At 64.5% G+C, this 115,343-nt stretch carries 101 protein-coding genes and 7 pseudogenes (1 of these 108 only partly in view); 59 read left to right on the plus strand and 49 right to left on the minus strand.

Features of this window, described 5'->3' with window-relative positions:
• Positions 1-33 precede the first annotated feature (33 nt).
• The 3 genes and pseudogenes from HAP41_RS23100 to HAP41_RS23110 form a co-directional block, all read left to right on the plus strand.
• Positions 34-585: pseudogene (locus tag HAP41_RS23100) on the plus strand (winged helix-turn-helix domain-containing protein); the annotation flags it as partial.
• Positions 586-795: 210 nt separating this feature from the next.
• A complete protein-coding gene (locus HAP41_RS23105; protein WP_029085027.1) occupies positions 796-1,656 on the plus strand; it encodes a tyrosine-type recombinase/integrase in 861 nt (286 codons plus the stop codon).
• Between the two features lie 20 nt (positions 1,657-1,676).
• A pseudogene (locus HAP41_RS23110) lies at positions 1,677-2,111 on the plus strand (IS91 family transposase); the annotation flags it as partial.
• Positions 2,112-2,213: 102 nt separating this feature from the next.
• Here HAP41_RS23110 and istB read toward each other — a convergent pair.
• Positions 2,214-2,966, minus strand: a complete 753-nt coding sequence (istB, locus tag HAP41_RS23115) for an IS21-like element helper ATPase IstB (RefSeq protein ID WP_166057122.1) — start codon at positions 2,964-2,966, stop codon at positions 2,214-2,216.
• 14 nt (positions 2,967-2,980) lie between these two features.
• Positions 2,981-4,492: an IS21 family transposase gene (gene istA / locus HAP41_RS23120; protein ID WP_166105319.1), complete on the minus strand. Its 1,512-nt coding sequence runs from the start codon at positions 4,490-4,492 to the stop codon at positions 2,981-2,983.
• A gap of 222 nt (positions 4,493-4,714) precedes the next feature.
• On the opposite strand from istA, the pseudogene HAP41_RS23125 reads away from it, so the two are divergent.
• The 3 genes and pseudogenes from HAP41_RS23125 to HAP41_RS23135 all read left to right on the plus strand — a co-directional run.
• Positions 4,715-5,536 (plus strand): annotated as a pseudogene (locus HAP41_RS23125) (IS91 family transposase); the annotation flags it as partial.
• A 407-nt stretch (positions 5,537-5,943) separates the two neighbouring features.
• Complete coding sequence (locus HAP41_RS23130; RefSeq protein ID WP_166053956.1) at positions 5,944-7,290, plus strand: IS5 family transposase; 1,347 nt, start codon at positions 5,944-5,946, stop codon at positions 7,288-7,290.
• 18 nt (positions 7,291-7,308) lie between these two features.
• On the plus strand, positions 7,309-8,382 hold the full coding sequence (locus HAP41_RS23135) for a tetratricopeptide repeat protein (RefSeq protein WP_166096959.1): 1,074 nt from the start codon (positions 7,309-7,311) through the stop codon (positions 8,380-8,382).
• A gap of 51 nt (positions 8,383-8,433) precedes the next feature.
• On the opposite strand, the gene HAP41_RS23140 is transcribed toward HAP41_RS23135, so the two are convergent.
• The 3 genes from HAP41_RS23140 to pdxR form a co-directional block, all read right to left on the minus strand.
• A complete protein-coding gene (locus tag HAP41_RS23140) occupies positions 8,434-9,435 on the minus strand; it encodes a hypothetical protein (protein WP_224580768.1) in 1,002 nt (333 codons plus the stop codon).
• Positions 9,436-9,456: 21 nt separating this feature from the next.
• Positions 9,457-9,702, minus strand: a complete 246-nt coding sequence (locus tag HAP41_RS23145; protein WP_224580767.1) for a hypothetical protein — start codon at positions 9,700-9,702, stop codon at positions 9,457-9,459.
• Positions 9,703-9,840: 138 nt separating this feature from the next.
• Positions 9,841-11,250: a MocR-like pyridoxine biosynthesis transcription factor PdxR gene (gene pdxR, locus HAP41_RS23150; protein ID WP_166096958.1), complete on the minus strand. Its 1,410-nt coding sequence runs from the start codon at positions 11,248-11,250 to the stop codon at positions 9,841-9,843.
• A 109-nt stretch (positions 11,251-11,359) separates the two neighbouring features.
• Here pdxR and HAP41_RS23155 point away from each other — a divergent pair, with 109 nt between their 5' ends.
• Both HAP41_RS23155 and HAP41_RS23160 read left to right on the plus strand, forming a co-directional pair.
• On the plus strand, positions 11,360-11,821 hold the full coding sequence (locus HAP41_RS23155; protein WP_166096957.1) for a carboxymuconolactone decarboxylase family protein: 462 nt from the start codon (positions 11,360-11,362) through the stop codon (positions 11,819-11,821).
• 50 nt (positions 11,822-11,871) lie between these two features.
• Positions 11,872-12,510, plus strand: a complete 639-nt coding sequence (locus tag HAP41_RS23160; protein ID WP_166096956.1) for an HD domain-containing protein — start codon at positions 11,872-11,874, stop codon at positions 12,508-12,510.
• A 7-nt stretch (positions 12,511-12,517) separates the two neighbouring features.
• Here HAP41_RS23160 and HAP41_RS23165 read toward each other — a convergent pair whose 3' ends face one another.
• Together HAP41_RS23165 and HAP41_RS23170 are read right to left on the minus strand one after the other, a co-directional pair.
• The gene (locus HAP41_RS23165; RefSeq protein ID WP_166096955.1) at positions 12,518-13,825 is read right to left on the minus strand and encodes an MFS transporter; all 1,308 of its coding nucleotides are present in this window, start codon (positions 13,823-13,825) and stop codon (positions 12,518-12,520) included.
• 291 nt (positions 13,826-14,116) lie between these two features.
• On the minus strand, positions 14,117-14,272 hold the full coding sequence (locus HAP41_RS23170) for a hypothetical protein (RefSeq protein WP_166096954.1): 156 nt from the start codon (positions 14,270-14,272) through the stop codon (positions 14,117-14,119).
• Positions 14,273-14,491: 219 nt separating this feature from the next.
• Between HAP41_RS23170 and HAP41_RS23175 the strand changes: the two genes are divergently transcribed.
• The 4 genes from HAP41_RS23175 to HAP41_RS23190 all read left to right on the plus strand — a co-directional run bounded on the left by HAP41_RS23175 (position 14,492) and on the right by HAP41_RS23190 (position 18,622).
• Positions 14,492-16,369, plus strand: a complete 1,878-nt coding sequence (locus HAP41_RS23175) for an adenylate/guanylate cyclase domain-containing protein (RefSeq protein ID WP_135213824.1) — start codon at positions 14,492-14,494, stop codon at positions 16,367-16,369.
• A 49-nt stretch (positions 16,370-16,418) separates the two neighbouring features.
• Positions 16,419-17,279, plus strand: coding sequence for a phosphatase PAP2 family protein (locus HAP41_RS23180; RefSeq protein WP_166096953.1), 861 nt, complete (start codon positions 16,419-16,421; stop codon positions 17,277-17,279).
• A gap of 102 nt (positions 17,280-17,381) precedes the next feature.
• Positions 17,382-17,942: a papain-like cysteine protease family protein gene (locus HAP41_RS23185; protein WP_166096952.1), complete on the plus strand. Its 561-nt coding sequence runs from the start codon at positions 17,382-17,384 to the stop codon at positions 17,940-17,942.
• A gap of 29 nt (positions 17,943-17,971) precedes the next feature.
• Entirely contained in the window at positions 17,972-18,622 is a 651-nt protein-coding gene (locus tag HAP41_RS23190) for a hypothetical protein (RefSeq protein ID WP_166096951.1), read from the plus strand.
• Positions 18,623-18,711: 89 nt separating this feature from the next.
• Here HAP41_RS23190 and HAP41_RS23195 read toward each other — a convergent pair whose 3' ends face one another.
• Positions 18,712-18,966, minus strand: coding sequence for a DUF3551 domain-containing protein (locus tag HAP41_RS23195; protein WP_166096950.1), 255 nt, complete (start codon positions 18,964-18,966; stop codon positions 18,712-18,714).
• Between the two features lies 1 nt (position 18,967).
• Positions 18,968-19,288: a DUF3551 domain-containing protein gene (locus HAP41_RS23200; protein WP_063986338.1), complete on the minus strand. Its 321-nt coding sequence runs from the start codon at positions 19,286-19,288 to the stop codon at positions 18,968-18,970.
• 254 nt (positions 19,289-19,542) lie between these two features.
• Here HAP41_RS23200 and HAP41_RS23205 point away from each other — a divergent pair, with 254 nt between their 5' ends.
• The 15 genes and pseudogenes from HAP41_RS23205 (at position 19,543) to fabZ (ending at position 40,176) form a co-directional block, all read left to right on the plus strand.
• Positions 19,543-20,262, plus strand: coding sequence for an outer membrane protein (locus HAP41_RS23205; RefSeq protein WP_063983028.1), 720 nt, complete (start codon positions 19,543-19,545; stop codon positions 20,260-20,262).
• Positions 20,263-20,735: 473 nt separating this feature from the next.
• Complete coding sequence (gene dnaE, locus HAP41_RS23210; RefSeq protein WP_166105839.1) at positions 20,736-24,239, plus strand: DNA polymerase III subunit alpha; 3,504 nt, start codon at positions 20,736-20,738, stop codon at positions 24,237-24,239.
• Between the two features lie 325 nt (positions 24,240-24,564).
• Positions 24,565-25,335 (plus strand): carbonic anhydrase, encoded by a 771-nt coding sequence (locus HAP41_RS23215; protein WP_166105837.1) that lies wholly within the window; start codon positions 24,565-24,567, stop codon positions 25,333-25,335.
• A 175-nt stretch (positions 25,336-25,510) separates the two neighbouring features.
• Positions 25,511-28,015: a caspase family protein gene (locus HAP41_RS23220; protein WP_166096949.1), complete on the plus strand. Its 2,505-nt coding sequence runs from the start codon at positions 25,511-25,513 to the stop codon at positions 28,013-28,015.
• A gap of 219 nt (positions 28,016-28,234) precedes the next feature.
• Positions 28,235-29,230, plus strand: a complete 996-nt coding sequence (locus HAP41_RS23225; protein ID WP_028151700.1) for a 30S ribosomal protein S2 — start codon at positions 28,235-28,237, stop codon at positions 29,228-29,230.
• A gap of 134 nt (positions 29,231-29,364) precedes the next feature.
• A complete protein-coding gene (tsf, locus tag HAP41_RS23230; protein WP_028169462.1) occupies positions 29,365-30,288 on the plus strand; it encodes a translation elongation factor Ts in 924 nt (307 codons plus the stop codon).
• A 60-nt stretch (positions 30,289-30,348) separates the two neighbouring features.
• Positions 30,349-31,065 (plus strand): UMP kinase, encoded by a 717-nt coding sequence (gene pyrH / locus HAP41_RS23235; protein WP_028151698.1) that lies wholly within the window; start codon positions 30,349-30,351, stop codon positions 31,063-31,065.
• Positions 31,066-31,128: 63 nt separating this feature from the next.
• A complete protein-coding gene (gene frr / locus HAP41_RS23240) occupies positions 31,129-31,692 on the plus strand; it encodes a ribosome recycling factor (RefSeq protein WP_014494937.1) in 564 nt (187 codons plus the stop codon).
• A gap of 94 nt (positions 31,693-31,786) precedes the next feature.
• Positions 31,787-32,545, plus strand: a complete 759-nt coding sequence (locus tag HAP41_RS23245; protein WP_014494938.1) for an isoprenyl transferase — start codon at positions 31,787-31,789, stop codon at positions 32,543-32,545.
• Positions 32,542-33,383, plus strand: a pseudogene (locus HAP41_RS23250) (phosphatidate cytidylyltransferase). Before HAP41_RS23245 ends, HAP41_RS23250 begins: the two are co-directional and overlap by 4 nt.
• Before the next feature lie 4 nt (positions 33,384-33,387).
• Entirely contained in the window at positions 33,388-34,611 is a 1,224-nt protein-coding gene (gene dxr, locus HAP41_RS23255) for a 1-deoxy-D-xylulose-5-phosphate reductoisomerase (RefSeq protein ID WP_063983032.1), read from the plus strand.
• Positions 34,612-34,655: 44 nt separating this feature from the next.
• Complete coding sequence (gene rseP / locus HAP41_RS23260) at positions 34,656-35,807, plus strand: RIP metalloprotease RseP (protein ID WP_028151694.1); 1,152 nt, start codon at positions 34,656-34,658, stop codon at positions 35,805-35,807.
• Between the two features lie 174 nt (positions 35,808-35,981).
• Positions 35,982-38,522: an outer membrane protein assembly factor BamA gene (gene bamA / locus HAP41_RS23265; protein ID WP_135213814.1), complete on the plus strand. Its 2,541-nt coding sequence runs from the start codon at positions 35,982-35,984 to the stop codon at positions 38,520-38,522.
• A 128-nt stretch (positions 38,523-38,650) separates the two neighbouring features.
• Positions 38,651-39,718, plus strand: a complete 1,068-nt coding sequence (gene lpxD / locus HAP41_RS23270; protein WP_166096948.1) for a UDP-3-O-(3-hydroxymyristoyl)glucosamine N-acyltransferase — start codon at positions 38,651-38,653, stop codon at positions 39,716-39,718.
• Entirely contained in the window at positions 39,715-40,176 is a 462-nt protein-coding gene (gene fabZ, locus HAP41_RS23275; RefSeq protein ID WP_028151691.1) for a 3-hydroxyacyl-ACP dehydratase FabZ, read from the plus strand. Before lpxD ends, fabZ begins: the two co-directional genes overlap by 4 nt.
• Positions 40,177-40,200: 24 nt before the next feature.
• On the opposite strand, the gene HAP41_RS23280 is transcribed toward fabZ, so the two are convergent.
• Positions 40,201-40,524, minus strand: a complete 324-nt coding sequence (locus HAP41_RS23280) for a KTSC domain-containing protein (RefSeq protein WP_166096947.1) — start codon at positions 40,522-40,524, stop codon at positions 40,201-40,203.
• A 277-nt stretch (positions 40,525-40,801) separates the two neighbouring features.
• Between HAP41_RS23280 and lpxA the strand changes: the two genes are divergently transcribed.
• The 3 genes from lpxA to lpxB are packed head-to-tail and all read left to right on the plus strand — an operon-like array spanning position 40,802 to position 43,651.
• Positions 40,802-41,596, plus strand: a complete 795-nt coding sequence (lpxA, locus tag HAP41_RS23285; protein ID WP_166096946.1) for an acyl-ACP--UDP-N-acetylglucosamine O-acyltransferase — start codon at positions 40,802-40,804, stop codon at positions 41,594-41,596.
• A gap of 19 nt (positions 41,597-41,615) precedes the next feature.
• Complete coding sequence (locus HAP41_RS23290; protein WP_049807903.1) at positions 41,616-42,473, plus strand: LpxI family protein; 858 nt, start codon at positions 41,616-41,618, stop codon at positions 42,471-42,473.
• Positions 42,470-43,651 (plus strand): lipid-A-disaccharide synthase, encoded by a 1,182-nt coding sequence (lpxB, locus tag HAP41_RS23295; protein ID WP_166096945.1) that lies wholly within the window; start codon positions 42,470-42,472, stop codon positions 43,649-43,651. Before HAP41_RS23290 ends, lpxB begins: the two co-directional genes overlap by 4 nt.
• Before the next feature lie 98 nt (positions 43,652-43,749).
• Here lpxB and HAP41_RS23300 read toward each other — a convergent pair whose 3' ends face one another.
• The 9 genes from HAP41_RS23300 to gltX form a co-directional block, all read right to left on the minus strand.
• Positions 43,750-44,517, minus strand: a complete 768-nt coding sequence (locus HAP41_RS23300) for an SDR family NAD(P)-dependent oxidoreductase (protein WP_166096944.1) — start codon at positions 44,515-44,517, stop codon at positions 43,750-43,752.
• Complete coding sequence (locus HAP41_RS23305) at positions 44,514-45,623, minus strand: ABC transporter ATP-binding protein (protein WP_166096943.1); 1,110 nt, start codon at positions 45,621-45,623, stop codon at positions 44,514-44,516. The genes HAP41_RS23300 and HAP41_RS23305 overlap by 4 nt, the downstream gene beginning before the upstream one ends.
• A gap of 10 nt (positions 45,624-45,633) precedes the next feature.
• A complete protein-coding gene (locus HAP41_RS23310) occupies positions 45,634-46,491 on the minus strand; it encodes a carbohydrate ABC transporter permease (protein WP_014494951.1) in 858 nt (285 codons plus the stop codon).
• The gene (locus HAP41_RS23315; protein WP_166096942.1) at positions 46,484-47,404 is read right to left on the minus strand and encodes a carbohydrate ABC transporter permease; all 921 of its coding nucleotides are present in this window, start codon (positions 47,402-47,404) and stop codon (positions 46,484-46,486) included. The genes HAP41_RS23310 and HAP41_RS23315 overlap by 8 nt, the downstream gene beginning before the upstream one ends.
• The gene (locus HAP41_RS23320; protein ID WP_166096941.1) at positions 47,401-48,687 is read right to left on the minus strand and encodes an ABC transporter substrate-binding protein; all 1,287 of its coding nucleotides are present in this window, start codon (positions 48,685-48,687) and stop codon (positions 47,401-47,403) included. The genes HAP41_RS23315 and HAP41_RS23320 overlap by 4 nt, the downstream gene beginning before the upstream one ends.
• A gap of 58 nt (positions 48,688-48,745) precedes the next feature.
• A complete protein-coding gene (locus HAP41_RS23325) occupies positions 48,746-49,924 on the minus strand; it encodes an ROK family transcriptional regulator (protein ID WP_175618087.1) in 1,179 nt (392 codons plus the stop codon).
• Between the two features lie 123 nt (positions 49,925-50,047).
• Positions 50,048-50,452, minus strand: a complete 405-nt coding sequence (locus HAP41_RS23330) for a GFA family protein (protein ID WP_166096939.1) — start codon at positions 50,450-50,452, stop codon at positions 50,048-50,050.
• Between the two features lie 170 nt (positions 50,453-50,622).
• Positions 50,623-51,927 (minus strand): citrate synthase, encoded by a 1,305-nt coding sequence (gene gltA / locus HAP41_RS23335; protein ID WP_071913479.1) that lies wholly within the window; start codon positions 51,925-51,927, stop codon positions 50,623-50,625.
• Positions 51,928-52,120: 193 nt separating this feature from the next.
• Positions 52,121-53,536: a glutamate--tRNA ligase gene (gene gltX / locus HAP41_RS23340; protein ID WP_166096938.1), complete on the minus strand. Its 1,416-nt coding sequence runs from the start codon at positions 53,534-53,536 to the stop codon at positions 52,121-52,123.
• Positions 53,537-53,679: 143 nt separating this feature from the next.
• On the opposite strand from gltX, the gene HAP41_RS23345 reads away from it, so the two are divergent.
• From HAP41_RS23345 to HAP41_RS23360, 4 genes are all read left to right on the plus strand, one after another.
• Positions 53,680-55,356: a glutamine--tRNA ligase/YqeY domain fusion protein gene (locus tag HAP41_RS23345; protein WP_166096937.1), complete on the plus strand. Its 1,677-nt coding sequence runs from the start codon at positions 53,680-53,682 to the stop codon at positions 55,354-55,356.
• A gap of 13 nt (positions 55,357-55,369) precedes the next feature.
• Positions 55,370-55,756 carry a YybH family protein gene (locus tag HAP41_RS23350; protein WP_166096936.1) on the plus strand — a complete coding sequence of 129 codons (387 nt, stop codon included), beginning with the start codon at positions 55,370-55,372 and terminating at the stop codon, positions 55,754-55,756.
• Between the two features lie 126 nt (positions 55,757-55,882).
• Complete coding sequence (locus HAP41_RS23355; RefSeq protein WP_028149639.1) at positions 55,883-56,116, plus strand: DUF2171 domain-containing protein; 234 nt, start codon at positions 55,883-55,885, stop codon at positions 56,114-56,116.
• A 95-nt stretch (positions 56,117-56,211) separates the two neighbouring features.
• A complete protein-coding gene (locus tag HAP41_RS23360) occupies positions 56,212-58,506 on the plus strand; it encodes a ComEC/Rec2 family competence protein (protein ID WP_166096933.1) in 2,295 nt (764 codons plus the stop codon).
• A gap of 9 nt (positions 58,507-58,515) precedes the next feature.
• On the opposite strand, the gene HAP41_RS23365 is transcribed toward HAP41_RS23360, so the two are convergent.
• The 10 genes from HAP41_RS23365 to HAP41_RS23410 all read right to left on the minus strand — a co-directional run bounded on the left by HAP41_RS23365 (position 58,516) and on the right by HAP41_RS23410 (position 66,261).
• A complete protein-coding gene (locus HAP41_RS23365; RefSeq protein ID WP_224580766.1) occupies positions 58,516-58,791 on the minus strand; it encodes a hypothetical protein in 276 nt (91 codons plus the stop codon).
• A gap of 3 nt (positions 58,792-58,794) precedes the next feature.
• Positions 58,795-59,727, minus strand: a complete 933-nt coding sequence (locus HAP41_RS23370) for an IS110 family RNA-guided transposase (RefSeq protein ID WP_166065194.1) — start codon at positions 59,725-59,727, stop codon at positions 58,795-58,797.
• Positions 59,728-59,825: 98 nt separating this feature from the next.
• Complete coding sequence (locus tag HAP41_RS23375) at positions 59,826-60,557, minus strand: GAF domain-containing protein (RefSeq protein WP_224580765.1); 732 nt, start codon at positions 60,555-60,557, stop codon at positions 59,826-59,828.
• A 224-nt stretch (positions 60,558-60,781) separates the two neighbouring features.
• On the minus strand, positions 60,782-61,216 hold the full coding sequence (locus tag HAP41_RS23380; protein ID WP_166096930.1) for a hypothetical protein: 435 nt from the start codon (positions 61,214-61,216) through the stop codon (positions 60,782-60,784).
• A gap of 192 nt (positions 61,217-61,408) precedes the next feature.
• Complete coding sequence (locus tag HAP41_RS23385; protein ID WP_166096927.1) at positions 61,409-61,609, minus strand: hypothetical protein; 201 nt, start codon at positions 61,607-61,609, stop codon at positions 61,409-61,411.
• A gap of 207 nt (positions 61,610-61,816) precedes the next feature.
• Positions 61,817-62,518, minus strand: coding sequence for a transcriptional repressor LexA (gene lexA, locus HAP41_RS23390; protein ID WP_166096924.1), 702 nt, complete (start codon positions 62,516-62,518; stop codon positions 61,817-61,819).
• A gap of 176 nt (positions 62,519-62,694) precedes the next feature.
• Entirely contained in the window at positions 62,695-63,906 is a 1,212-nt protein-coding gene (locus HAP41_RS23395) for a molybdopterin molybdotransferase MoeA (protein ID WP_166096921.1), read from the minus strand.
• Positions 63,907-64,137: 231 nt separating this feature from the next.
• Positions 64,138-64,332 carry a hypothetical protein gene (locus HAP41_RS23400; RefSeq protein ID WP_166096919.1) on the minus strand — a complete coding sequence of 65 codons (195 nt, stop codon included), beginning with the start codon at positions 64,330-64,332 and terminating at the stop codon, positions 64,138-64,140.
• Between the two features lie 155 nt (positions 64,333-64,487).
• A complete protein-coding gene (locus tag HAP41_RS23405) occupies positions 64,488-65,114 on the minus strand; it encodes an HAD family hydrolase (RefSeq protein WP_166096915.1) in 627 nt (208 codons plus the stop codon).
• Positions 65,115-65,127: 13 nt separating this feature from the next.
• Positions 65,128-66,261 (minus strand): alpha-hydroxy acid oxidase, encoded by a 1,134-nt coding sequence (locus HAP41_RS23410; RefSeq protein ID WP_166096911.1) that lies wholly within the window; start codon positions 66,259-66,261, stop codon positions 65,128-65,130.
• Between the two features lie 307 nt (positions 66,262-66,568).
• Here HAP41_RS23410 and HAP41_RS23415 point away from each other — a divergent pair, with 307 nt between their 5' ends.
• Positions 66,569-67,906 carry a S41 family peptidase gene (locus HAP41_RS23415; protein ID WP_028149630.1) on the plus strand — a complete coding sequence of 446 codons (1,338 nt, stop codon included), beginning with the start codon at positions 66,569-66,571 and terminating at the stop codon, positions 67,904-67,906.
• A gap of 90 nt (positions 67,907-67,996) precedes the next feature.
• Here the strand turns inward: HAP41_RS23415 and HAP41_RS23420 are convergent, their stop codons facing one another.
• Positions 67,997-70,729, minus strand: coding sequence for a bifunctional diguanylate cyclase/phosphodiesterase (locus HAP41_RS23420; RefSeq protein WP_166105831.1), 2,733 nt, complete (start codon positions 70,727-70,729; stop codon positions 67,997-67,999).
• 312 nt (positions 70,730-71,041) lie between these two features.
• On the opposite strand from HAP41_RS23420, the gene HAP41_RS23425 reads away from it, so the two are divergent.
• Positions 71,042-71,206, plus strand: coding sequence for a Flp family type IVb pilin (locus HAP41_RS23425; protein ID WP_028149628.1), 165 nt, complete (start codon positions 71,042-71,044; stop codon positions 71,204-71,206).
• On the opposite strand, the gene HAP41_RS23430 is transcribed toward HAP41_RS23425, so the two are convergent.
• Complete coding sequence (locus HAP41_RS23430) at positions 71,187-72,443, minus strand: MFS transporter (protein WP_166096908.1); 1,257 nt, start codon at positions 72,441-72,443, stop codon at positions 71,187-71,189. The two genes, HAP41_RS23425 and HAP41_RS23430, sit on opposite strands and share 20 nt — an antisense overlap.
• Positions 72,440-73,855, minus strand: a complete 1,416-nt coding sequence (locus HAP41_RS23435; protein WP_166096906.1) for an amidase — start codon at positions 73,853-73,855, stop codon at positions 72,440-72,442. The genes HAP41_RS23430 and HAP41_RS23435 overlap by 4 nt, the downstream gene beginning before the upstream one ends.
• A 139-nt stretch (positions 73,856-73,994) precedes the next feature.
• Between HAP41_RS23435 and HAP41_RS23440 the strand changes: the two genes are divergently transcribed.
• Positions 73,995-74,588, plus strand: a complete 594-nt coding sequence (locus HAP41_RS23440) for a CGNR zinc finger domain-containing protein (RefSeq protein ID WP_166096904.1) — start codon at positions 73,995-73,997, stop codon at positions 74,586-74,588.
• 12 nt (positions 74,589-74,600) lie between these two features.
• On the opposite strand, the gene moaC is transcribed toward HAP41_RS23440, so the two are convergent.
• The 4 genes from moaC to HAP41_RS23460 are packed head-to-tail and all read right to left on the minus strand — an operon-like array spanning position 74,601 to position 78,876.
• A complete protein-coding gene (gene moaC / locus HAP41_RS23445) occupies positions 74,601-75,119 on the minus strand; it encodes a cyclic pyranopterin monophosphate synthase MoaC (protein WP_166096900.1) in 519 nt (172 codons plus the stop codon).
• A 1-nt stretch (position 75,120) separates the two neighbouring features.
• Positions 75,121-75,942: an indole-3-glycerol phosphate synthase TrpC gene (trpC, locus tag HAP41_RS23450; RefSeq protein ID WP_166096896.1), complete on the minus strand. Its 822-nt coding sequence runs from the start codon at positions 75,940-75,942 to the stop codon at positions 75,121-75,123.
• Between the two features lie 7 nt (positions 75,943-75,949).
• Positions 75,950-76,963 carry an anthranilate phosphoribosyltransferase gene (gene trpD, locus HAP41_RS23455; protein ID WP_063983057.1) on the minus strand — a complete coding sequence of 338 codons (1,014 nt, stop codon included), beginning with the start codon at positions 76,961-76,963 and terminating at the stop codon, positions 75,950-75,952.
• Between the two features lie 14 nt (positions 76,964-76,977).
• Complete coding sequence (locus tag HAP41_RS23460; RefSeq protein WP_166096893.1) at positions 76,978-78,876, minus strand: SurA N-terminal domain-containing protein; 1,899 nt, start codon at positions 78,874-78,876, stop codon at positions 76,978-76,980.
• Positions 78,877-79,098: 222 nt separating this feature from the next.
• On the opposite strand from HAP41_RS23460, the gene tpiA reads away from it, so the two are divergent.
• The 3 genes from tpiA (at position 79,099) to HAP41_RS23475 (ending at position 82,179) form a co-directional block, all read left to right on the plus strand.
• The gene (gene tpiA, locus HAP41_RS23465) at positions 79,099-79,854 is read left to right on the plus strand and encodes a triose-phosphate isomerase (protein WP_166096890.1); all 756 of its coding nucleotides are present in this window, start codon (positions 79,099-79,101) and stop codon (positions 79,852-79,854) included.
• A gap of 140 nt (positions 79,855-79,994) precedes the next feature.
• A complete protein-coding gene (gene secG / locus HAP41_RS23470; protein ID WP_063983061.1) occupies positions 79,995-80,381 on the plus strand; it encodes a preprotein translocase subunit SecG in 387 nt (128 codons plus the stop codon).
• A gap of 166 nt (positions 80,382-80,547) precedes the next feature.
• On the plus strand, positions 80,548-82,179 hold the full coding sequence (locus HAP41_RS23475) for a CTP synthase (RefSeq protein ID WP_014494987.1): 1,632 nt from the start codon (positions 80,548-80,550) through the stop codon (positions 82,177-82,179).
• A gap of 4 nt (positions 82,180-82,183) precedes the next feature.
• Here the strand turns inward: HAP41_RS23475 and HAP41_RS23480 are convergent.
• A pseudogene (locus HAP41_RS23480) lies at positions 82,184-82,765 on the minus strand (class I SAM-dependent methyltransferase); the annotation flags it as partial.
• 88 nt (positions 82,766-82,853) lie between these two features.
• Here HAP41_RS23480 and HAP41_RS23485 point away from each other — a divergent pair.
• Positions 82,854-83,800 (plus strand): IS630 family transposase gene (locus tag HAP41_RS23485; protein WP_166055883.1). Its coding sequence is split into 2 segments (ribosomal slippage): positions 82,854-83,193 and positions 83,193-83,800, totalling 948 coding nucleotides; the frame shifts between segments, so codons are not numbered across the junction.
• A gap of 13 nt (positions 83,801-83,813) precedes the next feature.
• Here the strand turns inward: HAP41_RS23485 and HAP41_RS23490 are convergent.
• From HAP41_RS23490 to HAP41_RS23500, 3 genes and pseudogenes are all read right to left on the minus strand, one after another.
• Positions 83,814-83,900: pseudogene (locus HAP41_RS23490) on the minus strand (SAM-dependent methyltransferase); the annotation flags it as partial.
• Positions 83,901-84,009: 109 nt separating this feature from the next.
• Entirely contained in the window at positions 84,010-85,386 is a 1,377-nt protein-coding gene (locus HAP41_RS23495) for a sensor histidine kinase (protein ID WP_166096888.1), read from the minus strand.
• Positions 85,383-86,057, minus strand: a complete 675-nt coding sequence (locus HAP41_RS23500; protein WP_028156062.1) for a response regulator transcription factor — start codon at positions 86,055-86,057, stop codon at positions 85,383-85,385. The genes HAP41_RS23495 and HAP41_RS23500 overlap by 4 nt, the downstream gene beginning before the upstream one ends.
• 184 nt (positions 86,058-86,241) lie before the next feature.
• Between HAP41_RS23500 and HAP41_RS23505 the strand changes: the two genes are divergently transcribed.
• The 4 genes from HAP41_RS23505 (at position 86,242) to HAP41_RS23520 (ending at position 90,991) form a co-directional block, all read left to right on the plus strand.
• Positions 86,242-86,568, plus strand: a complete 327-nt coding sequence (locus HAP41_RS23505) for an NIPSNAP family protein (protein WP_063983065.1) — start codon at positions 86,242-86,244, stop codon at positions 86,566-86,568.
• Positions 86,569-86,696: 128 nt separating this feature from the next.
• Positions 86,697-87,548, plus strand: coding sequence for a 3-deoxy-8-phosphooctulonate synthase (gene kdsA / locus HAP41_RS23510; RefSeq protein WP_166096886.1), 852 nt, complete (start codon positions 86,697-86,699; stop codon positions 87,546-87,548).
• On the plus strand, positions 87,548-88,759 hold the full coding sequence (locus tag HAP41_RS23515) for an MFS transporter (RefSeq protein ID WP_166096883.1): 1,212 nt from the start codon (positions 87,548-87,550) through the stop codon (positions 88,757-88,759). Before kdsA ends, HAP41_RS23515 begins: the two co-directional genes overlap by 1 nt.
• A 138-nt stretch (positions 88,760-88,897) precedes the next feature.
• Complete coding sequence (locus tag HAP41_RS23520; RefSeq protein ID WP_166096878.1) at positions 88,898-90,991, plus strand: methyl-accepting chemotaxis protein; 2,094 nt, start codon at positions 88,898-88,900, stop codon at positions 90,989-90,991.
• A gap of 73 nt (positions 90,992-91,064) precedes the next feature.
• Here HAP41_RS23520 and HAP41_RS23525 read toward each other — a convergent pair whose 3' ends face one another.
• The 5 genes from HAP41_RS23525 to HAP41_RS23545 are packed head-to-tail and all read right to left on the minus strand — an operon-like array spanning position 91,065 to position 97,156.
• Positions 91,065-91,970, minus strand: a complete 906-nt coding sequence (locus tag HAP41_RS23525) for an HpcH/HpaI aldolase/citrate lyase family protein (RefSeq protein ID WP_135213780.1) — start codon at positions 91,968-91,970, stop codon at positions 91,065-91,067.
• Positions 91,967-93,229, minus strand: coding sequence for a CaiB/BaiF CoA transferase family protein (locus HAP41_RS23530; protein ID WP_028156065.1), 1,263 nt, complete (start codon positions 93,227-93,229; stop codon positions 91,967-91,969). Before HAP41_RS23530 ends, HAP41_RS23525 begins: the two co-directional genes overlap by 4 nt.
• Positions 93,213-94,316 (minus strand): ABC transporter ATP-binding protein, encoded by a 1,104-nt coding sequence (locus tag HAP41_RS23535; protein ID WP_166096876.1) that lies wholly within the window; start codon positions 94,314-94,316, stop codon positions 93,213-93,215. Before HAP41_RS23535 ends, HAP41_RS23530 begins: the two co-directional genes overlap by 17 nt.
• Complete coding sequence (locus HAP41_RS23540; RefSeq protein ID WP_166096875.1) at positions 94,309-96,048, minus strand: ABC transporter permease; 1,740 nt, start codon at positions 96,046-96,048, stop codon at positions 94,309-94,311. Before HAP41_RS23540 ends, HAP41_RS23535 begins: the two co-directional genes overlap by 8 nt.
• Entirely contained in the window at positions 96,038-97,156 is a 1,119-nt protein-coding gene (locus HAP41_RS23545) for an ABC transporter substrate-binding protein (RefSeq protein ID WP_224580764.1), read from the minus strand. The genes HAP41_RS23540 and HAP41_RS23545 overlap by 11 nt, the downstream gene beginning before the upstream one ends.
• Positions 97,157-97,288: 132 nt before the next feature.
• Here HAP41_RS23545 and HAP41_RS23550 point away from each other — a divergent pair, with 132 nt between their 5' ends.
• Positions 97,289-97,933: a GntR family transcriptional regulator gene (locus tag HAP41_RS23550; protein WP_161495921.1), complete on the plus strand. Its 645-nt coding sequence runs from the start codon at positions 97,289-97,291 to the stop codon at positions 97,931-97,933.
• Positions 97,934-97,996: 63 nt separating this feature from the next.
• On the opposite strand, the gene HAP41_RS23555 is transcribed toward HAP41_RS23550, so the two are convergent.
• The 3 genes from HAP41_RS23555 to HAP41_RS23565 form a co-directional block, all read right to left on the minus strand.
• Positions 97,997-98,794: a substrate-binding domain-containing protein gene (locus HAP41_RS23555; protein WP_166096873.1), complete on the minus strand. Its 798-nt coding sequence runs from the start codon at positions 98,792-98,794 to the stop codon at positions 97,997-97,999.
• Positions 98,795-98,810: 16 nt separating this feature from the next.
• The gene (gene queF, locus HAP41_RS23560; RefSeq protein WP_175618086.1) at positions 98,811-99,287 is read right to left on the minus strand and encodes a preQ(1) synthase; all 477 of its coding nucleotides are present in this window, start codon (positions 99,285-99,287) and stop codon (positions 98,811-98,813) included.
• Between the two features lie 112 nt (positions 99,288-99,399).
• A complete protein-coding gene (locus HAP41_RS23565) occupies positions 99,400-100,377 on the minus strand; it encodes a Vgb family protein (RefSeq protein WP_166096866.1) in 978 nt (325 codons plus the stop codon).
• 174 nt (positions 100,378-100,551) lie between these two features.
• Between HAP41_RS23565 and eno the strand changes: the two genes are divergently transcribed.
• The 5 genes from eno (at position 100,552) to HAP41_RS23590 (ending at position 105,347) form a co-directional block, all read left to right on the plus strand.
• On the plus strand, positions 100,552-101,835 hold the full coding sequence (eno, locus tag HAP41_RS23570; RefSeq protein WP_028149603.1) for a phosphopyruvate hydratase: 1,284 nt from the start codon (positions 100,552-100,554) through the stop codon (positions 101,833-101,835).
• A gap of 34 nt (positions 101,836-101,869) precedes the next feature.
• Positions 101,870-103,009 (plus strand): zinc-binding dehydrogenase, encoded by a 1,140-nt coding sequence (locus HAP41_RS23575; protein WP_166096861.1) that lies wholly within the window; start codon positions 101,870-101,872, stop codon positions 103,007-103,009.
• 110 nt (positions 103,010-103,119) lie between these two features.
• Positions 103,120-104,115, plus strand: coding sequence for an MBL fold metallo-hydrolase (locus HAP41_RS23580; protein WP_166096858.1), 996 nt, complete (start codon positions 103,120-103,122; stop codon positions 104,113-104,115).
• A 190-nt stretch (positions 104,116-104,305) separates the two neighbouring features.
• Positions 104,306-104,857: an NADPH-dependent FMN reductase gene (locus HAP41_RS23585; protein WP_135213772.1), complete on the plus strand. Its 552-nt coding sequence runs from the start codon at positions 104,306-104,308 to the stop codon at positions 104,855-104,857.
• Between the two features lie 172 nt (positions 104,858-105,029).
• A complete protein-coding gene (locus HAP41_RS23590) occupies positions 105,030-105,347 on the plus strand; it encodes an FtsB family cell division protein (protein WP_028149600.1) in 318 nt (105 codons plus the stop codon).
• Between the two features lie 99 nt (positions 105,348-105,446).
• On the opposite strand, the pseudogene HAP41_RS23595 reads toward HAP41_RS23590, so the two are convergent.
• Positions 105,447-106,282 (minus strand): annotated as a pseudogene (locus HAP41_RS23595) (IS5 family transposase).
• 220 nt (positions 106,283-106,502) lie between these two features.
• On the opposite strand from HAP41_RS23595, the gene HAP41_RS23600 reads away from it, so the two are divergent.
• The 8 genes from HAP41_RS23600 to HAP41_RS23635 all read left to right on the plus strand — a co-directional run.
• Positions 106,503-107,462, plus strand: coding sequence for a helix-turn-helix domain-containing protein (locus HAP41_RS23600; RefSeq protein ID WP_166096855.1), 960 nt, complete (start codon positions 106,503-106,505; stop codon positions 107,460-107,462).
• Positions 107,463-107,618: 156 nt separating this feature from the next.
• Positions 107,619-109,136, plus strand: a complete 1,518-nt coding sequence (adh, locus tag HAP41_RS23605; RefSeq protein WP_166096853.1) for an aldehyde dehydrogenase — start codon at positions 107,619-107,621, stop codon at positions 109,134-109,136.
• A 221-nt stretch (positions 109,137-109,357) separates the two neighbouring features.
• Entirely contained in the window at positions 109,358-110,710 is a 1,353-nt protein-coding gene (locus tag HAP41_RS23610) for a glycerophosphodiester phosphodiesterase family protein (protein WP_135213769.1), read from the plus strand.
• 254 nt (positions 110,711-110,964) lie between these two features.
• Positions 110,965-111,987, plus strand: coding sequence for a pyruvate dehydrogenase (acetyl-transferring) E1 component subunit alpha (gene pdhA / locus HAP41_RS23615; RefSeq protein WP_063983080.1), 1,023 nt, complete (start codon positions 110,965-110,967; stop codon positions 111,985-111,987).
• 29 nt (positions 111,988-112,016) lie between these two features.
• Complete coding sequence (locus tag HAP41_RS23620; protein ID WP_166096849.1) at positions 112,017-113,417, plus strand: pyruvate dehydrogenase complex E1 component subunit beta; 1,401 nt, start codon at positions 112,017-112,019, stop codon at positions 113,415-113,417.
• Positions 113,418-113,420: 3 nt separating this feature from the next.
• Complete coding sequence (locus HAP41_RS23625; protein ID WP_028149595.1) at positions 113,421-113,723, plus strand: DUF5076 domain-containing protein; 303 nt, start codon at positions 113,421-113,423, stop codon at positions 113,721-113,723.
• 2 nt (positions 113,724-113,725) lie between these two features.
• Complete coding sequence (locus tag HAP41_RS23630; RefSeq protein ID WP_014495015.1) at positions 113,726-114,178, plus strand: nucleoside deaminase; 453 nt, start codon at positions 113,726-113,728, stop codon at positions 114,176-114,178.
• A gap of 57 nt (positions 114,179-114,235) precedes the next feature.
• Positions 114,236-115,343, plus strand: partial view of a pyruvate dehydrogenase complex dihydrolipoamide acetyltransferase gene (locus tag HAP41_RS23635; RefSeq protein WP_135213767.1) — the 5' portion only. It continues 236 nt past the right edge of the window; only the first 1,108 of its 1,344 coding nucleotides appear in the window; its start codon is at positions 114,236-114,238; its stop codon lies beyond the right edge, outside the window.

Consider the following 115,343-nt stretch of genomic DNA (forward strand, 5'->3'; position numbering starts at 1 on the left):
CGACGGGGGAAAGCCACCCAGGGAATTGCCAGCTTGCGGTATCTCTTCGACGAGTACGCATTCGACACCGACCTTCGCGAGCTTTACCGCGGGGCGCACGTGGTCTCGGTTGCGCCGCAGGTGTTCGACCTGCTCGACTACCTGATCCGCAACAGGGAACGGGTCGTAAGCAAGGACGACCTCATCAAGACCATCTGGAACGGCCGTGTCGTGTCCGATGCGGCACTGACGACGCGGCTGAACGTCGCTCGGAGTGTGATTGGCGATTCCGGCGAAAAACAGCGTCTCATCAAAACCCTGCAGCGCAAGGGCTTCCGTTTCGTTGGAACGGTGCAGGAAGTGCAGAGGCCCGCAGACGCGGCGCCCACAGCCGATTCTGGTGAACAGTTTCAGGGTACCGCTGATCCAGATCGGTCCGATGCCGCAACAGTTGCGATGTCGATTCCTGCGCCACGCCTTTCCATCGTCGTACTGCCGTTCGCGAACTTCGGAGGCGATCCCGAGCAGGACTATTTCGTTGATGGCGTGACCGACAGCCTGACCACGGACCTTTCGCGCATCAGTGGCTCGTCGTCCGTGAACAAGGCTCTAAGCGATTGAGCGAGAGTCTGTTTTTCGGATTTGAGACGGTTTGAGATTGCAGGGATTGGGAGGTAAAGACCGCCAAAGCCTGCAAATTCGATTGTGGATTGAACGAAGCCGCTGCCGCGGCGTAGGGGGCAAGGTGGCATAGATCGCCTCCTGGCTGAGAGGATGTGGGTGTTGGAGCCCACCCCCTCAGACAGGAGTATCGAGATGGCCGATTTGAGCCCTCTTCGCCGCCGCATGATCGAAGACATGACCGTCCGCAATCTGTCGCCGGCGACGCAAAGATCCTACATCAGCGCGGTTTCGAAGTTCAGCCGCTATTTTGGCCGATCGCCTGACCGGTTAGAGCTGGAAGACGTCCGCGCCTTCCAGGTGCATTTGGTCTCGACCGGCATCTCATGGCCGGCGCTGAACCAGATCGTCTGTGCGCTACGGTTTTTCTACGGCGTCACGCTCGGCGAGGCGCTCATCCCAGAGCGCATTCCCTATGCGCGAGAACCGCGCAAGCTGCCGGTCGTTCTCAGCGCCGACGAAGTGGTTCAGTTTCTTGAAGCGGTATCGAGCCTGAAGAGCCGCGCCGCGCTCACCACCGCCTATGCGGCCGGGCTCAGGGCCTCGGAGGTTGCGGGACTGCGGATCGAAGACATCGACAGCGCCCGCGGCGTCATCCAGGTGCGCCACGGCAAGGGCGCGAAGGATCGCAACGTGATGCTGTCGCCCCAGCTGCTGGGCATCCTGCGCACCTACTGGCGGCTCGCCCGGCCGCGGCTTTATCTGTTCCCTGGTCGTGACGAAGATCATCCGATCGATCAGACCGTGCTGCATGCCGCCTGCCGGTCGGCGGTGAAGGCTGCGGGCCTGACCAAGCGCGTCACGCTGCACACGCTGCGCCACAGCTTCGCGACACATCTTCTCGAGAACGGAACCGATATCCGGATCATCCAGGTCTTGCTCGGGCACAATAATTTGTCGTCGACAGCGCGCTACACGCAGGTCGCCACCGATACGATCCGAGCGACGCAGAGCCCGCTCGATCGCCTGTCGCTGGAGGTGACGCCACCTGGATGACCCGCAGCGGGATGCGGGTCATGACCCGCTCCGACATCCGCTCCAACAGGCCCGCCATCGAGATTGCCGATATTCTGCGCCGGCATGGCGACGCCTATCGCCGTGTACATGCCGGTCATCTGGGGCGGGTCGAGCGGCGCGTGATGAGCGCGATCGTTGCGTGCCGGACCGAGGCGCTCGGCGGCCACATGCAGGCTTGCGACGACTGCGGCACGACACGCGTTGCCTATAATTCCTGCCGCAATCGGCACTGTCCGAAGTGTCAGGGGAGAGCCCGAGCCGCGTGGCTCGCCGCGCGTCAAGCCGACCTGCTTCCGGTTCCCTATTTCCACGTCGTCTTTACACTTCCCGCACCGATCGCCGCGATCGCTTTCCAGAACAAGGCCGTCGTCTATGCCATCCTGTTCAAGGCTGCCGCCGAGGCGATGACTGCGGATTCCGACGAAGCCGGCCATGCATTCCAATTCGAAGCCGGCCGGGTATTCCGATCTGAAGCCGGCCACCCGTGGCGTCGTTCGCATGGGTCAATTTCATGATGTCGTCGAGGGCTGGGAAGGTCAAGAGACCGGTTGATCTTGAGCGGGTTGCTTCTGCTTCCTGAGGCTCTCTCCTTTGAGTTCGATGCGGTAGGCATTGTGGACGAGGCGATCGAGAATCGCGTCGGCGATGGTGGGGTTGCCGATGATTTCGTACCAGCGATCGACGGGCAGCTGGCTGGTGACGATAATCGAGCGGGCTTCGTATCGATCCTCGACGATTTCGAGCAAATCACGGCGCTGGTCGGCGTCGAGAGGTTCTGGTCCCCAGTCGTCCAGGATCAGCAGATCAAGTCGTGCGATCGCCCGCAGCATCTTGGTATAGCGGCCATCGGCGCGGCCGAGTGCGAGAGCGGCGAAGAGACGCGGCACACGATGGTAGGCAACTGAGAAGTCGTCTCGGCAAGCCTTGTTGCCGAGGGCACAAGCGAGCCAGCTCTTGCCGACGCCGCACGGCCCGGTAACAAGGAGATTATGTCGTGCCCGGATCCAGTCGCCAGCGGCGAGTTTTAGAAAGAGCGTGCGGTCGAGGCCGCGGATAGCGCGGTAATCGACATCCTCGACGCAGGCGGCATGACGCAGCTTGGCGGCTCGAGCTCTGCTTTCGAACCGCTTTTGCTGGCGCAGCGTTTTCTCGTGTTCCAGGAGCAACGCCAGCCATTCGGCGTGTTCGAGGCTGCGCGCTTCGGACTGGGCATCGAGGTCCTTGAAGCCTTTGGCCATACCGTGGAGACCAAGGCTATGCAGCAGGTCGAGGGTGGGATGGGTGAGCATGCTGGATAATCCTTTCAATGGAAGTAACCGGGGCCGCGCAGATTGGGATGTTCGATGATCGCGTCCTCGGTATCGCGAGAACTGCGTTCGAGCTTGTTGGCGATGATGGAGGCGATGCTCTTGTAGGTCAGTGCGCTGACCGCGACCGCGCGGGCCGCGATCAGCTCGGCGCGTTCGGGATCAATATCCTTGAACAGCCGAAGCACGCCGAGACAGGTCCGGAATCCCTGTTCGGGATGAGGCCGATTGGCCAGGATGGCGAGAACGAGCCCCTCGGTGTTGGGCCCGATCGACCGCCCCCAGCGCCGGAATCGATCGGGAGTCCACTCGGCGTAACGCCGATGCGCACTGGGCATGTGATCGGGATCAGTGCCGTGCCGGCGGCCGCCATAACGGCGCTGGTGAGCAGCAACACGCAAACCCCGATGGAACAACTCGATGGTCCGGGTGGTGGCGCGAACGTCGACCTGCTCCCGGATCAGGCCGTGTGGAACTGAGTAGAAGAAGCCGTCGACCTCGACGTGATAATCGAGCGAGACGCGGGCCAGGAGCCATTCCGCGAACTGATAGTCGGCATCCGGCAACGGCGCCAGGACAGGCATCTCGACGGTCTCGAACAATTGTCGGCGGCTGACGCCGATCCGGCGCATGACGTGGGCGTTGATGCGCTCCAGCGCGGCGGCGATTGCCGCATTCGCCTCAGCCAGCGAGAAGAAGGTCTGCCGGCGAAGCCGCCCGAGGATATAGGTCTGGGCAAAACGCACTCCGGCTTCCACTTTTGCCTTATCCCGGGGCTTTCTTGGCCGTGCCGGAAGGATGCCAACGCCGTAATGGGACGCCATCATCCCGTAGCTGCGATTGATTTCGGGGTCGTAGAACGACGCCCGGTGCACGCCGGACTTCAGATTGTCAGGGACGACGAGGCGTGGCACCCCGCCAAAGAACCGGAACATTCGGACATGAGCCTCGATCCAGTCCGGAAGTGTCTGCGTCCAGGTCGCCTCGGCGTAGGTGTAATTCGAGGCGCCAAGCACGGCGACGAAGATCTCCGCGTCGCGCACAACCCCGGTTGCGCGATCAACGATCATGATCTTCTTGCCGGAGTAATCGACAAAGACCTTGTCGCCGGCCGGATGGTCCTGCCGCATCGTCGGAGACAGCCGCCGCTCGAATTCCCGGAATAAATCGCAGAACCGGCTGTAGCCATAACCTTCCGGATGGACCGCCCGGTACTCCTCCCACAGCACCATCAGATTGACGCCAGGCCGCTTCAGCTCACAGGCCAGCGAGGCCCAATCCGGCTCCCGGCGCCGGCGGAAGCCGCGCCTGACGCCGGCATGGGCAAACAGACGTTGTTCAAGAACGGCGTCGGTCAGATCGCCCGCCAAAGGCCACGCCAGCCCGGCAGTCGAGGCACGCTTGAGATTGTCCTGGATCGTGCTGCGCGCCACCCCGAGCGTGCGCCCGATCTCCCGGGCGCTCACCCCATCACGGGCAAGCCGCAGCATCTGTCGTATCTGTCGCATGGTCAGTTCTCTCTTGGCCGGCATCCGCTTCCCCTCGTGGATCAACGAGGGACTTGATGCCTGAAGGACTGACCCAAACGAAAACGCCGACTTCCAAAACCCGGCCGGCTTCAAATCGGAATGCCGGCCGGTTTCATTTCGGAATCGTGGCCGGCTTCAAATCGGAACGATGGCCGGCTTCAAGTCGGAATACCCGGCCGGAATAAATCGGAATCCGCAGCGATGACGACGCTCGCCGCCAATCCACGCCGGCTCGGCGGTGCGATCGGCGGCGTCGCCGTCCTCCACACCTGGGGACAGACGCTGATGCATCATCCCCACGTCCATTGCGTCGTTCCGGGTGGCGGCCTCTCGCCCGATGGCGCGCGCTGGACCGCTTGCCGACCGAACTTCTTCCTGGCCGTCAAACCGTTGTCCAGACTATTTCGCACACTTTTTCTCAAACGTCTGTCGGCAGCCTTCAACTCCGGTGCCTTGCGTTTCTTCGGCGATCTCGGAGCTCTGGCCGAGCCGGCTGCCTTTGCGGCCCACCTCGACGCCATGCGACGCATCAACTGGGTTGCTTACGCCAAGCGGCCCTTCGGCGGACCCGCACAGGTCCTGGCCTATCTCGGCCGCTACACCCATCGCGTCGCGATCGCCAACAGCCGGCTCGTCGCACTCGACGACGATCATGTCGCCTTCTCATGGAAGGACTATCGCCAAAACAGCGCGACAAAGATCATGAATCTCAAGCCCGATGAGTTCATTCGCCGTTTCCTGCTTCATACGCCGCCTGACGGCTTCCACCGCATCCGCCACTTCGGCTTCATGGCCAACCGCCATCGCGCTGCCAAGCTCGCCCTTTGCCGCGAACTTCTCGATCATGAGCGAACAGCCCCAAACGATGGCCAGCCGTCGCCTGTGGATTCGGAGGCTCAAACCTGGGCCGAGGTTCCTGCCTGTCCCGATTGTGGTGGCGTCATGCGCATCATTGAGCGCTTTCGACATAGCTTCAGACGCCCCAGCCCTCGAACATCACCGTTCCGATGCGACACATCGTGAGCCAAGTCATGTCGTGCACGACGATCATCATTCGTCATTTCGCTCCCAGCGTCTCGATCATCGCGGACGATGTCGAATCCGTGCTGTCACACTGCGCGACAACAACCGTCCGATGCAGCAAAAGGCCTATCGCGATCTCAGGCGAAGCGCGTCTGATCTCAACTCTTCCAGGATGCGCACTCCTGTGTCTCTGCCTCACGCGCCGAGCCAGCAGATCGGGCATGGCGATCTCGAACAATCCCCATAGCTGCAAAACCGCGAATAGCCTCCCGCGCCTTCGTTCAATCCGGCTTCAATGAGGTCGCGTCATAAGCGCCTGCCGCGCCCTCGCGTGAGCGCGACCTCACAGAACCCTCCAGATTCCCTTTCGCAGCGGACCATGATTCTGTGTTGCATCGGAGGGGACGATGCGACCGAAGAAGCACAAGACGACGGGATCGAACGACCTGTTCCGGGCGCGGCTGGACCAGATCATCAATCTGAAGCACGAGCTGGTTCTGTTGGCCGGCAAGATCGATTGGGACTGGATCGACGGCGAGATCGCGCCGCTCTACAGCGAGAACGGCCGGCCGGGGATCGAGACCCGCTTCATGATCGGGCTGCTGTTGCTCAAGCAGATTTACGGGCTGTCCGATGAGGGGATTTGCGAGCGCTGGGTCCACGACCCGTATTTCCAGTACTTCACCGGCGAAGAGTTCTTCCAGCACGCCTTCCCGCACGAGCGATCGGACCTGAGCCATTGGCGCAAGCGGCTCGGCGACAAGCTGGAACTGCTGCTGGCCGAGAGCCTGCGGGTGGCGCACGAGGCCGGCGCGTTACGCGGCCAGGACCTCAAGCGGGTCACGGTCGATACCACGGTGCAGCCAAAGGCCATCACCTTTCCGACCGACGCCAAGCTGCTGCATGCGGCCATCAAGGGGCTCAATCGCCTGGCGAGAAGGCACGGCGTCAGGCTGCGGCAGTCCTATTCTCGGATCGCCAAGGCCGCCGCGATGATGGCGGGCCGCTACGCCCATGCCAAACAATTCAGGCGGCATCAGCGGCAGTTGCGTATCCTGCGCTCAAGGCTCGGCCGGATCATCCGCGATATCCGCCGCAAGATCGACGGCCAGCCAGCCCTGGAGGAGGCGTTCGCCCTTCCGCTTGGCCGGGCCAGCCAGATCCGCTCGCAGCAGCAGCGCCAACGCGGCTGGAAGCTTTATTCTTTCCATGCCCCGGAGGTGGAGTGCATCGGCAAGGGCAAGGCCTCCGCGCCGTACGAGTTCGGCGTCAAGGCTTCCATCGTCACCAACAACCGCCGAGCTCCCGGCGGTCTGTTCGTGCTACACGTCAGGGCGCTGCCCGATAATCCGTATGACGGTCACACCCTGCGCGACGTCATCGACCGCACCGAGGCACTCACCGGCTGTCCGATCGAGCGGGCCTATGTCGACAAGGGGTATCGCGGCCACGACGCTCAAAATCCACGTCGCGTCTTCATCTCCGGCCAGAAGCGCGGCGTCTTCGGGATCATCAAGCGCGAGTTGCGCCGCCGATCCGCCATCGAGCCCATCATCGGACACCTGAAGGCCGAAGGTCACCTCGGGCGCTGCTACCTCAAAGGCCGCGCAGGAGACGCCGCCAACGTCGTCCTCTCCGCCGTAGGCCACAACTTCCGCCGCATCCTCGCCTGGCTGAGAGATTTCTTGGACCTGTTCCTGATCCGGATATGGCGCACGTTCACATGTCCCATCCCGCTCAATTCGGATTCTTAACGGACGACTGGCTCATTCGTGATCGCGCGTAACACCGCTTTCACCTTCAAAGGCAAAGCCGTCGATGTAAAGCAAGTCGGACGCGAGTTGAACGTCCGCTATGTGCTCGAAGGTTCCGTGCAACGAGGCGGCAATCGGCTTCGGGTGAATGTTCAGCTGATCGATGCCGAAACCGGCAATCACCTATGGGCCGAGAGGTTCGAGAAACCCGTCGCCGACCTGTTCGACATGCAGGACGAGATCGTATCGCGGCTCGCAAACACGCTAAATGCCCAGCTCATTCAGGTTGAAGCGCGGCGAGCGGAACGTTCAACCCATCCCGATGCAATGGACCTGTATTTCCAGGGCTGGGCTTACGAGAACAATGGGACGACCCCGCAATACATGACGCAAGCGCAGGCCTTTTTCGACCGCGCCTTGGCACTCGATCCCGACAATATCGAGGCGCTGGTCGGCTCGGCGCGGGTTGAAGCGGCGCTTGGGGCCAATCTTGTCACCGACGACTGGAAAGCGCACTTGGCGGCGGCCGAGGCAGCCTCAACCAGGGCTCTGTCCCTTGCGCCAAACCATGCTCGGGCCCGTAGCGTCCTGGGTCTGGTCCAATCATTTAGCAACCCGGCCCGAGCCATCGCTGAATGCGAGCGGGCGTTGGCACTGGATCACAATTTGGCCGACGCTCATCCCTTCATCGGTCTCGCCAAGTTTTTTCTCGGTCGCAGTAGCGAGACCGAGGCCCATATCCGCGAGGCGCTTCGCCTCTCTCCTCGCGATTCCTACGCCTACCGGTGGTTCATGTTTGTCGGTCTCGCCAAATTGTTTCTCGGCGCCGATGTGGAAGCGGTTGCCTGGCTGCGCCGGAGCATCGAGGCCAACCGAAATCATCCCCTCCCGCATTACTATCTCGCCGCGGCACTGTCGCTGCTCGGCTCACCGGACGAGGCGCGGGCCGCCGCGCAGGCGGGTCTTGTGCTCAATCCGACCTTCACTCTCCGCCGCTACCGGGCCCGCGTGACGAACGACCATCCGGCTTATCTCGCCGGACGCGAGCGTGTGTATGAGGGCATGCGCATGGCCGGGGTGCCGGAGGGATGAACGGCAGGAGGTCGCCGGTGCGCGCCCAACAAGGATCGGGCGCTCCTGCGCTTACGGCGACGGCACGGTCGAAGGCGGCGCGGTGACGTTCGGCAGCGGAGTTGCTGGCCAAGGGCTTGCCGGCCATGGACCTTTCGGCTTGGCCGCGACCGACGCGCACGCCGCCGCAAGCTGAGTCCGCATCGACGCCAGGCCCGTCAGGTCGATGTCGAATTTCGCGACGTCCACCTTTTCGTCCGGCATGGGCGTGGTCCGCCGGATATGGAGGGAGCGGGACGCCATGATCGCCTTGACCATGTCAGGGTCGATGCTGCCGCTCCACATCTCGTACTTCGCGGCTCGGACCGGAAACCCTCCGGCTTCCTGGTCCTTGTCGGCATCCGCCGTCATCATGATCGTGCTTTTGCCGGCGCTCGTCTCGTCGATCTCGCCCGCGAACATCAGCTGCACGCGATTCCTGGTTTCGCAAAACATACGCCACTCCATCATCCGGAACGAAGAGACGCTTTCCTTCTTCATCACCGCGATCTTGCTGATGAACGGCCGCGTTGCCTTCTCCAACCTCCACATCCCTTCGGCAAACGGTCGCGTGTCGATTCCGAAACGATAGAGCTCGGCTCGCGTCAGCATATGCAGGTTTTCGAACTTCACGATACGGATGAGACCGTCGAGCTCGCGGCTGATCCCCATCGCCGCGATGAACGCAGCGCGGTCGCGGTCGGCGTTCGCGATCCGGCGCTGCCTGTATTCCGCGACCGCCTGCGGCGCCGGATGCCCGTGAAAGACGAGGACCAGCCTGGAGTTATGGACCGCCAGGGCGGCGTCGGGAGCGACCTCGCGTGATGTCGCGCCGAGAAACAGGTAACCGCAGGCCGAGTTGCACATCGCATGGTAGGTCGTGAGCTCCGCCTCGACCTCGCCGCCGGCGGCCTTGGTCTTCAGGCATGCGGCGTCCACCTGTGTGCCGGCGGCGCACGCCGTCGCGATCGTCCGGCCGACCCGCGCGACCGCCTTGCGACTGCGCAGCAGCCGGCCGATGACGTAGGACTCCACGTTCCCGCCGGGCGAATGCAGTTAGATCGGACGCTGGGTGTCCTTGACGCCGGCCAGGAAGCGGCGAATGCGCTGGCTCGCGTCTCCATCGATCTCGCCCTCGATGGCGATCCAGCGGTCGCAGCCGGGCCCGCACGCGTCCGGTGCCCCCTTGGCAAGATAGATCGTCAGCCTGCGCGCAAATCCGGGATTCTCGGCAGGCGTTTCCTCAGCATGCAGTGCGCATGGAAGCAGCACGGCCGCGAGAAACAAAATACGGGCAAGCATGTAACGACTGGGCCACGCACGGTGATGATAGGCGCCGACGTTACAAGATGATCGGCGCGCCTACAACTTTCGGTGGCATGCCGGCCCGCGCTTATTGCGCCGGGCGGCACATCGTGCTGTCTCGAAATACAGCGTTCGTCACGTCAGACGATCGATGATTTCGAAGAGCCTGTCGCAGGAAGCCTCGATCCGCTTTTGCGGAGATGTGGCGATACCCAGCAACAGACCGGGGCGCGCCGAAGCCGTTGACGCATACCACAGCGACAGCGGGGTCGGCGCCAGTCCGAACGATGCCGCTTCCCTGGCGATGGCGAGATCGGTCGCTCCATCCGGCGGCCGCAGGACCGCTGCCAATCCGGCAAGCGCAACGTTGGCGGTGCGTGTCCGAAGCTGTTTCAGCAATGCATCGCCTTGCGCGGCGTAGACCCGCTTCGTGCGTCGGAGATGCCGCAGATAATGGCCATCGCGCATGAAATCGGCGGTCGCGAGCTGCACTGCGGGCCCGGGCGCCGGCGCGAGGCAAGCCGCGGCCTCGGCAAATCGCGACGCCAGAGCGGCCGGTGCAACGACAAAGCCGAGCCGCAAGGCAGGGGTCACGGTCTTGCTGAAAGAGCCGATGTGGATGACGCGGCCCGCGCGATCGAGCGAGGCGAGCGCCGGCGTGGCCCGGCCCTTGAGCTGAAGCTCGCTGAGATAGTCATCCTCGATCACCCACGCCTTGCGTCGGGTGGCCCAGTCGAGCAGGCGCGAACGCCTCGCCAGCGACAATGTGGATCCGAGTGGCGCCTGCTGTCCGGGCGTCACGACAACCAGCGCCGCGTCGGGAGCATGTTTCAGGCCATATTCAACATCGATGCCGTCAGCGTCGACCGGGATCGGCGCGATCGACAGTCTTGCAAGCGCGAGACCGTGCCGCGTGAAGGGAAAGCCCGGATTCTCCATCCAGACCTTCGTCTTTGACTCGAGGCCGAGGACACGGAGCGCCAATCCGAGGCCGCCGCTGAAACCGCTGGTGATGATGATCTGCGACGGCGCGCACGCGATCCCGCGCGCCAGCGCAAGGTAGGCTGCGATCTCGCGTCGCAAGTCGAGCTCGCCGCGCGGATCCGGATAGATCGCCGGCGCGCTCATTTCGGCGCGAACCGCCTGCGCGCGCATCCTTGCGAGCAGCGTCGCAGGAAAGGTCTCTTGCGCAGGCACGCCCATCTGGAAGATTGCCGGGCCCGCCGTGAGCTCCTGGTACATCTCCATGAACGAACCGGGGGCCGGGGCCTTGTCCTTGCGAACGGGAAAGGACGGCCGATCCGCGACATGCGTGCCAGTCGCGCGTGACGCGACGATCAGCTGGGCAGAGGACAGCTTTTCATAGGCCGCGCGCACGGTGCCCCGCGCGACGCCAAGCTGGGCTGCCAGGTCCTGCCAGGAGGGCAGACGCGCTCCGGGTGCGAGCACGCCGTTCGCGATGGCGGCCCTGATGCCCCCATGGATCTGCTCGGCCAGCGGCGTCTTCGCAGATCGATCCAGTTCCAGCCGGAGCGGTTTGGTCATGCCCCTTGGTACACGATTTTCGTGCATTCTTGGTGCTTTTTTGTGGACCAGGGCAGGGCCATTTAGGGCGGAGACAAGGGCCGGGCATCGATCATCAAGGAGCAGAAAAATGACCAGGCGTCTCGACTACGACCGTATCGCGCCGGCGGGTGTGAAAGCGCTGGGCGGCGTGTACGGCTACATCATGCAGAGCAATCTTCCTGCGGGGTTGATCAACCTCGTCTATCTGCGCGTATCCCAGATCAACAACTGCGCCTACTGCCTCGACATGCATATGCGCGATCTGCTCAAGAGCGGGGTGAAGATCGAAAAGCTCGCTCTGCTGCAGGCGTGGGAGGAAGCCGGCAATCTGTTCGACGCGCGCGAGCGCGCCGCCCTCGCATGGGCCGAAACGGTGACCCGCGTCGCGGATACCGGCGTGCCGGATCAGGCCTATGAAGCCGCGCGCGGGGTCTTCGAGGAGCGCGAGCTCGTCGATCTCACCATCGCGATCGGCCTGATGAACACGTATAATCGTATGGCGATCAGCTTCCGTAAGACGCCGCAGGCCGCCGTCGAGAAGACAGCCTGACGGGCCACGAACGGCATCGGCCGACGTCAATGCAAGGCAGGAGTTAGAAAATGACGAGCGTGATTTCCGGCGTGAAAATTCCCGACAGCAAGCTGGCGCGCGAGGCCGCCGAGCTGGTGCGCAGCTACGAAGACGAGATGCTGTTCAACCATTCGGTCCGCGTCTACGTGTTCGGCGCGCTGAAGGGGCTGCGTCAGAAGCTGAAATTCGATTCCGAGTTGCTTTATGTCGCGGCGCTGTTTCACGACCTCGGCCTGGTCGATCACTACCACACCGAAACAAAGCGATTTGAGGTCGACGGTGCCGACGCCGCGCGGGACTTTCTCCGGGCACGCGGCATCGCCGAGCCGCAGGCCGATCTGGTCTGGGAGGCGATTGCGCTGCACACCACACCCGGTATTCCGGAATATATGAGACCGGAAATCGCCCTCACGAGGGCAGGAGTTGTGGTGGACGTCGGGGCCGTTGGATATGACGAGTACACGCCGGAGCAGCGCGATCAGGTGATCGCTGCGTTCCCGCGCGGCGATTTCAAGAACGAGTTTTTGAAGGTGCAGACCTGCTCAGCGCTGAAGAAGCCGCAGACGACATTCGGGACCGTCAATTTCGACTATATCCAGGATCACGATCCCAGCTTCCACAAGCCGAACGTGTGTACGCGCATCCGCAACACGCCCTGGCAAAGCTGAGCTGCCGCTAAGCCACCGGATCCCTGACGGCATCCGAACGGCTTCGGTCATCCGGCGCCAGCGGTGGCGCCGGCCGCGCGGGAGCGTCCTTCAGCAAGGCAGCGTCGCTCGAGGCGTCCTCGACCGGCGCGGCTCGGGCCTCGCGCGCGGCGACGATCCAGATCAGGAAGCCAAGAAGCGCGAGCGCGGCTCCGACGGGACCGGTGGAGGTCCAGCCCAGCCCCTCGCGAATGGCAAGGCCGCCCAGGAACGGGCCGAGCGCATTGGCGGTGTTGAACGCCGAATGATTGAGCGCAGCAGCGAGCGCTTGTGCGTCTCCCGCGACGTCCATCAGCCGCGTCTGCAGGACGGCGCCGAGCGAGACGCTGGCGCCGATCGCGAAGACGTCGGCCGCGAGCAGCCAGGGATTGCCCGCGGCGAGCGGAAACACCAGGAGCGCGACTGCAGCAAACAGCAGGATGACGCCCGCCGTCGGCATCAAGGCGTGGTCGGCAAAGCGCGGCACGAACAGATTGCCGAGCGTTGCGCCGATGCCGAACACGGCGAGGAAGAACGGGATGACCGCGGTGCTGACCTTGGTGACCTCGATCAGCGTCGTCGCGAGATATGTATAGACGGCGAACATGCCGCCAAAGCCGATGGCGCCGATCGCCAGCGTGATCCAGATGCGGCCGTTTCGGAGCGCACCGAGCTCGCGCAGCGGATCGGACCGGCCGGCCGCATCGCGCGGCGCGAACAGCGCGCACAGCAGGACCGTGATCAACGCCAGCACCGACACGAGGCCGAAGCTCGCGCGCCAGCCCATCGCCTGGCCGATCAGATTGGCCAAGGGCACGCCGATGATCGTGGCAGAGGTCAGGCCGAGCATCACCTGGCCGATCGCCTGCGAACGGCGGTGTTGCGGAACGAGCGAGGCCGCGACCAGCGCGGCGATGCCGAAATAGGCGCCATGCGGCAATCCCGACAGAAATCGAGCCGCGATCATCCAGCCGAAGCCTGGCGCGAGCACGGTGAGCGCGTTGCCGAGCGCGAACACCGCCATCAGGGCCAGCAACTGGGTGCGCCGGGCGAACCGCGCGCCAAGCACGGCGATCAGCGGCGCGCCCGGCACCACGCCGAGCGCGTAGGCACTGATCGCGTGCCCCGCGGTCGGCTCGTCGATCCCGAGGTCGGCAGCGAAGAACGGCAGCAAGCTCATCGATGCGAATTCGGTGGTTCCGATCGCAAAGCCACCCATCGCGAGCGAGAACAGGACGATGGCGAGGTGAGGGGGCGCTGAGGCGCGGGGCGAGGTCGCGTGAGGCGAGGTCGTCATGTGTCCTGCATTGGTGGCCGCAACGGGAACGAGCCCAGCGAACGTCGCCACCCCTGCAAGATTTGTCGTCGTACTTAAACCCGCGCCAGCCCGCGTCAACATCGGAGGCGCGATGCAAGGCATGCCGCATATCAGCGTCCCGATTTAAGTGTGGCGCCATCCGGACGCGTCGCGCATGAGCCTGTGGCCTCATCGGTGCGCTTCGGCCTTCCCGCGACCTTCGCTATCCTCTCTACAGACGGGGGCGACGCGCCTGAGGGCAAAACAGTTGCATGGCTGTAGCAAAGTGTATTAGCGGTTGAGGCGGTCGGCGCGACCTTTTGCCATCGCGCCCGGCGCGAGGGCTTCCACTTCGGGGCCCGGCGCAAGTGAGAATTCGCGAATGCTGTCGAAATTCAAAAAGGAATTCATAAGGAATTCAAAAGGAATTCGAAAGGTAGAGTGCATTGATCGGGTGCCTTATTCCAGTGCGAGCCGCTCATCGCCAAGAGGAGGTAATCCGAAGAACCCCTTTTACTCTCCGCCGCGACTTGTTGTGGCGTTGCCGCTCCGAGCCATTCGGGTGATTTTGGTAGCGCCTCAACCGAATTGCGTTTAGCGTGTTGCAGATTGGTTCAACGACGAGACTCTGCTCGGCAAGAGGCTTTATTCGCCGCTGAGGGATCAATGAAGTCGGAGCCTACGAGCGTCCCCCCGTCGTCGCCGAACACCGCCAACGACAGTGGTGCGAGGTTGGTTGGTGCTGCCGAACAGGACTTTAATTCCCAAGTAGGAACGATCCTCGAATTCGAAAGACCTTTCCGCGCCGTCCTCGTGGCGGACGTCGTCAGCTATACCAGACTTATGGAAGCTGCTGAGGTCGAGACGCATAGTCGCTATCGGGCTCTTCGCGTGAGCGTCATCGATCCTGCCTTGATCGGTCGACGAGGCGAGATCGTGAAGAACACCGGCGACGGCTTCGTCGCGGTGTTCGAGAGCCCGCTCGATGCCCTTCGCTGTGCCTCCGAGTTGCAGCGTGAAGTCACCGGGCTTGAAACCTTGCAACCTCCCGAGCGCCGCATAGCCTTTCGCATCGGCGTCCATTGGGAGCCTGTCATCTTTGATCTGAACGATGTCTACGGCCATGGCGTCAATATCGCAGCACGCTTGCAGTCTGTCGCTCCCGCGGGCGGCGTTGTGGTGTCGTCGGCCCTTTTGCGAGTAGTCGCCGATCTGAGCGAATTCAAGTTTGACGACCTGGGTGAGCTTCATCTCAAGAACCTGTCGCGGCCGGTTCATGCCTTTCTCCTGCTCTCGCCGGGAGTGGACCGCCGCACGGTGATCGGCGCTTCCACCAAATCCTCGAGACGAACCAAACTGCCCTCGATCGCCGTTCTTCCGTTTGCGAACAGCTCTTCGGAGGTCGACGACAGCTATTTTGCCGAAGGCTTCGTCGAAGACATCATTGTCAGCCTGAGTAATATTCAGGAGCTCCTGGTGGTGTCTCGCGGGTCGACGATGCCGTTTCGTCAGCGCGAGATCGATCCCGTCGAAATCGGCGAGAAGCTTGGCGTTCGCTATTACGTCAGCGGTCACGTTCGTCGATCGGGCAAGCGATTCCGGTTTTCGGTCGAGTTGGTCGATGTTGCGACTGGCTCCGTGGTGTGGGCCGAGAAATACGACACGGACCTTGCGGACGTTTTCGAAGTCCAGGACGAGATCGCCATTGGTGTCGTTGAGAAGATCGCCGCCTATGTGCGTCGCGCAGAGATCAAGCGGGCGCTGCGAAAGCCGCCGAAGAGCCTCAATGCGTATGACTATCTCCTGCGGGCGCTTGAGCTGCTCTACAAATTCGATTTCGCGAGCTTCTCGCGCGCCAAAGGGCTGCTCGAGAAAGCCAGCGAGGAAGACCCCGAATACGCGGCGCCGTACGCGTTCGCTGCGAAGTGGCACAATTTCAAGATCGCGGAGGGGTGGTCGTCGGATTTCGATGCGGATTCGGCCGACGTGATCCGACTGTCCAATTGTGCCATCGAAAGAGACCCGCAAAATGCTCTCGCGCTCGCGATACAGGGGCACGGCAAGAGCATGTTCTTTCGTGACTACGACAGCGGATTGGACCTGTGTGAGCGGGCTCTTGCCATATCCCCCAGTAATTCGTGGGCATGGGTGTTCGGGAGCGGGACCCCCGGGTTCATCGGCGATGCTTCAACCGGAATCGCCCGTGCGGAGCGCGCCATCCGGCTTTCACCACTTGGCCAACAGGCCTTTTTCAATTTCTGCCTGCTCGGCCAAAATCATTATCTGAACGGAACGTTTGACGATGCCATTCGCTGGTCGAAGAAGTCTTTGACCCTCAGCCCGCGTTTTGGAAACGCCGCGCGCGTCCTCGCCGCAAGCCTCGTCGCGGTTGGTCGCCTGGAGGAAGCGCGGCAGGTTTCGCAGCACCATAAGAACATCCTGCCCGGCTTCAGGGTATCGGACTATGCGCGCCGTTGTCCGTTCAAGGAGCCCCAGGGGTCTTTGTATGTTGAGCGATTAGGAGCAGCTGGGTTGCCGGATTGATGGGGCCAGGAGCCCGGTTCAAATTATTTGCCCCTCGATGGAGAGCACAATGCCTGGTGTTGCAGGAGGCGGTGGTGGCGGCGGCGGCGGCGGCGGTGGCGGCGGAGGCGGCGGAGGCGGTGGTGGCGGTGGTGGCGGCGGCGGTGGCGGAAACGGCGCAGTCAGCGGCGGTTACGTTGGTGGCGGAATTCCCCCGCGTCCTTTCCCGATCTTCGAGAGTTTCGTCGGAGTCCTGCCCGGTAGCTTGAATTACGGGGCGACATTCCCGCTGTCTGCCTGGCGCCCTGACTTTTTTGCCCAGATCGCATTGCTCGAATTTGCCAGGACCGATTGGCAAACCATCACTGTCGCCGGCCCGCCAACGGATCACGATGTCATTTTCGGGGAGATCGATGAACTCCTTGGGGCGTCGATGGATCGTCGCAAGAGGTTGGCAGATGAGATCGTCGATCAGGACGTGAGGCTTGTCGGCTATTTTGCGCAGGTCCTCATGCTTTCGCCGTCGGCGCATCCAAATACGATCAAGATTCTGGAGATGGCCGATCATGTTGGGCTGATGGTCGCCGTCTACTACAAGCTCAGGTTCAATCGCGGGCGGCCGCAACAGGTGTGTCCGGCGCTTTTCCCAATGGTCGCGTCGCCCTGGCACGCCTCCTATCCGAGCGGACATTCGCTGGAGAGTCACCTGATGGCACTGGCGCTGGGAGAGATTATCCCCGGTGCCAAGAGTGCACTGAGGGCGCTGGCCGCGCGGATCGGGAAGAATCGCGAGATCGCTGGCGTCCACTACCCGAGTGACACGGCTGCCGGGAAGGCCATTGCTGAAGCCGTGTTTCCGTACCTCCAGCTATGCGGCACCTTCCATGCGGTGTCCGAGGCGGCAAAACAAGAGCATTTGAATAGTGCCTAATGCCGCAACCGAGATCGCATCCTTGGATTTTGCAAGGATGCGCTCCGCACGGCCACAAGGAATTGAAGTTGGACCAATCGATCTCAACCACGAGGTATTGCAATGGGTATGGAAGAAATTTCCGTCATCGAAAGGACACGGATTCAGTTAGCGCCAGATTTCACGATGCAACATCAGTGTCACATCAATTGGTGCTGGGCAGCCGTCGCTTCCAGCATCTCGGGCTATTACGACGAGACCAGTACTTTCACGCAGTGCCGCATCGCCAACCTCGAATTGAACCGGCATGATTGCTGTGATTTCCCTTGCGGCACGCCGGGTCTGGAATTCGATGTGACGCATTCTCTCGGATCACCGCTCAACCGAGTCCGCTGCCTCGCCGTGTTGGCCCTCGACCAACGAGCGACACGAATGGAGGTGCAGCAGGAGATCAGTGCAGGGCGACCCATTTGTGTTCGCACGGTCTGGTCGGGAGACGAAGATGAGGAGGGACCGGCGCACTTCGTCGCGATCGTCGGATATCTGGAGGATACCGACAGCCTGGTCATTGAGGATCCCCTTTTCGGCCTAACACCAGAGATCCAGTTTAATCGATTTTGCTCAAACTATCAGGACGCCAAAGGTGTCTGGACGGACACTTACTTCACCAAGCCCCCGGTCTAGAACCTTGCCACCGCGAAAGGAGAGAAAAGATGGCAATTCATCCCAGCGATCCTCCGGCGGCTGCGGTCGTAGCTGTGAAGCGAGCGGTGGCCAGCCGGGTGGGCAACCCGAAATTCCCGCGATCAAGGCTTTCCACTGCCAACCGTGACGCGGTCTTCATTTCCCTGCCGCATCGCATTGCCTATCTGGCTTTTGGCAAGATCCGTCGCGCAGACAAACTCAGAGCGGCTGCGAAGCTAGGCAATTGGAGATTTCTTGTGATTGAAGCGAAGCGGCGCACCGCCGCTGATGATGGGGGAGGGGAGGAACAGGAGCCGATCGCTGCTGCGACAATCGTGAAGTCGGCAGCGACGATGTATGAGACGACGTATGAACTGGGTGACCTGAACGAAGGGCCGTTTGTGGCGGCGACGTCGGAGGCGATCCGTCGTGCCGAGAAGCTTCCTGAAGTTCGGGAAGGACGCTTCGAGGCTTTCCTGCTCACCGTGCCGGCGGTCCATGTGACAGCGCTCTGGCTGCAAGATTATCAAGATTGTCATGGCGATGCGGACCTGCTGCTGACGTTACCGCCCTCGGACCAGGCCTTGGAGCCGTATCGGCCGATGGCGTCGGCCGCGTTCTTGGCTGTCGTGCAAGACCTCGCTCGGAAAGTAACTTCCGAATACGCGACGAGGGGGTAAGCGGGCAATGTCGGCGCGATGGAAAAGCTCGCAAGTGCGTTAAGCTCGCAAGGGCGCCAAAGTTGGCGAGTCCCGGCATAGGAGCACGCCTAGTCCGCCTGCTTCAGCCGTCGGGGAGCCTTTGACCTCTTCTGCGGAAAGTACGGATTCACGGTACAGCTCGCGGAGCGACCGACGGCGAGAAATTTACACTGTTCGAGCGAAGTGTAGCGGCAGTCGAAATAGCCGACGGGGCCGTAGATCTGCATGCAGACGGGATAGCTGGGATCGTAGGTCTGCGCGTGCGCCGGCACGCCCGAGACGAGCAGGCCGGTGGCGACGAGCGCGAAGCGGGCGCGGCGCATCTCAGCGCGGTGGGTAGTAGCCGGGTGAATAGCCCGGTGTCTGGGCGCGCGGACGATTCTGATAGGCGTAGGGATCGTCGCTCTGGCCAGTGAAATACGGATTCGCGATGCAGGTCAGCGCGCGGCCCGACGAGCTTGCCTGACACTGTGCGTAACTGTCGAACGTGCAATTGCTCAGCCCCGGCCATTCCTGGCCGGTCAGGCAGAACGCGTGATGCGTGCCGAATGCGCGTGCGGGGGTGCTTGCACTCAGCGTGAGCGCGAATGTGGCGATTGCGAGCGAAAATGTGGCGACAATGGGGAGGGCAATCTGTCTGCGCATCTCAATCTCCAATCACACAATCGTGCGTGCATCAGGTGTCCAGGCACAGATGCAACATACGTCGTGTAGTCGACATTGGAACTCATGAAAACCCTTGTTTCAAAGGGTTTCCCGCGCGCGCTGCTAAACATTCATTAACGCAGCACAGCCCTTTGGCCCCGACTGTTGCGTCGGGGTTACAGCAATTCCGTCGAGCGCTGATATGACGGCCCTACGGCCCGGGGGCCTAACGACGAAACTGGAACGGGAATCAAATGAACAAGAATCTGTTGCTTGCTGCTGTGAGCCTTGTCGCGCTGAGCGCGACTGCGCCGGCGCTGGCTGCTGACCTCGCTGCGCGGCCTTACACCAAGGCGCCCGCGATGATCGCGACCGTCTATGACTGGAGCGGCTTCTACATCGGCATCAACGGCGGCGGCGGTTCGTCGCACGCGACCTGGGATTTCGTTGGCGTGGGCCGCGAAGGTTCGCACGATGCGACGGGCGGCACGGTCGGTGGCCAGATCGGCTATCGCTGGCAGTCCGGCCAGTGGGTGTTCGGCGTGGAAGGCCAGGGCAACTGGGCCGACTTCTCGGGCGACAACACCAGCGCGCTGTTCGCCACCCGCAACCGCACCAAGATCGATGCGTTCGGTCTGATCACCGGTCAGGTTGGCTACGCCTGGAACAACGTCCTGGTCTACGTCAAGGGCGGTGCGGCTGTGGTCAGCAACAAGTACGAGATCTCCAGCACGGCGGGCGCGCTGCTCTCCTCGTCCAGCGACAGCCGCTGGGGTGGCACGGTCGGTGCCGGCCTCGAGTACGGCTTCGCGCCGAACTGGTCGGTTGGCGTCGAGTACAACCACATCTTCCTGTCCGACAAGGACGTGACCTTCGCTGGCTTCGCCGGCTCGGAGCGCATCCGTCAGGACGTCGACATGGGTCTCGTCCGCCTGAACTACAAGTTCGGCGGCCCGATGATCGGTCGCTACTGAGACTGGTCGCTCATTTCGAGCGATCGTCGAAAAGCCCCGGCCTTGCGCCGGGGCTTTTTTGTTGTGTGAATTCAGCGAGTTAACCATCACTTTTCGAGAGAGCTTAGACGGCTTGACTCTCAAGAACGAAATGAGAACAATGTTCTTCATACGTTCTGGTGATGGAGCAAGCCATGTTCAGGATTTTCGTGGAAGAAGCCGCCGCACTCGCCTCGATCTCGCTGTTCGTCGGGATGATCGCAATCTGGGCGCAGGTGATTCCGCAGCTCTAGGCCGCAGCTGGCCAGACCCCCTTGGTCATGCCCTTGGGGAAAAGCGGGACGACGCGGCCGTTTCGTGGCTCCGGCGTGGACTCTGAAGCGGTGACGCCCCACCATTGTGAGGCGAGTCGGCGGGTGGGCGGAAGATGTCTCATGATCCCCCCTGGAGCCGGCGACCGCTCCATCTCATCTGCAAGAGGCCGTCACGCGACCATGCCGAGCGCCGGATTTGTCCACCTTCACGTTCACTCGGCCTATTCGCTGCTCAAGGGCTCGATCAAGATCGCCAAGCTCGCCGAGCTTGCGAAGAAAGACCACCAGCCCGCACTGGCGCTGACCGACACCGACAACATGTTCGGCGCGCTGGAGTTCTCCGACAAGATGGCGGGCTCCGGCATCCAGCCGATCGTCGGCTGCGAGCTCGCGATCGATTTCGGCGACCAGGATCCCAACGCGCGCAATGCGCTGCTGCCGTCGCGTGTGGTGCTGCTGGCGGCCCAGGAGCGCGGCTATCGCAGCCTGATGCGGCTGAACTCGCGCGCGTTCCTCGAATCGCCTGACAGCCACGCGCCGTTCATCAAGTTCGATTGGCTCGACGGTGAGACCGAAGGCTTGATCGCACTCACGGGCGGCCCTGACGGGCCGATCTCGCTCGCGCTTGCCAGCGGGCAGGCCGAAATTGCGGCGACGCGCTGCGAGCGTCTCGCCGGCCTGTTCGGCGACCGCCTCTATGTTGAATTGCAGCGCCACAACATCGACAAGGAGCGCCGCGTCGAAAGCGGGCTGATCGACATTGCCTACGCAAAAGGCCTGCCGCTGGTTGCGACCAACGAGCCGTATTTCGCTTCGAACGACGATTACGAGGCGCACGATGCGCTGCTCTGCATCGCCGGCGGGCGGCTGATCGCCGAGACCGATCGCCTTCAGCTCACGCCCGATCACCGCTTCAAGACCCGCGCCGAGATGGCGGTGCTGTTCGCCGACATTCCGGAGGCGCTGGCCTCGACGGTGGAGATCGCCGAGCGCTGCTCGTTCCGCCCGATGACGCGCAAGCCGATCCTGCCGTTCTTCACGGTCGGCGCCGCCGCAAGCTCCGACGCCGCGTCGGTCGAGGCGGCCGAGCTCAAGCGCCAGGCGGAGGAGGGGCTCGCCAACCGCCTGCGCGTGCACGGCCTGTCGCAGGGCACTACGGAAGAGGACTACGACAAGCGCCTGGCGTTCGAGCTCGACGTCATCATGCGGATGAAATACGCGGGCTACTTCCTGATCGTCTCGGACTTCATCAAATGGGCGAAGGGCCAGGGGATTCCGGTCGGACCGGGGCGCGGTTCGGGCGCCGGCTCTCTGGTCGCCTGGGCGCTGACCATCACCGACCTCGACCCGATCAAGTTCGGCCTGCTGTTCGAACGCTTCCTCAATCCGGAACGCGTCTCGATGCCGGACTTCGACATCGATTTCTGCCAGGACCGCCGCGGCGAGGTGATCAGGTACGTCCAGGAGCGCTACGGTCGCGACCAGGTCGCGCAGATCATCACCTTCGGTACGCTGCAGGCGCGCGGCGTGCTGCGCGACGTCGGCCGCGTGCTGCAGATGCCCTATGGCCAGGTCGACAAGCTGACCAAGCTGGTGCCGCAGAACCCGGCCGCGTCGGTGACGTTGGCCGCCGCGATCGAGAGCGAGCCGAAGCTTCAGGCGTTCCGCGATGAAGACCCGGTGGTGGCGCGCGCCTTCGACATCGCGCAGCGTCTCGAAGGCCTGACCCGCCACGCCTCGACGCACGCGGCCGGCATCGTGATCGGCGATCGCCCCCTGAGCGAACTCGTGCCGATGTACCGCGATCCCAAATCGGACATGCCGGTAACCCAGTTCAACATGAAATGGGTCGAGCCGGCCGGGCTCGTGAAGTTCGACTTCCTCGGCCTGAAGACGCTGACCGTGCTCGACGTCGCGGTGAAGCTCCTGAAGCCGCGCAACATCGACATCGATCTCGCGACGCTGCCGATCGACGATGCCGAAAGCTACCAGATGCTGGCGCGGGGCGAGGTGGTCGGCGTGTTCCAGGTTGAAAGCCAGGGCATGCGGCGCGCGCTGGTCGACATGCGCCCCGACCGTTTCGAGGACATCATCGCGCTGGTCGCGCTCTATCGCCCGGGCCCGATGGCGAACATCCCGACCTATTGCTCGCGCAAGCACGGCGACGAGGAGCCGGAATATCTGCATCCGGTGCTGGAGCCGATCCTGAAGGAAACCTTCGGCGTCATCATCTACCAGGAACAGGTGATGCAGATCGCGCAGGTGATGTCGGGCTATTCGCTCGGCGACGCCGACCTGCTGCGCCGCGCCATGGGCAAGAAGATCCGCGCCGAGATGGACAAGCAGCGCGACATCTTCGTCGCCGGCGCGGTCAAGAACGGCGTGCCGAAGGGGCAGGCCGAGACCATCTTCGAGCTGCTCGCAAAGTTCGCCGACTACGGCTTCAACAAGAGCCACGCGGCGGCCTACGCGCTGGTGTCCTACCACACCGCCTATATGAAGGCGCATTACCCGGTGGAGTTCATCGCAGCGTCGATGACGCTCGATCTCAACAACACCGACAAGCTCTCCGAATTCCGTTCCGAGGCGCAGCGCCTCGGCATCAAGGTCGAGCCGCCGAACATCAACCGCTCAGGCCCGACCTTCGAGGTCGGCGACAAGACGATCTACTACGCGCTTGCCGCGCTCAAGGGCGTCGGCATCCAGGCGATCGAGCAGATCATCGAGGAGCGGACCAGGCGCGGGCTGTTCACCTCGCTCGCCGACTTCGCCGCGCGGGTCAATCCGCGCGCGATCAACAAGCGCATCATCGAAAGCCTCGCCGCTGCCGGCGCCTTCGACACGCTGGAGCCGAACAGGGCGCGGGTCTTTGCCGGCGCGGACTCGATCCTGGCCGCCTGCCAGCGTGCGCATCAGGCCGAGACCATCGGCCAGAACGACATGTTCGGCATGTCGGCGGACGCACCGACCATCATGCTGCCGCAGATCGAGCCCTGGCTGCCGGCCGAGCGGCTGCGCCGCGAATATGACGCGATCGGATTCTTCCTGTCGGGCCATCCGCTCGACGATTACGCGATGGTCCTGAAGCGCCTGCGGGTGCAGAGCTGGGCCGAGTTCTCGCGTGCGGTGAAGACCGGCGCAACCGCAGGCAAGGTCGCGGCCACCGTGGTGTCGCGCATGGAGCGGCGCACCAAGACCGGCAACAAGATGGGCATCATGGGGCTGTCTGATCCCACGGGCCATTTCGAGGCGGTGCTGTTCTCTGAGGGCCTCGCGCAATACCGCGATGTGCTCGAGCCGGGCGCCGCCGTGCTGCTCCAGTTGGGCGCGGAATTGCAGGGCGAGGACGTTCGCGCCCGCGTGCTGCATGCCGAGCCGCTCGATGACGCCGCCGCCAAGACGCAGAAGGGCCTGCGCATCTTCGTGCGCGACACCAAGCCGCTGGAGTCGATCGCCAAGCGACTGGCCGGGCCCGACATGGCGGCTTCGAACGGCGCCGCGCCAAAGGTCGGCAGTCCCGGCATCGCGCCGCGCTCGAACGGCGACGGCGAGATCTCGCTGGTGATGATGCTCGACCTCGAGACCGAGGTCGAGATGAAGCTGCCCGGCCGCTTCAAGGTCTCGCCGCAGATCGCCGGCGCGATCAAGGCGGTCGCGGGCGTCGTGGACGTGCAGCAGCTGTAAAGCGCGATGATATCTGGAAGAATCGTCATCGTGCTTGGGATCGGCGTTAGCGTATGATCTCACCACAAACGCGTGCCGCGTCTGTGGTGAGTGAGAATTGCTGCCCTTTTCCGGATCATGCTTTAGCAGCCGATCTCGAATATATGCAGATGGACGCAGCTTTGTGCGGTCGTTGCGCGTGAGGCGAGCGGTCACTTCGGCTTTGCAGCATGGTTCGCGTTGCAGCAATCATCAGTTGCATCATTTGTCATTGGTGATTTCTTCACATCGATGCACCTATCATCGCGACGCTTCCATTCGTCCACTGTACCTGGGGAAACGTCACATGTGCGACAGGTGCTCTGAATCTCTGCATCATGAATCTCTGCATCGAGACATCGCGCCGTCGCGGCGATCCGCGATGCTGTTTGGCGCCGCTGCGTTCGGCATGGCCTTCGCCGGCGGAGCTTTCGCGAGCGGCGCCTTGGCAAAGGAGGCCAAGCAGCCACCCAAGCCGCAGAACGTGTTGTCGCCCGACGCATCGCTGAAGCGGCTGATGGAGGGCAATGCGCGCTATGTCGACGGTGTGGCGCGGCGCCACGATTTCAAGCACGAGCGCGAGGCGCTGGCCGGTGGACAGAATCCGTTCGCGGCGGTTCTGAGCTGCGCCGATTCACGCATCGCGCCGGAATATGCCTTCGACAGCGGCCGCGGGGATCTCTTCGTCTGCCGCGTCGCCGGAAATTTTGCCGGCACCGAAACCATTGCCAGCATGGAATATGCGGTGGCCGTGCTCAACGCACCGCTGATCCTGGTGCTCGGCCATGATGCCTGCGGCGCGGTCGATGCGACGCTGAAGGCAATCAAGGACAACACGTCGCCGCCGGGACACATTCCCTCGCTGGTCGATGCGATCGCGCCCGCCGCAAAGGCTGCGATGCAGCAGGGCGGGGACGTGCTCAACAAGGCGATCCGGCAGAACGTGATCGACAATGTCGCGAAGCTGAAGTCGGCCGCGCCGATCCTCAATGCGGCCGTGGAGCAGGGCAAGCTGAAGGTCGTCGGTGGCATCTACCGGCTCACCACGGGAACAGTCGATCTGATCGCGCAGGGCTGAGCGAGGTTCGCGCCACAGCGCGGTCGCGAGGCTTACGCGGGCCTGACGCAGGGACGTGATGGGGCGGGGGCGCCATGCCGCCGCCTCAATCCGCGCTTTTCGTTCAAGAGCCATTCAGCCGGCCGCGCGTCTCATGTACGGTGGCAGCTCAACAACGATAGCGGGCAAGCAAGCCATGCGTGGGACCTACAAGGCCTTCATCTGTTTTCTCTTGCCGATCCTGGCGTTCGCTGCGGCCGCGCCCGATCCGGCGCGCGCGCAGCAGCAGGAAAAGCGCATCGCGCTCGTGGTCGGCAACGGCGCCTACGCCAAGTCGCCGCTGGCGACGACCGCGAACGATGCCGGCCTGATCGCGCAGACGCTGCAAGCGGCGGGCTTCGACGTGGTCGGCGCGCGCGATCTCGACGGCGACACGCTGCGCAAGAGTCTTCGCGATTTCATCCAGAAGGCGCAGGCCTCGGGTCCCGGCACCGTCGCGATGATCTATCTTGCCGGCTATGGCGTCCAGCTCGCGGGCGAGAACTATTTCATCCCGGTCGATTCCAACATCACCCGCGACACCGACATTCCGACCGAAGGCCTGCGGATCAGCGACTACGCCCGCCAGCTCGCTTCCATTCCGCTCAAGGCCAACATCGTCGTGCTCGACGCGGCGCGCGCGCAGCCCTTCATCGAGGGCGGCCAGCAGATCGCGAGCGGACTGGCGCTGGTCGAGCCGGATCCGAACATGCTGATCGCCTTCAACGCCGCGCCCGGCACGGTCGCGCCGGAAGAGCCCGGCCCGTACGGTATTTATGCGCAATCGCTGGCGGAGATGATCCGTACCGGCGGCCTGCCGCTGGCCGAGGTGTTCGACCGCGTCCGTCTGCGCGTCAACGAGGCCAGCAAGGGCGCGCAGGTGCCGTGGAACGAGGCGAAGATATCAGCGCCCTTCTCGTTCTTCGAGCGCAGGCCCGACGCGCCGCCGCCGGAGGCCGCGCCCGACCAGGTTGCCGCGATCCGCAACAAGCCGATCCGCGATCTCGGCGTGCAGGACGCCTATGCGGCCGCGCTCGAGCGCGACACGTTGCCGGCCTATGAAGAATTTCTCGCGGCCTATCCCGGTGATCCGATGTCGAAGCGCGTGATGGCGATCGTCGCGGCGCGCCGCGAGGCGATCACCTGGCGGCGGACCTACCGGAACGATACGCCTGAGGCCTATTGGTCCTATCTGCGCCGCTATCCGCGCGGGCCGCACGCGGCCGATGCGCGCCGGCGTCTGGCGATTCTCACCGCGCCGCCCGAGCCACCGCCGACCTTCGCGATGATCGACTATGACGTGCCGCCCCCGCCGCCGGAGGAGGTGGTCTATGTCGACCGTCCCGTGCTGTACTTCAGCGACCCTGATTTTGGCTTCGCGCCGCCACCGCCGCCGCCGGTCTATTATCTGCCGCCGCCGCCGCCGGATTTCATCGTGCTCGAGCCGCCGCTGCCCGTTGTCGGCCTGTTCGTGTTGCCGCAGCCGATGTTCGTGCCGATCCCGGTGTTCGTCAGGCCGCCGATCTATGTCGCGCCGCCGCCGAACAACATCGTCTTCAACAACATCCATAACACCACGGTCATCAACACCGTGATCAACCGGCCGCCCGCCCCGCCCGTGGGAGCGGGAGGAGGGACCGGGCCTGGCAATCTGAGGCCGGCGATTGCCGACCGCGCCAACCCGGTAGCGCCAATGTTGCCGCAAGCCGCTACGCAGCGCGCCGCGCTGATCCAGCAGGGCAAGGCGCCGATGCCGCTGAGCGCGACGGTCCAGCCGACGGCGAGGCCGGGGATACCTCCGGGGACGCCGGCCAATGTCGCGCCGACCGGCACGCCCCCCGCCGCACCGCCGACCAGGCTGCCGCAGGCCAATACGCTGCCGGTTCCGGGCGCCCAAGGCGGGCCGCCGGCTGGGGCAGGGACGTCGCCTGGCGGCAGGCCCTTGGCGCCGACGGCAAATGTACCCGGTGCGCCTTCGCCGACGCATCCGGGGGCGCCGACCACGGCTGCGCCCGGCACAACGCTGCCGTCCCATCCTGGCGCGCCAACGGCCGGCACTCCGACGACCGTTGCGCCCACCGCGAACCCGGCTGCGCCCGGCCAACCGCCGAAGCCGCCGGTTGCTCAGACCCCGGCCGGCGGCGCGCCCGCTGGCGGCAAGTCTGCAACCCGCGAGCCGGCTGTCGCGCCGCCAACTGCTGCGGGCACACCGCCCGGCACGCCCTCGGGCGCCGCGGGCAAGCCGGTCACGCCGCCGCCCTCGGCCGCGCGCGAGCCGGTCAAACCGCAGAACTTGCCCGCGACCCCTCCAGCGCAGGCCGCCCGGCCGTCGCCGTCAGCTCCAGCACCGCGACCGCAGGCCGTGGCGAGGCCGACGCCGCCCGCCGCTCGCCCGGCACCGCCGCCGCATGTCGCATCGCCTCCGCCGGCCCGAGCGGCTCCGCCTGTGGCCGTTGCACGGCCGGCGCCTCCGCCAATGGCCCGGCCTGCACCTCCACCCGTGGCGCGGCCCGCGCCGCCACCGCCGGTCGCCCGGCCGGCACCACCGCCGCCGCCGCGGATGGCCGTCGCGCCACCGCCCCCGCAGCGTCCGGCCGCACCTCCACCGCGCCAAGCGGCGCCGGCGGCGAAAAAGTGCCCGCCGAACCAGCCCAAGTGCTAGGTCTTTGCGGGCTGGCGTGGTCTTTACGGAAGAGGGCCTTCGGGAGGCGAAAACAGCCCCCGAAAGGCCCTTATTTCCTTGCTTCTGGCCGAAATGGCGCTATATAGCGCCCCATCTCACACGGAAACATGGCTCACAAGGCCGTCCGGTGGCAACCGGGGCGAGAACGCTCCGTTTTGCTCACACGTTTCCGGAGGAACCAACCGGAGAATTGAAACTATGGCGCTACCCGATTTCACCATGCGTCAGCTCCTCGAAGCTGGCGTGCACTTTGGTCACCAGTCTCACCGCTGGAATCCGAAAATGGCACCGTTCATTTTCGGCGCCCGCAACAACATCCACATCGTCGACCTCGCGCAGACCGTGCCGTTGCTGCACACCGCCTTGCAGGCGGTCAGCGACACCGTCGCCAAGGGCGGCCGCATCCTGTTCGTCGGCACCAAGCGCCAGGCGCAGGACGGCGTCGCGGACGCTGCCAAGCGCTGCGCGCAGTATTTCGTCAATTCGCGCTGGCTCGGCGGCACGCTGACCAACTGGAAGACGATCTCGGCCTCGATTAAGCGCCTGCGTCATCTCGATGACGTGCTGTCCGGCGGCGACGCCAGCTCCTACACCAAGAAGGAGCGTCTGACGCTTCAGCGCGAGCGCGACAAGCTCGATCGCTCGCTCGGCGGCATCAAGGACATGGGCGGTCTGCCCGACCTGATCTTCGTGATCGACACCAACAAGGAAGACATCGCGATCCAGGAAGCCCAGCGGCTCAACATCCCGGTCGCCGCGATCGTCGACACCAATTCGGATCCCAAGGGCATCACCTATGTGGTCCCGGGCAATGACGACGCCGGTCGCGCGATCGCGCTGTATTGCGACCTGATCGCACGTGCGGCGATCGACGGCATCTCGCGCGCCCAGGGCGATTCGGGCATCGACATCGGCGCCTCGGCTCGTCCGGTCGCCGAAGAGCTGCCGGCCGCTTCCTCGAGCGGCTTCCAGGGCCTTGCCGGTCCGCGCGGCACCGCCGACGACCTCAAGAAGCTCCCGGGCGTGTCGGGCGCGATTGAGAAGAAGTTCAACGACCTCGGCATCTTCCACTTCTGGCAGCTCGCCGAGCTCGATCACGACACCGCGCACAAGATCGGCGAAGAAGTCGGTCTGCCGAGCCGTGCGGATGCCTGGGTGGCCAAGGCCAAGGCGCTGACCGCGGAAGCGGAATAGTCAAAAAGAGCGATGGGTTGGCCGGATATAAGTCCGGCCACCATTTCAGTTGACGCGAATTCCTGAGATGGACCGCGGCGGGGCTGTTTGATGCCACGCCGCGGCAAACCGGCAGGCAAGAAGGATTTTCAACGATGGCAACGATCACAGCTGCGATGGTCAAGGATCTGCGCGAGTCCACCGGCGCAGGCATGATGGACTGCAAGGCCGCGCTCACCGAAAACGACGGCAACATGGAAGCGGCGCAGGACTGGCTGCGCAAGAAGGGCCTGTCGAAGGCCGCCAAGAAGTCCGGCCGCGTCGCCGCGGAAGGCCTGATCGGCGCGCTCACCAAGGGCACCAAGGGCGTCGTGGTCGAGGTCAACTCCGAGACCGACTTCGTCGCGCGCAACGGTCAGTTCCAGGGCCTCGTCAAGATGGTTGCCCAGGTCGCATTCGACGTCGGCGCCGATGTCGAGAAGATCAAGGCCGCCAAGGTCGGTGACGTCACGATCGAAGCCGCGATCAACGACGCGATCGCCACCATCGGGGAGAACATGACGCTGCGTCGCGCAGCTTCGCTCGAAGTGACGCAGGGCGTCGTGTCGAGCTACGTCCACGGCGCCGTCGTCGAAGGCGCCGGCAAGATGGGCGTGATCGTCGCGCTCGAATCGCCCGGCAAAGCCGATGAGCTCGCAGCCCTCGGTCGCCAGATCGCGATGCATGTCGCGGCCACGAACCCGCTCGCGCTCGAGCCGTCCGGCCTCGATCCGGCGGTCGTGAAGCGCGAGAAGGACGTGCTCGCCGACAAATATCGCCAGCAGGGCAAGCCTGAGAACGTGATCGAGAAGATCGTCGAGTCCGGCCTCAAGACCTATTACAAGGAAGTCTGCCTGCTCGAGCAGGCCTTCATCCACGACACCGGCAAGTCGGTGGCGCAGGCGGTGAAGGAAGCCGAAGGCAAGGTCGGCGGCGCGGTGAAGATCGCGGGCTTTGTGCGCTATGCTCTCGGTGAGGGAATCGAGAAGCAGGAAAGCGACTTCGCGGCCGAGGTCGCAGCGGCCAGCGGCAAGAAGTAAGCGCCGGTACGTTCCTTCCGGCTTGCCGCCGGAAGCGGCGCCCGGACGGGGAAAGTGCTCATGACTGATCCGGTCTATCGTCGCGTCGTGATCAAGCTGTCCGGCGAGTATCTCGCGGGGCAGCAGGGTTTTGGCATCGATCAGCCGACCCTCGACCGGGTTGCGGACGATCTGATCGCCGCCCGCCAGCTCGGCACCGAAGTTGCGGTGGTGATCGGCGGCGGCAACATCGTGCGCGGCGTTGAAGTGTCCTCGCAAGGGGTGTCGCGCACCACCGGCGACACCATGGGCATGCTCGCCACCATGATGAACTGCCTCGCGCTGGAGGCGACGATCGAGCGCAAGGGCACGCCGGCACGTACCCTGTCGGCCTTCGTCATGCCAGAGATTTCCGAGCTGTTCACCCGCACCGCGGCGCACAAATACCTTGCCGAGGGCCGGATCGTGCTGCTCGGGGGCGGAACCGGCAATCCGTTCTTCACCACCGACACGACCGCGGTGCTGCGGGCCGCCGAGATCGGAGCCGAGGCTGTGCTGAAGGCAACCAATGTCGACGGCGTCTACTCGGCCGACCCGAAAAAGGATCCGACCGCCACGCGATTCGACCGGCTGACGCATTCGCAGGCGATCGAGGGCGGCTACAAGGTGATGGATGCGACCGCCTTCGCGCTTGCCCGCGAGACGTTGCTGCCTATCATCGTGTTCTCGATCGCGGAGCCGGGTTCGATCGGCGCTGTGCTGCGTGGCGGCGGCCACGGAACCGTCGTCGCCGGCTGACGCCTCGCCGGTCGCGCCTGAGGGGCGCGGAGTGGGTCGCCGGGAATTTGAAGGAGAAACGTGATGGCCACGGGTAATTTCGACCTCAACGAAGTGAAGCGTCGCATGCAGGGCGCCGTCCAGGCCCTCAAGCACGAGCTTGGCGGCCTGCGCACGGGGCGCGCGTCGGCCTCGATGCTCGACCCGGTGCAGGTCGAGGCTTACGGCAGCCACATGCCGCTCAACCAGCTTGCCACCGTCAGCGTGCCGGAGCCGCGGCTGATCTCGGTGCAGGTCTGGGACAAGTCGATGGTCAAGCCGGTCGAGAAGGCGATCGTCGATTCCAATCTCGGCCTGTCGCCCGCGACCGAAGGCCAGGTGCTGCGCCTGCGCATCCCCGAGCTCAACGAGGAGCGTCGCAAGGAGCTCGTCAAGGTCGCGCACAAATACGCGGAAGCGGCCAAGGTCGCCGCGCGTCACGTCCGCCGCGATGGCCTCGACGTCCTCAAGAAGCTCGAGAAGAATCACGAGATGTCGGAAGACGATCAGAAGCGTCACGCCGACGAGGTGCAGAAGGCGACCGACGGCACCATCTCCGAGATCGACCAGTTGCTGGCTGCCAAGGAAAAAGAAATCCTCACCGTCTAAAGCGCGATCATCGCGCGTTAGGTTATTGTTCGCGCATGGTCTTTTCGGAAAACCGCGTCGCACTTGTCCGGATCATGCTTTTGGGGCCGCCTTCATGTCCAACGCCGCCGCGCCAGCAACCGAAGGACCCGACCGGTCCGACGCGCCTGCGCATGTCGCCATCATCATGGATGGCAACGGGCGTTGGGCCGCCGCGCGCGGGCTGCCGCGGGCCGAAGGGCATCGCCGCGGCGTCGAGGCGCTGCGCCGGGTGGTGCGTGCCTCGCACGAGCTCGGCATCCGCTATCTCACCATCTTCTCCTTCTCTTCGGAGAACTGGTCGCGCCCGGCGAGCGAGATCGGCGATCTGTTTGGTCTCCTGCGTCGCTTCATCCGCAACGATCTCGCGAGCCTGCACCGCGATGGCGTCAAGGTCCGCATCATCGGCGAGCGCGACGGACTCGATAGCGACATCTGCGCACTCCTCAACGAGGCCGAGGAGTTGACGCGCGACAACACGCGCCTGACGCTGGTCGTCGCCTTCAATTACGGTTCGCGGCAGGAAATCGCGAAAGCGGCGCAGAAGCTCGCGCGGGAAGTCGCAGACGGCAAGCGCGCCCCTGAAACGATCGACGCCGAGACGATCGGGGCTCATCTCGATGCGCCCGACATCCCCGATCCGGATCTCATCATCCGCACCAGCGGCGAGCAGCGGCTGTCCAACTTCCTGATGTGGCAGGCCGCCTACAGCGAGCTGGTCTTCGTGCCGATCCACTGGCCCGATTTCGACAAGGCGGCGCTGGAAGGCGCGATCGCCGAATTCGCCAGACGCGAGCGCCGTTTCGGCGGTCTGGTCGCGAAAAACGCCTCGTGAGCGAACCCGACGCCGCATCGGCGGGCGAGAAGCCTGCCCCGAGCAATCTCGTGATGCGAGTCCTCGCAGCGCTAGTGCTGGCGCCGCTCGCTATTGCGCTCGCTTATGCCGGCGGCTGGCTGTGGGCGCTTCTCGTCACCCTAGTGTCGATCGGGCTGTTCGCGGAATGGCTGATGGTGGTGGGCGCGGGGTCTGCCGCACTGACCGGGGCAGGGATGATCGTCATTGCCATGATGGGGGCCTGCGTCGCCTTCGGCGCGCTCAAGACCGCGATCATCACCGGCCTCATCGGCGGCGCGATGGTGACGCTGATCGCGCGGGCCAAGTTCATCTGGGCGGCCACCGGCTTCGCCTACGCATCGGCCGCGCTGCTGGCCTCGATCCTGGTGCGGCAGGATCTCGTCAACGGCTTCGCCGCGCTGATGTTCGTGCTGCTCGTGGTGTGGGCAACCGATATCGGCGGCTATTTCGCCGGACGCAGCATTGGCGGACCGAAACTATGGCCGCGCGTGAGCCCGAAGAAGACCTGGTCCGGGGCGCTCGGCGGCTTTGCGGCGAGCCTTTTGGTTGCGGCCGGCTTTGCGGCGTGCGGGATCGGAAAGGCGGTTCCACTCCTGCTCGTCAGCGCCATCCTGTCGGTGGTATCGCAGGCGGGCGATCTGTTCGAATCCGCGGTGAAGCGGCGCTTCGGCGTCAAGGATTCCAGTCACTTGATTCCCGGCCATGGCGGGCTACTGGACCGTCTGACGGTTTTGTTGCCGCCATCCTGATGGCATGGATTATCGGCTTTCTCCGCCATGGTGTGCATAGCGCCGGAAGCGGTCTTATGGTTTGGTGAGGATATGAGCGCGGTCCCATTGCGTAACAACAAGGCTGCGGCGTCGACCGTCCGCAGTGTCACGGTTCTCGGCGCCACCGGCTCGATCGGCGACAGCACGATGGATCTGCTGCGCGCCTCTCCCGAGCGCTATCGCGTCGAAGCCTTGACGGCGAACGGCAATGTCGAAGCGCTGGCCAAGCTCGCCAAGGAGTTTTCCGCGCGCTACGTCGCGATCGCCGACACGTCCAAGTTCGCCGAGCTCAAGACTGCGCTCGCGGGAACGAGCACGGAATGCGGCGCGGGCGAAAGCGCGGTGATCGAAGCCGGCGCGCGTCCGGCCGATTGGGTGATGGCCGCCGTAAGTGGCGCCGCCGGACTGAAGCCGGCCCTGGCCGCGGTCGATCGCGGCGCGCATGTCGCGCTCGCCAACAAGGAATGTCTCGTCTGCGCCGGCGATTTTTTCATGCAGCGCGCGGCGAAAGCGGGCGCCTGCATCCTGCCGGCCGATTCCGAGCACAATGCGCTGTTCCAGGCGCTCGGCTCCGGCAACCGCGATGAACTCGTCCGCGTCATCATCACTGCCTCGGGCGGGCCGTTCCGGACCTGGAAGCCCGCCGACATCGAGCAGGCGACCCTTGAGCAGGCCCTGAAGCATCCGAACTGGAGCATGGGCCAGAAGATCACGATCGATTCCGCCTCGATGATGAACAAGGGCCTTGAGGTGATCGAGGCATCCTATCTGTTCGCGCTCTCGCCCGACGAGATCGACGTTCTCGTGCATCCGCAGTCGATCATCCACGGCATGGTCGAGTTCTCCGACCGTTCGGTGGTGGCCCAGCTCGGTTCTCCCGACATGCGCACGCCGATCGCGCACTGCCTCGGCTGGCCCGACCGCATCAAGGGGCCGGCGGCCAAGCTCGATCTGGCCAAGATCGGCCAGCTGACCTTTGAGGCGCCGGATTTCGAGCGCTTCCCTGGGCTTCGGCTGGCTTTCGATTCGCTCCGGACCGGGAAGGGGGCGACCACCGTTTACAACGCCGCCAACGAGGTGGCAGTCGCCGCTTTCATCGCCGGCAAGATCCGGTTCGGCGCGATCGCGCGGCTGGTCGAGGCGACGTTGGACGACTGGATTCGCGGCGGGAACCAGGCTCCCCTGACGTCCGCCGACGATGCAATCTCTGTTGACCATGTTGCGCGAAATAGAGCTGCCGCCCTATTGCCTCAAATTGCCTTAAAGGCATCCTAGATGGCACGGGGCCAGGGCCTTGCGGCGCTGGATGAGGGAATTCGATGATCGACTTTTTCGTCCATAGTTTCAATACGTTGAGCCATGGGCTCCTCGGCTACGCGGTTCCCTTCCTGTTCGTCCTGACGATCGTCGTGTTCTTCCATGAGCTCGGCCATTTCCTGGTCGCGCGCTGGGCGGGCGTTCGGGTGCTGACCTTCTCGCTCGGTTTCGGACCGGAGCTGGTCGGCTTCAACGACCGCCATGGCACTCGCTGGAAGATCTCGGCGATTCCGCTCGGCGGCTACGTCAAGTTCTTCGGCGACGAGAGCGAGGCTTCGACCCCGTCGGCCGAGACGCTCGCGGCCATGACGGCCGAGGAGCGCGCCGGCAGCTTCCATCACAAGAAGGTCGGCCCGCGCGCCGCCATCGTGGCGGCCGGACCGATCGCCAATTTCATTCTGGGCGCGCTGATCTTCGCCGCCATGGCGCTCTATTACGGCAAGCCGAGCACGATCGCCCGCGTCGACGGCGTCGTCGCCGACGGCGCTGCGGCCACGGCCGGCTTCAAGATCGGCGACGTCGTCGTGCAGATCGACGGCAAGCCGATCGAGAGCTTTGCCGACATGCAGCGAATCGTTGCGATGAATGCGGGTTCGGCGCTTGCCTTCCAGGTCAAGCGGGACGGCGCCATCGTCTCCCTGACCGCGACGCCGGCGCTGCTCGAGCGCAAGGATCCGTTCGGCAACAGCCACCGCCTCGGCGTGCTCGGCGTCGAGCACAAGTCCCAGGCCGGCGAGGCCTCGACCACGCCGGTCGGCGTCGGCGAAGCGCTCAAGATCGGGGTCGAGCAGGTCTGGTTCATCATCACCAGCACCTTCAAGTTCCTTGGCTCGCTGTTTGTCGGACAAGGCAATCCCAACGAGGTCAGCGGCGTGCTCGGCATCGCCAAGATGTCGGGGCAGGCGGCCAGCGCCGGGTTCCAGTTCGTGATCAATTTGTGCGCGGTGCTGTCGGTGTCGATCGGGCTGTTGAACCTGTTCCCGATCCCGCTGCTCGATGGCGGTCACCTGATGTTCTACGCGGCGGAGGTGGTCCGGGGCCGCCCCCTGTCCGAGCGGACTCAGGAGATGGGGTTCCGAATCGGGCTCGGTTTGGTGCTGATGCTGATGGTGTTTGCCACCTATAACGACATCTTGCGGATGGCAGCTTCCTGATACGGGCTTTTTTGTGGCGTTGCTCATGAGCAACGTCTTGGAATGAAATTGAAATTACGGTGTCAGCGGCCGTTTGCGACATCGGGGAAATTGGCTACAAGCGGCTTCGAACTTGGGGAATCTCCCGGACCGGCGTTGGGGTTGGGTCTGGTACTGATAAGGGCGCGTTGCGCAATGAAGTTTGGACTGCGACTCCGGGGGGGCTTGCTCGCATCCCTGATCTTGTTCGGCGCGCCGGTGCTTGCCCCGGTTGGGGCTGGTTTTGTGTCTTCGTCTGCGCTTGCTCAGACCGTCCAGTCGATTTCCGTCGAAGGAAATCGCCGTGTCGAGGTGGAGACGATCCGCTCCTATTTCAAGCCGGGCCCGGGTGGCCGCCTGGATCAGGGCGCCATCGATGACGGCCTGAAGGCCCTGATCGAGACCGGCCTGTTCCAGGACGTGCGAATCAATCGCGGTTCCGGTGGCCAGATCATCGTCTCCGTGGTGGAAAACCCGGTGATCGGCCGCATCGCGTTCGAAGGTAATAAGAAGGTCAAGGACGAGCAGCTCACCGCTGAAGTCCAGTCCAAGGCGCGCGGCACCTTCTCCCGCGCCATGGTGCAGTCCGACACCCTGCGAATCGCCGAAATCTACCGCCGCTCGGGTCGCTATGACGTCCGCGTCACGCCCGAGATCATCGAGCAGCCGAACAACCGCGTCGACCTGATCTTCACGGTCGAGGAGGGCGCCAAGACCGGCGTCAAGTCGATCGAGTTCGTCGGCAATAACGCGTTCTCGTCCTACCGCCTGCGCGACGTCATCAAGACGCACGAATCGAACCTGCTGAGCTTCCTCGCCAGCAACGACCTCTACGATCCCGATCGCGTCGAGGCCGACCGTGACCTGATTCGCCGTTTCTATCTCAAGAACGGTTTCGCCGACGTCCAGGTGGTCGCCGCGCTCACCGAATACGATCCGGAGAAGAAGGGCTTCAACGTCACCTTCAAGATCGAGGAAGGCTCGCAGTACCGCGTCGGCACCGTCGACTTCCGCTCCTCCATTCCGAACTTCGATCCGACCACGATGCGCAACTATTCGCGCGTCAATGTCGGCGCGCTCTACAACGTCGAATCGGTCGAGAAGTCGGTCGAGGAAATGCAGATCGAGGCGTCGCGTCGCGGCTATGCCTTCGCCGTGGTCCGTCCCGGCGGCGACCGCAATTTCGAGGCGCACACCGTCGCCGTCGTGTTCAACATCGACGAGGGCCCGCGCACCTATATCGAGCGCATCAACGTCCGCGGCAACACCCGCACGCGCGACTACGTGATCCGCCGCGAGTTCGACATCTCCGAGGGCGATGCCTACAACCGCGCGCTGGTCGACCGTGCCGAGCGCCGCCTGAAGAACCTCGACTACTTCAAGAGCGTGAAGATCACGACGGAGCCGGGCTCCTCCAGCGACCGCGTGGTCCTGATCGTCGATCTCGAAGAGAAATCGACCGGCGACTTCTCGGTCTCGGGCGGATACTCCACGACCGACGGCGCGCTCGCCGAAGTCTCGATCTCCGAGCGCAATTTGCTCGGCCGCGGCCTGTTCGCCAAGGCGTCGGTGACCTACGGCCAGTATGCGCGCGGCTATTCGCTGTCGTTCGTCGAGCCGTATCTGCTCGACTACCGCGTCGCGCTCGGTCTCGACCTCTATCAGCGTCAGCAGCTCTCCAACAGCTACATCTCCTACGGTACGAAGACGCTGGGCTTCAGTCCGCGCCTCGGCTTCAGCCTGCGTGAAGATCTGTCGCTCCAGCTGCGCTACTCGATCTACCAGCAGGAAATTACGCTGCCGTCCTACCTGGCGAACTGTAACAACGTCCTCGGTTCGTCGGCCTTCAACCCGAGCCCGGCCTTTGCCGCATCGCAAACGCCGCCGATCGATCTGACCTCGACCGGCGGTCTCGGCTGCTACTCCGACGGCGAAGCCTCGCTGCCGGTCCGCAAGGAGCTTGCCGGCGGCAAGACCCTGACCTCGGCGCTCGGCTACACGCTGACCTACAACACGCTGGACAACAACAAGAACCCCACCGACGGTCTGCTCGTCGACTTCCGTCAGGATTTCGCCGGCGTGGGCGGCGACGTCACCTACCTGAAGTCCGTCGTCGACGCGAAGTACTACGCTCCGCTGGTGTCCGACATCGTCGGCCTCGTTCACCTTCAGGGCGGCATGCTGAACAAGATCGGCAACAACGATATCCGCATGCTGGATCAGTTCCAGATGGGCCCGAACTTGGTCCGCGGCTTTGCTCCGAACGGCATCGGTCCGCGCGATTTGAATCCCTTTGGCACGCAAGACGCGCTTGGCGGTACCAAGTATTGGGGCGCTTCGTTCGAATTGCAGATGCCGTTCTGGTTCCTGCCGAAGGAAGTGGGTCTGAAGGGCGCGGTCTACGCCGACGCCGGCGGCCTCTTCGACTATCAGGGCCCGACGACGTGGTCGCTGACCAACGAAATGACCACGACCAGGAACTCGAACTGTACGCCGTCGACCGTCAATCCGCCCTCGGCGGGAACCTGTACCGGCCTGGTGTATGACAACGGCAATGTCGTCCGTTCGTCGGTTGGTATTGGCCTGATCTGGCAGTCGCCGTTCGGTCCGCTGCGGTTCGACTACGCCGTGCCGCTCACCAAGGGCCAGTTCGATCGCGTGCAGCAGTTCAGGTTCGGCGGCGGCACCTCGTTCTAATTCGATCAGCAGGGCATGAGCCGGCCCCTTGTTGGGGCCGGTTTCCAAAAAGATCGTGCTCAATCCGTGAGATAAGGCATGATGCGGCCTGACCGCTTCATGCCGAAGCCGGACCGCGATGGGGTGGAATGGCGCAGCCGACCTTCTTCAAAAAGCTGCCGGCCTCGGCGCTGGCTGACATTGCAGCGCTGACCAAGGCGCAGCTCGTCGACCCTGCCAGGGGCGGTCACGTCATTACCGGTCTTGCTTCGCTCGACGAAGCCGGCCCGATGCATCTGGCGTTCTTCGACAACCTCAAATATGCCGACGAGCTCAAGGCGACCAAGGCTGGGGCCTGCCTGGTGAGTCCGCGCTTCGAGGCCCAGGTGCCCGCGCATGTGGCCGTGCTGCGGGTGGCGCAGCCGTTCCGCGCCTTTGTCGGGCTCGCCCGGGAATGGCACGGCGATGCGCTGCGCCCGCAGTCCTGGGTCGGTAATGACGGCATCGCCCCGTCGGCCATCATCGATCCCTCGGCCCGGCTGGAGGACGACGTCATCGTCGATCCCCTGACCGTCATCGGCCCTGACGTCGAGATCGGCAGCGGCACCGTGATCGGGGCCGGCGTGGTCATCGGTCCCGGCGTCAAGATCGGCCGGGACTGCAATGTCGGCGCCCGCACGGCCATCCAGTGCGCGCTGATTGGCAACAACGTGCTGATCCATCCCGGCTGCTCGATCGGCCAGGACGGCTATGGCTTCATCTTCTTCGGCCCCGAGGGCCATCTCAAGGTGCCCCAGACCGGCCGCGTGCTGATCCAGAACAATGTGGAAGTCGGCGCCGGCACCACCATCGATCGCGGCTCCCTGCGCGACACCGTGATCGGGGAGGGCACCAAAATCGACAACCAGGTCCAGATCGGCCACAATGTGACCATCGGTCGGAACTGCCTGCTGGCGGCCCAGATCGGGCTCGCAGGCAGCCTGACGATTGGCGACAACGTGGCGCTGGGAGCAAAGGTTGGCATCAACAATCACCTCAAGATCGGCGATGGAGCCCAGGTCACCGCGATGAGCGGCGTCAAGGACGACATCCCGCCGAACGGGCGCTGGGGCGGCTTTTTCGCCAAGCCGACCAAGCAGTGGTTCAAGGAAATTATCGCGGTGGAGCGCCTGGTACGCGACAGCAGGGCCGATCCGAAGAACGAGGGACGGGAATGACGGAGGAATCACCGATCAAATTCGAGCTGGTGGATATCAACGCGATCCTCCGGACTCTGCCGCACCGTTTCCCGATGCTGCTGATCGACCGTGTGATCAATATCCGCGCCGATTACAGCGGCATCGGCATCAAGAACGTCACCTTCAACGAGCCGGCCTTCCAGGGGCATTTCCCGGAGCGCCCGGTCTATCCCGGCGTGATGATGATCGAAGCGATGGCGCAGACCGCGGGCGTGATCGGCATCACCTCGGTCGAGGGCACCGAGAAGCCGCGCGCGGTGTATTTCCTCACCATCGACAAGTGCAAGTTCCGCAAGCCGGTGCTGCCCGGCGACACCATCGAATATCACATGCGTTCGATCGGCCGCCGCAAGGCGATGTGGTGGTTTCACGGCGACGCCAAGGTCAACGGACAGATCGTTGCTGAAGCCGACGTCGGCGCCATGCTGACGGACTGAGCGGCTCAGGCCAGCGGAAATGGATTATGCGCCGCAGCCGTAACGGCCGCCGGCCGTCTCGCGTCCGATATTCCGGTTGAAGAACTGGCCCATGGACGGCGCGCCGAGCAGGCTGTCGACCGTCTCGGCCGCAACCCCGCAATAGCGGTCATATTGGCCGTCGATCGCGACGATGAGGTCCCGCCGCGCGCGGTCGTAGCAGACCCGCTGAAGCACCGTGCTGCGGGTGATGTCGCGGCACTCGAACGTCCCGAGATCGACGAAGCGGCGTTCGCCGGTCTCGACCGTCTCGGAGACGATCGGGGCGGCCGCGAGCTGTGCGAGCAGAACTGCCAGGGCCCTGACCACGATGACTTCAAGCTCCACATGAAGGCGTTGACGAGCTAGAGCATGATCCGGAAAAGCGTGCAGCGGTTTTCCGAAAGGATCATGCTCGAACGATAGCCTGAAGCGCGATGACGATTCATCCCAATCTCATCGTGCTTTAGGACGGCCGGCTCATCCGGTGCCTGAAACAGGCCGAGATGATACGTCACTGGACAGATCGGGCATAGTCGCGCTAACCACCGGAAAACTGAGCGACTTCAACACATAATCAGACCTTCTTGATGAGTCAGATTGCTTGATGAGTAAGATTGATCCCACCGCACGGGTCGCGGACGGCGCCGTGATCGGCGAGGGTACCGAGATCGGACCCTTCTGCATCATCGGTCCGAATGCCGTGATCGGCGCGAACTGCAAGCTGATCGGACAAGTCACGGTCATCGGCCACACCTCGATCGGCGATGGCTGCGTGATCTCGCCCTTCGCGGTGCTGGGCGGCGCGCCCCAGGACCTCAGCTACAAGGGTGAGCCGACCAGGCTGGAGGTCGGTTCCGGCTGCACCATCCGCGAAGGCGCGACGATGAATGTCGGCACCATCAAGGGCGGCGGGCTGACGCGCGTCGGCAACGGCGGCTACTTCATGAACAACAGCCATGTCGGCCATGACTGCATGGTCGGCAACAACGTGATCTTCGCGACCTCGGCGACGCTCGGCGGCCACTGCGAGATAGGCGATTTCGTCTATATCGGCGGCCTGTCGGCGGTGCATCAGCTCACGCGCATCGGCCCGCAGGTGATGGTCGGCGGCCTCTCGGGCGTGCGCGACGACATCATTCCGTTCGGCCTCGCCAACGGCCAGTATGCGGCGCTGGAAGGCCTCAATCTCATCGGGATGAAGCGGCGGCAGTTCACCAAGCAGCAGCGCGCGACTGTGCAATCGTTCTACCAAAAACTCTTCCACGGCCCCGGCACGTTCGCCGAGCGGCTCGCGGCGGCCCAGCCGCTCGCCAGCGAAGACCCCGCGATTGCCGAGATCCTCGACTTCATCGGCAAGCGCAAGCATCGCCCGATCTGTCTTCCCGCCATCGAGAAGTGATTTCGGGATGGCCGCGGGCATGACATCGGCGGCTTCGGAGATTTCTTCGCCGGTCGGCGTCGTCGCCGGCGGCGGCGCCATGCCGTTCGCGGTCGCCGATTCGCTTGCCGCGCGCGGCATCACGCCGGTGCTGTTCCCGCTGCGTGGCGCCTGCGATCCGACGCGGGTGGAGCAGTTCCGCCATCGCTGGATCTCGGTCGGCCAGCTCGGCCGTGCCATGCGGCTGTTCCGCGAGGAGGGCTGCCGCGATCTGATCTTCATCGGTACATTGGTGCGGCCTGCGCTGTCCGAAATAAGGTTCGACGTCACGACACTGCGCCTGCTCGGCAACGTCATCCGCGCCTTCCGCGGCGGCGACGATCATCTGTTGTCCGGCGTCGGGCGCATTCTCGAGCAAGGCGGCTTTCGCATGGTCGGCATCAAGGATGTTGCGCCGGATCTGCTGATGCCCGAGGGCTGCATCAGCCGCGCCTGGCCGAACGACAACAGCAAGGCCGACATCGAGCGCGGCCGCGCGGTGCTGACCGCGCTCGGCCCGTTCGACATCGGCCAAGCCGCGGTCGTGATCGACGGCCATGTAGTGGCGATCGAGGATATCGAGGGCACCGACGCGCTGCTCGCGCGCGTGGCACGCCTGCGCGAGGAGGGGCGCATCCGCGCTGCGACAGGACGCGGGGTGCTGGTGAAGGTACCGAAGAGCGGGCAAGATTTGCGCTTCGACCTGCCGACGATCGGTCCGCGTACCCTGGAGGGCGTCGCTCGAGCTGGACTGGCCGGCATTGCCGTCGTCGCCGGCAACACCATCGCCGCCGAGCCGCAGGCGATGATCTCGCTCGCCGACGCCAAATATCTCTTCGTCATCGGCCTGACGGCATGATGCAGAGCCGCGATCCCAAGCGGAAGATCTTCCTGATCGCGACGGAGGAATCCGGCGACCGGCTCGGCAGCGCCTTGATGAAAGTGTTGCGCCAGCGGCTCGGCGACGGCGTGCAGTTTGTGGGCGTCGGCGGCCGGACCATGGCGCGTGAGGGGCTCGAGACGCTGTTTCCGATCGAGGAGCTGTCGATCGTCGGCTTCGCCGGGGTCGTCCAGCAGTTGCCGAAGATTTTGCGGCTGATCCGCCAGACCGCGGATGCCGTGACTACGGCCGCACCCGACGCGCTCGTCATCATCGACAGTCCCGATTTCACCCATCGCGTCGCCCGCCGCGTGCGCGCGAAGACGCCGGAGATCCCGATTGTCGACTACGTGGCGCCGCAGCTCTGGGCCTGGCGACCCGGGCGGGCGCGCACCATGCGCCGCTATGTCGATCACGTGCTCGGCCTGCTGCCGTTCGAGCCGGAGGAATACCACAAGCTCGGCGGGCCGCCATGCAGCTATGTCGGCCATCCCCTGATCGAGCAATTGCCGTCGCTGCGCCCGAACGCGGAGGAGCAGCGGCGCCGTGATGTCGAGCCGCCGGTTCTGCTGGTGCTGCCCGGCAGCCGCCGCAGCGAGATCCGGCACCATCTCGACGTGTTTGGCGCGACGCTCGGACGGCTCCAGGCCGAAGGCCGCGCCTTCGAACTGAAGCTCCCGACCATGCCGCATCTCGAAGCCACCATCCGCGAAGGCATCGCGAGCTGGCCGGTCAAGCCGCAAATCGTGGTCGGCGAGACCGAGAGGCGCGCCGCGTTCCGAACCGCGCGCGCGGCGCTGGCCAAATCCGGCACCGTGACGCTGGAGCTCGCGCTGTCCGGCATTCCGATGGTGACGGCCTATCGCGTCGGCGCGATCGAAGCCTTCATCCTGCGCCGCGCGATCCGCGTCTCCTCGGTGATCCTCGCCAATCTCGTGATCGGCGAGGATGTCGTTCCGGAGTTCTTGCAGGAGGACTGCGTACCGGAGAAGCTGGCGCCGGCACTGTCGGAGCTGCTCACGGACACGCCGCTGCGCAAACGACAGGTCGAAGCCTTCGCCAGGCTCGACACTATCATGTCTACCGGCAACAAGTCGCCGAGCGTGCTCGCCGCCGACATCGTGCTCGCGACGATGCGCAAGGGCAGGCGGCAATAGACGGCTTCGTAGGGTGGGCAAAGCGAAAGCGTGCACACAACCTCTCCGTAACCGAGAAAGAAATGGTGGGCACGCTGCGCTTTGCCCACCCTACAGTCCTAGGCGAGGCCGCCGTCGACCCGAAAACACTGGCTGGTGATACGCTGGCTCTCGTCGGATGCGAGAAACAGCACCATGCTGGCGATGTCTTCCGGCGTCACCGCATCGGGAACGGCCTGGCGGGTGCGCAGCTCGGAGATCTTCTGCTCGTCCGGAAACCAGAGCCGGCGCTGGCGCTCGGTGATCACCATGCCGGGCGCGATCGCGTTGACGCGAATGCGGTCGGAGCCGACTGACCTGGCCAGCGAGTTGGTGAAGCCGACGATCGCCGCCTTCGCCGCGGCATAGACCGGCAGCGCCGGCGCGCCGCGGATCCACGCCACCGACGACATGTTGATGATCGAGCCGCCGCCGCGCGCCTGCATCTGCGGCACCACCGCCTGGGCCGCAAAGAAGACGTGCTTGAGATTGACGCCGATCGTCCAGTCGAATTCGGCCGGCGTCACCTCGGCCAGGACCTGACGCTGGTCGTTGGCGGCATTGTTGACGAGGACTGCGGCATCGCCGAGCGATCCGTGCACCCGCGCCACGGCAGCGCGCAAGGCGTCGATGTCGAGGAGGTCGCAGGGCACAAACAGGGGCGCGGAGCCGGATGAGGTCGCGACGTCCCGCACCAGCGCTTCGCCGGCACTCGCATCGATGTCGAGGAAGGCGACGCGGGCGCCCTGGGTCGCGAAGGCGCGCACGAAGGCGGCACCGATGCCGCTGGCGCCACCTGTGATCAACACCACGCGGCCGGCAAGGCTGGGAAAGATGGTCCGGGTCATGCGATCAGCCGCTCCGTCTCGGGGTCAAACAGGCAAATGCGCCGCGTGTCGAGCGCGAAGGTGGCGGTCGCGCCGGGCGCGGGACGGATATCCGGCGTGATGCGCGCCAGCGCAGTCTCGCCGCCGAGACGCAGCAGCACGATTGTCTCGGCGCCGGTCGGCTCGATCATCTCGACCGGCGCGTTGACGAGGACGGGCGCCTCGCCGGAAAAGACGCGGCTGGCCTCGGCGATGCATTCCGGCCTGATCCCGACGACCACCTCGCGGCCGAGATAAGATGTTGCCGCGTCGTGTCCATGCAGGCGCAGACGAACTTCGTCGGGTCGCCCCGCGCCGATTACGGCCACAGGTCCGCCGCTATCGGCCTCGAGCCGCCCCGGCATGGTGTTCATCGGCGGCGAACCCATGAAGCGGGCGACGAACAGATTGGCCGGATAGCGGTACACCGTGTCCGGATCGGCGAACTGCTGCACCACGCCCCGATGCATCACGGCGATGCGCGTTGCCATCGTCATCGCCTCGATCTGATCGTGGGTGACATAGACGATGGTGGCGCCGATGCGCTGGTGCAGCCGCTTGATCTCCATCCGCATCTCGACGCGCAACTTCGCATCGAGGTTGGAGAGCGGCTCGTCGAACAGGAAGAGCAGGGGATCGCGCACCAGCGCCCGGCCCATCGCCACGCGCTGGCGTTGCCCGCCGGACAATTGCGACGGCTTGCGACCGAGCAGGGGCTCGATCTGGAGGAGGCGAGCCACACTCGCCAGCGCCTTCTCCTGCTCCGCCTTCGGAACGTGACGGCATTCCATGCCGAAGGTGATGTTCTGGCGCACCGTCATCGACGGATAGAGCGCGTAGGACTGGAACACCATGGCGATGTCGCGATCCTTGGGCGGGACGTCGTTGACGACGCGTCCGCCGATCTCGATCGTTCCGTCACTCGGACGATCGAGCCCGGCGACGATGTTGAGCAGGGTGGACTTGCCACAGCCGGATGGCCCGACCAGCACGGTGAACTCGCCGCTCTCGATGTCGAGGTTGATGCCCTTCAGCACCTCCAGATTGGCGTAGCGCTTGGACAGGGTGCGAATGCTCAGTGTTGCCATGACGACCCCATCATTTCACTGCGCCGGCGGTCAGGCCGCGCACGAAGTACCGTCCGCCGAGGAGATAGATCAGCAAAGTGGGCAGCGCTGCGATGATCACCGCGGCGCTCTGCACGCCATGCTGCGGAATGTCCGCAATTGCGGCAGAGAGCGCGATGAGCGCGGCCGTGACGGGCTGCTGCTGGCCGGTGGTGAATGTCACGCCATAGAGGAACTCGTTCCAGATATGCGTGAATTGCCAGATCACGGTGACGATCAGAATAGGAGCCGAGAGCGGCAGGATGATGCGCCAGAAAATGCGAAAGAACCCGGCGCCATCGATGCGTGCGGCTCTGATCAACTCGTGTGGAATGGCGACATAGTAGTTTCGGCAGAACAGCGTGGTGAAGGAGAGCCCCTGGATCGTGTGAATCAGCACGAGGCCCGTCAGCGTGTTGATGAGACCGGTGTCCCGCAGCACGATGGTCCAGGGAAGCAGGCGCATCTGCTGGGGAAGGAAGAGGCCGAGGGTCACGATACCGTAGATCCAGCTATCGCCGCGAAAGCGCCAGAGCGACACGGCGTAACCGGCGACAGCGCCGAGCAGGGTCGAGAAAATCGTCGCCGGGATGGTGACGAGCGCGGAGTTCAGCATGTACGGCCGGATGCCGGCGCAGGTCTCAGCGACGCAGAAGCCGCTCCAGGCCTTGGCGTAGTTGCTCCAGGCCAAATGTTGCGGCCAGCCGATCATCGAACCCTGCGCGATCTCCTCGTTGGTGCGGAGAGAGTTCAGGACGACAACAACGAGTGGCGCGAGATAGGCTGCAGCGAACAATGTCACGACGAGATAGATCAGAATTCGGCTCGGTGCGAAGCTGCGGTCACGCATGGGTGGCCTGCCTTCGCTGGACATAACGCCACGCCGCATAGGGCAGCAGCACCGCGAGCAGGATGAGCAGCATGAGCACCGCCGCCGCGGCGCCCCGGCCGAGCTGGCTGCGCTGGAACATGAGGTCGTAGACGACAAGGGCCGGCAGCTGGGTCGCGATTCCCGGCCCGCCATTGGTGAGCGCACGGACGAGGTCGAAGGCCGAGATCGCGAACTGCAACTGGACGACGACGACGGTGATGGTGATCGGCCAGAGCGTCGGCAGAATGACCCGCCAATAGCTTCGGACCGGTCCGGCGCCGTCGATCTGGGCGGCCTTGATGATGTCGGAATCGACGGAGCGAAGGCCGGCGAGGAAGAGCGCCATGGCGAAGCCCGAGGATTGCCAGATCGCAGCAATCACGATCGTCCAGATCGCCATGTCGCGGTCGATCAGCCAGTCGAACCGGAAGGTGGTCCAGCCGAGATCATGGACGAGCTTCTGGATCCCGATGCCGGGATTGAGTAGCCAGCTCCAGACCGTGCCGGTGACGACGAACGACACCGCAAGCGGATACAGGAAGATGGACCGCAGCACATTCTCGCCGCGAATGCGCTGATCGAGCAGGATCGCCAGCATAAGGCCGGTGATCAAACTCAGCAGCACGAAAGCACTGCCAAACAGCAGCAGATTGTCGAAGGCGATCTGCCAGTTCCGCGATGCCAGGACCGCGTTGTAGTTGCGCAAACCCACCCAGCCGGAGACCGGAACAAGCGTCGAGGGCGTGAACGAAATCCAGATCGTCCACAGCGAAAACGAAATGAGATGCGCAGCCGACAACAGCAGTGGCACCCAGATCATCAGATATTCGGGCAGCCGGCGCACGAGATCAGACGTCGCCGGCCGCGTTGCTGTGGAGACGGTGTCGGTCAACGCGAACCCTCGACGGCCTCGGCGAGGCGGGTGACCGCCTGCTCCGGCGTGATCGTCTTGTTCTTCACATACTCGGTGAGCACGTCGATCATCGCGGCCGTCAGGCCGTTTTCCGGTGCCATATTGTGCGCAAGACTCAGGACGGCCTGATTGTTGGCGACAGCGTCCTTGAGCGCGGCTGCGGTCCGCCGTTGACCGTCCGACCAGCCCTCACCGGAGAGGTCGACATCGGTGCGCACCGGGATCGATCCCGTGATCTGCGAGTACATGGTCTGGATCGCCGGATCCATGACGAGCTGGGCCATCAACGTCTGACCGGCCTGGAGATCCGGCTCCTTGCGCTGCCAGAAGATGAAGGCGTCGGCATTCAACAGGAAGACCGGTTTGCCATTGTCGCTCGGGCCCGGCGTGATCATGAAGTCGTCGAACTTGAAACCGGCGTTACGCAACACGCCCTGCGCCCACCCGCCCATGATCATCATGCCCATGTCGCCGTCGACGAAGCGCTTCAAATTGGTGGCGTAGGGTTGGGCACCGACGTTGGGGTCCATCCAGTTGGCGATCTTGCGGACCTGGACGAAGGCAGCCTTGATCTCGGGGCCCTCCAGGGCCTTCTTGTCGAGATTCATGATGGCCGCACGGTATGCCGTGGGACTGATGCCGGCCAAAGAGGCCTCGAATTTCTGCCCGTCATCGGGGCGGGTGCCGCCGTTGGCGATGGGGTAGGTGATGCCGCCCGCCTTCATCTTGTCGGCGAGATCGTTGAAGTCGGCCCAGGTGACCGGGACCTTGTCGGCCTTGGCCTTGTCCATCGCGCGCTTGGAGAGAAACAGCATGTTGGTGCTGTAGATCTGCAACGGCAGCGCAATCCACTTGCCGCCCGGCTTGTGCAATTTTGCGAGGTCCGGAGCGACAACCTTTTCATAGCCGGCGGCCGCGACGAGGGCGTCGAGATCGACGGTCGGGGCGATCTTCGACCAGGCCGCAATCTCGGGGCCCTTCAGCTGCGAACAGGCCGGCGGATCGCCGGCGATGATCTGGGCGCGCAGCTTGTTCATCATCTCGGTGGTGAAGCCGGGGACGGGCGAGTGCTGCCAGACGCCGCCTTTCTCCTCGAACTTCTTGCCGAGTGCGGTGATCGCCGCGCCATCGCTGCCTGCGGACCATTGCGAGATCGCGGTGAGGCGCGGCTTGGCCGCGCCTTGCGCGCGGGCGAATGCCGGTAATGCGAGTGCGGCCGCAGATCCAGCGAGTAGACGGCGCCTTGTTGTCGTGATCGGCATGGCAGTTCCTCCCGGTGTGAACTTTCTTGGCGCGTTGAGCCACGCGGCTCAGGGCATGTCAGGCGGCCTCCGTCGAAGCCGCGGGCATCCCGCCGCGGCTGGCGAGACAAAAGGCGGCGAAGGCGAGAGCTGCTTGCGGATCGTTACCGTTCGAGGGCGGCACGAAGGCGAGCGACACCTGCGCCAGTTTCCGCCCGCCGAGAAGGCAGGCGTCGATCCCATCGACCACCGCTTTGCGATCCTCTTCCGAGAGAAGCGACGGCCAGCCGCTGATCGCGACGCCGTTGCACGGCTTCACGTTCAGCGTGTTGCCGATCGAAAGGCCCAGCCGGAACAGGCGCTGGCGCAACTCCTGGCGCATTCGCGACGAGCGCGGGATCGTGCTCACCCATTCGCCGCCGAGCTGGAGCAATTCGGCTTCAGTTACGCCGAGGAGCTCGGCGAGGGCCGGAAGCGACGTATAGGCCTCGACGCAGCCATGATGACCGCAGCGGCAGCGCGGCCCGTCGGCATTGAAAACCATATGGCCGAGCTCGACCGGCTGCGGGGCATCGGCCTCCAGCGGATCGTCCATCCAGGCGCCGGCAACGCCCTGGCCGACGAAGACGAAGAGATGTGCGCTGCTGAAGGGATAGTCCTGCGTGCGGCAGCGGTGAAACGTGGCGTGTGCGACCACCGAGTTGGTGAACTCGACCGGCACGCCGGCGAACATTCCGCCGAGCATGTCGCCGATGCGTTCGACGTCGCACGGAATGATCGGATTGCCCGCGGCGCTCAGGCGGCCGAGGCCGGGAATGGTGATGCCGATCTGCGCGAGACTGATGCGGCGGCGGCGCGTCCAGTCGCGCAGCAAGGTGAGGGCTTCGCGGAACACCCGGCCGACGGTCTCGACGGTCGGCTTCTTCAGCAACGGAACACGCTCGGTGTAGTGCATTTCGCCCGACATGCCGCCAACGCCCACGCTGAGCCACTGGCCGGTCAGCTCAAGGGCTGCGAGCGCCACGGAGCCATCGAGCGACACGAGGCCTGTCGGACCGCCGACATAGGGGGCAGGGCGCCGCACTTCCTCGATCAGGCCTTCGGCTTTCAGATCAAACAGGATGCGCGACAGGCTCGCCTCGGACAGGCGCACGGCCTTGGCCAGCGGCGGCCGGAACGAGCCGCCGGACTGGAGCAAGTGAGTCAAAATGGCAGCGCGCGTCTGCCGCCGACTTCTCGGCTGCTCCGGCATTTCCATCCCTGTCGTCATTCTTACTTAGTGTAAGAATTTGCGCGCGGAGCGTTTCGACTGTCAAGCGATTGCGGACGCGATGAGCCGACTTGTTGTTGTGCGTGGCAGCAAGATGAGGCGAAGAACCGATCAGGCTTTTGGTGCGGTGCCTTCGGCCCACTCCGGTAATTCGGCCTTCGGGTCGTACCAGTTGGCGGAATCTGATCGCCAGATGTGCATCTCGGGCCGTTCTGTGATCGGTGTATCGAGGCAGCCCATCCGCAGCAGGACCGTGTTCTTGCCCTCGCGCGAGGCGACGATGTGTGATCCGCATTGCGAGCAGAAATAGCGGGTTTTGCCGGGCGAGGATTCGAAGCCGCGCAGCAAGTCTTCGCCCTTGGTCCAGCGGAAGCGGTCGCGCGGCACGTTGGTGACGGTGGAGAAGGCCGATCCATGCGTCTTGCGGCAGGTCTGGCAATGGCAGTGCATGATGGTGCCCGGGGTCGCGTCGACCTCGTAGGCAACGCCTCCGCAGAGGCAGCTTCCGGTCAGCATCGGGTTCTCCATATCGTAGGGTGGGCAAAGCGCAGCGTGCCCACCGTTTCTGGCTCGGTCGCGGAGAGGTGGTGGGCACGCCGCGCTTTGCCCATCCTACAAATGTCGCCCGCAAACAAAAACGGCGCCATCACAGGATGGCGCCGTTTCCAAAAGCCCTCAGGCCGATCTTACTTCCGATCCTTGATCGCGACGTAGTCACGGCGGGTGACGCCCGTGTAGAGCTGGCGCGGACGGCCGATCTTCTGCTGCGGGTCCTCGATCATCTCGCTCCACTGGCTGATCCAGCCGACGGTGCGGGCGACCGCGAACAGCACGGTGAACATCGAGACCGGGAAGCCCATCGCCTTCAGCGTGATGCCCGAATAGAAGTCGACGTTCGGGTAGAGCTTGCGGTCGATGAAGTACTGGTCGCTGAGCGCGATCTTCTCGAGCTCGAGCGCCACCTTCAGCATCGGATCGTCGCCATGGCCGGTCTCCTTGAGAACGGCATGACACATCTTCTGCATGATCTTGGCGCGCGGATCGTAGTTCTTGTAGACGCGGTGGCCGAAGCCCATCAGGCGGACTTCGCTGTTCTTGTCCTTCACCTTGGCGATGAATTCCGGAATCTTGTCGACCGAGCCGATCTCGGCGAGCATCGCGAGCGCGGCTTCGTTGGCGCCGCCATGCGCCGGGCCCCAGAGGCAGGCGATGCCGGCGGCGATGCAGGCGAACGGGTTGGCGCCGGAGGAGCCGGCGATGCGCACCGTCGAGGTCGAGGCGTTCTGCTCGTGGTCGGCGTGCAGGATGAAGATCTTGTCCAGCGCGTCAGCCAGCACCGGGTTGATCTTGTACTCCTCGCACGGCACGGCGAAGCACATGTGCAGGAAGTTCTCGGCGAACTTCAGCGAGTTCTTCGGATACACGAAGGGCTGGCCGATCGTGTATTTGTAGGCCATCGCCGCCAGCGTCGGGATCTTGGCGATCATGCGCATCGACGCGATCATGCGCTGCTTCGGATCGTTGATGTCGGTGGAGTCGTGGTAGAACGCGGCGAGCGCGCCGACGGAGGCCACCATCACCGCCATCGGATGGGCGTCGCGGCGGAAGCCCTGGAAGAAGCGGGCCATCTGCTCGTGCACCATCGTGTGATGGATCACGCGGTCGTCGAAATCCTTCTTCTGCGCGGCTGTCGGCAGGTTCCCGTAGAGCAGGAGATAGCAGGTCTCGAGGAAGTCGCCGTTCTCGGCGAGCTGCTCGATCGGATAGCCGCGGTATTCCAGCACGCCGGCGTCACCGTCGATATAGGTGATCTTGGACTCGCAGCTTGCGGTCGAGGTGAAGCCGGGATCGTAGGTGAACAGCCCGGACTGGGCGTAGAGCTTGCCGATATCGACGACATCAGGCCCGACGCTGCCGCTGTGGATCGGGAGATCGTAGTTCTTGTTTCCGACCGTCAGCGTGGCGGTCTTATTGCTTGCTTTTGCGTCCATCAGAGGTCCCCGATGTGTGGTGAAACGGGCCGGACCCGGAAGGCCCCAATGACTTGGTGGGGCAGGCCGGATATTCCAGAAGGTACGGGTGAGATGGGTATATTATTGCTGTGTGCGCTGCAAGATCGCCGCACGCATGGTCGACTTACGTCGTAGCCTGGTCCTTGGCCTAGTCCTTGGCCTAGTCCTTGGCCTAGTCCTTAAGCCGGCCCAGGCTTTCCTGGCGTCCCAGCACGTCCAAAACCTCAAATATACCAGGCGATGTCGACCGTCCCGTCAGCGCCGCCCGCAGCGGCTGGGCGACGGCGCCGAGCTTGAGACTATTTTCCTCGGCAAAAGCGCGCAGCGCGGCCTCCGCATTCGCCGCACTCCACGTCTCGACTTTCTCCAGCGCGGAATGAAGCTGGCCGATCAGCTTGCGGTTCTCGGGCGTCAGCAGCGCTGCCGCCTTGGCATCGAGCTCCAGCGGCCGGTCGGCGAAGATGAAATAGGCGCTGTCGATCAGCTCGATCAGCGTCTTGGCGCGCTCCTTCAGGGCCGGCATGGCCTTGAGAAGCTGCGCCCGCGTCGTGTCGTTTAACTTGGCCTTAAGCTCGTTGCGGCTGGGCACGACGTGGTCGAGCACGTCCTCGAACATCTTCACGAGTGATTGATCGTCGGCGTGGCGGATGTAGTGGCCGTTGAGGTTTTCGAGCTTGGCGAAATCGAAGCGGGCGGCGGCGCGGCCGACGCTGGCGAGGTCGAACGCGGCGATCATCTCCTCGGTCGAAAAGATCTCCTGGTCGCCATGGCTCCAGCCGAGACGGACGAGGTAATTGCGGAGCGCGGCCGGGAGGTACCCCATGGCGCGGTAGGCATCGACGCCCAGCGCGCCGTGGCGCTTCGACAGTTTTGAGCCGTCCGGGCCGTGGATCAGGGGGATGTGGGACATGCTCGGCAGCGTCCAGCCCATGGCGTCGTAGATCTGCTTCTGGCGGGCGGCGTTGATCAGATGGTCGTCGCCGCGGATGACATGGGTGACGCCCATGTCGTGGTCGTCGACCACCACAGCGAGCATGTAGGTCGGATTGCCATCGCCGCGCAGCAGGACGAGGTCGTCGAGGTTCTCGTTCTGCCAGACCACGCGGCCCTGGACCTGGTCCTCGATCACGGTCTCGCCGGTCTGCGGTGCGCGCAGGCGGATGGTGGGCTTGACGTCGGACGGAGCGGTCGCCGGATCACGGTCGCGCCATAGGCCGTCATAGAGGCGGGTGCGGCCCTCGCTGCGCGCCTTCTCGCGCATGGCGGTGAGCTCCTCGGCGGTCGCGTAGCAGCGATAGGCCTTGCCGTCGGCGAGCAGCTGCTCGGCGACCTCGCGGTGACGCGCGGCGCGGCTGAACTGGTAGATGACGTCGCCATCCCAGCCGAGCTCCAGCCATTTGAGGCCGTCGAGGATGGCGCCGATCGCAGCCTCGGTGGAGCGCTCCCGGTCGGTGTCCTCGATCCGGAGCAGCATCTTGCCGCCGTGCTTCTTCGCATAGAGCCAGTTGAACAGCGCCGTGCGGGCGCCTCCGATATGGAGGAAGCCGGTCGGCGAGGGAGCAAAGCGGGTGACGACGGAATCGGTCATTCTTGGCAGGGCCTATGCATTGGAGGCGGTGGTATATAACAGGACCGGAGCATAACTAAAGCCCGGCAGCGGACCGCTAAGCTCTTGGCTCAGCCAAGCGAATTTGGCAGAAGGGCCGCTGATTTCCCTACAGGATTTTCGTAATGACAGAACCGGTGGCGACTGAGGTTGGGCGCGATTTCATTCGTGACATCATCCAGGCCGACCTCGATCAGGGCAAATACCAGGAGATCGTGACCCGGTTCCCGCCGGAGCCGAACGGCTACCTGCATATCGGCCACGCCAAGTCGATCGCACTCAATTTTGGCATCGCCCAGGAGTTTCCGGGCCGCTGCCACCTGCGCTTCGACGACACCAACCCGGTCAAGGAAGAGCAGGAATACATCGATTCCATCCAGGCCGACGTGCACTGGCTCGGCTTCGATTGGGGCAAGAACCTGTTCTTCGCCTCGGATTATTTCGACCGTCTGTACGAATGGGCGGAGAAGCTGATCCGCGACGGGCTCGCCTATGTCGACGACCAGACCCAGGAGGAGATTCGCCTGGCGCGCGGCACGCTGACCGAGCCCGGCAAGAACTCGCCGTTCCGCGACCGCAGCGTGGACGAGAATCTCGACCTGTTCCGCCGCATGAAGGCCGGTGAATTCCCGAACGGCGCGCGCGTGCTGCGGGCCAAGATCGACATGTCCGCGGGCAACATCAACCTGCGCGACCCCGTGCTGTACCGCATCCTGCATGCGCATCATCCGCGCACCGGCACAAAGTGGTCGATTTATCCGAGCTACGATTATGCGCACGGCCAGTCGGACGCGATCGAGGGCATCACGCACTCGATCTGCACGCTGGAGTTCGAGGACCATCGGCCGCTCTACGACTGGTTCATCGAAAAGCTGCCGGTGCCGTCCAAGCCGCACCAGTACGAAATGGCGCGGCTCAACCTGACCTACACGCTGCTGTCCAAGCGCGTGCTGACCCAGCTCGTCCGCGACGGCCATGTCGCCGGATGGGACGATCCGCGCATGCCGACTGTAGCGGGGATGCGCCGCCGCGGCGTGCCGCCGGCGGCCTTGCGCGAATTCGTCAAGCGCATCGGCGTTGCCAAGGCCAACAGCGTCGTCGACGTCGGTATGCTGGAGTTCTGCATCCGCGAGGAGCTGAACCGCACGTCGCAGCGGCGCATGGGCGTGCTGCGGCCGCTCAAGGTGGTCATCGAGAACTATCCGGAAGGGCAGACCGAAGAGCTCGAGGCGATCAACCATCCCGACGATCCCTCGGCCGGCACGCGCAAGATCACGTTCGGCCGCGAGCTCTATATCGAGCAGGACGACTTCATGGAGAACCCGCCCAAGAAGTTCTTCCGCCTGTCGCCCGGCAACGAGGTGCGGCTGCGCTACGCCTATTTCGTCAAGTGCACCGGCGTGATCAAGAACGACGCGGGCGAAGTGGTGGAGCTGCGCTGCACCTACGATCCCGCGACCAAGGGCGGCAACGCGCCCGACGGCCGCAAGGTCAAGGCGACCATGCACTGGCTGCCGGCGGCGAATTCGGTGCCGGCGGAGATCCGCATCTACAACCAGTTGTTCGCCAACCCGAGCCCGGACGCCTCGAACTTCGCGGCCGATCTCAATCCGCAGTCGCTGGAGATCCTCTCCAACGCGCGGATCGAGGCATCGGTTGCGGGAAGCAATTCGACCGAGCCGATGCAGTTCGAGCGTCAGGGCTATTTCGTGCGCGACAAGGACTCGACGCCGGGCAAGCCGGTGTTTTCGCGCACCATCGGCCTGCGCGACACGTTCGCGAAGGAAGTCGCCAAGGGCTGAGGGGATTGGGCCTATGAGCAGTGAAGCCGACGCCATCGTTTCCGCCATCATCGCGAAATGGTGCGCCGGCTTCGCGACGCTAGATGCGACCGCGCTGTCGTCGCTCTATGCGAAGAACGCGTTCTTCTTCGGCTCGAATCCAAGACTCTATCGGGGCAGGGACGGCGTCGCCGACTACTTCAACGGCCTGCCGCGCTGGCGCCAGCCGAGCGCCGTGTTTTCCGAGGTGCGCGCCACGCAAGCCAGCCCGGACCTGATCAACATGGCCGCGATCGTGTCGTTTGACCTCGCCGGCGAGAGGGAGGAGTTCTCGGTCAAGATGAGCTGGGTCATCCTCTGCGAGGACGGCGACTGGAAGATCGTCAATCACCACGCCTCGTCGCGCGCGCCGTTGATCTAGCAGTCGCGCTACTCCGCCTCTTTCTCTTTCGTCATTCCGGGCTCGCGCCAAGTGGCGCGCCCCGGAATGGCGATAGCAACGAACTCTGCTCCCGCGCGTTGGGGTGGGTCCAACAAGGAACCCACCATGCAGAACATCGCAGAGCATATGGAAGTCATCGGCGCCGATGGCGTCCACATCGGCACGGTCGACAAGGTCGAGGGCCATCGCATCAAGCTGACCAAGAAGGACAGCGGCGAGGGCAGCCACAAGGGCCACCATCACTTCATCGACAAGGGCCTCGTTGCCGGTGTCGAGGGCAACAAGGTTCGGCTCTCGGCCAAGGCGGACGTCGCCGTGACGATGGAAGAGGAAAAGTAGGGGGCCGTTCGCTCCGTTCCTGATCCGTACCGCTATTCGCGCAGCCGCACGTTCCGGTAGCCTCCTGGCCTGTCGCGTATCGTAAGGTGCAGGGAATGGCGGAGCCGGGCCGGCCAGTTCGGTCCCAGGGGATCGCGGGGACTTGGATTGCGGGGACTTGGCCCGTCGGCCGAGCTGCATCCGCGGGCGGCCTCGCGCCGGCTGGGTTCGACCTCTGGACGTCGCTGGCCGGGACCCTGAGCGAATGGGCGCGCGCCGAGGCCGGCGCCGGGCGGTTGTTGCCATGGGTGCCGGTCGCGTTCGGCGGCGGCATCGCTCTCTACTTTGCCGCCGATCATGAACCGGTGCTGTGGGTCGTTGCCGCGACGGCCATCGCGCTCATGCTTGGCGCCGTGCTGTTGCGGCGGAGCCGGTTGTTTGCGCCGGCGATCATGATCGCGGCGGTCGCGGCCGGCTTTGCCACGGCGACCTGGAAGACGGCGCGGATCGCGCACACGGTGCTGGCAAAGCCGCTTTATTCCGTCTCGCTGTCGGGCTTCGTCGAGACCCGCGACATCCGCGAGCGCACCGACCGCTTCGTGCTGCGCGTCACCGCGATGGAGGCGCAGCGCAGCGACGTCAAGCTCGAGCGCGTGCGCCTCTCCGTGCGCAAGGGGACTGCGCCCGAGGTCGGCAGCTTCGTGCAGTTGAAGGCGCGGCTGTTGCCGCCGTTGTCGCCGGTGCGCCCCGGCAGCTATGACTTTTCGCGCGACATGTTCTTCCAGGGCATCGGCGCCTCCGGCTTCGTGATGGGCACGATTGCGGCATCGGTGCCGCCGGATGCCGGCGGCTTGCGGCTGCGTTATGCCGCCTTCATGCAGGGTCTGCGCGATGCGATCGACGCGCGCATCCGCGCCACGCTCGAGGGCGACAACCGGGCGATTGCGACCGCGCTGCTCACGGGCCGGCGCGACGCGATTACCACGCCCGTCAACGACGCCATGTTCATCTCGGGGCTCGGACATGTGCTCTCGATTTCCGGCTATCACATGGCGGTCGTCGCCGGCGTGGTCTTCTTCGCGGTGCGCGCGCTGCTGGCGTTGATTCCTGGAATGGCGGCCGGCTTTGCCATCAAGAAATGGTCGGCGGCCGCCGCGCTGGTCGCAGCCGCGTTCTATCTGCTGCTGTCGGGTGCGGAGGTCGCCACACAACGCTCGTTCTTCATGACGGCGGTGGTGTTGATCGCGGTCATGGTCGATCGCCGTGCCATCACCTTCCGCACGCTGGCTGTGGCCGCGCTGATCGTGCTCGCGGTCGCGCCGGAGGCGCTGGTGCATCCGAGTTTTCAAATGTCCTTCGCCGCGACGCTCGGACTGGTGGCACTGGTGCAGATCGGCATGCCGAACCTGTTTGCGTCGCCCGATCATTCCGCGACCGCGCGGATTGCAATGTGGGGCGGGCGCGAGATCGCGATGCTATTCCTGGCCTCGCTGATCGCGGGGCTCGCGACCACGCCCTATGCCGCCTTCCATTTTCACCGCGTGACGCCGTTCGGCGTGCTTGCCAACCTCGGGGCGATGCCGGTGGTCTCGGCCCTGGTGATGCCCGCGGGCCTGTTGGGCTTGATTGCAGCGCCGTTCGGACTCGATGGTCCGTTCTGGTGGCTGATGGGGATCGGCATCGACTGGATGGTTGCGGTGTCGCGCTGGGTGGCCGCTTTGCCGGGCGCGGTCGGCCGCATCTCGGCTTTTGGCATAGCACCGCTGATCGCGGCAAGCTTGGGAATCATCGTGATGGGCTTGTTGCGCACGCCGTTGCGCTGGGCCGGCGCGGTGGTGTTGTTGGCCGCGATCCTCTGGGGACTGTGCGCGCGGCAGCCCGATGTCCTGATCGCCGGTGACGGCCAGAGCGTCGCGGTGCGGGGCAGGGATGGGCACCTGCATCTGATCAGGTCGAGCAAGGACAGTTTTCTTCTGAAGGAATGGCTCGCCGCCGACGCCGATCCGCGCGATGCCGGCAGTGCCTCACTGGCCGCCGGCGTGTCGTGCGACGAAGCCGGCTGCGTGACGCCGCTCGCCGACGGGCGCCTGGTCGCGCTGGCCTTGCGCATCGATTCATTGGCTGACGATTGCAGCCGGGCCGCGCTGGTGGTGACGGCGCGGCCGGCGCCGCCGGATTGCGCGGCCATGGTTGTCGACCGTCAGCGTCTCGCAAGGCAGGGCGCGCTGGCACTGACGCGAAGCGGCGACGGCTTTGCGGTTCAGGCGGCGAAGACGAGGGGGACAGACCGTCCGTGGTCGCCGGCGGCGGCCGGCGAGGCGGATTTCAGCGCGAGCCTTGCGCCGCAGGCGGGGGCTCCCCGCAACCGCGACGCGACGCCATCGGAAGCGGACCTGCAGGCTGAGGATTGAGCGGACGGGTTACAGATACCAGGCCAGCACGGCGTCGAGCCTGGCATTGCCGATCACCGGCAGGACGACCATCTGGCTCAGTCCAGAGGCGCTGGCCTGCGAGGCCGCGACCGAGCCGTCACGCGCGAGATCGTCGTTGAGCGCGGGCATGCCGGTGGCCCAGGCCCCGCCGATGCTGCCTTCGCCTTTGGCGATGGATTTCGTCGCATAGAGCGCGGCGAGGTCGGTCTGCGCGCTGCAATCGCCGGTGCGGAAGACCAGCGCCGAACGGGCCTCGTCCGGCAACTGTTATGTCGGCTTGACGTTCAGGTAGGGCTTCCTGTCGCGCATCATGGCGTTGAGGACCGTCAGCAGCTTCCTGGCGACGGCAATGAGGGCGAGTTTGGCTGGTTTGCCGGCCTGTCGCAATCGTACGTAAAAGACCTTGAACGGATCGGCCCGGCGGACCGCGTTGAGAGCAGCCATGTAAAGGGCATCACGGACGCGCTTTCGGCCCCCGGCGATCTTACGTTTGCCACGGTAAGCCACGTTGAAGGGAGCCAGGCCGGCTAGCGCTGCCACCTGCTTCGGTCCCACTTTTCCGAGTTCCGGCATCTGCGCGATCAGTTGCATGCAGGTTACGGGACCCACGCCAGGAAGTGAACGTATCAACTGCGCATCGCCCGAGATCTCCGGCTCGGTCTTGATCAGCGTGCTGATGTCGGCCTCGATCTCGGCGATCTCGCCGTCGAGGACCTCGATGAGACGGCCGATACGATCGGCCATGGCACGGTCGTCGGCCTCGCTGCGCCGGTTCTTCTCCTGCGCACGCATGAGGACCAGCTGATCCCGCCGTTTTGCGAGCCTCGCCAAGGCATTGCGGGCGGGATTGGCAATTTGCTCGGTGGCTGGCTTCAGGGCCCGCGCAAAGGCCGCCAGCATCCTCGCATCGATCGGGTCGGTCTTGGCGAGCTGGCCGCTGGCGCGCGCAAAGTCGCGAGCCCGGGCCGGGTTGATCCGCGCGAAGCGGATACCGGCCTGACCCAGCGCCTCGCGAAGTTCGAGATCATAGACACCCGTTGCCTCGAAGACGACCAGCACGTCGCATCGCCAACGCGCCACGATCTGTGTGATGGCCTGCGGCGCGTTGGCGATGCGCTCCGGCACACCCAAGCCCTCATCGAAGATATCGAGATGTTGTTTGGAGACGTCGATTCCGACGTAACGAAGGGGTATGATCACGGTGCCTGTCCCTGTGATGCGAGGTCTGTTGCCGCAGCCTCGTGCAACTGTTCAGGTTGATAGATGGAACGGGCGGGAGACCGGGCCGGATCACGGCGTCAAGCGCCAAGGACCCAACGGCTTCCCGCCCACTCCATCATGACAGGCTTCCAAGACACAGGGACCCAGATCTCGAAGCGTCGCGCAATCGGGGTCGCCTGCGCGGAGAGAAATGTCAGCACCCAGGTTTGATCGGTGCCGGTCCGGTAGGGAACGCCGACGCCGAGATTGATTCCGACCTTGGCGGCGTCCTCCCAGCGCAGAAAACTCCTGGCATCGTGCAGGTCCTTGATGATCAGCGGCAGGCCGGCTTTCCAGATGCGGCCGGGCAGGCCGAAGCCACGCGGAAATCTGGTGTGGCGGGAGTTGAATTCGAACATGTCGGCGGTGCCGTAATAGCCGTCGACGAGCCCCATCTCGTGGGAGGTTTCGGCATCGTTGTGCCAGAGCTCGATCGCGCCGACATGGGCCTCGTCGTCGCCGCAGAACAGCACCATGACAGCTTGCAGGAATTCGCCTGAAAACACCGGCACCGCCACGCCGCAGGTCAGCCCGGCGGCGATGGCCTGATCGGTCCGCTTGAAATAGGAATCGGTGAATCTGGTGAGGATCACGGGGTGGCCGCTGGCCCAGGCCTTGCCGGGAAGTCCCTCGTCATATCCGAAGTGCAGATCCTCGCTCACGTCCCTAAACGCGGACAACCCTTCGCCGTAGAGGCCGCCGCCGAATTCCAGCCGCATGCGCGTGCGGTCAGGCACCCAGAGTTCAACGACGCGAATGAAGGTCTTCATCGAACGTGCCCGCCGTCTCAAGCCGCACCAAGCATCGGCCATTTGGCTGCGGAACGGACGTTTAAAATTCAGGCAGGACAGCGCAAACTTCGTGCGGTGGGAGGCACAACGGCTTGGTCCGCCAGATGGCGTTTCGCGGGGCACGAGCAACACCATCTCGCCGGCCTCGGCCGGCGATGGCGATTTTCAATCCTGGCCCGACCTGCCGGCCGGGAATGGCGATGTCAGCCGATCGGCAGGCGGGTGCTGGTTGGCCGGCTGTCGGTGATGGTCTGCGGCTTGTGCTCGCGCTCGCCGAGCGGCTGGGTCACCGGTAGCTGCAGCACGGTCGCACGCTGGCCTTCGACCAGCTGCGTCACCAGCACGGATTTGCCGTCGGGGAATTCGATCGCATCATGATGGCGATCGGGAATGTGCGGATCGATCTTGCCGAACTTGCCGACGCGCGAATTGACGGTGCGCGTCCAGATCCAGCGATTGTCGTAGCGGACGTTGTCGGCGAAGGCGAGCTCCGTTCCCGGGAGCAGGCAGACCGCGACGGTCGGATCGGCCGCGGAGGCAAAGCCGCGCGTCGAGGTGCCGCGGAAGGTTGTCGTGACGATCGTCTCGCCGACTTCGGCGGGACGCGACGCGACGGCATGCAGGCTGTAGTCACACATCGGGTGCTCCTCATGCAGGGATAGCGACCCACGTCTCTTAATCGAGGCGCAGGCCTCTATCAGAGTGGAAATACCAAACGTTCTGCCGGGTTGTAGGCAAATCTACGGCTCGCCGCCGCAGGCCGCAATCACATTAACTTTCCCGAATCCACCAGGAACAAAGCCCGCCCCTTTGCATTCCGCAGGCGCGTGTCAGCGCCCCGCAGGCGCCGACCAGCCGGAATATTGCCAGCCCGGCCGCGACGGTTGGTCGACGGCGTCGAGGACCTTGCGGACTTGCTCGCTTACGGCGGTATCCTTGCGGGCATGGGGCCGCGATTGCGCGGCCAAGGCTTGCGCGGCCGATGCTGCGATCAGCGCCACAGCAAGTGTGCTCAGAACGATCTGGCGCATGACTTCTCCTCGAACCTGAAGGCCGCGAAGCAGGGCTGCTTCGTGTGGCGTGCCGAGGATGTACCGCTGGAGGAGGGGCCGGATAATCTGCGCGAAACCAGAAAGACTATCCAGCGGAAGCGGACAATCGTCCGCTCCAATCCCGGATCGGCGATGCCGATCGAAAGCGCGCGGGGCGCGAAATGACCGATACCGGCACGTTCGGTATCAATACTTCCGGTACAGTCCGATCAGCTTGCCCTGGATCTTCACCCGGTTGGGCGGCAGAATGCGGACCTCATAGGCCGCATTGGCGGGCTCGAGCGCGATCGAGGCGCCGCGGCGGCGGAAGCGCTTGAGCGTCGCCTCCTCGTCGTCGATCAGCGCCACCACGATATCGCCGGTATCGGCGCTCTCGTTGCGCTGGATCAGCGCCATGTCGCCGTCGAGAATGCCGGCCTCGACCATGGAATCGCCGCGCACTTCGAGCGCGTAATGTTCGCCCGAGCCGAGCATGTCAGGCGGTACGCTGATGGTGTGGCTGCGGGTCTGCAAGGCCTCGATCGGCGTACCGGCCGCGATGCGGCCCATCACGGGGACCGCGACGGGGCGCTCGCCCTCGTCCGGCGGCGGGCTCGAAGTCGTGCGGACCTTGCCGAGATTGCCTTCGATGACGCTCGGCGTGAAGCCGCGGCGGCTGCCGGCGGCGGCCTGAAGCTCGGGCAGCTTGATCACCTCGATGGCGCGGGCCCGGTTGGGCAGGCGCCGGATGAAGCCGCGCTCCTCGAGCGCGGTGATCAGGCGATGGATGCCCGATTTCGAGCGCAGGTCGAGCGCGTCCTTCATCTCATCGAAGGAGGGCGGCACGCCGCTTTCCTTCAGCCGTTCGCTGATGAACCGCAGGAGCTCGTATTGTTTGCGCGTTAACATCTCGACCAAAATCCCCCGGTTGATGTCGTTCGATTCCGAGACGCTGAATTCAGCAGTAAGCCGCTACATTCTCGAAACAAATCATGAACGGACACTATATGTTCGATACATGTTCCGCAACTGCTTAATTTACCGTGAGCGCGACAAAGTTCGCGGAACGCACGCGAACGAAGCGCTCAGACGGGCAGCCGCAAGACCTCGCAAGGCGTGCCGGCTTCGGCCTTCGACGCGAATGGCGCGCGCACGAGAAGTGCCTGTGCCGCAGCGAGATTCGCAAGCAGCGAGGAATCCTGGTGATTGACCGGAAGGGCGACGAGCGTACCGTCGTCGCGCAGCTCGAGGCGTGCGCGCAGGTAATCCTCGCGCTGGTCATTGGCGCCGACATCGCGGCCGAGCACCGCGCGTTCGCGGCGGTGATGAATCATCGAACGGCCCGAAAGCGCGCGAATCAACGGCACCATGAACAGGAAGCCGCAAACATAGGATGACACGGGATTGCCGGGCAGGCCGATCACGCGCATCGCGCCGAGCCGCCCGTTCATCATCGGCTTACCCGGCCGCATCGCGATCTTCCAGAACGCCATCGAGATACCTTCGTCCCTCAGCGCCTGCTGGACCAGATCGTGGTCGCCGACAGAGGCGCCGCCCGTCGTGATCAGGATGTCGGCGCCGCTTTCCCGCGCGCGGCCGATGCCGGCCGTGGTGGCCTCCAGCGTGTCGGCGGCAACGCCGAGGTCGATGGTGTCGGCGCCCTCGCTGCGGGCGAGCGCGTGCAGGGCGTAGCCGTTGGAATAGACGATCTGGCCGGGACCGGGCGTGGTGCCCGGCATCACCAGCTCGTCGCCGGTCGCGAGGATCGCGACCTTCGGGCGTCGCCGGACCGGCAGTTGCGGGTAATTCATGCCGGCGGCGAGCGCGAGGTCGCGCTCGGTGAGCCGGGCTCCCTTGCGCAGCAGCACGTCGCCTTCCGAGAAGTCGACGCCGGCGGGGCGGATGTGCCGCCCCGTTACGGCGGCTTCCTTGATGGTGATGCGCTTGCCGTCCGCGATCGTGTCCTCCTGGATCACGACCGCATCAGCGCCATCGGGAACGACACCGCCGGTGAAGATACGCACGGCCTCGCCGGCGCCGACCGATCCCGCAATCGGGCGGCCCGCCGCGACCTCGCCGATCAGGGTGAGCTGGGAGTCGATCTTCGCCGCATCGACCGCGCGCACCGCATAGCCGTCCATTGCCGACATCGCCTGCGGCGGCTGCGTGCGCCGCGCGGCGACGTCGCGCGCGAGCACGCGGTGGAAGGCTGCGTCGAGCGCGATCATCTCTTCAGGCAGCGGCTCTGCGCCCGCCAGCACCGCAGCGAGCGCGTCGGAAACCGGCATCAGGGCCACGGGTGAAAACTCCTGCTGGGCCCGTTCGGGCAAATCGGCGGCGAGAGTTCTAGCCGAGTGCAGGCGCAGAGGCAAAAGAGTGGCCGCGCAGGATGATTTATCCTGCGTCATCCGCTCTGCGATGAAGGGTGAGCATCAAGTCCGCCGCGGCATGATCCAGAAGGCGAGACAGACCGGTACAAGGATGGCCATGGCGAGGACGAGAAGGACGAGAGCCACGGCCAGCATCGGTCAACTCCCCGACGGCTTGTACGGACTGACGTCCGGCGCTGCGGGGCCCTGATCCCTGTCAGGCAGCGGGTCGGCCCGGGATTTCAGGTCGGCGGCCTTGCTGATCAGCTTGGCGGAAAGCTCAGAATCCGATGTGGTCCTGGCGAATTTCATCAGCAGAGAGGCCTGCTTGGTGAGGTAGGTTTTGCCCAACACGACGATAAGCCCGATGTAGAATTCCCAACGGACTCATGAGTCCTGAGAGGGGCAATCGTTCCGGGAACTCTGTATAAAAATGCACAAAGGGACTTGGTTCCTCGCCCCCCGGCAAAATAGTTCCATTCGCGGCCCGTCGGCTTGCCGGCCAGAGATCAGATTCCGAGCGCCTCGAGGGCGTTCCCGACGTCGCGGGGCGAGGTCACGTGGACCGTGGTCAGGCCGCGCGACCGCGCTCCTTCGATGTTCTCGGCAAGATCGTCGAAGAACACGATACGGTTCGCGGGCACGCCGATCGCGGCCACGACATGGTCGAAGGCCTCCACATCGGGTTTGCGCAGGCCGATGCTGGACGACAGATACAGCTCGCGGAAATGGCCGAGCAGGCCGCCATATTCCTTCGAGAAGTGGTCCACATGAGGCCGGTTGGTGTTGGAGAAGGCGTAGAGCGGCAACTGCTTTGCCGCACGCGGCAGCAACTCGGCGATGTCGGGCATCTCGCCGGCGAAGATCGCATTCCAGCCCTCCAGGAACTGCGCGTCCGAAATGCCGATCCCGAGCGAGACGCGCAGTGAGTCAAAATAGGCCTCGTCGCTGATCTTGCCGACCTCGTGCAGCCGGTAGGCTTCGCTGTCCCGCACATAGCGCGCGACGATGGCTTCCGGCTTGCAGCCGGCATGTCCCGCCCAGCAGGCGATCGCCTTGGAGAAATCGATGTCGAGCACGACGCGCCCGAGATCGAACAGGAGCGCGTCCGCGCTGCCGGGAGAGAGCGAGCTCATTGCATCCTTTCACTCAGTATCGATAGGGGTCGTGGTCGAACAGCGGGAACGCGCTGAACACGCTCGGCGCATTCGTTGCGGTCGCCTGGTGCAGGCAGGACTTGTCGACCTCGGCGAACGAGGTAGCGCCCAAGAGGCCGAGGCAGCGCAGCACCTCGTCCTCGAGCAGCTCCAGCATTCGCCTCACGCCGGCCTCGCCGGCTGCGGCCAATGCCCAGCATTGCAGCCGGTCGATGCCGACCATGTCCGCGCCCGCCGCGATCGCCTTGACGATGTCGGTGCCGCGGCAGAAGCCGCCGTCGACCATGATCTTGGCGCGTCCCTTCACGGCCTCGACGATCTCGGGCAGCACATGCATGGCACCGCGGCCGTGATCGAGCTGGCGGCCGCCATGGTTGGAGACGTAGATCCACTCGACGCCGTGATCGACCGCGATCCGGGCGTCCTCGGCGGTGGCGATGCCCTTCAGGATGAGCGGGATCTTGAACTTGTCCTTGATCATCTTCACGGTCCGCCACTCCAGGCCCTTCTGGTAATCGCCGCCGGTGGCGCGCAGGCGGCTCTCGCGAACATAGCGCTTGGCAATGTCACGTTCGCGACGGCTGTAATGGGCGGTATCAACGGTCAGGCAGAAGGCGGCGTAGGCGTTCTTCTCGCTCCGGCTGACGACATCGGCGACGAAATCGTCGTCGCCGCGCACATAGAGTTGATAGAGCCGCAGCGCATCAGGGGCGGCCTCGGCGGTCTTCTCCAGGCCGGGCTCGGACACCGAGCTCAGCATGTGCGCCGCGCCGAAGGTGCCGCAGGCGCGGGCGACGCTCGCCGCGCCATCCGGATCGAAGATCTCCAGTGCGCCGACAGGGGCCAGCACCACCGGCAGCCGCATCCTGCGCCCGAACAGCTCGACCGAGCCGTCGACCTCGCGGACGTCGCGCAGTACGCGCGGCCGGAAGGCGATCTCGTCCAGCGCCATGCGGTTGCGGCGCATCGTGGTCTCGGTCTCGGCGGCGCCGACGATATAGTCCCAGGCGTTCTGGTTGAGGTTGGCGCGCGCCTTGCGGATGAATTCGTGCAGGTTCTGGAATGGCTCGGCGCTGGCGCCGAGTTCGACGTTCCTTTCCGGCCGGATGCGGGGCGCGTCATTCATTGTTGTCCTCCCGAGAATTTGAAGCGTTATTGTCATCGCGTATCGTGTCCGGCCCTCCAAAACCATCCTAAAATCGCATAGCTGCGAGGCGTGGGCCGGTCGGGCCGCTTCCCGCCTTGCGCGAAACGGTTTCGGAACGTTGCCAAAAGTTTAGGCCCGGGCGAAGGGATTTTTACGATGTACCCGCCGGCGTGGCGTCCCGGCCTTGAAGAAACCAGAATGGTATTGTGAACAGCGGGCTGGATCGCCATTTGCATGGCGCCTCACAAGCCCAAAGCAAAGCTCCAGCAAGAAGGCCAGCCTATCCATGCGGAAAAACCTGCTGTTCCCCCTGGGCGCGCTCACGGGAGCGTGTCTAACCCTTCTGGTCGCCAGCCCGCACGGTGGAGTATGGGCGGCACGGGCGGCAGCGAGCGCGGATGATGCCTATTCCCGGCTCAATCTGTTCGGCGAAGTGTTCGAGCGGGTGAAGGCGAGCTATGTCGAGAAGCCCGACAATTCCAAGCTGATCGAGGGTGCGATCACCGGCATGGTGACCTCGCTCGATCCGCATTCACGCTACATGAACGACAAGGCCTGGACCGAGATGCAGGAGACCACCTCCGGCGAGTTCGGCGGGCTCGGCATCGAGGTCACGATGGAGGACGGCCTGGTCAAGGTCGTCTCGCCGATCGACGACACGCCAGCGTCCAAGGCCGGGATCATGTCCGGCGACCTCATCAGCAAGATCGACGGCGATGCCGTGCAGGGCATGACGCTCGAGCAGGCCGTCAACAAGATGAAGGGGCCGGTCGATACCCAGACCAAGCTCACCATCGTGCGCAAGGGCGCCGACGCCCCGCTCGACGTCGCGATCAAGCGCGAGATCATCCATGTGCGTCCGGTGCGCTTCCACGTCGAGAACGGCGACATCGGCTATATCCGCGTCACCTCGTTCAACGAGCAGACCACCGACGGCCTGAAGAAGGCGATCGCGTCGATCTCCAAGGAGGTCCCGCCGGAGAAGCTGGTCGGCTACGTGATGGACCTGCGCAACAATCCGGGCGGTTTGCTCGACCAGGCCGTGTCGGTGTCGAGCGCCTTCCTCCAGCGCGGCGAGGTCGTCTCGACCCGCGGCCGCAATCCCGAAGAGACCCAGCGCTTCACCGCCCATGGCGGCGACCTCACCAAGGGCAAGCCGCTGGTGATTCTGGTCAATGGCGGCTCGGCTTCGGCCTCGGAGATCGTTGCAGGCGCGCTGCATGACCACAAGCGTGCCACGATCATCGGCACGCGCTCGTTCGGCAAGGGCTCGGTGCAGACCATCATTCCGCTCGGCGCCGGCAATGGCGCGCTGGCGCTGACCACGGCGCGCTACTACACGCCGTCGGGCCGCTCGATCCAGGCCCAGGGCATCGCGCCCGACATCGAGATCCTCCAGGATGTGCCGCCCGAGCTGAAGGGCCGGATGGACACCATGGCGGAGTCCCAGATGCGCGGCCATCTGCAGGCCGCCGACGGTACCGAGCAGACCGGATCGCAGTCCTACGTCCCGCCGGAAGAGAAGGACGACAAGGCCCTGCATGCGGCCTACGACTTCCTGCACGGCGTGACCGCGAATGCGGTCGCCGCCAAGCCTGCGCCGAAGGCGGCGGTACCGAACTAAGCCTTACGACGTCCAGATATCGCCCGGGAGCGGATGACCGCTCCCGGGCGAATTCGTGCGGTGACGCTTCCAATTGTTGGGAAGACCGCCCTAGCTTGCCTCGCGGCGCCGGCTTCCCTCGCCGCCGCGCTGGGCGAGGCGGCTGCGATGCAGCGCGAACAGCTCCAGCACCTTGTCGGCCGGTTTTGCGGCACTGAACAGATAGCCCTGCATCTCGGAGCAGCCGAGCGCACGGAGCAGGCGCTGCTGCTCCTCGGTCTCGACGCCCTCGGCCGTGGTGGTCATGCGGCGGGCGGCAGCCAGGTTGACGACGGCCTGCACGATGCTGGCGGAGCCGTCGGGACCGGCGATGTCGCTGACGAAGCAGCGGTCGATCTTGATCTTGTCGAACGGGAAGCGGTGCAGATAGCTCAGCGAGGAGTAGCCGGTGCCGAAATCGTCGAGCACGATCCGCACGCCGATGGCGCGGAGCTGGTGCAGGATCGCAAGCGCGGCGTCGTCGTCGCGAATCAGCACGGCCTCGGTGATCTCGAGCTCGAGCCGGCTCGCCGGCAAATTGGAGGCGGCAAGGGCCGCCATGATCTTCAGCGCCAGCGTGCCGCTCTTGAACTGCACCGGCGAGACGTTGACGGCGAGGCGGATGTCGTCGGGCCAGCTGGCGGCATCGCGGCAGGCGGTGGCCAGCACCCATTCGCCGATCTCGTTGATCAGGCCGGTGTCTTCGGCGATCGGAATGAACTCGGCGGGCGAGACCATGCCGCGCTCGGGATGGCGCCAGCGCACCAGCGCCTCGCAGCCGGTGATGCGGTCGTCCTTCAGGGCAAGGCAGGGCTGGTAATAGACCTCGAGCCCGCCTTCGAGCCCACCCTGGGCGATGGCGTGGCGCAGATCGATCTCGAGCTGCCGCCGCTCGCGGACCTTGGCGTCCATCTCCGGCTCGAAGAAGCGATAGGTGCGGCGTCCGGCGGCCTTGGCGGCATACATCGCCATGTCCGCGTTCTTCAGGATCTGGTCCAGCGCGGTGCCGTGTCGTGGCGCCAGCGCGATGCCGATACTGGCGTCCGTGGTGAGATGATGGCCCATGCAGTCGAACGGCGCGCGGATGGCCTGGAAGACCCGCGCGACGAGCTCGTTGACCTGCTCCAGCGACGTCACCGCGCTCTGCACGATGGCGAATTCGTCGCCGCCGAGCCGCGCCACGAAGTCCGCCGGGCCTGCGCAGCGGCTGAGGCTCGTCGCGATCGATTTCAACAGCTCGTCGCCGACGAGATGGCCGAGCGCGTCGTTGACGCCCTTGAACTCGTCGATGTCGATGTAATGCACCGCGATCTCTTCGCCACCGGCGATGGCGGCGAGCTCCGCGCGCAGGTGCTCGTGGAACATGGTGCGGTTGGGCAGGTCGGTCAGCGCGTCGTAATGGGCGAGGTGGGTGATGCGCTCCTCGATGCGTCGGCGCTCGGTGACGTCTTCGTGGGTCGCCACCCAGCCGCCGTCCGCGAGCGGCTCGTTGAGGATGTGGATCGAGCGCCCGTCGGAGGTGTCGACCACCATGGAGTTACGCACATGGATGTCGCGCAGCACACGGACGACATAGTCGCCGATGTCGCCAGTGAACGAGCCGGTCGCCTTGCGGTGGGCGATGATGTCGTGGAAGCTGGAGCCGGGCTTCACCACCTCGGCCGACAGGCCGTACATCTCGATGTAGCGCTGGTTGCAGATCACCAGCCGCCGCTCGGCATCGAACAGCAGCAGGCCCTGCGTCATGTTGTTGACGGCGCGGTCGAGGCGCTGCTTCTCCAGCGTCAGCCGCTCGCGGGAGGCGCGGTGCTGCTCCAGCAGCTTGCGCACGATCGCGATCAGCACGCCCGCGATGGCGAGCGCGGAGGCGCCCGCAACCGAGATCAGGATGCCGATCTGCTCGCGCCAGTCCGTCAGCGCCGCCGCGCGCGTTGTGGTGGCCATCATCAGGATCGGGAAGTGGGGCAGGGCACGCGAGGAGATCAGACGGTCTTCTCCGTCGACGGGGCTCATGATGCGGCCGGCGAAGTGATCGAGCCCGAAGATCCTCTGCTGCTCGAACGGGCCGGTCTTGAAATTCCTGCCCATCTGCTCGCTGGAATGGGGATAGCGAGCGAGCAGCGTGCCGTCGCGATGCAGCATCGAGATCGTGGCGCCTTCGCCGACCACGACGGAGGCGAAGAACTTCTCGAAATTGGCCGGTTCGATGCCGCGTCCGACCACGCCCATGAACTCGCCGTTCGGTCCCACGATCTTGCGCACGATCAGGATGGTCCAGGCGCCGGAGACGCGGCTGTGCACCGGCTCGATCAGCACGTTCGGCGAGTAAGGATCGTATTTGAAAGTGCGAAAATAGGCGCGATCGGCGACGTTCACTTTGGGGGCCGGCCATGCCGTAGAGGAGTTGATCAGATTGCCTTCGGCATCGATGATGTTGACGCCGCCCATGTAGGGCAGCGCCTCGATCTTGGAGCGCAGCATCCGGTGGACGTCCTGGCCGGAGAGGCGCTTGCGATAGTCCTCGGCGCTTGCGATGCCGGTCGCGCGGACGTGGTCGACGAAATCCTTCTGGATGACCGCGAAATCCTGCAACTGCTGATCGAAATGATGAGCGAGCAGAAGGACGGTGTTTTCCAGCTCGCGCCCGCTGTTGCGCAGCGCGCGCTCTCGGAAATTCTGCGCCATCAGGACCGAGCCAATGGCGATGGCCGCGATCAGCAACGTGCCGCCCACCACCAGCCAGCGGATCGGTCCGCTGCGCACGAAGACCTGGTCAAAGAGGCGACTGCCGTATTTCGTCATCATGTCGATCGTTGCCGCGCACACGTCAGGATCGCTTCTTGATCCCGAGAACATCCGTTGGTTTACGGAAACGATATGGAGGCGAAGTTAGGAAGCGCGGTTAATGCGACATGAACGGCCGCGTACAAAAGCAATCGATGCGCGCGACGCAAGACGTGCAGGAATTGCCGGACGCTCTCGCGATGCCGGTCAATTCCTGCCGGTCGTGCCACGGTCAACCAAGGCTTAACCATCTAAGATGTTGGCGATCCTCGAGTCGGCATTGGCACGTGATTTGCGAACATGCCTGCCGACGACACAGAGAGGACACGAACGATGACAAACACCTTGAAGAACTTCCTGGCCGACGAGCGTGGTGCGACCGCGATCGAATACGGCCTGATTGCCGCCGGCATCGCGCTGGCCATCATTTCCGTCGTGAACGGCATGGGCTCCAAGCTTAACGCCAAATTCGGGTCGATCAGCTCTTCGCTGCGCTGATCGCGTGGGCTCCGCCGCGCGCCAATATCGCCGCCACGATCAGCGCCGCGACGACGTTCGCGGCGGCGCTGATCAGGATCGGCAAGGTATAGCTGTGGTTGACGTCGTAGGCGAAACCGGCCGCACTCGGGCCAACCAGCGTGCCGAACGCCACGCTGGTGTAGAGAATACCGATGATTCCGCTGACGTTGCGTCCGCCAAAATAGTCCATGACCACAGCGGGCAGCACCGCGACCCAGCCGCCGTAGAACACGCCGTAGACGAAGGCAAAAGCGGCGAGGGTCCAGACATCGGCGGCGATGGCCCAGATCGCCATCGCGAACGCCATTCCGACCAGGACCATGATGAGCGAGCGGTCGCGACCCATCCGGTCGGCGAGCGCGCCGAGAAAGAAGCGGCCTGCGGTGCTGCCGGCCCCGATCACGCCGAGCAGCAGCACCGCAGAGGACGCCGCGACCCCGTGGTCGCGCGCGTATGGCACGAGATGGACGAACGGGACGAAGGCGCCGAACGAGCAGACCAGACACGATAGGTAGAGGGCGATGAACCGCGTCGACCGGACGGCCTCGCGCACCGAAGCGCCGCCGGCATTGCTTGCGCCCGCGGCCTCGCGAGGCGGATCACCGTCGGGTCCGAGGCCGCGGTGCTTCGGATCGTTCTCGATCAGCAGCGACGCTCCGCCGCCCAGCACCAGCGCGATCGCGCCCAGCACCAGATAGGCGCCGCGCCAGCCCACCGATGCGATCAGCAATGAGGCGAGCGGCGGCATCGCCAGCGTACCGAGCCCGATGCCGCTCACCGCGAGCCCGGAGGCGAAGCCGCGGCGCTTGACGAACCAGCGTTGCACCGCGCCGATCGCGGGAACATAGGCGCAGCCGAGGCCGAGGCCGACGCCCAGCCCGTAGGCGAGATAGACCTCGACAAGGGAACGTGCCGCGCTCGCCGCCGCAAGTCCGACCGCGATCAGGATCATGCCGGCTATGGCCAGCGGACGCGAGCCGAGCCGGTCGGCGAGGGGACCGCTGACGAGTCCGAGCGCGAAGTACAGAAAGCCCGCAATCGAAAACACGAGCGAGATCGAACCGCGCGAGGCGCCGAAATCGCGCTGGAGCGGCTCCAGAAATGCGCTGAACGTGTAGGCGGAGCCGAAGCCGACGAACATGACGGCAAATGCCGCCGCGACGACGAACCAGCCATGGAAAATGCTTCGCTGAACGAGCGTGGATTGAACGGTCAATGCTGCCTCCGCGAGCTGAGGGAAGGATGGCAACGATGCCAGGACGTGGTACGCTGGAACGCCGCGCCGGCGCGCACGAGCATGGCCTCGTCGAGATGAGCGGCGACGAGCTGGAACGCGATCGGCAGTCCGTCGGCCGATGCACCACCCGGTAGCGTGATCGTGGGATGACCGGTCACGTCGAACGGGCAGGTGTAGCGCTGCAGCTTCGCGATCAGATCCGGCTGCTCGCCGAGCGTCTGGATCATGGCGAGCGTCACCGGCGGGAACGGGTGTACCGGGATCAGCAGCAGGTCAATGGTCTCGAACAGCGCGGTGACCCGGCCGCGCAGCGCCAGCCGCCGCAGCATGATCTTCGGATAGTCGAGAGCAGAGAGAGCGCGACCGGCCTCGATCAGCGAGGCGAGCATCGGACCATACTCATCCTTGCGGGCAGGATAGGTCGCCTCGTGCGCGACCGCAGCTTCCACCGCACAATTCGGTGTCCAGTCGGCAATCGCCTGCATGACGTCGGGAAATCTGACATCGACGATGCCGGCGCCGAGCGCACGGAACGCATCGATAGCGTCCGCCAGCACGTGTTGTGTCTTAACGTCCACGTCGTCGCTGTTCCAGGCGGCATCGACGCCGATCCGCAAGCTTCGCACGTCCTGTGCGGCCGCGGCCAGATAGTCGGGCACCGGATTGAACACCGAGGTGGGGTCGTTGGGGTCGTGTCCCGCAATGACGCCGAGCAGCGCGCCCGCATCGGCCGCGCTGCGGCCGATCGGTCCGACATGGTCGAGCGTCGCTGCCAGCTCGAAGGCGCCGTGTCGGCTGACGCGACCCCAGCTCGGCTTCAATCCGGTCAGCCCGTTGGCGGCGCAGGGCCAGCGGATCGAACCGCCGGTGTCGGAGCCGAGCGAGCCGAAGCAAAGCCCGGCAGCGGTTGCGACCGCCGAGCCACTGGACGAAATGCCCGGCCAGTAACTCGCATTCCACGGATTCTTCGGCGGCGTCACCAATGGATGGTGATCGGAATAGGCGCCCTCGGTGAGTTGCAGCTTGCCGAGTATCACGGCGCCTGCGTCCTTGAGCCGGCGCACGACGGTTGCGGCTTCGTGGGGACGAAAGTCGCGATGAAGCATGGTGCCGGCCGCCGTCGGAATGCCCTTGGTCCAGAACAGGTCCTTGAGCGCAATCGGCACGCCATGCAGCGGCCCCCGATACCGGCCCTGTGCGATTTCGGCGTCCGCGGCTTTTGCCTCGGCGATGGCCGTTTCTGCCATCACGTGAACGTAGCTGCCGAGATCCCGGTCCATGGCCTCGATACGGTCGAGTTGCGCGCGCGTCACGTCCAGCGCGGAGACGTCGCGCGCCTTGAGGCGCGCTGCGAGCGCGGTGAGTTCGAGATAGTGCAGGGCGTCGGCCATCGGTTCGGGGTCTCCGTTCTGGTGATCGCAATGGGCGCTCGATCCCGAAGGATTCGACACTAGTATAATTAGGATACAGGTGTCGCTTGCTGTCAACCAGTAAATCTGTTTTACTGGTGTTCCAATCTTTGGTGTTCCGATGTCGAAAGAGTCGCGCAAATTCCAGGTTCCCGACACGCTGGCGAACGTCTACGATTTCGCCAACACGCTCGATGTTCGCCACTTCACGCATTTCGGCGTGGAGCATCCGGAGAGCGATGAGCTTGGCGGGCCGAAGGAACTTGCGGACTGGATGCGGGAACGCGGCCTTGGCGCCGAGGGCGGGCGTGTCACGCCCGCGATGTTTGAGACTGCGCTACGACTGCGCGGCGCCTTGCGCGCCTATCTGCAATGTGAGCCTGCCGAGCGGCTCCGGAACAGGAGCGTTCTCGGCACTCTCAATGAGGCGCTCGCGCCGTTTCCGTTGCGGGTGGAGGCGCGCGCAGGCCGTGGCGCGATGCTGTCGGCAGCGCGCGAGGATGCGCTCGCAGGCCTCTCGGCCATCGCGATCGAGCTCCATGACGCAACGCTTGTGGGAACGCTGGACCGGCTGAAGATGTGTGCGTCGGAGGAATGCCGCCGGGTGTTCTTCGACCGCTCGAAACCATCGACGCGGCGGTGGTGCATGTCGACGCTGTGCGGCAACCGGATGAAGACGCGCGCCTATCGCGAGCGGCAGCGCGAGGCGAAATAGATCATGCTGCGCTCAGGCGCGGTAGTGGCCCGACTTGCCGCCGAGCTTCTCGACCAGATGGATGCCTTCGATGCGCACGCCGCGTTCGACCGCCTTGATCATGTCGTAGATGGTGAGGCAGGCGACCGACACCGCCGTGAGCGCCTCCATCTCGACGCCGGTCGGGCCCGTCACCTTCACGCTGGCGCGGACGAGGCAGCCTGGCAGTTTCGGGTCGGGCTCGATGTCGACGGTGACCTTCGACAGCGCGAGGGGATGACAGAGCGGGATCAGCTCCGAGGTGCGCTTGGCGGCCATGATGCCGGCGATGCGCGCGGTGCCGAGCACGTCGCCTTTCTTGGCGTTGCCCGAGACGATGAGATCAAGGGTCGCCTTGGTCATGACGACGTGGCCTTCGGCGACCGCGAGCCGTTCGGTCGCGGGCTTGTCCGACACGTCCACCATCCGCGCCTCGCCGGAGGCGCCGATATGGGTGAGGGCAGGGCCGGCTTTCGCTTTGGATTGCCTGGCCTTGGCGGGCTTGCGCGCCATGTCAGCGCGTGCCCGTCGCGCGCGGCGCGTTCTCGCGCGCAAGCAGCGTGCGGGTGGCGGCGGTCACGTCGGCCTGGCGCATCAGGCTCTCGCCGACCAGGAAGGTCGACATGCCGACGCGCTCGAGCCGGGCGAGATCGGCGGGCGTGAAGATGCCGCTCTCGCCAACCATCAGCCGTTCCGCAGGGATCAGCGGCGCCAGCGTCTCGCTGGTCGCGAGCGTGGTCTCAAAGGTGCGCAAATTGCGGTTGTTGACGCCGATCATCGGCGAACGCAGCTTCAGCGCACGGTCGAGCTCGGCGCGGTCGTGGATTTCGATCAGCACGTCCATGCCGTAGGCGAGGGCGGCGTCCTCGAGATCCTTGGCGGTGGCATCGTCGAGCGCGGCCATGATGATCAGGATGCAGTCGGCGCCATGCGCACGCGCTTCAATCACCTGATAGGTGTCGAACATGAAATCCTTGCGCAGCACCGGGAGCGACGTTGCCGCGCGCGCCGCCACCATGAAATCGAGATGGCCCTGGAACGAGGGCGTGTCGGTCAGGACCGACAGACAGGCCGCACCGCCGGCCTCATAGGCCTTGGCGAGCAGCGGCGGATCGAAATCGGCGCGGATCAGCCCCTTCGACGGCGAGGCTTTCTTGACCTCGGCAATCAGCGCGTAGTCGCCATTGGCGTGCTTGGCCTTGATCGCGCGCACGAAGCCGCGTGGGGCTCCCTGCGCCTTGGCTTTGGCCTCGACTTCCGAGAGCGGCTGCGCGCGCTTGGCGGCTGCGATCTCTTCGCGCTTGTAGGCTTCGATCTTGGTCAGGATGTCAGACATGTCAGGTTCAGCCGTTCGAGATCGCGATCAAATGCTTCAGCCGCGCGCTCGCGGCGCCGCTGTCGAGCGACTTCGCACCGATCGCAACGCCCTCCTTGAGGTCCTTGGCGCGGCCGGCCACGACCAGCGCGGCGGCGGCGTTGATCAGCGCGACGTCTCGATAGGGGCTCGGCTTGCCGTCGAGCACGCTTTGCAAGGCGATCGCATTGGCGTCGGCGTCGCCGCCCCTGAGCGCACCGGGATCGCAGCGCGGCAGGCCGGCGTCCTCCGGCGTCACCTCGAAATTCCGGATCTCGCCATTGTGGAGCGCGGAGACGAAGGTCGGGCCCGTGAGGGTGATCTCGTCGAGGCCGTCGGAGCCATGCACCACCCAGGCGGATTCCGAGCCGAGGTTTTTCAGCACCTGCGCCAGCGGCTGCACCCATTGCCGCGAGAACACGCCGACCATCTGGCGCTTGACGCCGGCCGGGTTCGACAAGGGGCCGAGCAGATTGAAGATCGTACGTGTCGCAAGCTCGACCCGGGTCGGGCCGACGTTCTTCATCGCCGGATGATGGGCAGGTGCGAACATGAAGCCGATGCCGCATTCGCGCACACAGCGGCCGACCTGCTCGGGCCTGAGGTCGATCTTCACGCCGAGCGACGCCAGCACGTCGGCGGCGCCCGAGCGCGACGACAGCGCACGGTTGCCGTGCTTGGCCACCGGCAGGCCGGTGCCCGAGACAATGAAGGACGCGCAGGTCGAGACGTTGACCGAGCCGGAGCCGTCACCACCGGTGCCGACGATGTCGACGGCGTCCGCGGGTGCGTCGACCGTGAGCATCTTGGAACGCATCGCCGAGACCGCGCCGGTGATTTCGTCCACGGTCTCGCCGCGCACCCGCAGCGCCATCAGGAGGCCACCCATCTGCGAGGGCGTGGCCTCGCCGGACATCATGGCGTCGAAGGCGGAAGCCGCTTCGTCACGCGACAGGCTGGCGCCGGTCGCCACTTTTCCAATGATCGATTTCAGGTCGTCCATCGCGTGCTTTCAATTCACTGGTTCGCGCCGGTCACCTGCGCGAAGGCGGCCTGATTAATGGTGGTCCCGATGTCGGTTTCAAGCTTGTTGACGTAGGAGGCGACCTGCTCGTCGGTCAACGCGCGGTCGAGGCTGTCCTTCAGCTTCTTCACCGCGTCGGACGCGGCGTCGACCGCGGGTTCGACGATGTCGGTGACGCGGAAGACGATCACCTCGCTGCCGCCGCTCACCGCGGTCTGTCCGACCCCGTCCTTGGCGGTGCGGAAGGCGGCCGCAACGACGCTGGCGGGCACGCCGGCGGGCGAGTCGTCGCGCTTGAAGCCGGAGGCGGTCTCGACCTTGGCGTTGATCGCGGCGGCCTCGTCAGCGAGCTTGCCGCCCTGTTCGAGCTTCTGCACCATCTCGGTCGCCTTGGTCTTCAGCTTGGCGGCGATCTGGTCCTGGCGCCAGCGCGCCTCGACCTGGTCGCGCACCTCGTCGAGATTGCGGTCGCGCGAGGGCGTGATGGCGAGCACGTCGTACCAGACATAGCCGCCCTTGAACGAGATCGCGTCGTTGTCGACGCCGACATCGGTGTTGAAGGCCTGCGACACCACGTCGAGGCCCTGCGGGATGCTGGTGACTGGCTGGCCGTTCGGGGCACGGCCGGAGCGGTCGACGGCGTCGATGGTCACGGCAGTGAGGCCGAGCTTCTGCGCCGCGTCGATCACGCTGGCGCCGCCGCCGCGCTCGTCTTCCATCTTGTCGCGGAGATCGTTGACCTGGACGCGGGCGCGCTCGGTGGCGATCTCGCGCTTGATGTCGCCGGCGAGGCTGGCGTAGTTCGCTTCACTGCCCGGTTCGATCTTGTCGACCTTGACGATGGAGGTGCCGAGACGGCCCTGGATCGGCTGGCTGATCTCGCCCGCGGGAAGCGCGAAGGCGGCATCGCCGACCGCGGGGTCGAGCGACGATTTGGTCACGAGCCCGAGGTCGACATCGGAGCTGCTCAGCCCGCGCTCCTTGCCGAGGTCCTCGAACGACATTCCGCCGGCGAGACGCTCGCGTGCGGCCTGCGCCTCGGCGACGTTGGGGAATACGATCTGATGGATCTGGCGCTTCTCCGGCGTGCCGAGCCGGTCCTTGCGCTGGTCGAACACTTTCTTGGCGTCCTCGTCGGAGACCTCGCTCCATTTGCCGATCTCTTCCGGCGAGACCACGACAAAGGAAATCTTGCGATATTCGGGCGCGCGGAACTGGACCTTGTGATCCTCGAAATAGGCGGCGAGGGCTTCGGGCGAGGGAGCGTCGATGGTGCCGGCCTGCGCGGCGTCGAGCCTGACGAATTCGATCGCGCGCTGCTCGTTCTGGAAGCGCGTCAGCACGTCAATCATGGCCTTCGGCGGTTCGAGGCCGGCGCCGATCGTGCCGGTGATCTGCCGGCGCAGCGACACCTTGCGCTGCTCGGAGACGTAGCGCTGCTCGGTATAGCCGAAATTGCGGATCACGGCCTGGAAGCGGTTCGGATCGAAGCTGCCGCCGACGCCTTTGAAGTTGGGGTCGTTCATGATGACCTGGCGGATCTGCTCGTCGGACTGGCCGAGCCCGAGCCGGCGGGCTTCTTCGTCGAGGGCGGCTTCCGCGATCGTCTGCTGGAGCACCTGGCGGTCGAGGCCGAAGGCACGCGCCTGGTCAGGCGTCAGCGGCCGGCCGAACTGGCGGCTGATCTGTTGCAAGCGGTCGGTATAGGTCTGCCGGAACTCGTTCAACGAAATCTCGGTGCTGCCGACCTTGGCCACCGTGGACTGCCCGAAGCCCTTGAAGATGTCGGCGATGCCCCAAACGCCGAAACTGATGATCAACACGCCCATCACCACGGCCATAATGGTTTTGCCGAGCCAGTTTGATGAGGCCTTGCGCATTCCTCGAAGCATTTGGTCCAACTTGTTTGGCAGGAGGGGAACGGGAGCGCGTCTTAATGCAGATTCCGCAAAAGCGCGTCACCAAATTGATTGATCATCATAAAGTGGCGGCTTTCCCCCCGCAACCTCGGGCCGCGCGGTCCCTCGAAGCTGCGGTTAAAAGCCCTAGCTCTCTGGAACTGCCGCGACAGCTCTGCTAGCGCATGCACAAACCTCATTTTGCTGGAAATTGACATGACCGACGCCATCCGACCGCTGATCGCCGGCAACTGGAAAATGAACGGCCTGAAGGGCTCGGCTGCCGAATTCGACGCCATGCTCAAGGGCGCGGCAGAGGTGGCTGCCAAGGCCGACCTGCTGGTCTGCCCACCGGCAACCCTGATCGCGGCCTTCGCCGACAAGGCGCGCGGCAGCAAGGTCGCGGTGGGGGCGCAGGATTGCCACCCCAAGGCCTCCGGCGCCCATACCGGCGATATCGCGGCCGAAATGCTGGCCGATGCCGGTGCAACCGCCATCATCGTCGGCCATTCCGAGCGCCGCGCCGACCACGGCGAGGGCGATGCCCTGATCCGGCAGAAGGCCGAGGCCGCCTGGCGCGCCGGCATCACTGCGATCGTCTGCATCGGTGAGACGCAGGGCCAGCGCGATGCCGGCCAGACCCTCGACATCCTGCGCGGCCAGCTCGACGGCTCGCTGCCGGACGGCTCGACCGCCGCCAACCTGGTCGTGGCCTATGAGCCGGTCTGGGCGATCGGCACCGGCCTGACCCCGACGGCCCAGGATGTCGAGCAGATTCATGGCTTTATCCGGGAACTCCTGACCTCCCGGTTCAGGGCGGATGGGGCCAGGACGCGCATCCTCTATGGCGGCTCGGTCAAGCCGTCGAACGCGGCCGAGCTGATGTCCGTGAAAAACGTCAACGGCGCGCTGGTCGGCGGCGCCAGCCTGAAGGCGGCCGATTTCCTTGCGATTGCGAAGGGCTGCCCCTAGCTAATCTCAAAGCGCGGCCGTGGCCGATCGGGGGGTGGCAATGCCTCTTCTGATCGTGTAACACCGCGCAACTTCAGGAAAACCCGCGAAGCGCGATCGGCCGCCGTCTCGGCGCTGTCGGCTTGTGACGGAAGGACACTATGCAGACTGTTGTCATCGTCATTCACCTCATGATCGTCGCCGTCATGATCGGCGCCGTCCTGCTCCAGAAGTCGGAAGGCGGCGGCCTCGGCATGGGCGGGGGCGCGGGCTTCATGTCCAGCCGCGGCACCGCGAACCTTTTGACGCGGACCACCGCGATCCTGGCTGGGGGCTTCTTCCTGACCAGCCTGTTCCTGTCCTGGCATGCCGGCTACAACCGGGCGCCTTCGTCGATCATCGGCGCGCCGGCGTCCCAGACCCAGCCGGCCGGAGGCGCCCCGATCGCGCCGCCGACCTCGGGCGGTATCCTGGATTCGCTGAAGAAGGCCGACGAACAGCAGCAGAACCAGGCGCCAGCCGGCCCGCAGGTGCCGCGCTCGCAATAAAGCAGGGGGGCCATGCAGGGCGGCTTCTACCGTCCTGCGTCAAAAATCCCCATCAAGGCTCTGTCACCACTCTTAGTTTTGGCTCACCCACAGGCCCGCAAATTATTTGGGGCGGAATACGAATCGCTTTGGCGAATCGAATTCGAGGGATTAGAGGTTAAGTCCCATGGCGCGGTACATATTCATCACCGGCGGCGTGGTCTCTTCGCTCGGCAAAGGTCTGGCTTCAGCGGCACTCGGTGCCCTGTTGCAAGCCCGGGGCTACAAGGTCCGCCTCCGCAAGCTCGACCCCTATCTCAACCTCGATCCCGGAACGATGTCGCCGTATCAGCACGGCGAAGTGTTCGTGACCGATGACGGCGCGGAGACCGATCTCGATCTCGGTCACTACGAGCGCTTCACCGGCCGGCCTGCGACCAAGCAGGACAACATCACCACCGGGCGCATCTACCAGGACATCATCTCCAAGGAGCGCCGCGGCGATTATCTCGGCGCGACCATCCAGGTGGTTCCGCATGTCACCAACGCCATCAAGGAATTCGTCCTCTCCGGTAATGACGATTACGACTTCGTGCTGGTCGAGATCGGCGGCACCGTCGGCGACATCGAGGGCCTGCCTTTCTTCGAGGCGATTCGTCAGCTCAAGAACGAGCTGCCGCGCGATCATGCCGTCTACATCCATCTGACGCTGCTGCCTTACATCCCGAGCGCGGGCGAGCTGAAGACCAAGCCGACGCAGCACTCGGTGAAGGAGCTGCGCTCGATCGGCATCCAGCCGGACATCCTGCTCTGCCGCACCGACCGCGAGATCCCGAAGGAAGAGCGGCGCAAGCTGGGGCTGTTCTGCAACGTGCGCGAAAGCGCCGTGATCGAGGCGCGCGACGTCGACAACATTTACGCCGTGCCCGAGGCCTATCACAATGCGGGCCTGGACGACGAAGTGCTCGCCGCCTTCGGCATTGGCTCGCGGATTCCGCCGGAGCTGCGAAGCTGGCAGCAGATCAACGAGCGCGTCCGCAATCCCGAAGGCAACGTCACCATCGCCATCGTCGGCAAATATACCGGCATGAAGGATGCGTATAAGTCGCTGATCGAGGCGCTCTCGCATGGCGGCATCGCCAACAAGGTGAAGGTCAATCTCGACTGGATTGAGAGCGAGATCTTCGAGAAGGAAGATCCCGCGCCGTTCCTCGAACACGTCAACGGCATTCTGGTGCCGGGCGGCTTCGGCCAGCGCGGCGCCGAAGGCAAGATCCGCGCGGCGCAGTTCGCGCGCGAGCGCGACGTGCCGTATTTCGGCATCTGCTTCGGCATGCAGATGGCGGTGATCGAAGCCGCGCGAAACCTCGTCGGCATCGAGGACGCCAACTCCACCGAGTTCGGCCCGACCAAGGAGCCGCTGGTCGGCCTGATGACCGAATGGCTGCGCGGCAACGAGCTCGAGAAGCGCTCCAAGGCCGGCGATCTCGGCGGCACGATGCGTCTCGGCGCCTATCCCGCGGCGCTCAACCGCGGCAGCCGCGTCTCGCAGGTCTATGGCGGCGCGACCGAGATTTCCGAGCGCCACCGCCACCGCTACGAGGTCAACACCGCCTACAAGGACCGCCTCGAGCAGCACGGGCTGAAATTCTCCGGCCTCTCGCCCGACGGCGTGCTGCCGGAGATCGTCGAGTACGAGGATCATCCCTGGTTCATCGGCGTTCAGTTCCACCCCGAGCTGAAGTCGCGGCCCTTCGAGCCTCATCCTCTCTTCGCCTCGTTCATTCAGGCGGCGATGGTGCAGTCGCGTCTGGTGTGATGCCTCAGGGCGCGGCGGTGTAGTCGCGCACGAGGTGCATCGGCGCCGGCGCGACCGGCATTGAGGCATCAGGCGCAATCGTTCCCGTGACGATCTTCATCTGCGGCCGTCGCGTCAGCTTGTAGACGGCGGCCGGCGGCACGTTCAGCAAGGCGCGATCCACCAGCTTTGCCCGCAAGCCCAACCGGTCGAGCACCGGCCGCGGCACCGGGCAGCTCATCCCGTAGGTGAACTGATAGAACGCGCCTCCCGGGCGGACGTAACGAAACGCACCGCCGATGATGGAGACGACCTTGCGCGTCGACATATTGAGCAGCGGCAGGCCGCTGATCACGGCGCCGACCGGCGCGCCGTCATAGAGCCGCTCCGTCGTGAGCCGTCCCGCATCCATCCACAACACGCGCGCGCCGGGAAATCGGATTTGCAGGAGCTTGGTGAAGTCCGAACCGTATTCGATCAGCGTGAGGTCCTGCTGGCGCACGCCGCGTTTCAGGAGCTTGTAGGTGAAAGCGCCGGTGCCGGGGCCGAGCTCGAGGATCGGGCCGGTCGTTGCGGTGATCTCGCGGGTGATGAGATCGGCTAGAGCATTTTCCGACCGGAAAGAATCGGGTGGGGATTCCCAAAACGGCGCGAGTCAGATTCAAGCTGCATGCTGGCGAGGGAGGCCAGCATGTATGGCCAGGGCGCTTTCGGTTGATCTTCGCCAAAGGGTGGTAGCCGCGATTGACGGTGGCATGTCCTGTCGACAGGCTGCTGAGCGCTTTGGTGTCAGCGCGGCCAGTGCGATCCGCTGGCGCGCTCGCCTCAAGAAAGTTGGCGACATCGTTCCTAAACGCCAGGGCGGTGACCGCAAATCGCAGCGCATCGAAGCGCATTCGCAATTGATTCTGGAGGCGGTGACAGCGAGGCCGGATATCACGCTTGCCGAGTTGCGAGAACTGTTGAAACGTCATGGAATATCGACTGGCATCGCGTCGCTCTGGCGTTTTTTCCAGCGCAGAAAGATCACACTTAAAAAAAGACAGCGCACGCCGCCGAGCAACGGCGCGGCGATATAAATGCCGCACGTGAGGAGTGGTTCGAAGGGCAAATCGACCTTGACCCTGAGCGTCTCGTCTTCATCGACGAAACCAGCGCCAACACCAAAATGGCGCGGCGTTACGGGCGCTCGCCACGCGGCGAGCGATGTCGTGCAGCTATCCCACACGGACATTGGAAGACGACGACGTTCACCGCTGGATTGCGCTCCGACGGTCTGATCGCGCCGCTTGTTCTGGACGGTCCAATGGATGGCGACGCTTTCCTGGCCTACGTCGAGCAATTGCTCGCCCCATCGCTGCGGCCGGGCGATACCGTTATCATGGACAACTTGCCCGCTCACAAGGTCCATGGCGTTCGAGAGGCCATCCAGGCGGTCGGAGCTAGCCTGCTCTATCTTCCGCCCTACAGTCCAGACTTCAACCCGATTGAAATGGCCTTCTCCAAACTGAAAGCGCTGTTGCGGGCCGCCGCAGCCCGCACCATGCCCGATCTCTGGCAAGCAATCGCCAACGCTCTCAAACGCTTCTCACCCGAGGAATGTCAAAATTATCTCGTCGCGGCTGGTTACGACGCAACGTGATCGGAAAACGCTCTAGGGCAGCGCCCGAAGGCGCGATCGCGCCGACCCGCCGCGGGGCCGACATCCAGGACAGAAAGAATGAGAGGAAATCGTTGGGCATGCGCACTCCGGCATTTCGATTGCGCCTCGCAAATCAGAGGTGAGGCGGTCGAAGAGTCGCCTGAGCGCATTGCGACAGCATTGCGCTTGAGACGCAGAGACGAATTGAATCAGCCCTGTTGCAGGGGCGGCAGCGTCATCCTGAAGCATGCACCGCCGTTCGGTCCGTCCAGGACCGAAACGTGACCGCCATGCAGGAGCATGATCTCCTGCACCATGTTGAGGCCGAGGCCGGCGCCGCGATCGAGCGGCGTGAGCCGGTAGAACGGCTCGAAGATCAGCTCGCGCTGATCGGCCGGTATGCCCGCGCCCTCGTCGGTGACTTCGATGCTGGCGGGACGGCTGACGCGAATGACGATCGTGCCGCGGCGAGGGCCGTGCTGGATGGCATTCTGCACGAGGTTGGTCAGCGCGCGTTCGAGCGCGGCCGCGTCGCCGAGTACTTCGATCCGCGTCGCAGGCGCGTCGAAGGACAGCTCATAGCCAGCCGCAATCGCGAGCGGTGCGAGGTCGGCGGCAACGCCTTGCGCGACGGAGACCAGATCGACCGGCACGAATGGATGCCCGCAACGGTCGAGCCGCTGGATATCCAGCAATTGCTCGGCAAGGGTCGCGAGCCGCGCCGCATCCTCGATCAGGCGGGTCTTGTCCGGTCCCGACGGCAATGACTCCAGGCGCGTGTTCAGGATCGCGATCGGCGTACGCAGCTCGTGCGCGGCGTCGGCAACGAAGCGCTTGTGGCGGGCGTAACCCTGATCGAGCCGCGCGAGAGCGTCATTGACCGCGGCCACGAGCGGCACGACTTCAAGCGGAATCTGCTCCACTGACAGCCGCGCGCCGCGCTGATGGATATCGATCCGCCGGGCCTGGTCTGCGGTCGCGTCCAATCCTCTGAAAGCGCGCTGCACGACCATCGGAGTCGCGATGAACGTCGCGGTCCCCATCAACAGCAGGCCGGGGAGCGCGATGCCCAGCAACACGAGCGACGTCGTGAACACCGCCTTGGCGCCGCTGAGCTTCCCCTGCGTCGCCGTGATGCCCTGCACGTTGCCGGCGGCCGTGTCGATGCGTTTCAACCGCGCCGCCGGCTTGCGTGGGTCGTCCTCGAAGAGCTGCCAGCCGAGCCGCGCCTGGCTGATCTGGTCGAGGGCGCCGCCGATCCCGGCGAATTCAGCCGGCACGGAGCCTTCACTGAGCGAATGCCCCTGCCTGTCGCGAACCAGCAACCAGAGGTCGGGGGCCTCTTCGCGCAACGCTTTCAGCTCAGCCGTCGGCCGCAGCGTCAGGCCGCCGGCTGCGTCGCGCGCGAGCGCGCTCTGCACGACGTCGATCACGCGGTCTTCGTCCCGTTGGACCAGCACGAAGCCTGTAGCGCACAGTGCGCCGATGATGACGACGACCAAAGCGACCAACAGCGCGGCCTGGAGCGAAAGCAGGCGCCAGCTCAGCCGAGAGCGCAGGCAATATGGGTCGGCGTGCCTGCTCACGGCAGTTTCTTCAGGAGATAGCCGACGCCGCGGATGCCGTGGATCTCCACGTGCGCGTCGGCTTCGGCAAGCTTGCGGCGCAGCCGCGAGACATGCGTATCGAGTGCGTTCGATTGGATCTCGTCGTCGAAACTGTAAACCGCTTCCTCCAGCGCCGATCGCAGCACGGTCCGGCCCATGCGGCGGACCAGGGCTTCCAGCACAAGGAGCTCCCGCCGCGGCAGTTCGAGCGGAGCCCCGTCGACGCTCGCCTCGCGATGGCCGAAGTCGAAGGCGAGGCGGCCGGCGCGGATGATGTCGGGCTGGAGCCCGGCGGGCCGGCGCAACACCGCGCGCAGGCGTGCCAGCAATTCCTCCACCGCGAATGGTTTTGCCAGATAATCATCCGCCCCGCTGTCGAGCCCGGCGACGCGGTCGGCGAGCTCGCCGCGTGCCGTCAACACGATGATCGGCACACCGTCGGCGCGGGCTCTCAGTTTCGGGATCAGGGCAAGACCGTCGCCGTCGGGCAGCTGGCGATCGAGCAGTACGGCGGCGTGCACGTCGGCGGAAATGGCCTCTTCGGCCTCGGCAAGCGTTGGCACGTGATCGACGATCATGTCGTACCGCTTGAGCGCCGAGGCCAGCGCCCCGGCCATCTCCGCTTCATCCTCGACGAGCAAAATCCGCATGATCCGCACCTGAGCCTCAACCGAGGCGTTGTAGCGGCAGTATCATTGCGGCAGCATTACGGGAACCGGGTGCGATCGGGGCTGGCAAGCCATGCGCCAGACGCCGCGGGCGGTATCGGGCAGCGCCGAAGACACCGTCACGGCCAGCCGTTATAACCCCCGACGTCATCAGGGAGGAACAAGAATGATCTATGAAATGCGCATCTACCGTTGCGTGCCCGGCCGCCTGCCGGCGCTCTTGAAGCGGTTCGAGACGGTGACGCTGAAGCTCTGGGAGAAGCACGGCATCAAGCAGGCCGGGTTCTTCACCACGCTGATCGGCGAATCCAACCAGGAGCTGACCTATTTCCTGGCGTGGGATTCGCTCGCCGACCGCGAAGCGAAGTGGGGCAAGTTCATGACCGACCCGGACTGGATGAAGGCGCGTGCCGAGAGCGAAGCGGACGGCCAGATCGTCGGCAACATCGTCAGCCAGCTCCTGACGCCGACCGCGTTCTCGGCGGTGAAGTAAGGGGCCGCCGGCGCAAGGGCCTCGCACGGAACCCCGGCGCAACCCTGATATTCGGGTGGCCCGGGGCGAATGGGGTTGATCCGACCCTGATGGCGGCTATGGTCGCGCCGAAACGAGGGACATTGGCCTTGAGCTCTTCGAATTCAGCGGCGCCGGTCGTCACCATTGGCACGGTCAAGTTCGGCAATGATTTGCCGATCTCGATCATTGCCGGGCCGTGCCAGCTCGAAAGCCGCCAGCATGCGCTGGAGGTGGCCTCCGCGCTGAAGGAGATCGCCGCGCGGCTGAAGATCGGCCTCGTCTACAAGACCTCGTTCGACAAGGCCAACCGCACCAGCGCGTCGGCAGCGCGCGGTCTCGGGCTCGCACAGTCGCTGCCGATCTTCGCCGAGATCCGCGCCTCCCTCGGTTTGCCGGTCCTGACCGACGTGCATGACGCCGCGCAGTGCGCCGAGGTGGCGCAAGCCGTGGACATCCTCCAGATTCCGGCCTTCCTGTGCCGGCAGACCGATTTGCTGCTGGCGGCCGCCGTGACGGGCAAGGTCGTCAACGTCAAGAAGGGGCAATTCCTTGCGCCCTGGGACATGGCCAATGTCGTGACCAAGATCACGACCGCAAACAATCCCAACGTGCTCGTCACCGAGCGCGGCGCCTCGTTCGGCTACAACACGCTGGTCTCCGACATGCGCGCGCTGCCGATCCTGGCGCGCACCACCGGCGCGCCCGTGATCTTCGACGCCACCCATTCGGTGCAGCAGCCGGGCGGGAAGGGGACGTCCTCGGGCGGCGAGCGTGAATTCGTGCCGGTGCTGGCCCGTGCAGCCGTCGCGGTCGGCGTTGCCGGCGTCTTCATCGAGACCCATCCCGACCCTGATCGCGCGCCCTCGGACGGGCCCAACATGGTGCCGCTGCGCGAGTTCGAAGGGCTGATCCGCACGCTGATGGCATTCGACGCGGTGACGAAAAGCACAACGCGCTGATGTCCCAGCCTGCGACCGGGCCGTCGTCCGACCAGAGGTTTCCGCCCGCGATCAATATCATCGCGCTCGCGAGCTTCTCGGCGGCGTTGTCCACGCGCGCGCTCGATCCCGTCCTGCCGCATGTCGCGGAAGATTTTTCGATCAGTATCACGACGGCCGCCAGCATCGCGGCCGGCTACGCCTTGATTTACGCGCTGGTTCAGCCGGTGATCGGAGCGGCTGCCGATCTGTTCGGCAAGGCGCGGTTGATGACGCTGTGCCTGGCGCTGCTTGGCGTCTCCTGCATTCTTGGCGCGGTCGCGACCACCTTCTCGGGCCTGTTCGCGAGCCGCATCCTCGCCGGTATCGCCTCCGGTGGCGTGTTTCCGGTCGCTCTCGGCCTGACCGCCGACCTCGTTGCACCCGCCAAACGACAGGTCGCGATCGGCCGCACGCTTGCGGGTTCGATGACCGGCAATCTGCTCGGTGCGACCGCCTCCGGCATCATCGGTGAACTCATCGGCTGGCGCGGCGTGCTGATGATGCTCGGCGCGCTCGGCCTGATCGCGGCCGTTGCGGTGGCCGCGGGCTTTCGCGGTGCCGCGCTGACGGCGCCGCCGAAGACGGATCTGAAGGCCTTGCGGCAGGGCTACCGGACCATCTTCGCCAACCCCAACACGCGCTACTGCTACTCGGCGGTCTTCGTCGAGGGCTGCTGCGTATTCGGCTTGTTTCCGTTCATCGCCGCGCTGCTGTTTGATCTCGGCGAGAAGTCGCCGTCGATCGCAGGCATCGTGATCGCGGGCTTTGCGATCGGCGGACTGTTCTACACTTTCACGGTCTCACGCTTCCTGCCGTGGCTCGGCGTCAAGGGCATGATGATTGGGGGCGCAGGCCTCGTCGGACTGCAGCTCGGCGTGCTCGCCTTCGGTCCCGGATGGAAGCTGCAATTCGCCAGCATGCTGGCGATGGGCTGGGGCTTCTACATGATCCACGGCTGCCTGCAGGTGTTCGCCAGCGAGCTGTCGATCGGGGCGCGGGCGACGGCGATGTCGCTGCATTCGTTCTTCTTCTTCATGGGGCAGACAGTTGGCCCGATCGCCTATGGCCTTGGCCTCCAGCACGGTGGCAAGGTCCCGACCCTGCTCGCGAGCGCCGCGATCATGGTGGCGCTTGGTCTCGTCTGCGCCCGGCTGCTCAAGCAGCGGGCACCCTCGGACGCACGGGTCTGAGGGGAGTATCGAACTACCGGTTTCCGTATTTTCCCGGAAGAGATTGGTAGCCAAAGCCGTTCAATCTTAAATCAAATCTCATCGTTCGCTCTGTAGATTGCCCGCGAACCGCGTCTTGGCGGCAATATGGATCAGTCGATGCAAAAGCAGCGTTCGGTCGCCCGCATCCTCGGGGCGGTGGTTGGGTCTCTCGGTCTCGTCCTCGTCGTCATCTGCGCCTATGCGCTGAAGCTCGCGGTCACCCGCTACTCGGACAGCAACCGCATCGTCTCGCTCGCGGTCGCCAGCCGCGACCTGACCAATACGCTCGTGATTTTCCGCCTGGAGCGCGGTGACACGCTGAGCTATCTGGCGTCGGCTGCCCCCGCGCCCGACAGCGTCATGAGCAGTCTCGCCGACCAGCGAGCCACCGTGCAGAAGAATTACGCGCAGGCCTTGCAGAGCCTCGCCTCTGCTGAAGCGCCCGGTCTTGCCGAAAAGCTCGACAAGCTCCGCGGCATCTGGGCGCAGCTCGAGGAGTTGCGGCCGCGCGCGGTCACTGCCCTGAAGCAGGAGAAGGCGGCGCGTGACGCGAACCTGCAACCGAGCTGGGCCAAGATCAGCGACGCCTATATGGACGCGATCGGCGACGTCACCGCCCATGTCGACAACGCGATGACGCTGATCGATCCCGTGGTCGATCGCCTCTTGATCGCCAAGCAGGCCTCCTGGCAGGCCCGCGCCAACGCAGGTCAGACCATTCTCGTCCAGTTCTCCTCGATCCTCGCCAACAAGACCTGGACCGCCGCCGATGGCGTAACCTTCGCCGATCTGCGCGGTCGCATCCAGCAGTCCTGGGTGGTCGTGCGCGATCTCAGCCCGAATGTGGCCTCGCCCGAGCTGTTGCAGGCGATCCGTAACGCCGAGCCGGAAATCTCCGGCGCGCTCAGCGACGAACGCAATGCCATTGCGACCAAGCTGCTCGCCGGCGAGCCCGCCGGCGTCGCAGGCATCGACTACCGCGATCGTCAGCTTGTCGGCGCCAACAACGTCGTGATCGTCACACAAACCGCGCTCGCCAACATGATCTCGCGGGCCGAAGACGGTGCCTCGCGCGCCCGCTTCAGCCTGATCCTGTTCGGCCTGCTGGTGCCGGCCTCGCTGGCGCTGACGATCGGCGGGCTGATGCTGATGCGCAACCGCGTTACCCAGCCGCTGACCGCGATCACCGGTGTCATGACCCGTTTCGCGGCGCATGATTTCGCCGGTGAGGTGCCGGGTCTCGGCCGCAACGACGAGATCGGCCGCATGGTCGCGGCGCTCCAGGTGTTCAAGGAGGCCATGATCAACGCCGAGCGCCTGTCCGGCGACCGGGCCGCCGAGCGCGCCGACAAGGAGAAGCGTGCGTCCGAATTGTCCGGCCTCGTGCGGCAATTCGAGAGCCGCATCGGCCAGATGGTACAGACGCTGTCGAGCGCCTCGGGCGAGCTGGAGACGACCGCGCGCTCGATGTCGGGCACGGCAGCCGAGGCCCAGACCCAGGCCGGCTCGGCCTCGACGCTCGCCGACCAGGTCGGCGGCGGCGTGCAGACCGTGGCGGCTGCGGCGGAGGAGCTCAACGCCTCGATCCGCGAGATCAACCGTCAGGTCGAGCAGGCGACGCGCGCCACCGAGCAGGCGGTTGTCACCGTCAAGGAAACCGACAGCACCATGCGCGCGCTTGCCGACGGCGCCGATCGCATCGGCGAGGTCATCGGCCTCATCACCTCGATCGCCGGCCAGACCAACCTGCTGGCGCTGAACGCGACGATCGAGGCAGCCCGAGCCGGCGAGTCCGGTAGAGGTTTTGCGGTGGTGGCGAGCGAGGTGAAGAACCTGGCCTCCCAGACGGCGAAGGCGACCGAAGAGATCAGCGCCCAGATCACGGAGATCCAGGGGGCGACGCAGAAGGCGGTCTCGGCGATCGACGGCATCGTCAAGACCATCGAGGAGGTCTCGAGCATCAACCGCGTCATCGCCGCCGCCATCGAGGAGCAGAACAAGGCCACCGCCGAGATCGCAAACACCGTGCAGCACACGGCGGAAGCGACCTCGACCGTCACCCGCAACATCGCAACCGTGTCGTCAGCGGCGAACGAGACCGGCCGCGCCGCTTCCGGCGTGTTGAAGGCCGCCGCCAACCTGTCGAGCCAGTCGACCTCGCTGACGTCGGAGGTCGACGGCTTCATCAGCAAGGTGAGGGCGGTGGCGTAAGGGCTGCCGCGCGCTCTATCGAATGTCCTTGGCCCCCAGAGACGGCGCTTCGCGCCGCGCTGGGGTGGCACAATCAACGAGGGCGATGCGCGCGGGCGGCGATTGCTTGCGCGCGTTCGAGCAGCGCTTCGGCGCGCTGCACGATCGGAATATCAATCATCTTGCCGTCGATGGCGAAGGATGCGCGGCCCTCGGCAGCCGCCTGCTTGTTGAGCGCAACGACGCGCTCGGCGTCCGCTACCTCCTTGGCGGAGGGGCTGAAACCCTCGTTCAGGATCGGCACCAGCGACGGATGGATACAGGCAGAGCCCACGAAGCCAAAGTCCGCAGAGCGCCTGACGATCCTTGTGTATCCTTCCAGATCGGAGAAATCGGCGACTGAGCCGATGGTGCCGAGCGGCATGATGCCGGCGGCGCGGGCTGCCTGCACGACCTGTTGCTTCGGCATCAACAGGGTTTCTTCCGTCGGCTTGGCGCCGATGGCGGTGGCATAATCTTCCGCACCCAGTGAAATGCCGGCCAGCCGCGGGATCGATCGCGCGATCTCGTGAGCCCTAGAGAGAGGACCGGGCGCCTCGATCAGGCCGACAAACCAGATATTGCCGATGGGCAATCCGCGCTCGATCTCCAGTCTGGTCACCATCTCGTCGAGCAGGCGCAGATGCTCGGCGCCTTCGACCTTGGTGATCTTGATCGCGTCCACGCCGGCGATGACAGCCGCTTCCAGATCGGGCACCGCCAATTCGAGCGGCTGGTTGATCCGCACCATGACATCCGAACTTCCGGTGTCGCGAAAGCGCTTCACGATGCCCGGGATCAGCTTTCGAGCGTTGGCCTTTTCAGCCAGCGGCACGCTGTCCTCGAGATCGATGATCAGCGCGTCCGCGCCGCGCTCGACGGCCTTGACCACGAACCGCTCGACGTTCGCGGGTACGAACAGCGCAGAGCGCCAGACCGGGAATTTTCGTTCAACTGTCATGTGCTGGTTTCCTTCACAACGCCCGAGGCGAGGGCGGCATCGATGTCGTCAGGGCTGAGGCCGGCTTCGGCCAGGATGGTGCGGCTGTGCTGACCGAGGCGTGGCGCAGGCGTCCGGATGCTTCCGGGCGTCTCGGACAGGCGAACCGGGACGGCGTGCATCGGGAACGTTCCCATGTCCTCGTCGGGATAGTCGGCCAGCAGTCCCCGGGCCTGCACGTGGCGATCGTTCATCAAGCGGACGGTGTCGTTGACCGGACCGATCGTGACCTCGGCCGCCTCGAAGAAGGCGACGTTGTCGTCGACCGTTCGTGTCGCGATGAAATCGCCGATGATCTTGTCGAGTTCGGCGACATGGACGAGCCTCTGCTCGTTGGTCTTGAACTTTGGATCCTCGCAGAGCTCCGGGCGGCCGATCGAACGCAGCACCCGCATCGCCATGCCTTGCGTGGATGCCGACAGGCAAACCCAGCCGCCATCGAGCGTGCGGTAGACATTGCGCGGTACCGAGCCGCTCGAGCGGCTCCCGCTGCGCGGTTTGACCACGCCGGTCAAACGGTAATTTGCCGCCTGAGGCCCGAGCGAGTTGACGATCGGGTCGAGCAGCGGCAGGTCGATCACCTGTCCCTTTCCGCCGTTGATCTCGACCTCCCGAAGGGCCGCCATCGCGGCGAACGCTCCGGTGAGACCGGACAGGGCATCGGCCAGATACATAGGCGGCAATACCGGCTCTCGATCGGGGAAGCCGTTCATCTCGGCGAAGCCCGAAAAGCCTTCCACCAATGTCCCGAAGCCGGGCCGACGATGATAGGGGCCGGTCTGCCCCCATCCCGATATGCGAACGATCACAAGCTTGGGCTCCAGCCGCAGCAGTTCCTCCGGCGAGAGCCCCATCTGCTCGAGCGTGCCGGGACGGAAACTCTCGACCAGCATCGCGGCGCCGGGAATCATCTTGCGGATCAGCGGCACCGCTTCGTCGTGACGGAATTCCAGGCAGATGCTGCGCTTGTTGCGCGAATGGATCTTCCAGTTGGTTTCGACACCCTTGGTGCGCCAGCCGCGCAGCGTATCGCCTTCGCGCGGCTCGACCTTGATAACGTCGGCGCCGAAGTCGGCGAGATGCTGGGTGAGCAGATTGCCTGCGACCAGCCTCGAGAGGTCGATGACGCGGAGCCCTGTCAGCGGGCCGCGGACACCGGGGGTGTAGTCGGCCTGATGCAGTCCGCTTTCGGGAGAGGTGGCGTCAGTGGGATTTGCCATGGTTCCGTTCTGTAAACAGGATGCCGCCGGTGACAGGCAGCCACAGGCGCAACTGGCGGTCAGTCATTGCCTCCTGGGTTTCGATGCGGATCTGATTTCCGCCGACGCTCAATCCGATTTGCCATCGGCCGCCAACATAGGAATGGCTGACCACGTCGGCTTCAACGATCGAACCTCCGATCGCCTGATCGTTGGCCGCCGCCAGGCGCATCTGCTCGGGGCGATAGGCAAACGTGACCTTGTCGCCCAGGGATGGACGTTTGTCGGACTTGATCAGAACGCGCTGACCATCGGCGAGACTGACCAGTGTCTGTCCATCGCCGTCGGGCGCCCCGACCACGTCGCCGTTGAGGAAATTGGTCGTTCCGATGAAGTCGGCGACGAAACTGTCTGCCGGCCGCGTGTAGATCTCTTGGGGCGAGCCGATCTGGCTGATGCGGCCGCCATTCATGACCACGATGCGGTCGGACAGAGCCAGCGCTTCGACCTGGTCGTGTGTCACGTAGATCGTCGTCAGGCCGAGGCGCGTGCGCAGTTCGGCAAGCCAGGTCCGGGCGCGATCGCGCAGCTTTGCGTCGAGATTCGACAGGGGCTCGTCGAGCAGGAGGATTTCGGGCTGGTAGACCAACGTTCGCGCGAGCGCGACACGCTGCTGCTGGCCGCCCGAGAGCTGACGCGGATAGCGGTCCTGAAAGCGCTCCATCTCGACGAGAGCGAGACTCTCCTCGACGCGGCGCTTGCAGTCGGCGGTCGATACCTTACGCAGCTTGAGCGGAAACACGACGTTGTCATAGACCGTCATGTGTGGCCACAAAGCGTAGCTCTGGAACACGAGCCCGCAATGGCGCGCTTCCGGCGGCAGGAAGATTCCCTTTTCTCTGTCGAAATAGGTCTTGTTGCCGACGCGGATGCGTCCGCTCGTCGGCTGATCCAGTCCGGCAATGGCGCCGAGCGTTGTTGACTTGCCGCACCCTGACGGCCCCAGCAGCGTGACGAACTCGCCATCGGCAACGTGGATGTTGACGTCGTCGATCGCTTTGACCGGTCCGTACCGCTTGTGCAGGTTCTCGATCAGCAACTCAGCCATAAAGCTTCACTCCGAGAAAAGCGCGCGCCGCCGTGACACAGACGCCGATCACCAGGATCTGGATGGTCGCCAGCGCGGACACCAGACCGACCTCGCCCTGCGTCCATGCCTGGAGCAGCGTGGTCCCGATCACTTCGCTGCCGGGTGCGAACAGGAAGATCGCTGTCGTGTATTCCTTGAAGAACGTGATGAAGAGGATGATGAAGCAGGCAACGAGTGCCGGCCGCAATAAAGGCAAAACGATGCGCCGGCTCGTCGTCCACCAGTCCGCGCCCTGCGTACGGGCGGCGCGATCGAAATCCGGGCTCATCTGCAACAACATCGGAGCAACCGCACCGAGCCCCACGGGGATGAAGTGCATCGTGAAGGCGGCAACCAGAATCCAGATCGTGTTTCGGAGGCCGCCCAGGCCAGGCACGAGCGCAAACGCGTAGAAGAAACCGATGCCGGCGACGACGCCGGGCACGGCACGGGGAAACAGCGCGACGTAGTGTAGCGCGCCACGCCAGCGGAAGTCGGACCGCAGCACGATGATGGCGATCAGGGCGACCATCGCAGTGGCGACGACGCCACCGACCGAACTGATGATCAGCGAGTTCCAGATCGAACGCGGGTAGACCGGGTATTCGAGCATGTTGGCGAAGTTGCCGAGCGTCAGCACCTCGCTGATCGGCACCATCGGCGACAGCAGGCTCGTGAAGGCGCGCAGCAGCAGCGCACCGATCGGCATCACGACAGTTGCGGTGATGTAGATTGCCGAGACGATGCAAAGCGGCCAGCGCAGGTTGTTCAGGCGGAAAGGGCGCGGTCGCGTGGCCTTGCCGCCGAGCGTGACGAAGCGCCTTGTATTTCCGAGCAGGCGTCCTTGTAGCCACACCAGCACGCAGACGACGGCAAGCATCAGCACGGCAGCCGTTGCCACCAGCCCGTGATCGGGGCGGGCCGACGCCACGCCGTTGTTGTAGAGGAACGTGGTCAGCACAGTGATGCCGGCGGGATCTCCGAACACCAGCGGAATTGCGAGGAGCTCCAGTCCCACAGTGAAGTTCAGCACGGCACTATAGGCGATCGCCGGCATGAGGAGCGGCAGCGTGATCCGCCACAAGGTCCTGAAGGTGCCGGCGCCGGTCACGCGCGCGGCTTCCTCCAAAGTCGGATCGGTGATCGAGGCCGACGACATGCAGTAGATGTAGGCGACCGGTGCTTGCGAGACGCCCGCGATCATCGCCATGCCCGGCAGCGAGTAGAGATTCCAGGGCGCGCCGTCGAAGATCGACTGAACCAGAAGCGTGAGGTAGCCGGCCGGTCCGTAGATCGTGTACCAGCCGAACGACAGTACCAGCGCCGAGAGATAGATCGGCCACAGGAAGAGCTCGCCAAACAACCGCGCAAACGGCATGTCGGTGCGGCCGAACAGCACCGCCGCCAGTGTGCCCAGCGTCTGCGAAATCACGGTGGTGAGGGTGGCGAACACGAACGTGTTCCAGATGACGAGCGCGAAGCCGTCGGTGCGAAGCAGGCGCCCGAAATTGCCCAGCGTCAGTTGCTGACCGGAATCGTAGAGCGCACGATCCAGGAAAGATTGATAGAGAACGGGCAGGAGAGGCGCTGCGATCAGGACAATGGTCAGCAGCGCCATGCCGTACTGGATGACGGTATCGCGGCCGGGCAGCGGCTTCGGCAAAGCGTCCGCGGCCGACGACCCCAGCGCGCTGCTTGCGTCAAGCGACATTGAAGGTCTTTTTCCAGCGCGCGAGGAAGCTGTCGTAGTCCCGCACCGCGTCCCGATCGTAGCCGATGTAGCAGGTGTTCTGTTCGCCGACGGCTTCCACGATCGACGAGTAGGTGTGGCGGATTCCGTCGCCCGGCTTCACACCGGGGCGTGCCGGTGTCAGGCCGCCCCGTCCGAATGCGCGCTGACCGTCCTCCGAGACGACGTAGTCGAGCATCAGTTTTGCTGCGTTGACGTTCTTCGATCCCTTCGGAATCGCGATGCCACGCAGCACGACCGGCTGACCGTCTCCGATGAAGCTCCAGCCGAGGATCTTTGCCCGCGCCGGATCGTTCAGGCGCGGCCAGAAGGTGATGGCCGAAACGAAGAAGCCCATGGTGTATTCGCCGGAGGTGACCTTCTCGGTCATTGGGCCGCCGGAACGCTCGAATCGGGGCGAAAGCTTTGCAAGTTGGGCGAACCAGTCCCAGGCCTTTTCGCCGTGCTTCTTCACGAACGCGTAGCTGATGCCGTAGCCGAAAGTCGTTTGATGCACGCCGTAGCTGGTGATGCGGTTGCGCCAGGTCTTCTCGTTTGCGACCGCAAGCTCGACGAACTCGGCAAGTGTCTTGGGACGCTTGCCGTCGGCCACCAGCGTGTTGTTCCAGATCAGCGCCATGGGATCGGACGAGACGGTGTAGACGCCGGGAAACGGCTTTGACCAATCCGGCCAGGCCTTCGCTTCAGGCGATACGTAGTCGAGGACTTCACCGCGCTCCTGGAAATCGATCCATCCGCCCGGATCGGCCGTCGCGATGAGGTCGCAGGTGCGGCTGTTGGTGCTCCGCTCGGCCAGATATCGCTCGAAGCTCTCGCGGGAGGCGGGGAGATCCAGGGTCTCGACCTTGATCTTCGGGTAGAGCTTGTTGAAGCCCTCGATCACGGGACGCCAGTTTTCCGGCGACATAATCGAGTAAATGAGGAGGCTGCCCTCGTTATGGGCGTCGTCGATGATCTTCTGATAATTCTCGGGATACCCGTTCGGCGCCGCCTGGGCCGTGCCCCGGAGCCCCACCGTGGCGCCGAGAACCGACATCACCATTAAGCTTCTACGATCGATGCCGGACATCTACTGTTCCTCCCGTCGTCGCGATTTGTTATGTACATTTATTGGCGCCAATTTGTGCGCAATAGTTGCGGTGAGTCAAGCGCTCCAAAAAGGGAAGCAGCCATGAAAGTACGGAAGGAGCAGAAGAGGCTGTTGGCGGCGGAAATCGGTGCCGCCATCCTGCAAGGCGACTACCGGCCAGGCGAATGGTTGCGCCAGATCGACCTGGAAGAAGCCTTCGCTGCCAAACGGTTTGACGTCCGGAGTGCGCTGACCCAGCTTGCCGCAAGCGGGATGGTGACGCATGTCGAAAATCGCGGATACCGGGTCGCGCAACCCGACTTGAACGTCGTTCGCGAGATATTGGCGATCCGCACGCTGCTCGAAGTTGAAGCGGCAAGGCAGGCGCTACCGAATATCGGCCCCGACGAACTCAAGAAGATCAAGCAGGCTCAGCAAATCTTCGAAGATGCTGTGGCGCGCGGCAGCAAGGCGGATCAGGCAAATACCAACGCAGCCTTTCACGACGAGATCTATCGCCATGCAGCGAACCAATCGCTCGCCAGCCTCATCGTGGAAATCAGAAATCGCGCCAGACCAGGGCCGATTGCTTTGTGGCCTTCGAACGCCGAGCTGCAGAGAAGTGCTGCACACCATGTCGAGATCGTCGATGCGATCGAGTCTCGCGATCTCGCCGCGCTCGTTGCAGCAGTGCGACGACACATCGTCGAATCCGGCGCCAACTATCCGGCGCGCGATCTCGGTCCGGTCAAGAAGGCCTCGGCAGCCTCCGATTGACCAGGAGTGGCGAAGCCCCTCTGTTGAGGGCGTGTCAGGAGTAGCGCACGGAGTAGGCCTGCCTCAATTCGCGCCCCCAGCCGGGATCGGCTCCATGCCGCTTGCGATGATCACGTCGCGGGCGGCGGGGGAGGCGAGGAACTTGATCAAGGCACGGCCGGCTTCGGGCTCCTTCGAACCTGCCGCGATCCCGGCCGAGAAGATCGTGATCTTCTGCAATTCGTTCGGCAGCGGTCCCACGATGTCGATGCCCTTCACGGGCTTCAGCTCGCTGATCTGCTGGAAGCCGAGCTCGGCCTCGCCGTGCGCGACGATCTCGCCGACCGGCGTTGCCGGAATCTTTCGCGCCTTGTCCTTCATGACATCGGCGATGCCGAGCTTGTCAAACATCTCGGTCGAGACATAGACGCCGCTGGCGCTATCGGAATAGGCGATCGTTTTCGCCGCCAGCAGCGCGCGCTTGACGGCCTCCACCGAGCTGATGTCCGGCTTCGGCGCACCCGATTTCACGGCAACGCCGATCGGCGATCTGGTGAGTTCGACCTGGCTGCCGGCCACGACCTTGCCCTTGCCGGCGAGGTCGGTGAGGGCATAGCCCACCATGATCAGGACATCGGCGGGTTCGCCGCGCTCCAGCCTGACCGGGATCGCATTGGTGGTCGTCCCCATGGACGGCCCATATTCCGTCAGCACTTTGTTGCCGGTGGCCTTCTCGAATTCCGGCACGAGCGCCTTGTAGGCAGCCGTCAATCCGCCCGAGATCATCACATGGACCTCGGCAGCTTCGGCCGCGCCGGTCAGCCACAGGACGGTCAGAACGCCGAAGGCAATGTTGCGGAATGTTGCTGATATCGATGTCATCGTCATTCGTCTCCAACTAACCCCGTCCGCGATACGGCGCGACGCCTTGCTCCGGCACCCACAATCCCTTCGGCACGCGGCCGGTCTGCCAGAACACGTCGATCGGGATGCCACCGCGCGGATACCAGTAGCCGCCGATGCGCAAGAACTTCGGCTTGATCTCGCTCGCGATGCGCTTGCCGATCATGACGGTGCAATCCTCGTGGAATGCGCCGTGATTGCGGAAGCTCGCGATGTAGAGCTTGAGCGACTTCGACTCCAGCAGCCACGGGCCGGGGGCGTAATCGATCATCAGATGCGCGAAATCCGGTTGTCCCGTGACCGGGCACAGCGAGGTGAATTCCGGCACGGTGAAGCGCACCAGATAGTCCGTGCCCTTTTGCGGATTGGGCACGCGGTCGAGCTGGGCTTCTTCCGGTGTGTGCGGCCATTCGACCGCGCGGCCGAGCTGGATGGATTTCTTCGCCATCGTCGTCACATCCTGTTCGAGCATGATCCGGAAAAGTGGGCACCGGTTTTCCGAAAGATCATGCTCAACTAAAAAACCGGAGCGCGATAAGATCGCGCTCCAGAGGGTGTCGGGATGGACGCAAATGGCGCCGTCGTCAACCAGCCGCGATCGTCTGGATCATGACGATCCGGTCGTTGCCGGGCTCGCAGCCCCAGAGCTCGCCCGGGCGACCGTCGAGCTGGCGCACATTGGCATTGGCCTTGTCGCTGGCGAAAACGTTGAACCGCTCCGTCGCGGGATCGAAGCGGACGATGGCATTGGCGGAGAAATCCGTCAGCCAGACCTTGTCCTTGTCGTCGACATAGACGGCATAGGTGCGGGGGTGATCGCCCGGCAGCTTCCAGGTTTTCCAGGAGCCGTTGGCGGGATCGTGCACCGAGACGTGACCGCTGTTCCACTCGCTGCCCCAGATCCGGCTTTGCGAATCTGACCAGACCCGCCGCGACCCCCGGCTCGGCGTCGGCGGCTCGACAATGGCGGCATTGCCGGTCGCAAGATCAATCCTCGCGATATGGCTGCCGGCCAGCGAGGCGTACCAGACCTCGCCCTTGGGCGTCACCGCGATGCCGTAGGGACCAACGCCCTTGGGCGCCCTGAACACGTCCATCTCGCCCGATTTCGGCTTGAGCCGGCCGTAATAGCCGGACTGGCCAGTGAACCAGTAGGTGCCTTCCTTGTCGAACACACCGGTGTTGAGATTGGCGGAGGCGAACTTTTCGGGCAGGCGGAACAGCGTGACCTTGAGATCGCCGGGATCGACCCGGGCGATCGCGTTCTGGCCGCCCTCGGTGATCCAGAGGGCACCGTCGGGGCCGATCGTCACGCCGTGCGGTGCGGCGCCCTGGCCGAGGCTGACTGTCTTGAAACTGCCATCCCGGGGGTCGAGCCTGCCCAGCATGCCCTTGCCCTGCGCCGTGAACCAGACCGTGCCGTCGCGAGCGGGGGCGAGGTCGTGCAGGCCGATGCCGGCGCTGATGGGGAAATATTTTGTCCGGAACAGGCCTTCCTGCGCAAAACTTGGGCGAACGGCGAGGAGGGCGGCGCTCGAGGCAAGAAACTGGCGGCGGTTCATGGCGTTACCCCGACTGTTTCAGATTGAGGTTGGACGCGCAGAGCAGGCGACTTCAAGGATAGTCCGAGCCCGCTCACGCGTCAGTCGAAGCACGCCGTCCAAGCGTTCACATTTGCTTGCGGCCCGTGTAAGACCCCCGGCACCGATCAGCCCCAACGAACGGAAGTGCACATCATGACCGCCATCATCGACATCATCGGCCGCGAAATTCTCGACAGCCGTGGCAATCCCACCGTCGAGGTCGACGTCGTGCTGGAAGATGGTGCGCTCGGCCGTGCCGCGGTGCCGTCCGGCGCCTCCACCGGCGCCCACGAGGCGGTGGAACTGCGCGATGGCGACAAGGCCCGCTATCTCGGCAAGGGCGTCACCAAGGCCGTCGGCGCCGTCAATGGCGAGATCTTCGAGGCCCTGAGCGGCCTCGATGTCGAGCAGCAGGCCCAGATCGACCAGATCATGATCGACCTTGACGGCACGCCGAACAAGAGCCGGCTGGGCGCCAATGCCATCCTCGGCGTCTCGCTCGCCTGCGCCAAGGCAGCCGCGAACTCGCTCGACATGCCGCTCTATCGTTACGTCGGCGGCACCTCGGCGCGTCTGTTGCCGGTGCCGATGATGAACATCATCAATGGCGGCGTGCATGCCGACAATCCGATCGACTTCCAGGAGTTCATGATCCTCCCCGTGGGCGCGTCGTCCTTTGCCGAGGGCCTGCGCTACGGCGCGGAGGTGTTCCACACCCTGAAGTCGGAATTGAAAAAGGCCGGCCACAACACCAATGTCGGCGACGAGGGCGGTTTCGCCCCGAACCTGCCGTCGGCGGACGCCGCGCTCGAATTCGTCATGAACGCGATCGGCAAGGCCGGCTACAAGGCCGGCACCGACATCGTGATCGGCCTCGACTGCGCCTCGACCGAGTTCTTCAAGGACGGCAAATACGTCTATGAAGGCGAGGGCAAGACCCGCTCGATCTCCGAGCAGGCCAAGTACCTCGCAGACCTGGTGTCGCGCTATCCGATCGTGACCATCGAGGACGGCATGTCTGAAGACGACATGGACGGCTGGAAGGAGCTCACCGACCTCATCGGCAAGAAGTGCCAGCTGGTCGGCGACGATCTCTTCGTCACCAACGTCAAGCGCCTGGCCGAAGGCATCAAGGCCGGCCGCGCCAATTCGATCCTGATCAAGGTCAACCAGATCGGTACGCTGACCGAGACGCTCGCTGCCGTCGAGATGGCGCACAAGGCCGGCTATACCTCGGTGATGTCGCACCGCTCCGGCGAGACCGAGGATTCCACCATCGCCGACCTCGCGGTCGCCACCAATTGCGGGCAGATCAAGACCGGCTCCCTTGCGCGTTCCGACCGCACCGCCAAATACAATCAGCTCCTGCGCATCGAGCAACAGCTCGGCAAGCAGGCACTCTATGGCGGCAAGGCGGCATTGAAGGCGCTGGCATAAGCCGGCGCTCCAGCTAGGACAGGGGAGGATCGACATGAGCGACGGCAAGACCGGACTGCAACTGCGTTCGCTGATCAAGAAGAGCGGTGAACTGGAAATCTCGCTCGTCGACGTGCCGACTCCCGAGCCCGCCGCGGACGAGGTCGTCGTCCGCGTCGAGGCGGCGCCGATCAACCCGTCCGACCTCGGCCTTCTCGTCGGCGCGGCCGATATGAGCACGGCGAAGGCGTCCGGCACCAAGGACGCTCCCGTCATCACCGCGAAGGTGCCGGAGGGCGCGATGCGGGCGATGGCCGGCCGGCTCGACGAAGCCATGCCGGTTGGTAACGAAGGCGCGGGCGTCGTCATCAAGACCGGCTCGTCCGATGCCGCGAAGGCATTGATGGGCAAGACCGTCGCCATGATCGGCGGCGCGATGTACGCGCAGTACCGCACGCTGAAAGTGCGCGAGTGCCTGCCGCTGCCGGCGGGCACAACGCCGGCCGAAGGCGCCTCCTGCTTCGTCAATCCGCTCACGGCGCTCGGCATGACGGAGACCATGCGGCGCGAGGGGCACAAGGCGCTGGTGCACACCGCGGCCGCCTCCAATCTCGGCCAGATGCTGAACAAGATCTGCATCAAGGACGGCATTCCGCTGGTCAACATCGTGCGCAGCAAGGAGCAGGCCGACATCCTGCACAAGATCGGCGCCAAACACGTCGTCGACTCCACCGCACCGAGCTTCCTCGGCGATCTCACCAATGCGCTGGTCGAGACCGGCGCCACCATCGCCTTCGATGCCATCGGCGGCGGCAAGCTGGCCGGCGACATCCTCAACTGCATGGAAGCCGCGATCAACAAGACCGCCAAGGAATACAGCCGCTACGGCTCCAACGTGCACAAGCAGGTCTACGTCTACGGCGCGCTCGATATCCGCCCGATCGAGCTGCCGCGCGGCTTCGGCATGGCCTGGGGCGTCGGCGGCTGGCTGCTGTTTCCGTTCCTGATGAAGATCGGGCAGGCGGACGGAGCCAGGCTGCGCCAGCGCGTCGTCGACGAATTGAAGACGACCTTCGCCAGCCACTACACCAAGGTGGTGTCGCTTCAGGAGGCGCTCGATCCCGCCAACATCGCGGTCTACGCCAAACGGGCCACCGGCGAAAAATTCCTCATCAACCCAAATAAATCTTCGTGATGTGCCACGGCACACCATCCAAAGAAGGACTTGCCTTCTGAGCGAAGCGCGGGGACATTTGCGCCGCAATTGAAAGCGGGGCAACCGCAAGCAAAGAAGGGGACACTTCCATGACTGATCTGAATCGCCGCGACCTGCTCGCGGGCGCTGCCGCTATGGGCGCGGCGGCCGTAACCGGACTTGGACCGACCACCGCCAGTGCCTCGGTGCCGCAAAGCGGGGCACAGGCGCCCGGCTTCTATCGCTACAAGGTCGGCAGCTACGAGTGCACCTCGATCAACGACGGCGCGCGCACCTTCCCGATGCCCGACAAGTTCGTCGTCAACCTGCCGAAGGAGGAAGCGCTGGCCGCGGGCGAGGCGGCGTACATGCCGAAGGGCATGGTCACGGTGCCGTTCAATCCGCAGCTCATCAACACCGGCTCCAAGCTGGTCCTGATCGACACCGGCAACGGCGTTGCCAATCTCGAGCCGAGCAAGGGCGCGGTCGGCCGTACGCTGCAGAACCTCGCCGCTGCCGGCGTCGACCCGAAGAACATCGACGTCGTGCTGCTGTCGCATCTCCATCCTGATCACACCAACGGCATTCGTCTCGCCGACGGCGCGCTCGCGTTCCCGAATGCGGAGATCATGGTGCCGGCGAAGGATTGGGAGTTCTGGGCGAGCGACGAGAATGCGGCCAAGGCTCCGAACGACCTGACGAAGAACTACTTCGCCAACGTGAAGAAGACCTTTGCCGGCCTCGAATCCAAAGTCACGAAATACGAGTGGGGCAAGGAGGTCGCCCCGGGCATCACCTCGATCGCGACGCCCGGCCACACGCCGGGGCACACCTCGTTCGCGGTGGCCTCTGGCGACAAGAAGGTGCTGATCCAATCTGACGTCACCAACATTCCGGAGTTCTTCCTGCGCAATCCGGATTGGCACGTGGCGTTCGACAACGACGGCGCGATGGCGCAGGCCACCCGCCACAAATTCTACGACATGGCGGCAGCCGAGAAGGCGACCGTGATCGGTTTCCACTTCACCTTCCCCTCGGTGGGGCATGTCGAGAAGGACGGCGCGAAATACCGCCTGATCCCGTCGGCCTGGAATCCGACGATCTGAACCGAGCCAGGGGTTTGCGAGAAACGTCAGGCCGCCTTCGGGCGGCCTGATTGTTTTTGGATCGTAGCGACCATCTGCTTTCGAGAAACTCAGCGTTTCCAAACAGGACCGGTTCATGCACTTGCATCCATCGACCCGGATCGCTTAAGTGCCGCCCCGGAACTTCCGCTCAAGCCCCCAAGGACAATCCATGGCCTACAACATCGTCGTGATCGCCGGCAGCCTGCGCAAGGACAGCTTCTCGCTGAAGGTCGCCAACGCGCTCGCAAAGCTCGCGCCGGCCTCGCTCAAGCTCGAGGTCATCACGCTGGCAGGCATCTCGTTCTTCAACCAGGACCTCGAGGGCGCGCCGCCCGCGGACTGGCTGGCCTTCCGCGAGAAGCTGCAGAAGTCGGACGGCGTCATTTTCGTCACCCCCGAATACAACCGCGCCATCCCGGGTGTGCTGAAGAACGCCATCGACGTCGCCTCGCGCCCCTACGGCAAGAGCTCGTTCAACGGCAAGCCGGTCGGCATCATCTCGAACTCGCCGGGCCCGCTCGGCGGCGTCAGCGCCGCCAAGACGCTGCAGAACATCCTGCCGGGCATTGCCGGACCGATCCTGCAGCAGCCGGAGATCTATCTGAACGCGGTCGGCGATGCCTTCGATGCGGAGGGGAACCTGACCAAGGAATCTCTGAAGCCCGTCCTCCAGGCCTATATCGACGCGTTTGCTGCGCACGTGGCCAAACACCACGGCTGACGTCTTTCTTCGTCATGGCCGGGCTTGTCCCGGCCATCCACGTCTTGGCTCGTGGTGACGAAAAACGTGGATGCCCGGCACAAGGCCGAGCATGACGGCTGGGGGTAGGGACTGGAACGCGAAGGGGGAAGCGATTAGCACTCCCTTAACCAACCTGCCGCATCTTCCCAAGATGGTCTCCCGCGCGCGCCTGAAATCGATCCTGACCGGCCTTGCCCTCTATGCGATGGCGGCCGCTATCGTCGGCTATTTCGGCGTCAACGCCTACACCGGCAAATACGGCCTCAACGCCCGTCAGGAACTCGACCAGGAGATCATCGCGCTGACGAGCGAGCTGGCCCAGCTCAAGCGCGAGCGCGCGAAGAGCGAGCAGCGGGTGTCGCTGCTGCGGACGTCGCGGATCGATCCTGACATGCTGGACGAGCGGGCGCGCTATCAGCTCGACTATGTCAATCCACACGATCTCGTTCGGATGATCCCGGCGAAGTAGCGTTTGCCGCTGCATTCGAAACCGGCATCGAAAGCCGCTGCCGAAATCCGACAATCGTGTAGCAATTCTACCGAAAGTCTTAGAGTCTGTCCGGAAAGATTACCTTGGATTGCATAGCTTTCGCAGCATGAGTCGGATGGAGGCCAGCTTGAGAAAGGCGAGCGCCCTGTGATTGAAGCATTCCCAATCTTTGGACAGTCTTCGGCATCGCCCGAGCCAGGCAAAGGTACGCTCGACGATCCAGCGTTTGGGCAAGACGACGAAACGGTGAGCCTGATCGGAGCGTTTGACGATTTCGAGGTTCACGCGCTTCAGAGCGCTACGCAGCCCCTTCTGGAAATGTGGCCCTTGATATCCGCCGTCGGCGTAGAGCTTCAGAAGAAAGGGATAGAGGCCGAACAACGTTGCCATCAGGAGCACGCCGCCGTCGCGATCCTGGATGTCCGCCGCATGCACGATGGCGTGCATCAAGAGGCCTTGCGTGTCGACGAGAATGTGCCGCTTCTTGCCCTTGATCTTCTTGCCCGCGTCGTAGCCATGGAGATCATGAGGCCCCCTTTTTCAGCGCTTTTCACGCTCTGGCTATCGATGATGGCGGCGGTGGGAGAAGCCTCGCGCTCGGCCCTTTCGCGACATTCGACATAGAGGGCGTGATGAATTTTATCGAGCGTGCCGTTCCAGCTCCACAGATCGAAGTAGCCATACAGCGTCGAGCGCGGCGGCAGGTCCTTGGGGATCGCGCGCCACTGGCAACCTGTGCTCAGGATGTACATCAGCCCGTTGGCAATCTCGCGCAGGTCCACCGTACGCTTGTTGCCGCCGCGCTTGGCCGGCGGGATGCGAGGCGCGATCAGCGCCCACTCCTCGTCGGTCAAGTCGCTCGGATAGCGCAGGCGGCTGCGGTCGTAGCGTGCACGGTTCTCGGTAGTCCACATTGGCGGCGCGTCCCCATCGAATCAGGCCGCTCACCTTGAATCACAACCGATTCATTCGACTCAACATGTTTTGGAACAGACACTTAGGCTTGGAACCGGGCTGCCGCCTTGACGGCAACGCAGCAACGGCCCCATGGCTTCTGCCGCCGTCTGCCTGAGTTGACGCAGATCAACCGGGCCATGCCGGCGCAGCCTAGACTGCCACCCGGAGGAAACAGTGATGAATGGGCCAATGTCCCGGCATCACGCGGCCCGCGTCGAGGCCGCCATTGCGTCAGGCCAGGCCGCGCGCTCCGCGCTGGTGGCCTCATGGCGCCGTTCGTCCCGATTGCATCATCTCGATCCCGCCGGTCGTAGCGCGCCGATGCGGCTGAGCGATGTCGAGTTGCGGCAGGCGCGCGAGCGCGTCGCGCCGCTGCTCGCCGCCGCGCAAGGCGCGATGGACCGGCTCTATCAGGCGGTCGGCGCGAGCGGCTGCTGCGTGCTGCTCGCCGACGGCGCGGGCGTGCCGGTCGACCGCCGCGGCACAGCGGTGGACGATGCGACGTTCCAATCCTGGGGCCTGTGGACCGGCGCGCTCTGGAGCGAGGATCATGAAGGCACCAACGGCATCGGCACCTGCGTCGTCGAGCAGCGCCCGCTGACGATCGACCGCGACCAGCATTTCTTCACCCGCAACACGCTTCTGAGCTGCACCGCCGTTCCGATCTACGACCACGAGGCGGAGTTTGCGGGCGTGCTCGACGTCTCCTCCTGCCGCGCCGACCGGACCGATACGTTTTCCAATCTGATCGCGCTCGCGGCAGGTGAGGCGGCGAGGCGCATCGAGGCCGATCTGTTTCGCCGCGCCTTCGCCCATGCCCGCATTGTGCTGACGCAAGGCGCGGACGGCCAGGCCGGCGGCCTCGTCGCGGTCGATGCAGATGATCTCGTGATCGGCGCGACCCGGTCCGCGCGGGTGGGACTCGGGATTGCGCCCGGCCGTCCCTTGCAGCCGGTGCCCGCGGCTGACCTCCTCGGCGGCGAACCCGCGCATCACCATCTTGCCGGCGGCCAGCGCGCGGTGTTGCAGCGGGCGCTGCTGCGCGCGGACGGCAATGTTTCGGCCGCCGCCAAGGCCCTCGGCATCAGCCGTGCCACGCTGCACAGGAAGCTCAAGCGGTTCGAGCTGAAGCACTGAGGGCCCTTGCCTTGCCCACGACTGTCGCAGAACTGCGACAGGTTACCCCGGCCATCGCTGACGCCCGGGCTGACAGGAAAACGCTCCCGCGACATCGTTGGCGCAAGTCGTGAACACGCGACGAATTGCGCAAACAGCAAACATCGGGAGTGATCAATGAACAAGGTGGAATTCCTCGGCGTCACCCAGGTTCCGTTCGCCGAACGCTATGACAATTTCATCGGCGGCAAATTCGTCGCGCCAATCTCCGGCAAGTACTTTGACAACGCCTCGCCGGTGAACGGCCAGATCGTCTGCAAGATCGCGCGTTCCGATGCGCAGGATGTCGAGGCCGCCCTCGATGCGGCGCACGCCGCCAAGGCCGCCTGGGGACGCACCAGCGTCGCCGAGCGCGCCGCGATCCTGAACCGGATCGCCGACCGGATGGAAGAGAATCTGGAGCGCCTTGCGATTGCGGAGACCTGGGACAACGGTAAGCCGATCCGCGAGACCCGCGCTGCCGATCTGCCACTCGCGATCGATCATTTTCGCTATTTCGCCGGCGTGGTGCGCGCACAGGAAGGCTCGATCGGCGAGATCGACCACGACACCATCGCCTATCATTTCCACGAACCGCTCGGCGTGGTCGGCCAGATCATCCCCTGGAACTTCCCGCTGCTGATGGCATGCTGGAAGCTCGCGCCGGCGCTTGCCGCCGGCAATTGCGTCGTGCTCAAGCCGGCCGAGCAGACGCCGGCCTCGATCATGGTCTGGGCCGAGATCATCGGCGATCTCCTGCCGCCCGGTGTCCTCAACATCGTCAACGGCTTTGGCCTCGAGGCCGGCAAGCCGCTCGCCTCCAGCCCGCGGATCGCGAAAATCGCCTTCACCGGCGAGACCTCCACGGGCCGGCTGATCATGCAATATGCCAGCCAGAACCTGATCCCGGTCACGCTGGAGCTCGGCGGCAAGTCGCCGAACATCTTCTTCAACGACGTCACCGCCGAGGACGACGACTTCTTCGACAAGGCGATCGAAGGCTTTGTGATGTTCGCGCTGAACCAGGGCGAGGTCTGCACCTGTCCGAGCCGGGCGCTGGTCCACGCCGATATCTATGACCGCTTCATGGAGCGGGCGCTGAAGCGCGTCGCCGCGATCAAGCAGGGCGACCCGCGTGCGGCCGACACCATGATCGGCGCGCAGGCATCTAGCGAACAGCTCGCCAAGATCCTCTCCTATATCGACATCGGCAAGCAGGAGGGCGCCAAGGTGCTGGCCGGCGGCGGTCGTGCCGAGCTCGGCGGCGATCTTTCCGGCGGCTTCTACGTCCAGCCGACGGTGTTCGAGGGCCACAACAAGATGCGAATCTTCCAGGAGGAGATCTTTGGTCCCGTCGTCTCGGTCACGACCTTCAAGACCGATGACGAAGCGCTCGCGATCGCCAACGACACGCTCTATGGCCTGGGAGCCGGCGTCTGGAGTCGCGATGCCAACCGCTGCTACCGCTTCGGCCGGGCCATCCAGGCCGGCCGGGTCTGGACCAACTGCTACCATGCGTATCCTGCGCATGCCGCGTTCGGCGGCTACAAGCAGTCGGGCGTCGGTCGCGAGACCCACAAGATGATGCTCGATCACTACCAGCAGACCAAGAATCTGCTGGTCAGCTACAGCCCGAAGAAGCTTGGCTTCTTCTGATCGGGCAAGATCTGATTGGGCAAGATCTGATGGGGCAAGATCTGATCGGGCAGGAGAGGGCGGCGCAATCTTGCGCTGCCCTCTCCGTCGTCATCCGTCTGTCAGAGTCTTGAGACAAGACGACAGAGCCGACCGTATCCGGTTCGGCGCCCGCGGCATTCGAAGCGATGCCGGGCAAAGACGGAGGCTTGGTGATGCGGAACAGTCGTTCAGGACGGACAATGGGTGTCGCAGCGATGCTGTTCGGCGCGGCGGTGCTGCCGCTGTCGATGGCCTTTGCACAGTCCGGCGCGGCGCCAGCTGGCGCCAAGCCCTTCCTGACCGTCGATGGAAAGGCGCCACTGGTCCTTGGACATCGCGGCCTGCCGGGCCTGGTACCTGAAGAGACCGAGGCGTCGTACGACCTCGCCGCGGCGCTCGGGACCGATGCGCTCGAAGAGGATTTGCACCTGACCAAGGATTGCGTTCTGGTCGTGCGTCATAACCCCTGGCTGAGCGACAACACCAACATTGCCGAGGTGGCGAAGACCAATGCGGCCGTCGCCGCCCGCAAGCGAACCGTGCCCGGTGTGCGCGTCAAGGCCCCGTCGGCCACCGGCGTGCCTGCCGACTACCTGACGGATCTGAGCGATCCGGCCGATCCCAAATCGGTGCTGAAGTCGCTGATCGTCGACGGCGAGGATCATACCAACGACTGGTCGATCAGCGATTTCACCATGGCCGAGCTGAAGCAATGGATCGGCGGCACCACCTATGACGCGGCCAACGAGCGGCCGAAAGTCTTCAACGGCAAGCTCCCGATCATCAGCTTCCAGGACGTCATCGACATCGCCAAGGTCAAGAGCAAGGAGACCGGGCGGTCCATCCTCGTCTATCCCGAAACCAAGAACCCGACCTGGAACAATGCCCAGGCGATCGCCAATGGCTGCGGCGCGGCCGGCAGCCGTCCGCTCGAGGATGCCCTGATCAAGATCATCAGGGATAACGGCCTCAACACCAAGGACGCTCCCATCTTGGTCCAGAGCTTCGAACCCGGCAGCCTGAAATATATGCGCAGCCACGGCCTCCAGACGCGGCAGGTCCAACTCGTCGACGGCAACGGAATCGACTTCAAAACCGGCAAGGTTCTCCTCAACAACATCACGAATTCGCGCCCGTTCGACTGGACGGTTGCAGGCGATGCGCGCCTGTACGATGCGATGCTGACGGCCGAGGGGCTTGCCGAGATCAAGACCTACGCCGACGGCATCGGCCCGTGGAAGGCCTATATCGTTCCGCTCAAGATCGCGCCGTGGAAGGACGCAAATGCCGACGGCACGCCCTACAAGGGATCGACGCCGGAGGCTTCGACCCAGGACGCGACCAGCCTTGTCGCGGACGCGCACAAGCTCGGTCTTTTCGTGCATGTCTTCACGTTTCGGAACGAGAAGAAATATCTTGCCGCCGACTATCGCGGCGACCCGAGCCTTGAATATCTCAAATTCTACCGGCTCGGCGTCGATGGGGTCTTCAGCGACTTCACGCACACCGGCGTTGCCGCCCGTGCGGCGTATTTGCGCGAGTTGGGCTGGTAAGGCTGGCACGGCGAATCGGACGCGCGTGGGATTTCGGATACAAAACGGCGCGTCCGATTTCTCTGCGTTGGCTGCCCACGTTCCCTTCGCTGACCGGTGAGCTAAAGTTGCCCGATCGGCGGCAAAGGTTTTGCAAAGTTTCGGCCACGTTGCAGTGCGGCATAATGAAAGTCGCGCCATGCCGCCGCGGTCCTTTCCAAGGGCGTTTGACTTGGGTTAGAGAGGGCTGAAGTTTTCTCTGACCCGGAATTCCCATGGCCGCACCCAAGAAAGCCGCCGCAAGCACTCCACAGGACAAGACCGACGGCGGTTCGCCCCCGGAATTCACCAGAGAGCAGGAGCTCAAAGCGCTCCGCGACATGCTCCTGATCCGGCGGTTCGAGGAAAAGGCCGGCCAGCTCTACGGCATGGGCGCGATCGGCGGCTTCTGCCACCTCTATATCGGCCAGGAAGCCGTGGTGGTCGGCATGCAGATGGCCCTGAAGCAGGGCGATCAGGTCATCACCGGCTATCGCGATCACGGTCATATGCTTGCCACCGGCATGGAGGCCAACGGCGTCATGGCCGAGCTCACCGGCCGGCGCGGTGGCTATTCCAAGGGCAAGGGCGGCTCCATGCACATGTTCAGCAAGGAGAAGCACTTCTACGGCGGCCACGGCATCGTCGGCGCCCAGGTCTCGCTCGGCACGGGTCTGGCCTTCGCCAACCACTATCGTGGTAACGACAATGTCAGCGTCACCTATTTCGGCGACGGCGCGGCCAACCAGGGCCAGGTCTATGAGAGCTTCAACATGGCGGAGCTCTGGAAGCTGCCGGTGATCTACGTCATCGAGAACAACCGCTACGCCATGGGCACCTCGGTGTCGCGCGCTTCGGCGCAGCAGGATTTCTCCAAGCGCGGTGCGTCCTTCAACATCCCCGGGATGCAGGTCGACGGCATGGACGTCCGCGCCGTGAAGGCCGCGGGCGAGGAGGCGGCGGCCTGGTGCCGTGCCGGCAAGGGCCCCTTCATCCTGGAGATGCAGACCTACCGCTATCGCGGCCACTCGATGTCCGACCCCGCAAAGTACAGAACGCGCGAAGAGGTCGAAAAAGTCCGCCACGACCAGGACCCGATCGAGCAGGTGCGCAACCGCCTGCTCGCGGCCAAGGTGAGCGAGGCCGATCTCAAGGCGATCGACGCCGAGGTCCGCGACATCGTCAATGCGTCCGCCGACTTCGCCCAGCATGATCCCGAGCCGGATGCCGCCGAGCTCTGGACCGACATTTATCGCTGAACGCGCGCAAGCTTTCTTTTGGAGTCGATATGCCAATTCAAGTGCTGATGCCCGCGTTGTCGCCCACGATGGAGAAGGGCAACCTTGCCAAGTGGCTGAAGAAAGAGGGCGAGACGATCAAGTCCGGCGACGTCATCGCCGAGATCGAGACCGACAAGGCGACCATGGAGGTCGAGGCGACCGATGAAGGTACGCTCGGCAAGATCCTGATCCCCGAGGGCACCGCCGACGTTGCCGTCAACACGCCGATCGCGACCATCCTCGCCGATGGCGAGACGGCCGCCGATCTCGCCAAGGCGCCGGCCGCGCCCGCGCCGAGCGTCGCGCAGGAAGTCGCCGAATCCCGCTCGCCGGTCGGCGAAGGCAAGCCGATGATCTCGGCGCCGAAGGCTGCGGCTGCCCCTCAGGTCGTTGCCGAGCCCGATCCGGAAGTGCCCGCCGGCACCGCGATGGTGACGCAGACTATCCGCGAGGCGTTGCGCGATGCCATGGCCGAAGAAATGCGCCGCGACGCCGACGTCTTCGTGATGGGCGAGGAAGTCGCTGAATATCAGGGCGCCTACAAGGTGACCCAGGGCCTGTTGCAGGAATTTGGCGCCAAGCGCGTCATCGACACGCCGATCACCGAGCACGGCTTTGCCGGCATCGGCGTCGGCGCTGCCATGACCGGGCTGAAGCCGATCGTCGAGTTCATGACCTTCAACTTCGCCATGCAGGCGATCGACCAGATCATCAACTCAGCGGCCAAGACGCTCTACATGTCCGGCGGTCAGATGGGCTGCTCGATCGTGTTCCGCGGCCCGAACGGCGCCGCCGCGCGCGTCGCCGCCCAGCACAGCCAGGACTACTCGTCCTGGTATTCCAACGTCCCGGGTCTCAAGGTGGTCGCGCCGTTCTCCGCAGCGGACTACAAGGGCCTGCTCAAGGCCGCGATCCGCGATCCCAATCCGGTGATCTTCCTCGAGAACGAGGTGCTCTACGGCCATACCGGCGAAGTGCCGAAGCTCGATGACTTCGTGATCCCGATCGGCAAGGCCCGCATCGTGCGTTCGGGCAGCCATGTCACCATCATCTCCTGGTCGAACGGCATGACCTATGCGCTGAAAGCCGCCGACGAGCTCTCCAAGGACGGTATCGAGGCCGAGGTGATCGACCTGCGCACGCTGCGGCCGATGGATACCGAGGCCATCGTCAACTCGGTCAAGAAGACCGGTCGTGCGGTCACGGTGGAAGAGGGCTGGGCGCAGAGCGGCGTCGGCGCCGAGATCGCCGCGCGCATCATGGAGAACGCCTTCGACTATCTCGATGCGCCGGTTGCGCGCGTCTCCGGCAAGGACGTCCCGATGCCCTATGCCGCGAACCTGGAGAAGCTCGCGCTGCCGTCGGCAGCCGAAGTGGTCGAGGCCGCCAAAGCCGTCTGCTACAGGTAAATCATGGCGGGCCCGAAGGAGCAGCCATTGCCACCCGACGTCCTCGCCCGCGACGATGCGGTCGAGATCCTGCGCGTATTCGTGCTGGACGGCGGGCTGTCGATGGCGTTCCAGCGCGCCTTCGAGGAGCCCGATATGTGGGGCCTCCTGCTCGTCGATCTCGCCCGTCACGCGGCGCGCGCCTATGCGCGCGAGAGCGAATACACCGAGGAGGATGCGCTGAGCCGGATCCTCGAGATGTTCCAGGCGGAGATTGAACGGCCAACCGATACGGGCACGACGACACCGCGCGGGAAGGGGCACTGATCGTGGCGATCGAAGCCCATCATTTCGATTTCATGCTGGAGGCGATCCGCGAGGCGGAGGCCTCGATCGCGCAGGGCGGCCTGCCGATCGGCGCCGTGCTGACGCGCGGCAACGAGATCATCGCCCGCGGCCACAACAACCGTGTGCAGGAAAAGAACGTCATCCTCCACGGCGAGATGAGCTGCCTGCGCGAGGCCGGCGTGATCTCGTTCCACGACACCGTCATGTACACCACACTGTCGCCATGCTCGATGTGCGCCGGCGCACTCGCTCTGTTCAAGGTGAAGCTGGTGGTGATCGGAGAATCCGTCACCTTCCCGGGCTCCAAGGACATCCTCGACAAGTTCGGCATCCCCTGGATCGACCTTGCCGACGACCGCTCCATCACCATGATGAAGAATTGGCGTTCCATCCCTGCCAACGAGCGCCTGTGGCAGGGCGACATCGGCAACTAAACCTGGTCGTCTTCGCTGTCGGAGACGACGTATTGCAAAGTTCTTCTTGAGGTCAGCATGCCCATCAACATCCTGATGCCCGCTCTCTCGCCGACAATGGAGAAGGGCAACCTCGCCAAGTGGCTGAAGAAGGAAGGCGACAAGGTCAAATCCGGCGACGTCATCGCCGAGATCGAGACCGACAAGGCGACCATGGAGGTCGAGGCGATCGACGAAGGCACGATCGCCAAGATCCTCGTGCCCGAGGGCACGCAGGACGTCCCGGTCAACGACGTGATCGCCGTGCTCGCCGGCGAGGGCGAGGACGTGAAGGCGGCTGGTGCCGCCAAGCCCAGTGCCTCGGCCGCACCTCCGAAAGCTGCTGAAGCGCCCACCGCCGCGCCGGCTCCCGCAGCCGCGCCCAAGGCTGCGCCGCCTGCCGCCGCACCGGCGCCGCAGGCCGCAGTTCCGGCCGCGCAGAGCAACGGCCATGGCGGCCGCGTGTTCTCATCGCCGCTGGCGCGCCGTCTCGCCAAGGATGCAGGCATCGACGTGTCGATGGTGACGGGCACCGGCCCGCGCGGCCGCGTGGTGGCGCGTGACGTCGAGCAGGCCAAGTCCGGCAAGGGTCTGAAGGCGCCTGCCGCTGCGCCGTCCGGCGCGCCCTCGATCGCACCGACCATGTCGGACAAGCAGATCCTGTCGCTGTTCGAGCCCGGCTCCTACGAGATCGTGCCGCATGACGGCATGCGCCGCACGATCGCGCAGCGCCTGACCGCGTCGATCCAGAACGTCCCGCACTTCTACCTCACCATCGACTGCGACATCGGCAAGCTGCTCGCCGCGCGCGAGGAGATCAATGCGGCTGCTCCCAAGGACAAGGAGAAGAAGCCGCTCTACAAGATCTCGGTCAACGACTTCGTGATCAAGGCGATGGCCGTTGCGCTCCAGAGGATCCCGAACTGCAACGTCAGCTGGACTGAAAGCGGCATGGTCAAGCACCACCATTCCGACGTCGGTGTTGCCGTGGCGATGCCCGGTGGCCTGATCACGCCGATCATCCGCAAGGCAGAGACCAAGACGCTCTCCACCATCTCCAACGAGATGAAGGATTTTGCCGCGCGCGCCCGCTCGCGCAAGCTGAAGCCGGAGGAATACCAGGGCGGCACCACCGCGGTCTCCAACC

This window comes from Bradyrhizobium barranii subsp. apii, assembly GCF_011516635.5.
Classification (GTDB): Bacteria; Pseudomonadota; Alphaproteobacteria; order Rhizobiales; family Xanthobacteraceae; genus Bradyrhizobium; species Bradyrhizobium barranii.

Coding starts and splice junctions, on each gene's coding strand:
- HAP41_RS23105 (WP_029085027.1), top strand. CDS start 796: ATGGCCGATTTGAGCCCTCTTCGCCGCCGCATGATCGAAGACATGACC.
- istB (WP_166057122.1), bottom strand. CDS start 2,966: ATGCTCACCCATCCCACCCTCGACCTGCTGCATAGCCTTGGTCTCCAC.
- istA (WP_166105319.1), bottom strand. CDS start 4,492: ATGCGACAGATACGACAGATGCTGCGGCTTGCCCGTGATGGGGTGAGC.
- HAP41_RS23130 (WP_166053956.1), top strand. CDS start 5,944: ATGCGACCGAAGAAGCACAAGACGACGGGATCGAACGACCTGTTCCGG.
- HAP41_RS23145 (WP_224580767.1), bottom strand. CDS start 9,702: ATGCTTGCCCGTATTTTGTTTCTCGCGGCCGTGCTGCTTCCATGCGCA.
- pdxR (WP_166096958.1), bottom strand. CDS start 11,250: ATGACCAAACCGCTCCGGCTGGAACTGGATCGATCTGCGAAGACGCCG.
- HAP41_RS23155 (WP_166096957.1), top strand. CDS start 11,360: ATGACCAGGCGTCTCGACTACGACCGTATCGCGCCGGCGGGTGTGAAA.
- HAP41_RS23160 (WP_166096956.1), top strand. CDS start 11,872: ATGACGAGCGTGATTTCCGGCGTGAAAATTCCCGACAGCAAGCTGGCG.
- HAP41_RS23165 (WP_166096955.1), bottom strand. CDS start 13,825: ATGACGACCTCGCCTCACGCGACCTCGCCCCGCGCCTCAGCGCCCCCT.
- HAP41_RS23170 (WP_166096954.1), bottom strand. CDS start 14,272: ATGCACTCTACCTTTCGAATTCCTTTTGAATTCCTTATGAATTCCTTT.
- HAP41_RS23175 (WP_135213824.1), top strand. CDS start 14,492: ATGAAGTCGGAGCCTACGAGCGTCCCCCCGTCGTCGCCGAACACCGCC.
- HAP41_RS23180 (WP_166096953.1), top strand. CDS start 16,419: ATGCCTGGTGTTGCAGGAGGCGGTGGTGGCGGCGGCGGCGGCGGCGGT.
- HAP41_RS23185 (WP_166096952.1), top strand. CDS start 17,382: ATGGGTATGGAAGAAATTTCCGTCATCGAAAGGACACGGATTCAGTTA.
- HAP41_RS23190 (WP_166096951.1), top strand. CDS start 17,972: ATGGCAATTCATCCCAGCGATCCTCCGGCGGCTGCGGTCGTAGCTGTG.
- HAP41_RS23195 (WP_166096950.1), bottom strand. CDS start 18,966: ATGCGCCGCGCCCGCTTCGCGCTCGTCGCCACCGGCCTGCTCGTCTCG.
- HAP41_RS23200 (WP_063986338.1), bottom strand. CDS start 19,288: ATGCGCAGACAGATTGCCCTCCCCATTGTCGCCACATTTTCGCTCGCA.
- HAP41_RS23205 (WP_063983028.1), top strand. CDS start 19,543: ATGAACAAGAATCTGTTGCTTGCTGCTGTGAGCCTTGTCGCGCTGAGC.
- dnaE (WP_166105839.1), top strand. CDS start 20,736: ATGCCGAGCGCCGGATTTGTCCACCTTCACGTTCACTCGGCCTATTCG.
- HAP41_RS23215 (WP_166105837.1), top strand. CDS start 24,565: ATGTGCGACAGGTGCTCTGAATCTCTGCATCATGAATCTCTGCATCGA.
- HAP41_RS23220 (WP_166096949.1), top strand. CDS start 25,511: ATGCGTGGGACCTACAAGGCCTTCATCTGTTTTCTCTTGCCGATCCTG.
- HAP41_RS23225 (WP_028151700.1), top strand. CDS start 28,235: ATGGCGCTACCCGATTTCACCATGCGTCAGCTCCTCGAAGCTGGCGTG.
- tsf (WP_028169462.1), top strand. CDS start 29,365: ATGGCAACGATCACAGCTGCGATGGTCAAGGATCTGCGCGAGTCCACC.
- pyrH (WP_028151698.1), top strand. CDS start 30,349: ATGACTGATCCGGTCTATCGTCGCGTCGTGATCAAGCTGTCCGGCGAG.
- frr (WP_014494937.1), top strand. CDS start 31,129: ATGGCCACGGGTAATTTCGACCTCAACGAAGTGAAGCGTCGCATGCAG.
- HAP41_RS23245 (WP_014494938.1), top strand. CDS start 31,787: ATGTCCAACGCCGCCGCGCCAGCAACCGAAGGACCCGACCGGTCCGAC.
- dxr (WP_063983032.1), top strand. CDS start 33,388: ATGAGCGCGGTCCCATTGCGTAACAACAAGGCTGCGGCGTCGACCGTC.
- rseP (WP_028151694.1), top strand. CDS start 34,656: ATGATCGACTTTTTCGTCCATAGTTTCAATACGTTGAGCCATGGGCTC.
- bamA (WP_135213814.1), top strand. CDS start 35,982: ATGAAGTTTGGACTGCGACTCCGGGGGGGCTTGCTCGCATCCCTGATC.
- lpxD (WP_166096948.1), top strand. CDS start 38,651: ATGGCGCAGCCGACCTTCTTCAAAAAGCTGCCGGCCTCGGCGCTGGCT.
- fabZ (WP_028151691.1), top strand. CDS start 39,715: ATGACGGAGGAATCACCGATCAAATTCGAGCTGGTGGATATCAACGCG.
- lpxA (WP_166096946.1), top strand. CDS start 40,802: ATGAGTAAGATTGATCCCACCGCACGGGTCGCGGACGGCGCCGTGATC.
- HAP41_RS23290 (WP_049807903.1), top strand. CDS start 41,616: ATGACATCGGCGGCTTCGGAGATTTCTTCGCCGGTCGGCGTCGTCGCC.
- lpxB (WP_166096945.1), top strand. CDS start 42,470: ATGATGCAGAGCCGCGATCCCAAGCGGAAGATCTTCCTGATCGCGACG.
- HAP41_RS23300 (WP_166096944.1), bottom strand. CDS start 44,517: ATGACCCGGACCATCTTTCCCAGCCTTGCCGGCCGCGTGGTGTTGATC.
- HAP41_RS23305 (WP_166096943.1), bottom strand. CDS start 45,623: ATGGCAACACTGAGCATTCGCACCCTGTCCAAGCGCTACGCCAATCTG.
- HAP41_RS23310 (WP_014494951.1), bottom strand. CDS start 46,491: ATGCGTGACCGCAGCTTCGCACCGAGCCGAATTCTGATCTATCTCGTC.
- HAP41_RS23320 (WP_166096941.1), bottom strand. CDS start 48,687: ATGCCGATCACGACAACAAGGCGCCGTCTACTCGCTGGATCTGCGGCC.
- HAP41_RS23325 (WP_175618087.1), bottom strand. CDS start 49,924: ATGGAAATGCCGGAGCAGCCGAGAAGTCGGCGGCAGACGCGCGCTGCC.
- HAP41_RS23330 (WP_166096939.1), bottom strand. CDS start 50,452: ATGCTGACCGGAAGCTGCCTCTGCGGAGGCGTTGCCTACGAGGTCGAC.
- gltA (WP_071913479.1), bottom strand. CDS start 51,927: ATGGACGCAAAAGCAAGCAATAAGACCGCCACGCTGACGGTCGGAAAC.
- gltX (WP_166096938.1), bottom strand. CDS start 53,536: ATGACCGATTCCGTCGTCACCCGCTTTGCTCCCTCGCCGACCGGCTTC.
- HAP41_RS23345 (WP_166096937.1), top strand. CDS start 53,680: ATGACAGAACCGGTGGCGACTGAGGTTGGGCGCGATTTCATTCGTGAC.
- HAP41_RS23350 (WP_166096936.1), top strand. CDS start 55,370: ATGAGCAGTGAAGCCGACGCCATCGTTTCCGCCATCATCGCGAAATGG.
- HAP41_RS23355 (WP_028149639.1), top strand. CDS start 55,883: ATGCAGAACATCGCAGAGCATATGGAAGTCATCGGCGCCGATGGCGTC.
- HAP41_RS23360 (WP_166096933.1), top strand. CDS start 56,212: ATGGCGGAGCCGGGCCGGCCAGTTCGGTCCCAGGGGATCGCGGGGACT.
- HAP41_RS23375 (WP_224580765.1), bottom strand. CDS start 60,557: ATGAAGACCTTCATTCGCGTCGTTGAACTCTGGGTGCCTGACCGCACG.
- HAP41_RS23380 (WP_166096930.1), bottom strand. CDS start 61,216: ATGTGTGACTACAGCCTGCATGCCGTCGCGTCGCGTCCCGCCGAAGTC.
- HAP41_RS23385 (WP_166096927.1), bottom strand. CDS start 61,609: ATGCGCCAGATCGTTCTGAGCACACTTGCTGTGGCGCTGATCGCAGCA.
- lexA (WP_166096924.1), bottom strand. CDS start 62,518: ATGTTAACGCGCAAACAATACGAGCTCCTGCGGTTCATCAGCGAACGG.
- HAP41_RS23405 (WP_166096915.1), bottom strand. CDS start 65,114: ATGAGCTCGCTCTCTCCCGGCAGCGCGGACGCGCTCCTGTTCGATCTC.
- HAP41_RS23410 (WP_166096911.1), bottom strand. CDS start 66,261: ATGAATGACGCGCCCCGCATCCGGCCGGAAAGGAACGTCGAACTCGGC.
- HAP41_RS23415 (WP_028149630.1), top strand. CDS start 66,569: ATGCGGAAAAACCTGCTGTTCCCCCTGGGCGCGCTCACGGGAGCGTGT.
- HAP41_RS23420 (WP_166105831.1), bottom strand. CDS start 70,729: ATGATGACGAAATACGGCAGTCGCCTCTTTGACCAGGTCTTCGTGCGC.
- HAP41_RS23425 (WP_028149628.1), top strand. CDS start 71,042: ATGACAAACACCTTGAAGAACTTCCTGGCCGACGAGCGTGGTGCGACC.
- HAP41_RS23435 (WP_166096906.1), bottom strand. CDS start 73,855: ATGGCCGACGCCCTGCACTATCTCGAACTCACCGCGCTCGCAGCGCGC.
- HAP41_RS23440 (WP_166096904.1), top strand. CDS start 73,995: ATGTCGAAAGAGTCGCGCAAATTCCAGGTTCCCGACACGCTGGCGAAC.
- moaC (WP_166096900.1), bottom strand. CDS start 75,119: ATGGCGCGCAAGCCCGCCAAGGCCAGGCAATCCAAAGCGAAAGCCGGC.
- trpC (WP_166096896.1), bottom strand. CDS start 75,942: ATGTCTGACATCCTGACCAAGATCGAAGCCTACAAGCGCGAAGAGATC.
- trpD (WP_063983057.1), bottom strand. CDS start 76,963: ATGGACGACCTGAAATCGATCATTGGAAAAGTGGCGACCGGCGCCAGC.
- HAP41_RS23460 (WP_166096893.1), bottom strand. CDS start 78,876: ATGCTTCGAGGAATGCGCAAGGCCTCATCAAACTGGCTCGGCAAAACC.
- tpiA (WP_166096890.1), top strand. CDS start 79,099: ATGACCGACGCCATCCGACCGCTGATCGCCGGCAACTGGAAAATGAAC.
- secG (WP_063983061.1), top strand. CDS start 79,995: ATGCAGACTGTTGTCATCGTCATTCACCTCATGATCGTCGCCGTCATG.
- HAP41_RS23475 (WP_014494987.1), top strand. CDS start 80,548: ATGGCGCGGTACATATTCATCACCGGCGGCGTGGTCTCTTCGCTCGGC.
- HAP41_RS23500 (WP_028156062.1), bottom strand. CDS start 86,057: ATGCGGATTTTGCTCGTCGAGGATGAAGCGGAGATGGCCGGGGCGCTG.
- HAP41_RS23505 (WP_063983065.1), top strand. CDS start 86,242: ATGATCTATGAAATGCGCATCTACCGTTGCGTGCCCGGCCGCCTGCCG.
- HAP41_RS23515 (WP_166096883.1), top strand. CDS start 87,548: ATGTCCCAGCCTGCGACCGGGCCGTCGTCCGACCAGAGGTTTCCGCCC.
- HAP41_RS23520 (WP_166096878.1), top strand. CDS start 88,898: ATGCAAAAGCAGCGTTCGGTCGCCCGCATCCTCGGGGCGGTGGTTGGG.
- HAP41_RS23525 (WP_135213780.1), bottom strand. CDS start 91,970: ATGACAGTTGAACGAAAATTCCCGGTCTGGCGCTCTGCGCTGTTCGTA.
- HAP41_RS23530 (WP_028156065.1), bottom strand. CDS start 93,229: ATGGCAAATCCCACTGACGCCACCTCTCCCGAAAGCGGACTGCATCAG.
- HAP41_RS23535 (WP_166096876.1), bottom strand. CDS start 94,316: ATGGCTGAGTTGCTGATCGAGAACCTGCACAAGCGGTACGGACCGGTC.
- HAP41_RS23540 (WP_166096875.1), bottom strand. CDS start 96,048: ATGTCGCTTGACGCAAGCAGCGCGCTGGGGTCGTCGGCCGCGGACGCT.
- HAP41_RS23545 (WP_224580764.1), bottom strand. CDS start 97,156: ATGTCCGGCATCGATCGTAGAAGCTTAATGGTGATGTCGGTTCTCGGC.
- HAP41_RS23555 (WP_166096873.1), bottom strand. CDS start 98,794: ATGACATCGATATCAGCAACATTCCGCAACATTGCCTTCGGCGTTCTG.
- queF (WP_175618086.1), bottom strand. CDS start 99,287: ATGCTCGAACAGGATGTGACGACGATGGCGAAGAAATCCATCCAGCTC.
- HAP41_RS23565 (WP_166096866.1), bottom strand. CDS start 100,377: ATGAACCGCCGCCAGTTTCTTGCCTCGAGCGCCGCCCTCCTCGCCGTT.
- eno (WP_028149603.1), top strand. CDS start 100,552: ATGACCGCCATCATCGACATCATCGGCCGCGAAATTCTCGACAGCCGT.
- HAP41_RS23575 (WP_166096861.1), top strand. CDS start 101,870: ATGAGCGACGGCAAGACCGGACTGCAACTGCGTTCGCTGATCAAGAAG.
- HAP41_RS23580 (WP_166096858.1), top strand. CDS start 103,120: ATGACTGATCTGAATCGCCGCGACCTGCTCGCGGGCGCTGCCGCTATG.
- HAP41_RS23585 (WP_135213772.1), top strand. CDS start 104,306: ATGGCCTACAACATCGTCGTGATCGCCGGCAGCCTGCGCAAGGACAGC.
- HAP41_RS23590 (WP_028149600.1), top strand. CDS start 105,030: ATGGTCTCCCGCGCGCGCCTGAAATCGATCCTGACCGGCCTTGCCCTC.
- HAP41_RS23600 (WP_166096855.1), top strand. CDS start 106,503: ATGAATGGGCCAATGTCCCGGCATCACGCGGCCCGCGTCGAGGCCGCC.
- adh (WP_166096853.1), top strand. CDS start 107,619: ATGAACAAGGTGGAATTCCTCGGCGTCACCCAGGTTCCGTTCGCCGAA.
- HAP41_RS23610 (WP_135213769.1), top strand. CDS start 109,358: ATGGGTGTCGCAGCGATGCTGTTCGGCGCGGCGGTGCTGCCGCTGTCG.
- pdhA (WP_063983080.1), top strand. CDS start 110,965: ATGGCCGCACCCAAGAAAGCCGCCGCAAGCACTCCACAGGACAAGACC.
- HAP41_RS23620 (WP_166096849.1), top strand. CDS start 112,017: ATGCCAATTCAAGTGCTGATGCCCGCGTTGTCGCCCACGATGGAGAAG.
- HAP41_RS23625 (WP_028149595.1), top strand. CDS start 113,421: ATGGCGGGCCCGAAGGAGCAGCCATTGCCACCCGACGTCCTCGCCCGC.